Below are 112,297 nucleotides of genomic sequence, written 5' to 3' on the forward strand. Positions count from 1 at the left end.
CGTCACTTGTGTGGCTCGTTCCGCACGCCTGGGCCCTGGGCCCTGTGGCATCGCACGAAAACACTCCGCTTCGCTTCGGCTCGTCGCATCCGCTCGCCTCCGGGCGGCGAACGCGTCGGCCGACGTGATCCACCCGGGTCGCGTCGAAAGAGTCGAAGCCCGACACCAATCCAACTAGGACAACCCACTACATGACTACCGCAACGACCGCCCCGGCCATCAAGCAGGTCGCGATCAACGACATCGGCTCTGCTGAAGACTTCCTGGCCGCGGTCGAGAAGACCCTGAAGTTCTTCAACGACGGCGACCTCATCGAGGGCACCGTGGTGAAGATCGACCGCGACGAGGTGCTCCTCGACGTCGGTTACAAGACCGAGGGTGTCATCCCCTCGCGCGAGCTTTCGATCAAGCACGACGTCGACCCCAACGAGGTCGTCAACGTCGGCGATCACGTCGAGGCCCTCGTTCTCCAGAAGGAGGACAAGGAAGGCCGTCTCATCCTGTCCAAGAAGCGCGCCCAGTACGAGCGTGCATGGGGCGACGTCGAGAAGATCAAGGAGAACGACGGTGTCGTCACCGGCTCCGTGATCGAGGTCGTCAAGGGTGGCCTCATCGTCGACATCGGCCTCCGCGGCTTCCTGCCGGCGTCGCTCATCGAGCTGCGCCGCGTCCGTGACCTGACGCCGTACCTCGGTCAGGAGATCGAGGCGAAGATCCTCGAGCTCGACAAGAACCGCAACAACGTCGTGCTCTCGCGCCGTGCCCTGCTCGAGCAGACGCAGTCCGAGTCGCGCACCACGTTCCTCAACAACCTCCACAAGGGGCAGGTCCGCAAGGGCACGGTCTCGTCGATCGTCAACTTCGGTGCGTTCGTCGACCTGGGTGGCGTCGACGGTCTCGTCCACGTCTCCGAGCTCTCCTGGAAGCACATCGAGCACGCCTCCGAGGTCGTCGAGGTGGGCCAGGAGGTCACCGTCGAGATCCTCGAGGTCGACCTCGACCGCGAGCGTGTCTCCCTGTCGCTCAAGGCGACGCAGGAAGACCCGTGGCAGGTGTTCGCCCGTACCCACGCGATCGGCCAGATCGCTCCGGGCAAGGTCACCAAGCTCGTTCCCTTCGGTGCGTTTGTTCGCGTTGCCGACGGCATCGAGGGCCTCGTGCACATCTCGGAGCTCTCGGGCAAGCACGTTGAGCTCGCCGAGCAGGTCGTGTCGGTCGGCGAAGAGGTCTTCGTCAAGATCATCGACATCGACCTCGAGCGTCGTCGCATCTCGCTGTCGCTGAAGCAGGCCAACGAGTCGGTCGACCCCAACGGCACCGAGTTCGACCCGGCCCTGTATGGCATGGTCACCGAGTACGACGAGCGTGGCGAGTACAAGTACCCCGAGGGCTTCGACCCCGAGTCCGGTGCATGGCTCGAGGGCTTCGACACTCAGCGCGAGCAGTGGGAGCAGGAGTACGCCGCGGCCCAGGGTCGCTGGGAGGCTCACAAGGCCGCTGTCGCCAAGGCCCTCGAGGCCGAGGCGGCCAACCCGACGGACGCTGGTTCCTTTGGTGGTTCGTTCTCGTCGGAGTCGCCCGTCCAGGGCACCCTCGCCGACGACGAGTCCCTCGCGGCTCTGCGGGAGAAGCTCAGCGGTCGCTGATCCTCTCGCCCTCACCGAAGGCCGGTACCTCCTCGGAGGTATCGGCCTTCGGTCGTTCCGGCGCAAGCCCCGGCTTCGGCTGGGACGGTTCGCGACAATGGACCCATGGCTTCTCGACTTCCTTTGCTCCTCGCCCTCGCCGGCTCCGCCGTGCTCTTCCTCGCGATCGCGTTCGTGTACGTCCTGGTGATCGGTGCGATCTTCTTCGGCGGCATCGAGTTCACCGGGGGATCGGTGGATGCCGCCGCCTCGGTGCCGTCGATCCCCTCACTGATCTGACCCTCCCTGACCGCAGACCGCCCGCTGCGGGCCAAACGTGCCGATTCCGCGCTTTTCCGCGGTTTCGGGGGTGCGACACGCCCGGGGTGTGGTGTGGATTGGACGAGTGGGTGGGATCCGCGTAACTTATTACTTGTTCGCCCCACAGGGGAGAGCGGAGCGGCCGAAAGGCCCCGCGTCCTCTCAAGCGGCGAACAAGACCCAAGACCTACTCCGCATGGTGTAGAGTTTTGGTTCTGGTCTTCGACCGGCTTCCACGACGCTGATCCCTTGACGGGTCCCACTGTGTGAGGCAGGGCGGAGGTCGAATAAGGTAGTGAGTTGCCTCATGGTTACGGTCTTTTGGGCTGGTTCTGTGGGTGCGTCCGTTCCTTGAGAACTCAACAGCGTGCACTTGTCAAATGCCAATTTATTCCTCGTTGGTCCGTTTCGGCGGATTGCGAGTAATTCCTTTGGATCAAAGTCCAACCCTTTGGGGTTGGCATCTGGATAGTCAGTTTTGACTTCCTGTTTGGTCAGATTGAACTCGTCTGTCCCGACCTTATTCCGGTTGGGTGGGCATTTTTCTTTTACGGAGAGTTTGATCCTGGCTCAGGATGAACGCTGGCGGCGTGCTTAACACATGCAAGTCGAACGGTGAAGCCAAGCTTGCTTGGTGGATCAGTGGCGAACGGGTGAGTAACACGTGAGCAACCTGCCCTGGACTCTGGGATAAGCGCTGGAAACGGTGTCTAATACTGGATATGAGCTCTCATCGCATGGTGGGGGTTGGAAAGATTTTTCGGTCTGGGATGGGCTCGCGGCCTATCAGCTTGTTGGTGAGGTAATGGCTCACCAAGGCGTCGACGGGTAGCCGGCCTGAGAGGGTGACCGGCCACACTGGGACTGAGACACGGCCCAGACTCCTACGGGAGGCAGCAGTGGGGAATATTGCACAATGGGCGGAAGCCTGATGCAGCAACGCCGCGTGAGGGATGACGGCCTTCGGGTTGTAAACCTCTTTTAGCAGGGAAGAAGCGAGAGTGACGGTACCTGCAGAAAAAGCGCCGGCTAACTACGTGCCAGCAGCCGCGGTAATACGTAGGGCGCAAGCGTTATCCGGAATTATTGGGCGTAAAGAGCTCGTAGGCGGTTTGTCGCGTCTGCTGTGAAATCCCGAGGCTCAACCTCGGGCCTGCAGTGGGTACGGGCAGACTAGAGTGCGGTAGGGGAGATTGGAATTCCTGGTGTAGCGGTGGAATGCGCAGATATCAGGAGGAACACCGATGGCGAAGGCAGATCTCTGGGCCGTAACTGACGCTGAGGAGCGAAAGGGTGGGGAGCAAACAGGCTTAGATACCCTGGTAGTCCACCCCGTAAACGTTGGGAACTAGTTGTGGGGACCATTCCACGGTTTCCGTGACGCAGCTAACGCATTAAGTTCCCCGCCTGGGGAGTACGGCCGCAAGGCTAAAACTCAAAGGAATTGACGGGGACCCGCACAAGCGGCGGAGCATGCGGATTAATTCGATGCAACGCGAAGAACCTTACCAAGGCTTGACATACACCAGAACACCGTAGAAATACGGGACTCTTTGGACACTGGTGAACAGGTGGTGCATGGTTGTCGTCAGCTCGTGTCGTGAGATGTTGGGTTAAGTCCCGCAACGAGCGCAACCCTCGTTCTATGTTGCCAGCACGTAATGGTGGGAACTCATGGGATACTGCCGGGGTCAACTCGGAGGAAGGTGGGGATGACGTCAAATCATCATGCCCCTTATGTCTTGGGCTTCACGCATGCTACAATGGCCGGTACAAAGGGCTGCAATACCGTGAGGTGGAGCGAATCCCAAAAAGCCGGTCCCAGTTCGGATTGAGGTCTGCAACTCGACCTCATGAAGTCGGAGTCGCTAGTAATCGCAGATCAGCAACGCTGCGGTGAATACGTTCCCGGGTCTTGTACACACCGCCCGTCAAGTCATGAAAGTCGGTAACACCTGAAGCCGGTGGCCCAACCCTTGTGGAGGGAGCCGTCGAAGGTGGGATCGGTAATTAGGACTAAGTCGTAACAAGGTAGCCGTACCGGAAGGTGCGGCTGGATCACCTCCTTTCTAAGGAGCATCTGACGCCCTGTAGTGGGGTTGTTCAGGCGCCGGATCAGACCGAATGTGTCTGCCGGTTAGCTCATGGGTGGAACGTTTGACTTGGTGGCGGAGATGATGGTTTCGGGTTTAGTACGTGGTTTTCCACTGGAACGGTCTGGGTCGGAGTTTTTGTCACATGCACGCTGTTGGGTCCTGAGGGGCCGGGCGCTGATTGCGGGTCTTTGGGCTTGTGGTTGGTGGCTGTTCCTCTAGGGCCTTTTCCTGGTGTCACGGTCGTGGCATGTCGGGGGGAGGGTACCGCCCGTACTTTGAGAACTACACAGTGGACGCGAGCATCTTCCATGCAGCCTTTTGGGGTTGTGTGGTGTAGATGATCTTAAAGATCATTAGTCAATTTTTTGACGATTCAACTCATGTGATTTCAAGTCTTTAAGAGCAAACGGTGGATGCCTTGGCATCTGGAGCCGAAGAAGGACGTAGCAATCTGCGATAAGCCTCGGGGAACTGATAAGCGAGTTTTGATCCGAGGGTGTCCGAATGGGGAAACCCCGCCAGGGCGCGTGCGTACCTGGTGACTCCCGCCTGAATATATAGGGCGGGTAGAGGGAACGTGGGGAAGTGAAACATCTCAGTACCCACAGGAAGAGAAAGCAAAAGCGATTCCGTGAGTAGTGGCGAGCGAAACCGGAAGAGGCTAAACCTAGCGTGTGTGATAGCCGGCAGGTGTTGCATGTTGGGGGTTGTGGGACTTTTCTGATTGTTCTGCCGAGCAGTCGACGTGACAAGAGGGTATAGACGAACGGTTTTGAATGGCCGGTCATAGAGGGTGCGAACCCCGTAGTCGAAATGCCTGTTCTTGGCGTGAAGAGTATCCCAAGTAGCACGGGGCCCGAGAAATCCCGTGTGAATCTGTCAGGACCACCTGATAAGCCTAAATACTCCCAGATGACCGATAGCGGACAAGTACCGTGAGGGAAAGGTGAAAAGTACCCCGGGAGGGGAGTGAAATAGTACCTGAAACCGTTTGCTTACAAACCGTTGGAGCCTCCTTAGTAGGGGTGACAGCGTGCCTTTTGAAGAATGAGCCTGCGAGTTAGCGATACGTGGCGAGGTTAACCCGTGTGGGGTAGCCGTAGCGAAAGCGAGTCTGAATAGGGCGATTCAGTCGCGTGTCCTAGACCCGAAGCGAAGTGATCTATCCATGGCCAGGTTGAAGCGACGGTAAGACGTCGTGGAGGACCGAACCCACTTAGGTTGAAAACTGAGGGGATGAGCTGTGGATAGGGGTGAAAGGCCAATCAAACTTCGTGATAGCTGGTTCTCTCCGAAATGCATTTAGGTGCAGCGTTGCGTGTTTCTTGCCGGAGGTAGAGCTACTGGATGGCCGATGGGCCCTACAAGGTTACTGACGTCAGCCAAACTCCGAATGCCGGTAAGTGAGAGCGCAGCAGTGAGACTGTGGGGGATAAGCTTCATAGTCGAGAGGGAAACAACCCAGACCACCATCTAAGGTCCCTAAGCGCGTGCTAAGTGGGAAAGGATGTGGAGTTGCTTAGACAACCAGGAGGTTGGCTTAGAAGCAGCCACCCTTGAAAGAGTGCGTAATAGCTCACTGGTCAAGTGATTCCGCGCCGACAATGTAACGGGGCTCAAGCACGCCACCGAAGTTGTGGCATTGACATTTTTGGTAGGCCTTCGTGGTCCAGCCGTGTTGATGGGTAGGAGAGCGTCGTGTCGCGAGTGAAGCGGCGGGGTGACCCAGCCGTGGACGCGACACGAGTGAGAATGCAGGCATGAGTAGCGAAAGACGTGTGAGAAACACGTCCTCCGAAAGACCAAGGGTTCCAGGGTCAAGCTAATCTTCCCTGGGTAAGTCGGGACCTAAGGCGAGGCCGACAGGCGTAGTCGATGGACAACGGGTTGATATTCCCGTACCGGCGAAGAACCGCCCAAGCTAATCCAGTGGTGCTAAGAGTCCTAGCTCAGAATTTTCCGGATCCCTTCGGGGTGATGGTTGTCTGTGTGAACGCTCGACCCCATGCTGGTGCGGCTAGCGTATTAACAGGTGTGACGCAGGAAGGTAGCCCAAGCCAGGCGATGGTAGTCCTGGTGCAAGTGCGTAGGCCGAGTGATAGGCAAATCCGTCACTCGCATAGGCTGAGACACGATGCGGATAAAAAGTGGGTGATCCTATGCTGCCGAGAAAAGCATCGACGCGAGGTTCTAGCCGCCCGTACCCCAAACCGACTCAGGTGGTCAGGTAGAGAATACCAAGGAGATCGAGAGAATCGTGGTTAAGGAACTCGGCAAAATGCCCCCGTAACTTCGGGAGAAGGGGGGCCATCCACTTATTAGGACTTGCTCCGAAAGGGTGTGGTGGCCGCAGAGACTAGTGGGTAGCGACTGTTTACTAAAAACACAGGTCCGTGCCAAGTCGCAAGACGATGTATACGGACTGACGCCTGCCCGGTGCTGGAAGGTTAAGAGGACCGGTTAGCCGCAAGGCGAAGCTGAGAATTTAAGCCCCAGTAAACGGCGGTGGTAACTATAACCATCCTAAGGTAGCGAAATTCCTTGTCGGGTAAGTTCCGACCTGCACGAATGGCGTAACGACTTCCCAACTGTCTCAACCGCGAACTCGGCGAAATTGCATTACGAGTAAAGATGCTCGTTACGCGCAGCAGGACGGAAAGACCCCGTGACCTTTACTACAGCTTGGTATTGGTGTTCGGTGTGGCTTGTGTAGGATAGGTGGGAGACTGTGAAGCGGACACGCCAGTGTTCGTGGAGTCATTGTTGAAATACCACTCTGGTCACTCTGGATATCTAACTTAGGACCGTGATCCGGTTCAGGGACAGTGCCTGGTGGGTAGTTTAACTGGGGCGGTTGCCTCCCAAAATGTAACGGAGGCGCCCAAAGGTTCCCTCAACCTGGTTGGCAATCAGGTGGCGAGTGTAAGTGCACAAGGGAGCTTGACTGTGAGACTGACAGGTCGAGCAGGGACGAAAGTCGGGACTAGTGATCCGGCAGTGGCTTGTGGAAGCGCTGTCGCTCAACGGATAAAAGGTACCTCGGGGATAACAGGCTGATCTTGCCCAAGAGTCCATATCGACGGCATGGTTTGGCACCTCGATGTCGGCTCGTCGCATCCTGGGGCTGGAGTAGGTCCCAAGGGTTGGGCTGTTCGCCCATTAAAGCGGTACGCGAGCTGGGTTTAGAACGTCGTGAGACAGTTCGGTCCCTATCCGCTGCGCGCGTAGGAAGTTTGAGAGGATCTGACCCTAGTACGAGAGGACCGGGTTGGACGAACCTCTGGTGTGTCAGTTGTTCCGCCAGGAGCACCGCTGATTAGCTACGTTCGGGATGGATAACCGCTGAAAGCATCTAAGCGGGAAGCCGGCCTCAAGATGAGACTTCCATACCATTTATGGTGAGAGGCTCCCAGCCAGACTACTGGGTTGATAGGCCGGATGTGGAAGCGTAGTAATACGTGAAGCTGACCGGTACTAATAAGCCGATGACTTGATAACACACCGTTTTTGGTGCTTGCGTCCACTGAGTGGTTCTCGATGTACGGTCGGGAACACAACAATGACATTCGTTGTTGGTTTTTGAAACATCAATAGTGTTTCGGCGGCCATAGCGAGAGGGAAACGCCCGGTTACATTCCGAACCCGGAAGCTAAGCCTCTCAGCGCCGATGGTACTGCAGGGGGGACCCTGTGGGAGAGTAGGACACCGCCGGACTTCTTCTAAGACGAAATGGCCACCCAACGCTGGGTGGCCATTTCGCATATACGGACATCTTCGTCATCGCGGCGTCGATCATTGCCCAGCTCGGGAAGTGATCGGCGCCGTTTTTGTGTTTATGCCCGCGGACGGTCGAGGTAGGGTCGCAGCGTGAGCGGCTTCTCAGGACACGTCCCGGGCAGTCGCGAGTACCGACGTCTGCTCGTCGGACTCTTCTTCGGCGGGGTGGCCACCTTTGCGCAGCTGTACGCCACCCAGGCCTTATTGCCGCAGATCACCCTGGGCACCTCTGCGGACCCTGCGACCGCGGCCTTGACGGTCTCCGCCTCGACCTTGGGGCTCGCGATCGCGGTTCTCCCGTGGTCCTTGGTCGCGGACAGGATCGGCCGGGTGCCGGCGATGGGCGTGGGTATCGTCCTGGCAACGCTCTTCGGCGCTGTCGCACCCTTCTCGGGAGACATTTCCGTGCTTCTCTTGCTGCGCCTGCTCGAGGGCGCCGCTCTGGGAGCAGTTCCCGCTGTGGCGCTCGCCTACCTCAGCGAGGAGGTCGACGCGCGGTATGTCGCGGCCGCTGCGGGGTCGTACATCGCCGGAACGACCGTCGGTGGGCTGAGTGGTCGTGTCGTGTCAGGGTTCGTCGGGGAGTTCTCGGACTGGCGATGGGGCGTGGCATCCGTCATCGCCCTCTGCGCGGTCGCGTCCGCGATCTTCCTCGGGCTCGTTCCTCGGGCGCGCGTGTTCGTCCCGGGGCGGGGGAGAGCGAGGTCTGGGCCGTCCATCGCCTCCCGTTTGTTCGTGAACCTTCGTTCACCCGCGCAACTCACGCTCTACGCGCAGGGCTTTCTTCTCATGGGAGCGTTCGTCGCCGTCTACAACTATCTGGGGTTTCACCTGACCGAGCCCCCGTTCTCCCTGGCGCCCGGGGTCGTGACGTTGCTGTTTCTCGCCTACCTGGCGGGAACCGTCTCGTCTCCTCGCGCCGGGGCCCTCGCGGTTCGTCGGGGGCGCTATCCGGTCCTGCTCGGGGCGATCATGGCCATGGCCGGCGGGGCCGCTCTCCTGGCGGTGCCGGTGACCATCGTCGTCATTGCGGGTCTGGTCGTCTTCACCGCCGGGTTCTTCGGGGCTCACGCTGTCGCGTCCGGGTGGACTCCTGTGGCCGCTGATCCGGAGGCCCGGGCTCAGGCCTCGTCGTTGTACTACCTGGGGTACTACGGAGGATCGAGCTTGTTCGGGTGGCTCCTGGGTGTCGTGTTCGCCGCGCTCGGATGGGGGACGTTCCTGGCCGTCGTGATAGCGATGTGCGCCGTGTCGGCCGCGTTGGCGGCGTCCGTGCTGCGGCCCGGCCGGTTCGCGTGAAGCGAGCCGCCGAACGCTCGCGGTCAATCCCTCACCACGATGTCGCCGGTGACGACTAGCGTCGTTACGACGACATGAGGAGGTCGCGGGTGGACGACGCCGATGAGCTGACGACAACACGGACGCCGGAGGACGGTATCGACGCGGGGCTGGGGGATGAGACCACCGAGCCGGTGGCCGAGATCAGCTACGACGAACAGCGCTACCCGGCTCGTCCACGGCGCCTCCGCCCCCGCGATCAGTTCCGAGGCGGCACGCTCCGGCGGTTCCTCACCGACCCGAGGAACGCGAACGGCGGAAATCCGTCCTACGTGGAGTGGCTCGTCCGCCAATCGATGCTCAAGGACGCCGACGTCCTGAGCCGTCAGCTGTCGGGACAGCCGTCGATGTGGCGCAACCCCTACGCACGACCCGATGCCCGCCGCGCGATCGAGTCCACCGACGTCTGGTTCACCGCGTACCCGATCTCGCTCATGGCCCGACCGGGGGAGTCCTTCCTCGATGCCCTCGGCGACGAGGCTCTGTGGGAGGCCTTCGAGTGGGTGGGGATCAACGGCATCCACACGGGTCCCGTCAAACGCGCGGGCGGCATCAGCGGATGGCAGGAGACGCCGAGCGTCGACGGTCACTTCGATCGCATCAGCACGCAGATCGACCCCGAGTTCGGCGACGAGAACGCCTTCCGGCGGATGGCGGATGTCGCGGACGCCCACGGGGGCAGCGTGATCGACGACATCGTCCCCGGTCACACCGGTAAGGGTGCCGATTTCCGGCTCGCGGAGATGGCGTACAAGGACTACCCGGGGATCTACCACATGGTGGAGATCCCGCGTGAGGACTGGGGCCTTCTGCCGGAGGTTCCGTCCGGACGCGATTCGGTCAACCTCGACGCGGAGACCGAGCGCGAACTCAGTGCGCGGGGATACATCATCGGCGAACTCCAGCGTGTGATCTTCTACACCCCCGGCGTCAAGGAAACGAACTGGAGCGCGACGGCGCCCGTCGTCGGCACCGACGGACTCGAGCGCCGGTGGGTCTACCTGCATTACTTCAAGGAGGGGCAGCCCTCGATCAACTGGCTCGACCCGACGTTCGCGGGGATGCGTCTGGTGATCGGGGATGCGCTGCACTCGCTGGGCGACCTCGGCACGAGTGCTTTGCGACTGGATGCCAACGGCTTCCTCGGCGTGGAGAAGAGCGCCGAGGGTCTGCCTGCCTGGTCGGAGGGCCACCCGCTGTCGCACGCGGCGAACCACATCATCGCCGGGATGGTGCGCAAGGTCGGCGGTTTCACGTTCCAGGAACTGAATCTCACGATGGAGGACATCCGAGACACGAGCGCCGTCGGGGCCGACCTGTCGTACGACTTCGTGACTCGTCCCGGTTACCACCATGCGCTGGCGACGGCGAACACGGAATTCCTCCGGCTCGCGCTGAACACCGCGCTCGAGACCGGGGTCGAGCCCGCCCAACTCGTGCACGGCATGCAGAACCATGACGAGCTGACGTACGAACTGGTGCACTGGGCCACGGCGCACCGCGACACGCTGTACCCGTTCCGGCACGGCGAGTCGACCGGAGGGGAGATCGCGGAGACGGTGCGGGCGGAGCTGACCCAAGCGCTCACCGTCGACGCGGACTACAACCTGGTGTTCACCCAGAACGGAATCGCCTGCACGACGGCGTCGCTCATCGCCGCCACTCAGGGCAAGGCGACGTTGGACGAGATCACCGAGGCCGACGTTCCGGCCATCCGGGACGCGCACCTGCTTCTGGCGAAGTACAACTCCTGGCAGCCCGGTGTCTTCGCGCTGTCGGGGTGGGACCTCACCGGCTCCCTCACGCTTCCCGCCGACGAGGTACGCCACCTCATCGCCTCCGGCGACACTCGTTGGATCGAACGTGGTGCGCACGATCTCCTCGACGTCGCCCCCGACGCCGCCACTTCCGCCTCGGGCATTCCGCGGGCACGCTCCCTCTACGGCTCGCTCGGACACCAGCAGGCCGACCCCGACTCCTTCCTCTCCGGACTGCGGGACATCCTGCGGATCCGTCGTGAGAACGAGATCGCCATCGCCTCCCAGGTGGACATCCCGCAGGTCGGGCATCCCAGCATGCTCGTGATGGTGCACCGGCTGGACGGCGGCGACCGTCGTGTCGACGATGCTCCGCTTCAGATCACGGTGCTGAACTTCTCGGGCGAGACCATCGAGGGGACCGTGCGCTCGGAGTGGTTGGTGCCGCAGAGTACGGCCGTCGACGCGGCGACGGGGGAGGTCGTCGGACGCGTGGACGAGCTGCAGAGCTTCGCCCTCGAACTGGGACCGTACGCGGGCCTGTTCCTGCGCATGCGTGCTCCGGACGTCACGGAGGACTGACGCGCCCGATGTCGGGGGGCACGCATACGCTCCGACCATGAGCGAATCGCCTTCGTGCCTCATCCCCGGATGCGGGGATGTCGCCTCACCCGAGGCCCCGTTCGCCCTGTGCGGCGAGCACCTGGCCGTCGCCGCGGAGTGGGCGGCATCCCGTGACGGCGTCACCGACGTCTTGCCGGCCCCGTGTACCTTGTGCGGTTCACGGCTGGGTGTGCGGTGGCCGAGCGGGTGGTTGTGCGCCGTATGCGAGTGGCGGCACGGCGACCCGATCGACGGAGAACTCCCTCCGCCGCGCGTGGACGTCGTCTACTACCTGAGGTTTCGCGACCGCGTGAAGATCGGCACCAGTGCGCAGCCGCGGCAACGACTACGAGCAATCCGTCACGAGGAGTTGTTGGCCTTCGAACGCGGCGATCGGGGGCTCGAACGGCGTCGTCATTCGCAATTCGCCGCCGACCGCCTGGGGGAGTCCGAGTGGTTCCAGCACCGTGACGCTCTCGCTGCGCACGTCGCGGCGCTGCGCGAAGGGGTAGTCGATCCGTGGAGCCTTCACGCACGCTGGATGAGCGAGGCCATCGCTCGGCGAGGGTGAGCGGGCCCCCGCGACACAGGGGACTCAAAGGCGGCGGCCTTACCGTGAGGTCACCACACACCGGGAGGGCACCCATGGGCTTCCTCGATCGACTCTTCGGCGGCCGCGACGACGAGCGTCACGCCCCTACCCCATCCGTGCCCCGCACGTCAGCCGGGGGGTACCGGGACGCGGAGGGCCGTTACGCCCCGCCGCCGCCGGGAAGCTCCGGGTCGGCGTCCGCGCCCTCGAGCGACGATGCGCAGGCGCTCGAGCGCTACCGTTACCTGCTGCGAACGGCCCCACCCGAAACGGTGGAACAGGTCCACGCGGAGGCGTTCGCCCGACTGACCCCGAGCCAGCGTCAGCAGGTGCTCCAGGAGATGTCGTCAGGACTCCCCGCCTCGGAGCGACCGCTCGGCGACGACCCGACATCGCTCGCACGCGCCGCGACGCGGGCCGAGTACACGCGGCCCGGCTTCATGGAGCGAACGTTCGGCGGCCGCTCGTTCGGCGGGGGCATGGGTGGCGGGGGCTTCGGATCGATGCTCGGCGCATCGATGCTGGGAACGATCGGCGGCTACGTCATCGGCTCCGCGCTCGTCGGATCGCTGTTCGACCCGGGGTACGCGGAGGGATACCAGGACGGGGTGGCCGCCGACGGCGGTGACGCGGCATCCATCGACGATTCCGGTGCGGCGGACGTGGGCGGATTCGACGACGTCGGCGGAGATTTTGGTGGCGATTTCGGGGGAGACTTCGGGTTCTGACCCCGGGGACGCCGGTGGACCACCCGGACGCGGGATGCCGTGATCTCGCGGCGTGGCGCGTGCGGGGACCGTCCGTGCGGGGCCCTCCCGCGCTAGGGTCGAGGCCATGTCCGGCCCGTCGCCGAGCGAGCGGCTCGGCCTTCACCGCAGCCTGCTGACCAGCCAGCTGCTGCAGGCATCGGCGACCGTTCTCGCGGTCGCGGTCACTTTGTTGCTCGGGCAGATCCAGAACGTCACGCTCTTCGTGGCGGGAGCGGGCATCATCTTTGCCTGTGCCGCACTCGTCGTGCTTCTGCCGCGCGACCGTATGCCGTCGTGGATCCTGCTGGTCGCGCCTGTGGTCGACGTCGCCGCGATCGGGTTGATGCGCGACAGCGCCCCCGTCGCCGGCATCGGTCTGCTCTGGGCTTTCCCCTCCATGTGGATCGGTTCGATCTTCGGGGTCCGCGGCGTCGTCGGTGTGACGGCGGCGGTCTCGGCCATCATCGCGTACCAGGCGATCGACGAGAGCCAACTCGTCGCGGCGTCGACGTTCGTGCTGCCGTTCACCCTCGCCGCGCTGGCTACGATGTCGCACTTCGCCGCGCGGCGTACCCGAGCGCAACGCGCGCTGCTCGAGAAGCAGTCCGCCGAACTACGCCGGTCGCTCGAACACGCACGGCGCCAGGAGGACCTCGTGACCGAGGTGCTGGATGCGGTGGACTTCGGTGTCATCCGTATCACCGCCGAAGGAGAATTCGCCGTCAGCAACGAGGCGCACGCCCGTCTTCAAGCCAGGGCCGACCCGCTCGGACCTTCTCCCGCGTTCAGCGCCGACGGCATCACACCGCTCGACCCCATCGCGACGCCGCTGGCGCGAGCCCGTGCCGGCGAGGTGTTCGAGGGTGCGCTCGTGTGGTACGGGATGCCAGGAGCAGACCGTCGCGCCTTGAACGTCACCGCGCGGCACCTCCCGTCCCGCGACGGCAGAGACGGTGGCAGTGTCGTCGTCTCGCGGGATGTCACGGCCGAGGAGCTGGCGCTGCGGGCACGTGAGGATCTCGTGGCCAGCGTCTCGCACGAGCTCCGCACGCCGCTCACCTCGATCATCGGCTATCTCGAACTCGCGCTCGACGACGAGAACCTCGACACCGTGACCCGCGAGCAGCTCGAGGTCGCGGAGCGCAACGCCACGCGCTTGCGGGAATTGGTTGCCGACATCCTGGCGATGTCGGCGGCCTCGCGGCACGGCGTCGGTTTCGCCCTGCACCCTGCGCCCACGGATGTCGCCGAGATCGTGGAGAGCGCGGTGACGTCGGTGGCCCCGCGGGCGGCGGCGCACGGCATCCGAATCGATGCGTCCGGTGTGCGCTCGTGCCCGGCCCTCGTCGATGCGCACCGCTTGCGGCAGGTCGTGGACAATCTGCTGACCAACGCGGTGAAGTACAACAACCGCGGGGGAGTGGTCGTGGTGTCGGTGAGGCGCGAGGACGACACCGTTCTGATCACGGTCGCGGACGACGGCCCCGGCATCTCCCCGAGCGAGCAGGGGCGCATCTTCGAGCGGTTCTTCCGCGCCGACGCCGTTCGCAATTCCAGCGTGCACGGCAGCGGCCTGGGACTGGCCATCAGCCGCGACATCGTGCGCGCACACGGCGGCGACATCACGATGGAGACCGAGCCCGGATCGGGGTCGGTTTTCACCGTGCGTCTACCTCAGAGGGAAGGAACGGCGTCATGGTCTTCGACGTCCTGAGTCTGCAGACGGCCTCGTCGCTCGTCATCCTGGTGTCCGCGGTGATGTACCTGCTGGACACCCTCATGCTGCGGGACGCGCTGCCGGGTCGGCTGTGGGCTGCCGCCTACCTCTCGGGCGTGTTCTCCGCGGTCTGCTACCTGGTGTGGATCGCTGTACCGGGGGCGTTCGTCGCCGTCGCGCTCGGCAACGGCGCGTTCGTCGCGGCGACGGCGTTCTTCTGGCTGGGAAGCGCCGCCTTCAACGGGCGCTCGCTGCGGATCCCCGCCGTCATGACGTCCGCAGCCCTGGTGGTCGTCGTGGTCGTGGCCCTCGTCGAGGGGGCCTGGGCGGGGGACTGGGCGGGAGCCATTCCGCTCTTCCTCGCCAACGCGCTCTTCGCGCTGCTCGGTGCCATCGAGACGCGGCGCGGGGCGATCAGCCGGCGGTGGAGCTCTGCCGGGCTGAGTGTGGTGCTGGGGATCGAGGCCGTCTGGTTCTTCGTCCGCACCATCGTCTTCCTGGCCCAGGGGCCGGACAGCACGGTCTTTCTCACGTATTTCGGTACGAGCGTGTCCGCCTTGCTGACGATGGCGCTGGTCGTCGCCGCCGTCGTGGTCACCTCGGTGCTGCGGACGAACGAATCCGCGCTGCGCGGGAACCCCGAGACGAGACAGCTCGTCGTCGACCGGAACGGAGTGCTGCTGCGTGAGTCGTTCGGTGCGGTCCTGACGATCCTCGTGGCGCGTGCCCGCGCCGCAGGAGAAGACCTCTGCGTCATCGGTGTTCGCGTGGACGACCTCCGCCGCGTCGCGACCGCCTTCGGCCCCGAGGAGGCGGAGGAGATGGCGCGCGCCTTCCGGGCATCCGTCCGCAGGCACGCGCCCACTATGGCTCTCGTCGGTGAGGCGGATGCCTCGGGTCTCTCGATCGCGTTCTCCACCGCGCTCGCCACGGACCACCACCGGCTGGTCCGTGCGCTGCACGAGCGCCTGGTCGCCGATCTGTCCGACCTGGGCACCTCGGTGGTCCCGGTGGTGGGAATCGGCGTGGCTCTGGCCTCGACGGACGGGGCGGACGGACCGACGCTGATCGACCGCGCCGACTCGAGGGCAAGCCGCGCGGCGTTGACCGGCGAGCAGCCGTTCGGTCTCCCCGGAGACTGAGCCGGGCCGGTTACTCGTCCTCGGGAGGACCCGGTTCGACGAGGGCCTGAACCCGGGCGCGCAGCTCGCGCGGTCGGAACGGCTTGGTGAGGTAGTCGTCCGCGCCCGCCTCGCGCGCGAGTCGCTCCTCCGTGGCATCCACTCGAGCACTCACCATCAGGATGCGCGTGTCGCTGAATGCGCGGATGCGACGCGCGGTCTCGAATCCGTCGAGCCCTGGCATGCTGACGTCGAGAGTCGTCACGGCCGGGTCGGTGCGACGCACCGCGTCGATGCCCGACAGCCCGTCGACGGCGGTGTGCACGACGAACCCCGCGGGTTCGAGGATCGCGGTGAGGAGTGAGCGGATATCGACGTCGTCTTCGATGACGACCACGACGTTCGGATTCGGCATGATGACACTCTCGCCAACCGGTCGGGAGGCGCGACTGCGGCCCTCAACAAATCGTAGACCACCGTCGCGGGAGCGGGGTTCGGGGCTGCGGTGGCTGTGGCATCCTCGAGGGGTGACCCTCCTCGCGCTGACCGGCGGAATCGCGTCGGGCAAGTCCACGATCTCCCGGATGCTCGCTGAGCGCGGAGCCGTCGTCGTGGATGCCGATGCCATCGTCCGTGAGGTCCAGTCGCCCGGCTCGCCGGTGCTGGATGCGATCGTCGCCGAGTTCGGCGACGACGTGCTGCGGCCGGACGGCTCACTCGACCGTCCCGCCCTGGGCGCCCGTGTCTTCGGTCATCCGGACCGGCTGGCGGCCTTGAACGCGATCGTCCATCCTGCGGTACGCGACGAGTCGCACCGGCGGTTTCGTGCAGCCTTCGCCGACGCTCCCGACGCGGTCGTGGTGTACGACGTGCCGCTGCTCGCAGAAGCCCGGGGAACGGGGGAGTGGGATCTCGTCGTCGTCGCGCACGCGCCCGCCGAGCAGCGAGTGCAGCGGCTGATCGAGCAGCGGGGTTTCGTCGAAGCGGACGCCCGCGCGCGCATCGCCGCGCAGGCCGGAGATGACGAGAGGCTCGCGCTCGCCGACGTCGTGATCGACACGACGGGCGACCTGGATGCCACTCGGCGGCAGGTCGACGAGCTGTGGGAGCGTCTCACGGGTCGGTGACGCCCGCTCGCGCACGGCGAACGCCCTCCTGGCCCCGATGTCGGAGGCCCCGCCTACGCTGGAATCATGCAGGCCACGCGTTCCGTCCGTCCGTTCGAGGTCATCAGCGAATACTCCCCGTCAGGTGATCAGCCGCAGGCGATCGCCGACCTCGCCGCGCGCATCAACGCGGGAGAGACCGACGTCGTGCTGCTCGGCGCCACCGGTACGGGCAAGTCGGCGACCACGGCCTGGCTCGTCGAGGCCGTGCAGCGTCCCACGCTCGTCCTCGCGCACAACAAGACCCTCGCCGCACAGCTGGCCAACGAGTTCCGCGAGCTCATGCCGAACAACGCGGTCGAGTACTTCGTCTCGTACTACGACTACTACCAGCCCGAGGCGTACGTCCCACAGACGGACACCTTCATCGAGAAGGACTCCTCGATCAACGCCGAGGTGGAGCGCCTGCGCCACTCGACGACGAACTCGCTCCTGTCCCGCCGCGACGTCGTGGTCGTCTCGACGGTCTCGTGCATCTACGGTCTCGGTGCGCCCGAAGAGTATCTGCGCGCCATGGTGGCTCTGCAGGTGGGGGAGCGGTACGACCGCGACGCCCTGATCCGCAAGTTCATCTCGATGCAGTACAACCGCAACGACGTCGATTTCTCGCGCGGCAACTTCCGGGTGCGCGGCGACACGATCGAGATCATTCCCGTCTATGAGGAATACGCGATCCGGATCGAGATGTTCGGCGACGAGATCGAGGCGTTGTACATGCTGCACCCGCTGACCGGCGACGTGGTGCAGAAGATGGAGTCCGTGCCGATCTTCCCCGCCTCCCACTACGTCGCGGGAACCGACACCGTCCAGCGCGCGATCGGCACGATCGAGCATGAGCTGGCCGAACGGCTGAAGGAGCTCGAGTCGCAGAACAAGCTCCTCGAGGCCCAGCGACTCCGGATGCGCACGACGTTCGATCTCGAGATGCTGCAGCAGCTCGGGTTCTGTTCGGGCATCGAGAACTACTCGCGCCACCTCGACGGGCGCATGGCCGGCGACCCCCCGCACACGCTGCTCGACTTCTTCCCCGACGATTTCCTTCTCGTCATCGACGAGTCGCACGTGACGGTTCCGCAGATCGGCGCGATGTACGAGGGTGACGCCTCGCGTAAGCGCACGCTCGTCGAGCACGGCTTCCGCCTGCCCAGCGCGATGGACAACCGCCCGCTGCGGTGGGACGAATTCAAGAACCGCATCGGGCAGACGGTCTATCTGTCGGCAACGCCCGGTCGCTACGAGATGGGCATCGCCGACGGCATCGTCGAGCAGATCATCCGCCCGACGGGTCTGATCGACCCTGAGATCGTGGTGAAGCCGTCGAAGGGACAGATCGACGATCTGCTAGAGCAGATCCGCGTCCGCGTCGATCGTGACGAGCGCGTGCTCGTCACGACGCTGACGAAGAAGATGGCCGAAGAGCTCACGGACTTCCTCGGCGAGCACGGCGTGCGGGTCCGGTACCTGCACTCCGATGTCGACACCCTGCGACGCGTGGAGCTCCTCACCGAACTGCGCGCGGGCGTCTACGACGTGCTCGTCGGCATCAACCTCCTGCGTGAGGGTCTCGACCTTCCCGAGGTGTCGCTCGTCGCGATCCTGGATGCCGATAAAGAGGGATTCCTCCGCAGCGGCACGTCTCTCATCCAGACGATCGGCCGCGCCGCTCGCAACGTCTCGGGCGAGGTGCACATGTACGCCGACAAGATCACCGATTCGATGCGGAATGCGATCGACGAGACCGAGCGTCGTCGTGAGAAGCAGATCGCTTACAACACTGCGCACGGCATCGACCCCCAACCGCTCCGGAAGAAGATCGCCGACATCACCGAGGTCCTGGCCCGAGAGGCATCCGATACCCGGAGTCTGCTTTCCCGTAATGACAAAGCTGGCAAGGGCAAGTCGCCGACCCCGCAGTTGCGACGTACCGGCATCGCGGCGGAGGGAGCGGACCAGCTCGAATCCACGATCGCCGACCTCACGCAGCAGATGCTCGCGGCGGCGAGCGAGCTGAAGTTCGAACTCGCCGGGCGACTCCGCGACGAGGTGCAAGACCTCAAGAAAGAGTTGCGGGCCATGGAGCGCGCGGGCCACGCCTGATCGAAGGGAACCGCGATGGAGCAGAGGGTCTCGTTGATCACCCTCGGGGTGTCCGACCTTTCGCGGTCGATCGACTTCTACGAGAGTCTGGGATGGCATCGCCATCCGACGTCTGTCGAGGGGGAGGTCGCCTTCTTCGATCTCGGCGGAATGGTGCTCGCGCTGTGGTCCCGAGACAACCTCGCTGCGGACTCCGCCGTTGCGGACGGCGGCGGATGGGGTGGTGTAACTCTGGCGCACAACGTCCGTGGGTCCGACGAGGTCGACGCTCTCCTCGCCGAGGCGGTCAGCGCGGGCGCGACCCTGGGTCGTCCGGGTGCCGCGACGGAATGGGGCGGCTATTCGGGGGTGTTCGTCGATCCGGACGGCCATCCGTGGGAGATCGCGGTCAACCCCGGCTGGCCCCTCGACGAGGACGGCCGCCCGCGCCTGGAGTGATGGAGGGCGGAGGCGCACCACCGGGAACAGCCGCCGGGCGGCGAAAGCGGCCGGCGCGGGGACGGGTCGTCGGGCTGAGGTTGAGCGTCGGGAGTTCCTCGGCGCGGTGACGGGTCGTCGGCCTGATGTTCAACGCTTCGGAGCCCGGCGGCGCGGGGACGGGTCGCCGCACAGGGGTTCGCCGCTATCAGGGGCAGTGCAGAAGAGGCTTGGGCCCTGAGCGATCCACGCTGTGCTCCGACATCGGGTGCCCGCACAGCGGGCAGGGTCGGGCCGTGCGAACGGGCTCGGGCGTCGTCTCGTACGGTCCCACGGACGCGGGGCCGGCGACGCGGATCAGCCGTGTGTTGATGTACTGGTACCAGCCGCCGGCGGCCCGCACACGTTCACGGAGCGGGGGTCGGTCGGCGTCCTTTTGTGCCATGATCATTAGTGTACTAAGTAATAGAGGAGGCGGCACGTGAACGACCCGTTGCGGTTGGAGAATCAGGTCTGCTTCGCCCTGGTCACGGCGGCGCGCAACGTCGTGTCGCTGTACCGCCCCGTGCTCGAGCCTCTCGGGCTGACGCATCCGCAGTACCTCGTGATGCTCGCGTTGTGGGAACGTTCGCCGCGGTCACTGAGCGCCCTCGCCGGCGAACTCGCGATGGAGCCGGCGACGCTCTCCCCCCTTGTAAAGCGACTCGAGGCGCAGGGGCGAGTGCAGCGCGCTCGGCGTGCCGACGACGAACGCGTCCTCGATATCGACCTCACCGATGAGGGTCGCGCGCTGCGCGAGCGCGCCCTCGAGGTGCCGGGGAAGATCATGGAGCGGGTCGGAATCGATGAACCCGCACTCGTGGCACTCCGAGACGGGCTCGCCCCCTTCGCCGCGCGGTTCGATCCCGCCGACTGAGCACCGTGACCGGGCGCGTACCCTCGCACATCCGTGCGCCGGCGGCGAACCCGAGACCGATGTCGGAGGGGGAACCTAGACTTGAACGGTGCCCATCGTTCCTGTCTCGTCCCACGGAAACCCCAGCGGAAAGCTCAGTGTTCGCGGTGCCCGCGTCCACAATCTGAAGAACGTCGATCTCGACATTCCGCGCGACTCGCTCGTGGTGTTCACCGGCCTTTCGGGCTCGGGAAAGTCGAGCCTGGCATTCGACACGATCTTCGCCGAGGGTCAGCGTCGTTACGTCGAGTCGCTGAGCGCCTATGCCCGTCAGTTCCTCGGGCAGGTCGACCGTCCCGACGTCGATTTCATCGAGGGCCTGAGCCCCGCGGTCTCGATCGACCAGAAGTCGACGAACCGCAACCCGCGGTCGACGGTCGGCACGATCACCGAGATCCACGACTACATGCGCCTGCTGTGGGCGCGCATCGGTGTGCCGCACTGTCCCGAGTGCGGTGCCCGCATCCAGCGTCAGACGGTGCAGCAGATCGCCGACCAGCTGATGGAGCTGCCCGACCGCACGCGCTACCAGATCGTGGCTCCCGTCGTGACCCAGAAGAAGGGCGAGTTCGTCGACCTCTTCAAGGAGCTCAGCGCGAAGGGATACGCGCGTGCCGTCGTCGACGGCGAGCTCGTGCAGCTCGCCGAGCCACCGGTGCTGAAGAAGAGCTACAAGCACGACATCGCTGTCGTTGTCGACCGACTCGTGGCATCCGGCGACATCCTGAGCCGCATCACCGACTCGGTCGAGACCGCTCTCGGGCTCGCCGGCGGAATCATGCAGGTGAACTTCGTCGATGAGGAGGGGGATGACGCCTGGCAGTCGTTCTCCGAGAAGCTCGCCTGCCCGAATGGCCATCCGCTGCAGCTGACCGAGATCGAGCCGCGGACCTTCTCGTTCAACGCCCCCTTCGGCGCGTGCCCGGTGTGCTCGGGCCTGGGGACGCGCATGTCGGTCGACGTCGACCTCATGCTGGGCGACGAGGAACTCTCGATCCGTGACGGCGCGATCCTGCCGTGGACGACGCAGGGCAAGGGACTTTTCCAGTACTACGAGCGCCTCCTCGAGGGGCTCGCGCGTGACCTGGACTTCTCGCTCGACACCCCGTGGCGCGACCTGCCGAAAGAGGTGCAGGACGCCGTCCTCCGCGGCGAGAACTACAAGGTCACCGTCAAGTGGAAGAACCGCTACGGCCGGGAGATGCGGTACTCGTCGGGCTTCGAGGGCGTCGTCCCGTACATCGAGCGGCAGTACCTCCAAGCGGAGTCGGACGCACAGCGTCAGCGCTGGTCCGAGTACCTGCGCGAGGTGCCGTGCGCCGTCTGCGACGGCGACCGGCTCAAGCCCGAGGTGTTGGCCGTGCTGGTGGACGGAACGTCGATCGCGGCCGCGTCTCGCATGAGCCTGTCGGACGCGCGGGAGTTCTTCTCGAAGCTCACCCTCACCGAGCGCGAGGCGACGATCGCCGCCGCAGTGCTCCGTGAGATCCGTGCGCGTCTCGACTTCTTGCTGCAGGTCGGGTTGAACTACCTCAGCCTCGGTCGCGCCGCCGGCACGCTCTCGGGCGGTGAGGCACAGCGCATCCGCTTGGCGACCCAGATCGGTTCGGGTCTCACGGGTGTCCTCTACGTTCTCGACGAGCCATCGATCGGTCTGCACCAGCGTGACAACCGTCGGCTGATTCAGACACTCGAAACCCTCCGCGACCTCGGGAACACCCTGATCGTCGTCGAGCACGACGAAGAGACCATTCACGCGGCCGACTGGGTCGTCGACATCGGCCCGCGGGCCGGAGTCGACGGCGGCAACGTGGTGCACTCCGGGCCGCTCGCCCAGCTCCTCGACGACGATCATTCGCTCACCGGCGCGTACCTCTCGGGGCGCCGGTCGATCGAAGCGCCCAAGAAGCGCCGCAAGATCGACAAGAAGCGCCAGGTCACGGTCGTTGGCGCCCGCGAGAACAACCTGCAGAACGTCACGGTGGACTTCCCGCTCGGCGTGCTGACGTCGGTGACCGGCGTCAGCGGCTCGGGCAAGTCGACGCTGGTGAACGGCATCCTGTACGAAGTCCTCGCCTCGAAGCTGAACGGTGCCCGGCGCGTGCCCGGCAAGCACACGCGCGTGACGGGCCTCGACAACCTCGACAAGGTCGTGCACGTCGACCAGGCTCCGATCGGCCGCACCCCGCGCTCTAACCCCGCGACGTACACGGGTGTCTTCGACCGGATCCGGACGCTCTTCAGTGAGACGCCCGAAGCCAAGGTGCGCGGCTACCAGGCCGGGCGCTTCAGCTTCAACGTCAAGGGCGGCCGCTGCGAGGCCTGCTCGGGCGATGGCACGCTCAAGATCGAGATGAACTTCCTCCCCGACGTCTACGTCGACTGCGAGGTCTGTCACGGCAAGCGGTACAACCGCGACACGCTCTCGGTGCACTACAAGGGCAAGAACATCGCGGAGGTGCTCGAGATGCCGATCTCCGAGGCCGCCGAGTTCTTCGAGCCGATCCAGGCGATCCACCGGTATCTCAAGACGCTCGTCGACGTGGGGCTCGGCTACGTGCGACTGGGACAGTCGGCCACGACGCTCTCGGGCGGTGAGGCCCAGCGTGTGAAGCTCGCGACCGAGCTCCAGCGTCGCAGCAACGGCCGTTCGATCTACGTGCTCGACGAGCCGACGACGGGGCTGCACTTCGAAGACGTCTCGCTGCTGCTGAAGGTGCTCAACGGTCTCGTCGACAAGGGCAACACCGTGATCGTCATCGAGCACAATCTCGACGTCATCAAGAGCTCGGACTGGGTCATCGACCTCGGCCCCGAGGGCGGCGCCGGTGGCGGCACGATCGTCGCGACCGGCACGCCCGAACAGGTGGCGACCGTCCCCGAGAGCCACACGGGGGCGTTCCTGGCCGAACTCCTCGAGACGGGTCGCACCGGCGCGCAGCGCAACACCGCCGAGCGCGAGCCGGAACTGGCCCGCGCGGGGGCCTGAGCCGTGGCATCCCGGGAACGGGTGTCGCAGCTGCCCTACCGACCCAAAGCGGGGGAGATCCCCACCAATCCGGGGGTGTACCGCTTCCGCGATGCGGAGGGGCGGGTGCTTTACGTCGGCAAGGCGAAGAACCTTCGGGCGCGCCTGTCGAACTATTTCGCTCCCCTGTACTCGCTGCACGAACGCACGCGGCGCATGGTCACGACGGCGGCGTCGGTCGAATGGACGGTCGTGCCCAGCGATGTCGATTCGCTGCAGCTGGAGTACATGTGGATCAAAGAGTTCGATCCGCCGTTCAACGTCCGCTACCGCGACGACAAGTCGTACCCCTTCATGGCGATCACTCTCGCCGACGAGGCGCCGCGGGTCATCGTCACGCGTAATTCGAAGATCCGGGGGGCCAAGTACTTCGGGCCCTATCCGAAGGTGTGGGCCGTCCACGACACGATCGACCTGATGATCAAGGTCTTCCCGATCCGCACGTGCAGCGACGCGTCCTACAAGAAGGCCATGCAATCGGGCAGACCCTGCTTCCCGGGACAGATCGGACGCTGCGGTGGACCCTGCTCGATGAAGGTGACCATCGAAGAGCATCGGGCGATCGTCGACGACTTCGTCGCCTTTATGTCCGGCGGCGATCAGCGCTTCACCAAGGCGCTCACGGCTCGGATGATGGAAGCCTCGGCAGCCATGGACTACGAGGCTGCCGCCCGGTACCGCGACAAGCTGCAGGCCATCGACGCGGTCCTCGGCAAGAGCGCCCTCGTCCTCCCCGCGGACACGGATGCCGATCTCTTCGGCATCGCCGAGGACGAGCTCGCCGCGACGGTGCAGCACTTCGTCGTGCGCGGAGGCCGCGTCCGCGGTGTCCGCGCCACCACGATCGAGAAGGAGATCGACATCTCCGGGCCCGATCTGGTCGACCAGGTGCTGCAGCGGACGTATGGTGACGCCACCGCCGCCGACATCCCTCGCCAGGTGCTGGTGCCCGAGCTGCCCGACGACGCCGAGCAGCTCGAGGCATGGTTGCGCGAGCGCCGAGGTCGACCCGTTTCCCTGCAGGTCGCGCAGCGCGGACCCAAGGCCGACCTCCTCAAGACAGCGACGCTCAACGCGCAGCAGGCGCTCATGCTCCACAAGACGCGTCGCACAAGCGATTACGTCGCGCGATCGCAGGCGCTCACCGATCTCCAGGAGGCCCTGGGGCTGGCCGAAGCGCCGCTGCGCATCGAGTGCTACGACGTCTCGCACCTCGCGGGCACCAACGTCGTGGCATCCATGGTCGTGTTCGAGGACGGCCTGCCGCGCAAAGACCAATACCGGTCGTTCGGCGTCGCCGAGACCACCGACGACACCGACTCGCTCTACCAGGTGCTCACGCGTCGGCTGGCGTATCTCGACCGACCCGAGGACGACGAGCGCGAAACGCTCGGCGGAGCGATCATCGCGGATGCCGAGAGCCCCGAGGCGACCGCCGACGGTGAGGTCGTGACCACGCGCAAACGCCCCCGGTTCGCCTACCGACCGCAGCTGCTCGTGGTCGACGGCGGGCAGCCGCAGGTGGCCGCCGCCGCGCGCGCACTGGCGGATGCCGGGCACGAGGAGATCGCGCTGTGCGGCATTGCGAAGCGGCTGGAAGAGGTGTGGCTGCCGGGGGAGGACTACCCGGTGATCCTGCCGCGGACGTCGGAGGCGCTGTACCTGCTGCAGCGGCTGCGCGACGAGGCGCACAGGTTCGCCATCACCCACCAGCGAAAGCGCCGGAAGCGGGACATCTCCAGCGTCCTGACCGAGGTGCCGGGTCTCGGCGACGCCCGCATCAAGGCGCTGCTGCGACACTTCGGCTCGGTGACGGCCCTCAAGAATGCGTCGCCCGAAGAGATCACGGCGCTTCCCGGCATCGGTCCGACCCTCGCCGAGGCGATCCACGCGCGGTTGTCTCGATAGGCTGGACCCGACGAAAGGGCGAATCATGCAGGCGTCACGGGGTGCGCCCGGCGAGGTGCTGATCGTCACGGGGATGTCGGGTGCCGGCCGATCCACCGTTGCCAACGCCCTCGAGGATCTCGACTGGTACGTCGTCGACAACCTCCCGCCGCGCATGCTGCGCCCGCTCCTGGATCTGACGGAGCGCGCCGGCGGGGCTGTGCCGAGGGTCGCGGTGGTCGTGGACGTCCGAGGACGCTCGATTTTCGGCGACCTTCCCGAGGCGATGCGGGCCCTGCAGGCCGACGGCCAGGTGCGCGTGGTCTTCCTGGATGCCTCGGATGCGGTGCTCGTGCGCCGGTTCGAGGCCGTCCGCCGTCCGCATCCCCTCCAGGGGGACGGCACGATCCTCGATGGCATCCGGCGGGAGCGCGAGCGCCTGACGCCTCTTCGCGAGGCGGCGGACGTCGTCATCGACACCTCCACGTACAACGTGCACCAGCTCTCGCTGCGAACGGTGGAACTCTTCGGTGAAGAGGGTGCTGCCCGTCACACGGTCACGCTCATGAGCTTCGGGTTCAAGTACGGGCTGCCCACCGACGTCGACCTGGTCGCGGACATGCGGTTCCTGCCGAACCCCTTCTGGAACGAGCAGCTGCGACCGCTGACCGGTGAAGACCCGTCGGTACGGCAGTACGTGCTCGAGCAGGAAGGCGCGACCGAATTCCTCGATTCCTACGCTGCCGCGCTACGGCCCGTGCTCGCCGGCTACGAGCGGGAGAACAAGCGCCATTCCGTCGTCGCCGTCGGCTGCACCGGAGGCAAGCACCGCTCCGTCGTGATGGTGCGTGAGCTGGCGGCGCGCATCAGTGAGCTCCCCGGCGTCGCGGTCCGGGTGACTCACCGAGACCTCGGCCGCGAGTAGGCTGTACCCTCGTCCCCGCCGCCTCGACAGTGTCACCCACGCCGTCGCGAGCGTTGCCCCCATCGTCCTGAACCGAGGAGAACCGTGCCGCTGACCGCCGACGTGAAGGCCGAGCTGATCACCGTACGCGACCCGCGTCCGACGGCCCGGGTCGCCGAGCTCACGGCGATCCTTCGCTTCTCGGGCGGTCTGCACTCCATCGCCAACCGCGTTGCCGTCGAGGCGGAGCTGGACTCCGATGTCCTCGCTCGTCGCGTCGCCCGCGATCTGATGGAGCTTTACGGTGTGCGGCCGGAACTGCACCACGTCCAGGGGTCCGGTGGCCGCGCCGGCGGTCACTTCGCCGTCCGTGTCATCGAGGCCGGCGAGACGCTCGCACGTCAGACCGGATTGCTCGACCAGCGTCGGCGCCCCGTCCGCGGCCTCCCCAACAAGCTCACGACGGGGTCGCGGCCCGATCTCAGCGCCATCTGGCGGGGCGCCTTCCTCGCGAGCGGTTCGCTCAGCGACCCGGGCCGTTCCGCGGCGCTCGAGATCTCCTGCCCCTCGTCCGAGGCCGCGATGGCGCTCGTCGGTGCGGGGCACCGCATCGGCATCCCCGCCAAGGCGCGCGAGGTCCGGGGGGTTCCGCGCGTGGTCGTGCGCGACGGCGAGGCGATCCGTAACGCGCTGCACGAGATGGGCGCTCGTCGCACGGCCAGCGAGTGGGACCAGATGCGGCAACGGCGCGAAGTGCGCGCGGGCGTGAACCGCCTGGTCAACTTCGACGACGCCAATCTGCGCCGCTCGGCACAGGCCGCGGTTGCCGCCTGCGCGCGCGTCGAGCGCGCGCTCGAGATTCTGGGCGACGAGGTTCCCGCGCATCTGCAGCAGGCCGGCGAGCTGCGCCTCGCGCACCGTGACGCGAGTCTCGACGAGCTCGGCCACCACGCCGACCCGCCCCTCACCAAGGACGCCGTGGCCGGTCGCATCCGCCGTCTCCTCGCCATGGCCGACAAGAAGGCCGAGGCGGAGGGGATCCCCGGCACCGAGTCCGCGGTCCCCGTCGGCGCCGAGGACTGACCCCGACGCGACGGACCCCCGTCGCGACGGACCGACGGATGCCGAGCCCTCGGCATCCGTTCGTCGTTCTGCGACCCGCCCGGGCGAATACTCTCCGTCATTCGGGGAAGCAACCCCGGGGTCGGTGCGTTGCCGCTCAGTAGGATGAAGACGTCACCCTCGCTGCGCCGAGGTTTCGGTGCAGCGCCGATTCGGAAGTTGAGAACATGGCGAAGTACACGCTGCCCGAACTGCCCTACGACTACGCCGCGCTGGAGCCCCACATCAGCGCGACGATCATGGAGCTGCACCACAGCAAGCACCACCAGACGTACGTGAACGGCGCGAACACCACGCTCGACCTGCTCGCGGAGGCGCGCGAGAAGGGCGATTTCGCGAACATCAACCGTCTGCAGAAGGATCTCGCCTTCAACCTGGGCGGTCACACCAACCACTCCATCTTCTGGACGAACCTCTCCCCGAACGGCGGCGACAAGCCGACCGGCGACCTCGAGGCAGCCATCGACGACCAGTTCGGTTCGTTCGACGCCTTCCGCGGTCAGTTCACCGCCGCCGCCCTCGGCGTGCAGGGGTCGGGCTGGGCGGGCCTCTTCTGGGATTCGATCGGTGAGAACCTCCTCATCCAGCAGTTCTTCGACCAGCAGGGCCAGATCGTGGCCGGCACGGTCCCGCTCCTGCTCCTCGATGTCTGGGAGCACGCGTACTACCTCGACTACAAGAACGTCCGCGCCGACTACGTGAAGGCGTTCTGGAACATCGCCAACTGGGCCGATGCGCAGCAGCGCTTCGCCGCCGCCCGTGAGAAGACCGCGGGTCTGCTGGTACTGTCGTAAACGGCGTGGGCGTCCCGGCGGGACACCCCGCCGGGACGCCGTTGTCCGCCAGCGAATACCGCAATCACGCGCTTCTCGCGCACAACTGATTCAGGAGAAATTCCGTGACCGTCAAGATCGGAATCAACGGCTTCGGCCGAATCGGACGCAACTACCTCCGCGCGGCTCTCGCGCAGGGTGCAGACCTGGAAATCGTGGCGGTGAACGACCTCACCGACAACAAGACCCTGGCCCACCTCCTCAAGTACGACTCCGTCGGAGGCGTCCTGGCCGAAGAGGTCTCGTACACCGAAGACTCCATCACCGTCGGCGACAAGACCATCAAGGTCTTCGAAGAGCGCGACCCCGCCAACCTCCCCTGGGGCGAGCTGGGCGTCGACATCGTCATCGAGTCGACCGGCCGCTTCACCAAGGCCGAGGACGCGAAGAAGCACGTCGCCGGCGGCGCCAAGAAGGTGCTCATCTCCGCTCCGGCCACGGGCGACGACGCCACCATCGTCATGGGTGTGAACGAAGAGACGTACAACCCCGAGACCGACGTCATCATCTCGAACGCCTCGTGCACCACGAACTGCCTCGCGCCCCTGGCCAAGGTCTTCGAAGACGCGTTCGGCATCGAGCGCGGCTTCATGATGACGGCGCACGCCTACACCGCCGACCAGAACCTGCAGGACGGCCCGCACAGCGACCTGCGTCGTGCGCGCGGCGCGGCGATCAACATCGTCCCCGCCTCGACCGGTGCCGCCAAGGCCATCGGCCTCGTGCTTCCCGAGCTCAACGGCAAGCTCTCCGGCTCGTCGTACCGCGTCCCGGTTCCCACCGGCTCGATCGTCGACCTCACGATCGTCACGCCCACCGAGGGTCTGACCGTCGACCAGGTCAACGAGGTCTACAAGAAGGCCGCCGCCGAGGGACGTCTCGCCGGAATCCTCGCCTACACCGAGGACCCGATCGTCTCGAGCGACATCCAGGGCAACCCGCACTCGTCGATCTTCGACGCCGAGCTGACCAACGTCTCGGGCAACCTCGTCAAGGTCTCGTCGTGGTACGACAACGAGTGGGGTTACTCCAACCGCCTCGTCGACCTGACCGAGTACGTCGCCGAGCGTCTCTGACCCTCCATGGCTCTGCGCACCCTCGAATCGCTGGGGTCGCTGGCCGGCACGCGCGTCATCGTCCGTTGTGACCTCAACGTCCCCCTCAAGGACGGCGTCATCACGGACGATGGCCGCGTGCGCGCGTCGCTGCCGACTCTCAACGCCCTGATCAACGCCGGCGCCCGCGTCGTCGTGTGCTCGCACCTCGGGCGCCCCGACGGGTCTCCCGACCCGAAGTACTCCCTCGAGCCGGTCGCGCAGCGCCTGTCCGAGCTCCTCGGCCAGCCGGTCGCGTTCGCGCGCGACACCGTCGGCGAGTCCGCCCGTGAGGCCGTCGCCTCGCTCGAGGACGGAGACGTCGCCGTCATCGAGAACCTCCGGTTCAACGCGGGGGAGACCTCGAAGGACGAGGCCGAGCGCCAGGGTTTCGCCCGTCAACTCGCCGAGCTCGGCGACGCTCTCGTGTCCGACGGCTTCGGTGTCGTGCACCGCAAGCAGGCGAGCGTCTACGACCTCGCCCAGATCGTGCCGTCGGCGGCGGGCCTGCTCATCCAGAAAGAGCTCGAGGTCCTGGACCGTCTGACCGAGAACCCCGAACGGCCCTACACGGTCGTCCTCGGCGGATCGAAGGTCAGTGACAAGCTCGGTGTCATCGAGCACCTGCTGCCCCGGGTCGACAAGCTCCTGGTCGGCGGCGGAATGATGTTCACGTTCCTGGCCGCGGAGGGCAACAAGGTCGGATCGAGCCTGCTCGAGAAGGACCAGATCGACACCGTGAAGGGCTACCTCGCCTCGGCGAAGGAGCGCGGCGTCGAGATCGTCCTCCCCGTGGATGCCGTCGTCGCGGCGTCCTTCTCGGCCGACGCCGAGCATGTCGTGGCGGATGCCGTTGCTCTCGAGGAGACCCCGTTCGGTGCCTCGGGTCTCGGCCTCGACATCGGTCCGCGCACGGCGGACCTCTTCGCCGAGGCCATTCGCGACTCGCGCACGGTGTTCTGGAACGGCCCCATGGGCGTGTTCGAGATGGCGGCCTTCGCCGCTGGCACCAAGACGGTCGCGCAGGCCCTGACCGAGGTGGACGGCCTGAGCGTCGTGGGCGGCGGTGACTCGGCCGCGGCCGTCCGCCAGCTCGGCTTCACCGACGACCAGTTCGGCCACATCTCCACCGGTGGCGGCGCCAGCCTGGAGTTCCTCGAAGGCAAGAAGCTCCCCGGACTGGAGGTCCTCGGATGGCAGTGAACAGAACCCCTCTCATCGCCGGCAACTGGAAGATGAACCTCGACCACCTGCAGGCGGTCGCGTTCGTCCAGAAGCTGCACTGGACGCTGAAGGAAGCGAAGCACGAGAACGGCAGCGTCGAGGTGGCGGTCTTCCCGCCGTTCACCGACCTGCGTACCGTGCAGACGCTCCTGGACGCCGACAAGATCGAGTTCGCCCTCGGCGGGCAGGACCTTTCGGCCCACGATTCCGGTGCCTACACCGGCGAGATCTCGGGGCAGTTCCTCGCGAAGCTCGACGCCCGCTACGTCATCATCGGGCATTCCGAGCGTCGGCAGTTCCACCACGAGTCCGACGAGGTCGTGGCGGCCAAGACCGCCGCGGCCCTGCGCCACGGTCTCGTTCCGGTGATCTGCGTCGGTGAGACCTCGGAAGACCTCGAGAAGTTCGGTGCGAGCGCCGTCCCCGTGGGGCAGCTCGAGGTCGCGCTCGAGGGCGTGGCATCCGATGCCGACATCGTCGTGGCGTACGAGCCGGTCTGGGCCATCGGCTCGGGCCAGGCCGCGACGCCCGATCAGGCACAGGAGGTCGCGGCCAAGCTCCGCGCCGTCGTCGCCGACAAGCTCGGTGCGGACGCGGCGGCTCGCACGCGCATCCTCTACGGCGGCTCGGTGAAGTCGGGCAACATCGCCGGATTCATGCGTGAGCCCGACGTGGACGGTGCCCTGGTGGGCGGTGCGAGCCTCGTCGTCGACGAGTTCGCCGCGATCATCCGGTACCAGAAGCACGTCGGAGTCTGACCGACGCGGATGCCCGCGGCCCTGCGCCGCGGGCATCCGCGTGTCCGGCCCCGCTCCCCGTATACTTGACGCTTGTGCGGCCGTCCCTGGCCGCTCGCGAAAGGCTTTCGACAGTGCAGATTCTCGAGTTCGTCCTGCAGGTTTTCCTGGGCGTGACCAGCCTCCTGCTGACCCTGCTCATCCTGCTCCACAAGGGACGCGGCGGCGGTCTGTCCGACATGTTCGGCGGCGGCATGAGCTCCGCGATGGGCTCGTCCGGCCTCGCCGAACGCAACCTCAACCGATTCACGATCGTGCTCGCGCTGGTGTGGTTCATCACCATCGTCGGCCTCGGTCTCCTGACCAAGTTCGCGGAGCTCTGACATGGCCACTGGCGGTAACGCCATCCGCGGCACGCGCGTCGGCGCGGGCCCGATGGGAGAACAGGACCACGGTTTCCACGCCGATCGGGTAGCGGTGTCGTACTGGGATGCGCTCGGCAACGAGACCGTCCGCTACTTCGCGGCGGGCATTCCCGACGACGAGATCCCCGAGACCATCGATTCGCCGCACTCTGGCCTTCCGGCGGGGCGCGACAAGAACAATCCGCCGGCGCTCGCGAAGACCGAGCCCTACAAGACGCACCTTGCGTACGTGAAGGAACGCCGGACCGACGAGGAAGCGGCGTCGCTCCTCGACGATGCGCTTCAGCAGCTGCGCGAGCGCCGCGGCCAGTAGAGACCGAACGAGAAAGAGACCGGATGCCGATGGCATCCGGTCTCTTTCGTCGTGCGGGCTCAGTACTCGCGATCGATGAGCTGCGGCGGCACCTGGTCAGCGGCGGCCTCGTCGACGAAGAACGCCGTGCGACGACGGCCCTTCGCCCCGGCGGCAGGAACGCTCTGGTAGCTCGCGCCGGCGAGGGCGAGGCCGAGAGCGGCGGCCTTGTCGGCGCCCGCGATGACCATCCACACGCGCTTGGACGAGTTGATGACCGGGCGGGTGAGCGAGATGCGCTCCGGCGGAGGCTTGGGGGAGTCGCGCACCGGCACCGTCGCCCGATCGGTGACGGAGATCTCCGGCCGGTCAGGGAAGAGCGAGGCGATGTGCGCGTCGGGACCGACACCGAGGAAGCAGATGTCGAACGACGGCCACGGGCCCGTCTCACTCCGGTCGGACGGCGCGAACTGCGCGAGCTCATCGGCGTAGGCGATCGCCGCGGCGTCCAGATCGAGGCCGTCGTCGGTCGAGGCGGCCGAGTGGATGTTCTCGGCCGGGATGTCGAGACCGTCGAGGAAGGCGACACGCGCCTGCTTTTCGTTGCGATCGTCCGAGTCCCGGCTCACGAACCGCTCGTCACCGAACCAGAAGTGCACGAGCGACCAGTCGATCTCGTCGACGCGCGGGTCGCGGGCGGCCGAGCGCAGGACCGCACCGCCCATCGTGCCGCCGGTCAGGCAGACGTGCATGCGTTTGCCCTCGGCGACGCGCTTCACGATGCGGTTCACGAACCGGGTCGCGACGTAGTCCGCGAGGGTATCGGCATCCTTCTTGATGATGACCTGTTTGGCGGAGCCGTTCTCGGTCATCGGTCGCCCCGCTCGTCGAGGGTGTGCAGCAGCTCCGTGCACTGCGTCAGGACGCGGCCGTACAGCACATCGGGGTCGAGGCGACGGAGCTCCTCGGCGAGGCACTCGCGAAGCGTCCGACGTGGGAAGTCGAGCTCGTGCGTCGGCTGGCCGGGCTGCGTGAGGATCGCGACACCCGGCGTGGGGCGCTCGAGGAGGGTGTCTCCGCTCGCGCGGGTGAGGCGCACCGACTTGATGCCGCCGGCCCATTCGGCCTCCGGGAGGTAGCTGTACGTGACCGGCGCCTCGAGCTTGAGGCCCAGCCACGCCGCGAGCAGCGCCGTGGACGGCGAGTCGCTCGAGCCGGAGACCTCGATCGAGGTGACCGGCTCGTAGGGCGGCTGGTCCAGTACGGCGGCGAGCTGTTCCCGCCAGCGCGTGACGCGGGTCCACGCGAAGTCGGTGTCGCCCGGGGCGTAGTGTTCGCCGAGGTGCGCGACCCACGCGGTGGGGTCGGGCTGCGACTTGGCATCGGTGATGCGGCGCTGAGCGATCCGGCCGATCTCCGACAGGGAGGGGTCGGTGGGGGCCTCGGCGGGCCACCAGGCGACGACGGGCGCGTCCGGGAGCAGGAGACCCGTGACGAGACTCTCGGCGTTGGACGCGGCCGCTCCGTGGGCTCGCAGGACCACGACCTCGCTCGCGCCGGCGTCGCCGCCCACGCGGATCTCGGCGTCCAGGCGAGGCTCTTCATCGTCGTCGCCGAACAGCACGGCGATGACGCGCATCGGGTGCTCGCGGGAGGCGTCGTTGGCGGCCTCGATGACCTCTTCCTCGGCGCCGTGGTGCGTGACGATGATGAGGGTCAGCACGCGCCCGAGAGCGACGGCACCGCCCTCCTCCCGGACGCTGACGAGCTTCTTCGAGATCGCGCTGACGGTGGTGTCGGGCAGATCGATGATCACGGACGCCTCCAGGTGCGGCCATCGCGGGCGAGGAGTTCGTCGGCGGATGCCGGCCCCCATGACCCGGGAGAGTACTGTTCGAGCGGTCCGCCCTGGGCGGCCCAGAACTCCTCGATCGGGTCGAGGATCTTCCAGCTGAGTTCGACCTCTTCGTGCCGCGGGAACAGCGGCGGGTCGCCGAGCAGCACATCGAGGATGAGTCGCTCGTAGGCTTCGGGGCTCGCTTCGGTGAAGGCGTGGCCGTATCCGAAGTCCATGGTGACGTCGCGCACCTGGGTACCGTCACCGGGGACCTTGGATCCGAAGCGGATGGTGACGCCCTCGTCGGGCTGCACGCGGATGACGAGGGCGTTCTGCCCCAGCTCCTGCGTCTGGCTGCGAGAGAACAGCTGCTGCGGGGCGCGCTTGAACACCACGGCCACCTCGGTGACGCGGCGTCCGAGACGCTTTCCGCTGCGGACGTAGAAGGGGACGCCCGACCAGCGGCGCGTGTTGATCTCGAGCTTGACCGCGGCGTAGGTCTCCGTCACGGACTCCGGGTTCATGCCGTCCTCTTCGAGGAAGCCGAGCACCTTCTCACCGCCCTGCCATCCGCCGGCGTACTGCCCGCGGGCGGTCGCCTCGGCGAGATTCTCGGGCAGACGGACCGCCGCGAGCACCTTTTCCTTCTCGGCTCGCAGGTCGGCCGCGTTGAAGCTGATGGGCTCTTCCATCGCGGTGAGGGCCAGCAGCTGCAGGAGGTGGTTCTGGATGACGTCGCGGGCCGCGCCGATCCCGTCGTAATACCCCGCGCGACCGCCGACGCCGATGTCCTCGGCCATCGTGATCTGCACGTGGTCCACGTAGTTGCGGTTCCAGATCGGCTCGTACAGCTCGTTGGCGAACCGCAGCGCCAGGATGTTCTGGACGGTCTCTTTACCGAGATAGTGGTCGATCCGGAAGATCGAGTCGGCCGGGAAGGCGCTCTCGACGACCTCGTTCAGCTCGCGAGCCGAGGCCAGGTCGTGCCCGAACGGCTTCTCGATCACCACGCGCCGCCAGCCGGTGGTGTCGTCCGCGGTCTCGCCGACGAGTCCCGAGGCCTTGAGCTGCGTGGTGACCAGCGGGAAGGCCTTCGGCGGGATCGACAGGTAGTACGCGTGATTGCCCATGGTGCCGCGCTCGGTGTCGAGCTTGTCGACGGTCTCGCGCAGACGCTGGAACGCCTCGGGGTCGTCGAACTCGCCCTGGACGAAGCGGATGCCTTCCAGCAGTTCCTGCCACGTCTCCTCGCGGAACTCGGTTCGGGCGTACTGCTTCACCGACTCGTGGACGACCTTGGCGAAGTCCTGGTCTTCCCAGTCGCGGCGGGCGAACCCCACCAATGCGAAGCCGGGGGGCAGAAGACCGCGGTTGGCGAGGTCGTATACCGCGGGCATCAGCTTCTTGCGCGACAGGTCACCCGTCACGCCGAAGATGACCAGGGCGCTGGGCCCCGCGATGCGGCTGAGTCGGCGATCCTCGGGATCGCGAAGGGGATTGTGACCGGGTGTGATCTCTACGACCATGCTTTTACTGCGCCGCCTCGAAGAGTGAAAGCACCTCGACCTGCGGGTCGGTGAGCGTGAGCGTGACGACGGGACGGCCGTGACCGTCCGCCAGCACGCTCGCGTCGCCCGCGGCCTGTGCGTGGATGAGCTCACCGAACGTGAACGGTCGACCGGGAATCTCGAGGTCGACATCGGTGCGTTCGGTGATCTGGAGGAAGACGCCGTTCGCGGGCCCTCCCTTGTGGTACTGACCGGTCGAGTGCAGGAACCGGGGTCCCCACCCGAAAGTCGTGGGACGACCGGAATCCGCCGCCACCAGTTCGCGCAGTCCCGCGAGCTGGGGCAGGTCGATCCGGTTCACGTACGCCTGGATGCTGACGTAGCCGTCGGCCGGAACCGAAGCCCACAGCGCGTCGAGAACGCTCGCGAGCGTGCCCCCGGATGCCAACGCGGGGTCCGACACGCGCACCTCGACGCCGTCGAGCACGAAGGCCGGAGCCGTCGGCTCAGGCCGGGCGTCCAGCAGGCCGCGGGCCGCGGCCTTCGCCGACTCCACGTCGGGCTGGTCGAACGGATCGATTCCGAGCAGTCGCCCGGCGATGGCCGTGGCGTACTCCCACACGACGAACTGGGCTCCCAGCGAGCCGCTCACGAGGACATCGCCCTCGTGGCGGTCGAACAGATGGAAGGCGTCGGCGTGGTCGACGAGACGGACAACCTGCAGGTCGGCCGGCTTCGTCTCCAGCTCGGGGGACACGGGAAGCAGGACGACGGGCAGGATGCCGGTCCCGTCTTTGCCCGTTGACTCCGCGATCAGCTGCTCGATCCAGTCCGGGAGACCCGGCAGGTGGCTCCCGTCGGTGACGAGGCCGAGCTTGTCACGGCGCTGGTCGCCGCCGCCCGCGATGGCCGCGGCCAGGACGAGCGCCGGGTTCTCGGGGGAGTCGATCGCGACCTCGAGAAGTGTGGCATCCGCTTCGTCCAGGAGATCGTCGAGATCCACGCCGGCGAGACCCGCGGGCACCAGCCCGAAAGCGGTCAGCGCGGAGTATCGTCCGCCGACCGTCGGGTCGGCGGTGAAGACGCGGTACCCGTCCGCGTGAGCCGACTGCTCGAGCGGAGAGCCGGGGTCCGTCACGACCACGATCCGCTCCGCGGGGTCGATGCCGAGGTCGCGGAACGCGGCCTCGAACGCACGCTTGGCCGAGTCGGTCTCGATCGTGGAACCAGACTTGCTCGAGACGACGAGCACCGTCTCGCGCAGGCCACCGGCTTCGGCGTCACCGTCGATCGCGGCGAGCACCTGCCCGGGGGCGGTGGAATCCAGGATGACGAGAGGGACGCCCGCGTCGCGCGCGATCACCTCGGGAGCGAGAGACGAACCCCCCATCCCGGCGAGGACGACACGGGTCACGCCCTGCGCGACGAGGGCGCCGCGCAGGGCCGTGATCTCCGGCACGAGGGGGCGCGAGACGGAGACCGCCTGCACCCACCCGAGTCGACGGGATGCCTCGTCCTCGGCTGCGGGACCCCACAGCGTGGGGTCTCCCGCCGTGATGCCGGACGCGACGAGCGAACCGACCAGGCCAGGCAACTCGGAGTCGACGACCGCCTTGACGTGGCCGGTGACCTTGACGGCGAAAGTCACTTCGCCGCCTGGGCGCTTCCGGCCTCGAGCGCGGTGGCGACGGTCTCCTGCAGTTCGTGCCAGGACGCGATGAACTTCTCCACGCCTTCGTCCTCGAGCACCTGCGTGACGTCGGCGAAGTCGACGCCCGCGGCGGCGAGCTGGTCGAAGACCTCGTGGGCCTCGCCGTATGCGCCGGTGATGGTGTCGCCGGTGATCACGGCGTGGTCGAACGTTGCCTCGAGCGTCTTCTCGGGCATCGTGTTCACGGTGCCGGGGGCGACGAGCTCGGTGACGTACAGCGTGTCGGGCAGCGCGGGGTCCTTTACGCCGGTCGAGGCCCACAGCGGGCGCTGCACGGTCGCGCCCGCGGCGAGGAGCTCCTTGGCGCGGTCCTCCGCGAACTTCTGCTCGTACAGCTCGTAGGCCAGACGCGCGTTGGCGATACCGGCCTTGCCCTTCAGCGCGGCGGCCTCGTCGGTGCCGATCGCCGCGAGACGCTTGTCGACCTCGGTGTCCACGCGGGACACGAAGAACGACGCCACCGACTGCAGGGTGGAGATGTCGTGTCCGGCCTCACGGGCCTTCTCGACACCGGCGAGGTACGCATCGATGACCTCGGCGTACCGCTCGAGGCTGAAGATCAGAGTGACGTTGACCGAGATGCCCGCACCGATGACCTCGGTGATCGCGGGCAGGCCCGCCTTGGTCGCGGGGATCTTGATGAGGACGTTCGGGCGGTCCACCCGCGCCGACAGATCCTTGGCCTGGGCGACGGTCGCGTCGGTGTCGTGGGCGAGGTCGGGGGAGACCTCGATCGACACGCGGCCGTCGACGCCGCCGGTGGCCTCGAAGACGGGCAGGAAGATGTCGCATGCGTCGCGCACGTCGTCGGTGGTGATCGAGAAGATCGCCTCGTCGACGCCCGCGCCGTGGCCGGCGAGCTCACGGACCTGACCCTCGTAGGCCTCGCCCTTCGAGAGCGCGCCGGCGAAGATCGTCGGGTTCGTGGTGACGCCGGACACGTTGCGCTTCTCGATGAGCTCGGCGAGGTTGCCGGTCTGGATGCGCTGACGCGACAGGTCGTCCAGCCAGATGCTGACGCCCTGAGCGGAAAGCTGTTCGGTGGGAGTGCTCATTGTTCTCGTTCTCCTCGGATTACTTCGCAGCGGCGATCGACTCGCGGGCGGCCTCGACGACGGCCTCGGCGGTGATACCGAACTTCTGGAACAGGGTCTTGTAGTCGGCCGACGCACCGAAGTGCTCGATCGAGACGGAACGGCCGGCGTCGCCGACGATGCCGTGCCACGACAGGGCGGAACCCGCCTCGACGGACACGCGCGCCTTCACGGACGACGGCAGGACCGACTCGCGGTACGCCTCGTCCTGCTCGGCGAACCACTCCAGCGACGGCGCCGACACGACGCGGGCCTGCACGCCCTCGGCGGCGAGGGTCTCGCGCGCCTGGACGGCGAGCTGCACCTCGGAACCGGTGGCGATGAGGATGACGTCCGGCTCGCCGCTCGCCGCCTCCGCCAGGACGTAAGCGCCCTTGACCGCATTCGCGGCCGAGGCGAACTCGTCGCCCGAGGCCTCACCGGCACCGCGGGGGAACACGGGGATGTTCTGGCGCGTGAGCGCGATACCGGCGGGACCCGCCGTGCGGCGGAGCATCTCGAGCCACACGACCGAGGTCTCGTTGGCATCCGCGGGGCGGACCAGAGCGAAGTTCGGGATCGCCCGGAGGGTCGCGAGCTGCTCGATCGGCTGGTGGGTCGGGCCGTCCTCACCGAGGGCGACCGAGTCGTGCGTCCACACGAAGATCGTCGGGATGTTCATCAGCGCGGCCAGACGCACCGGCGGGCGCATGTAGTCGCTGAAGATGAGGAACGTGCCGCCGAAGGGACGCGTCGGACCGTGCAGCACGATGCCGTTGAGGATCGCGCCCATCGCGTGCTCGCGGATGCCGAAGTGCAGCACGCGGCCGTAGGGGTCGCCCGACCATTCGTGCGTCGACCACGAGGTGGGGATGAAGGACTTGGCATCCTTGATCGTGGTCAGGTTCGACTCGGCGAGGTCGGCCGAACCGCCCCACAGCTCGGGGAGCTCGGCGGCGAGGGCGTTGATGACCGTGCCGGAGGCGGCGCGCGTGGAGACGTCCTTGCCGGCCTCGAACGCGGGCAGCGCGTCCGCGATGCCCTCGGGCAGCTCGCGAGCCTGCAGGCGGTCCCACAGCTGCTTGCGCTCGGGGTGGGCAGCGGCCCAGGCGTCGAACTTCTCCTGCCAGGCGGCCTTCTCGGCTTCGCCGCGCTTCACCAGCTCGCGAGTGTGCGCGAGCACGTCGTCCGCGATGGCGAAGTGCTGCTCGGGGTCGAATCCCAGCACCTCCTTCGTGGCACGCAGCTCGTCAGCTCCCAGCGCCGAACCGTGGATCTTGCCGGAGTTCTGCTTGCCGGGGGAGGGCCAGCCGATGATCGTCTTGAGGATGATGAGCGACGGCTTGCTCGTCTCGCCCTTCGCGGCCTCGATGGCCGCGAGCAACTCGGCGACGTCCTCGACGTACTGGCCCGTCTTCTTCCAGTCGACGGTCTGCACGTGCCAGCCGTAGGCCTCGTAGCGCTTCTGCACGTCTTCGGTGAAGGCGACGTTCGTGTCGTCCTCGATCGAGATCTGGTTCGAGTCGTAGATCGCGATGAGGTTGCCGAGCTCCTGGTGGCCGGCGAGCGAGGAGGCCTCGCTCGTGACGCCCTCCTGCATGTCGCCGTCGCCGGCGATCACGTAGACGAAGTGGTCGAAGGGGCTCTCACCGGCGGGGGACTCCGGGTCGAACAGGCCGCGCTCGTACCGGGCGGCGTAGGCGAAGCCGACGGAGGAGGCGAGGCCCTGACCGAGCGGTCCGGTCGTGATCTCGACGCCGTCGGTGTGGCCGTACTCGGGGTGACCGGGGGTCAGGGAGCCCCACGTGCGGAGCGCCTCGAGGTCCTTCATCTCGAGGCCGAAACCGCCGAGGTAGAGCTGGACGTACTGGGTGAGGGAGGAGTGCCCCACCGAGAGGATGAAGCGGTCGCGGCCGGGCCAGTGCGTGTCGGCCGGGTCGTGGCGCAGGACGCGCTGATACAGCAGGTAGGCCGCGGGTGCGAGAGACATGGCCGTACCGGGGTGGCCGTTACCCACCTTCTCGACGGCATCCGCCGCCAGAACGCGTGCGGTGTCCACCGCGCGCCGATCGATCTCGTCCCATTCGAAGTCCGACAACACGGTGCCTTTCTCGTCACTTTGCGCCCGGGGTCACGATCCGACGCCGCACTCGACGCCGTAGGGGCGGGAGTGGGGTGGGGTGGTCGGCGCGGGGCGCGCGTTCATCGCCAGCATAGCGAGAACGCACGAAGGGCCGGGACTGTTCCCGCGGGGGTCGACAGGCGGCCGGGTGTGTGTACGGGATGCCATAGAATCGTGGGGATACGCTCGCTCTACCCCGGGGGACGATGGACATCTCGACGACGTCGCACGTCACTGCGACGACCGATCGCCGCTCCGTCGGACGCACCCTCCGCGCTTACGTCGCGCTGACCAAGCCGCGGGTGCTCGAACTGCTCCTGGTCACGACCGTTCCGGTCATGATCCTCGCCGCGCGCGGACTCCCCGACCTCTGGCTCATCTTCGCCACCGTCATCGGCGGGTCGCTGAGCGCCGGTTCGGCCGCCGCGTTCAACATGTACCTCGACCGCGACATCGACGCGCACATGCAGCGCACCGAGAACCGTCCGCTGGTCACCGGCGAGGTGTCGCCCCGCGGCGCACTCACGTTCGCCTGGACCCTCGCCGTGTTCTCCACCGTGTGGTTGTGGGTGTTCACCAACCCGCTCGCGGCGGGACTGTCGGCCGCGGCCATCTTCTTCTACGTCGTGATCTACACGATGATCCTCAAGCGCCGCACCGAGCAGAACATCGTGTGGGGCGGGATCGCCGGATGCTTCCCCGTGCTCATCGGCTGGTCGGCGGTGACGGGATCGCTCTCGTGGGCGCCCTTCATCCTGTTCGCGCTGGTGTTCCTGTGGACTCCGCCCCACTACTGGCCGCTGTCGATGAAGTACGCCGACCAGTACGACGAGGTGGACGTGCCGATGCTCGGCGCCACCCGCAGTGGATCGCAGGTCGGGCTGCAGGTCATCCTGTACGCGTGGGCGACGGTGGCGTGCTCGCTGCTGCTGATCCCGGTGGCATCCATGGGCCTGGTCTACAGCGTTTCCGCGCTGGTCTTCGGCGGCTGGTTCGTGTACGAATCGCACCGCTTGTACTCGCGCGCCGTGCAGGGTGGCGAGCCCCGACCCATGCGCGTGTTCCACGCGTCGATCACGTATCTGACGCTGCTGTTCGTCGCGATCGCGGTCGACCCGCTGCTGCCCTTCTGATCATCCGGGCCCGAGGGCCATTCGCCCCCTGTTCCGTGGGACGGGGCGGTCATTCTCGGAGCCCGTGCGTCGGAGCCCATGCACCGACGCACGAAGCGACCCCGGTGCGCCGACGAACGAGAATGCGCGGAAGCGCTGGCACACGAAGGCGCGCGGGTGCACGGACGCACGAAGACGCCCGCCCCCGAATCGGGGAGCGGGCGTCTTCGGGGTGGTGGCGGTGGTCAGGCGCGAGGGGTGTCGTCGCCCGTGTCCAGCTTCGGGGCGTCGTGGCCCGCCGCGGCTGCTTCTGCTGGAGCGGGGGCGTCGGACGGGGTCTCGACGTCTGCGTCCTCGAGCACGAGGGGAGCGGCCGGAGCGGTCGTCGCAACGGCGGCCACGGTGGGAGCGGCGGCGAAGGGGGCGCTCTCGTCGTCGTCGGTCCAGTCGATCGTCTCGACCGACACGTCGGGGCGCGGACGCGTGGACACCACGGTGGCCACGGCGAGCGTCGCGACGAGGCCGAGAGCACCGGCACCGAGGACGGCGGCTCCGACGATCGCCCAGGACTGCGCGACGTAGACAGTGACGACCGTCGCGTTCGGGTCGTTCAGCACCGCTTGCATCGCGTCGATCTGGCGGAAGACGATGACGAGTCCGCCGAACACTGCGGCCAGGGAGAGGACCAGAAGAGCCCAGAACGGGATGCTGGTCACCAGGCGGGGGCGGGTCTGCATGGAATGAACTCCTTAGATTCCGGGCACGGTCGGCACCGGAGGGTCCACAGTCTCCCACGCACCGGTGCGCCCGCTCTGTGCGCTCGATGAATCGGCTATGAACGCGCTAAGGTCAGCGCTGCGCGGCGCCGACCGCGTCCCGTGCGTCGGTGCGCGTGGCGGCGACGGGTGCCTTCAGCCGGAGGACGACGACCGTCATGGTCGCGGCGGCCAATGCTGCCAGCACCATGTGGATGCCGACGGCGAGCTCGGGCAGGCCGTTGCGCGCCTGGTAGAGGCCCACGGCGATCTGGACGAGTTCGACCGCGAGCAGCGCGGTCGCCCAACGCCGCACGGGGAGGCGCAGCCGCCACGCGATGACGACGATCACGAGGGTGAGGGCGAACAGGGCGTAGCCGGGCCAGGCGTGCACGTGCTCGAGGATCTCGGCGTCGAATCCGTTGCGCTGCACCGCTGCGGCATCTCCCGAGTGCGGTCCGGCGCCGGTGGTGAGCACGCCGAAGACGACGGTGAGGGCGAGGACGCCGGTCGTGGCATGGACCAGACCCGCGAACCACGCGGGGACGGCACGCTCGCGCGGACCGGCCGGAAGGTACATGAGTGTCAGGAACGCCGCGCACACGGTGACGAGGACGACGGACGCGATGTAGTGGAACCCGACGATGAACGGGTTCAGACCGGTGAGCACCGTGATGCCGCCGACGACGGCCTGCGCGACGATGCCGCCCAGCACCACGAGGGCCAGCACGAACATCCCGCGGCGCTGCCTCCGCATGCGCCACATGAGCACGACGACGACAAGGGCCAGGATGCCGACGACCCCCGTGAGCGTCCGGTTGCCGAACTCGATGATGCCGTGGATGCCCATCTCGGGCGTGTTCACGAGCGAGTCCGGGGTGCAGCGCGGCCACGTGGGGCACCCGAGTCCCGAGCCGGTCAGACGTACCGCCCCGCCGGTGCCGATGATGAGCACTTCGGCCACGAACGACAGCCACGCGAACACGCGGACTCGGCGGTCGACCTGGGTCGGCAGCCCATCGACGATGCGACGGAGGACGCGGGGGGACGAAGCGGTGGACATGCGCGCAGCCTCCTGGCGGCGAGGCTCTCGAGCCGCGGCGGCGGGTCAGCGCCGTGCCGGGAGCGGGTGTTGCCTGTAGAATCGAAGGGTCTTCGGGTGCAGCGCTCGCGCGTCCCGCACCCCTGACAGTCTAGGCGCGCAGCCAGCGCCTTCGAGCGGGCCTACCAGCGACCTTCCTGTGACTCCGACCGGAGTTCCTCCTGGAATGTCGGGGCGGATGACACCGTTGAGGCCCGAGAAGGAGAGTGACCACCATGTCCGATGTACTCATCGACCGACCAGAGCTCGAAAGCCTGGGGCAATACGAGTTCGGCTGGCACGACACGGATGCCGCAGGCGCGCTCGCGCAGCGCGGCATCAACGAAGACGTCGTGCGCGGCATCTCCGCCCTGAAGTCCGAGCCCGAGTGGATGCTGAAGACGCGTCTGAAGGGCTACCAGCTCTTCGGCCGTAAGCCCATGCCCACGTGGGGCGCCGACCTATCGGAGATCGACTTCGACAACATCAAGTACTTCGTGCGCTCGACCGAGAAGCAGGCGCAGTCGTGGGAGGACCTCCCCGAGGAGATCCGCAACACGTACGAGAAGCTCGGCATCCCCGAGGCCGAGCGTCAGCGTCTCGTCGCCGGCGTCGCTGCGCAGTACGAGTCCGAGGTTGTCTACCACCAGATCCGCGAAGACCTCGAGCAGCAGGGTGTCATCTTCATGGACACCGACACGGCTCTGCGCGAGCACCCCGAGTTCTTCGAGGAGTACTTCGGCACCGTCATCCCCGCCGGCGACAACAAGTTCGCGGCGCTGAACACGGCCGTCTGGTCGGGCGGCTCCTTCGTGTACGTGCCGAAGGGCGTGCACGTCGAGATCCCCCTGCAGGCGTACTTCCGCATCAACACCGAGAACATGGGTCAGTTCGAGCGGACCCTGATCATCGCCGACGAAGACAGCTACGTGCACTACATCGAGGGCTGCACGGCCCCGATCTACAAGAGCGACTCGCTGCACTCGGCCGTCGTCGAGATCATCGTGAAGAAGAACGCCCGCGTGCGCTACACGACGATCCAGAACTGGTCGAACAACGTCTACAACCTCGTCACCAAGCGCGCCGTCGCCCACGAGGGCGCGACCATGGAGTGGGTCGACGGCAACATCGGCTCCAAGGTGACGATGAAGTACCCGTCCATCTACCTCATGGGCGAGCACGCCAAGGGCGAGACCCTCTCGGTCGCTTTCGCCGGTCCCGGACAGCACCAGGACGCCGGCGCGAAGATGATCCACATGGCGCCGTACACGCAGTCGTCGATCGTCTCCAAGTCGATCGCGCGCGGCGGAGGTCGCGCCGGTTACCGCGGCGAGGTCCGAGTGGATGCCAATGCGCACCACTCCGCGAACACCGTGCGCTGCGACGCGTTGCTCGTCGACACGATCTCGCGCTCGGACACGTACCCCGCGATCGACATCCGCGTCGACGACGTGCAGCTCGGTCACGAGGCCACGGTCTCGAAGGTCAGCGAGGAGCAGTTGTTCTATCTACAGTCCCGCGGCCTTCCCGAGGACGAGGCGATGGCGATGATCGTGCGCGGCTTCATCGAGCCGATCGCGCGCGAGCTGCCCATGGAGTACGCCCTCGAACTGAACAAGCTCATCGAGATGGGCATGGAAGGATCCGTCGGCTGATGACGACTGCGACCCAGACCCCCGTCGGCGCCGCGGAGGGTCACATCGACCCTGCCGCCCTGGTGGCATCCGTGGTTCCCGTCCAGACCCGGTCGGAGCGCCCGACCTCGTTCGACCCCGGCGACTTCGGCGTTCCCAGCGGCCGCGAGGTCAACTGGAAGCTGACCCCCGTTGGCCGCCTGGCTCCGCTGTTCGTCGACGAGGCGGGCGTCGAGGGCGTCATGCGCGTGGAGGTCAGCGCCCCGGCCGAGGTGGTGCAACAGCGACTGCGCGTGGGCGACGCCCCGCGGGGCGAGCGCTTCCGCCCCGAGGACCTCACCGCCGCTCTCGCGTGGACACACGAGCCCGAGGCGCCGCTGCTTCGCATCCCGGCGAACGTCGAGCTCGACGAGCCCATCGTCGTGCGGCTGACCGGCACGGGCGGCCTCGCGCACGCCCATGTCGTCATCGAGGCGCAGCCGAACTCGCGCGGCACCGTCGTGCTTCGTCACGAGGGCAGCGCGCACCACGCGCAGAACGTCGAGATCCTCGTGCGCGACGGCGCCGACCTCACGGTCGTGTCGGTGCAGAAGTGGGACGACGACGCGCTCCACGCGTCCTCCCACCAGGCGCGCGTCGACCGCGACGCCAAGCTCACGCACGTCGTGGTGAGCTTCGGTGGTGGCGTCGTCCGCGTGAACCCGTCGGTCGAACTCTCGGGCGCGGGCAGCGAGGGACGCCTCTACGGCCTGTCGTTCGCGGATGCCGGTCAGCACCTCGAGTCGCAGGTGTACCTGCACCACAAGGGTCCGCACACCGTCGGCGACGTGCTCTACAAGGGTGCGCTCCAGGGCGAGAACGCCCGGAGCGTGTGGATCGGCGACGTGCTCATCGGACACGACGCCACGGGCACCGACTCCTACGAGGCCAACCGCAACCTCGTGCTCACCGACGGCGCGCGCGCCGACTCGATCCCGAACCTCGAGATCGAGACCGGCGACATCCAGGGCGCGGGTCACGCCAGCGCGACGGGTCGCTTCGACGACGAGCAGCTGTTCTACCTGCAGGCCCGCGGCATCGCGGAGGACGAGGCCCGCCGTCTGGTCGTGCTCGGGTTCCTCACCGAGATCGTCCAGCGCATCGGCATCCCGGAGCTCGAGACCGAGCTCATCGAGGCGATCGAGCGAGAGTTGGCCGAAGGGGCGGCGGCGTGAGCGCGTCGCGCGTGTGCGGGCTCAGTGAGCTCGTCCAGGACGAGGCCCGCCGGGTCGAGGTCGACGGCGTCGCGATCGCCGTGGTGCTCGACGGCAATGGCGAGGTCCACGCCATCGGCGACGTCTGCACGCACGGCGACATCTCGCTGTCCGACGGCTTCGTCGAGGGCGAGACGCTCGAGTGCTGGGCACACGGCTCCGCGTTCTCGCTGAAGACCGGGCGCCCCCTCAATCTCCCGGCCTACGAGCCGGTTCCCGTGTACGAGGTCGTGATCGACGGTGACGACGTGCTCATCGATCCCGCCGTCACCAAGGCGACGGCCTGACGGTCGCGTCCCCCACGACTCCCCGAACTACCGAGTAAGGAACATCATGTCTGTCCTCGAGATCCGCGACCTCCACGTGACGGTCGAGACGGATGCCGGCACGACCCCGATCCTCAACGGTGTGACGCTGACGCTGCGCACCGGCGAGACCCACGCCATCATGGGCCCCAACGGCTCCGGCAAGTCGACCCTGGCCTACACCATCGCCGGTCACCCGAAGTACACCGTCACGAGCGGCTCGATCACGCTCGACGGTGAGGACGTGCTCGAGATGAGCGTCGACGAGCGTGCGCGCGCGGGCCTCTTCCTCGCGATGCAGTACCCCGTCGAGATCCCCGGCGTCACCGTGACGAACTTCCTGCGCACCGCGAAGACGGCCATCGACGGCGAGGCGCCGGCGATCCGCACGTGGACCAAGGACGTCAAGGGCGCCATGGAGAACCTGCGGATGGATGCCAAGTTCGCCCAGCGCAATGTCAACGAGGGCTTCTCGGGCGGCGAGAAGAAGCGCCACGAGATCCTCCAGCTCGAGCTGCTCAAGCCGAAGATCGCGGTGCTCGACGAGACCGACTCGGGTCTCGACGTCGACGCGCTGAAGATCGTGTCCGAGGGCGTGAACCGCGCCAAGGAGAACACCGACCTCGGCGTCCTGCTGATCACGCACTACACCCGCATCCTCCGCTACATCCGCCCCGACTACGTGCACGTCGTCGTCAAGGGCCGGATCGTCGAGGAGGGCGGCCCCGAGCTCGCCGACCGACTCGAGGAAGAGGGTTACGACCGTTTCCTCGACGCCGGTGCCCCGGTGGACGCGTAGGATCGTTACATGACCGCAACACTCGCTCCCGAGAAGTACGACGAGGTCACCGAGGCCCTCAAAGACGTCATGGACCCCGAACTGGGGATCAACGTCGTCGACCTCGGTCTGATCTACGACCTCGCGTGGGATGACGAGAACGACGCGCTCGTCATCCACATGACCCTCACCTCGGCGGGGTGCCCCCTGACCGACGTGCTCGAGGAGCAGACCGCGCAGGCCCTCGACAGCGTCGTGGATCGTTTCCGCATCAACTGGGTGTGGATGCCGCCGTGGGGCCCCGAGCGGATCACCGACGACGGCCGCGACATGATGCGCGCCCTCGGCTTCGCGATCTGAACCCGTGCGAATGGCCCGTCCCGCTTCGGCGAGACGGGCCATTCTGTTTCCCCGTCTGACGGCGGGCATGTGGCATCCGAGGCGTGCTGGTTAGGGTCGACAGCGTGAGTGTCCCCCCTTTGAAGGCCCTGCCGCTCGAGCTGCTGCGTCAGCGATCGAGCACGAAATGGCGATCGTACGGGGACGACGTCATTCCGATGTTCGTCGCCGAGACGGATTTCCCGCTTGCGCCGGCCATCACCGCGGCGCTCGCCCGTGCCGTCGAGATCGGCGACACCGGGTACACGCCGCCGCGACCGGGGATCGACCGCGACTTCGCCGACTTCGCCGATCGCCGTTGGGGGTGGCGTCCCGACTCGGGTCGCATCCGCTGGACCGGGGACGTCATGATGGGCGTCGTCGAGGTGCTGCGCGCGGTGACCTCGCCCGGGGACCGCGTCGTCGTGACGCCGCCGGTCTACCCGCCCTTCTACGACACGGTCGAGGAGGCGGGCGCGGTCGTCGAGCGGGTTCCGCTCGTCGACACGGGGGAGCGGTGGGAGCTCGACCTCGAGGGGATCGCCGAGGCACTGGCATCCGGAGCGAAAGCCGTCCTGCTCTGCAACCCCCACAACCCGACGGGCACCGTGCACACGCGCGAGTCGCTCGCAGAGCTGGCCCGCCTGGCCGCGCACTACGGCGCGTCGGTCGTCAGCGACGAGATCCACGCTCCGCTCACCCACGCGCCGTCGGTGTTCACCCCGTTCCTGGATGCCGCTGCCGAGGCGGCTGAAGTCGGCTACGTGGTGACGAGCGCGAGCAAGACCTACAACCTCGCCGGGCTGAAGTGTGCGGTGATCGTCACGGGATCCGACGAGACCGCCGCGGTCGTGCGCGCATTGCCGTGGGAGGTCGAGTGGCGTGCGGGTCTCTTCGGCATCATCGCCAATCGCGCGGCCTTCGCCCCGGAGAGCGACGCGTGGCTCGAGCAGCTGCTGGTCGCCCTCGACGACAATCGCCGCCTGCTCGCCGATCTGCTGGTCGAGCACCTCCCGCTCGCGCGGTACCGGCTGCCTGAGGCGGGGTTCCTCGCGTGGGTCGATGTCTCCGCGTACGGGTGGGGCGACAACCCCGCGCCGTACATCCGTCGCGAGGCGAAGGTCGCGCTGCATCACGGACCCCTGTTCGGCGCCGAGGGTGTGGGGCACGTGCGCATCAACGTGGGCTGCGATCCCGACGTGCTACGCGAGGCCGTCCAGCGCATCGGTGCCCTCGTCGGGTAGTTCGGCGGTGACCTTTTCCGGGCGGCGCGACGTGGCATCCAAGGATAGGTAAGGATATCCTTATCGGGTGAAGACAGCCACGCGTCCCGCCTACCGCCCGTACGTCGCCGTGGTGAAGGAGGCCCGCCGGCTGTCGCCGCACTTCGCGCGGATCACGTTCACGTCGCCCGATTTCGAGATCTTCGGCACTGATCGCCGCGACCAGCGCGTGAAGATCGTCCTGCCGGGGTCGGATGGCACGCTGTGCGACATCGGCCAGACGGATCCCGTCGCGATCGACAACGGGGAGTGGTACACGCGCTGGCGTGACCTCCCCGACGACGAGCGGATGCCGTTCCGCACCTACACCGTGCGCCGGATCGATCCCGCGGCGCGCGAGCTCGACATCGACTTCGTCCTGCACCATGACGCCGGTCCCGCGGGCGCGTGGGCCGAGATGGCCGCCATCGGCGATCGGATCATCGTGGTCGGTCCGGACGCGCGCAGCCCGGAGTCCGCGCAGGGCATCGACTTCCACCCGGGGACCGCGCAGCGTCTGCTGTTGGCCGGCGACGAGACCGCTGCGCCGGCGATCTGCGCGATCCTGGAGGGCCTCGGAGAGGGCTTCATCGTGGATGCCTTCATCGAAGTGCCGACGGAGGGCGACGCCCTCCCCGTCGCCGCCGGCGACGCGCGCGTACGCTGGCTGTCCCGCGGAGACCTCCCGCACGGTGAGGTCCTGATCGAGGCCGTCGAAGAGTGGACCGCGGCGTCCGGGGACGTGCTCGCGCGGGCCGCGGCTCCGCGGCCGCAGGAACTGGACGACATCGACGTCGACGTGGAACTGCTGTGGGACAGCCCCGACGACACCGAGGGTGAGTTCTACGCGTGGATCGCCGGGGAGTCGCAGACCGTCAAGACCCTGCGGCGTCTGCTCGTCCAGGGCTGCGGGGTCGACCGCAAGCGGGTGGCCTTCATGGGCTACTGGCGCACCGGCCAGGTCGAGCGGACGGCCTGAGGCGTCCCGCTCGCCCGAGCGGCGGGGTGTCAGCCCCCGGCCTGCTCCGGCTCCACCACCGTGTGGTGGCGCCCGATCGGGATGACCATGGGGCGCCCGGTCAGCGGATCGGGGACGACTCGGCTGTCGAGGCCGAAAACCTCGCGCACGATGTCTTCGGTCAAGACCTCGCCCGGGTCGCCCGCGGCGATGACGCGGCCGCCGGCCATCGCGACGAGGTGGTCGGCGTACCGGGCGGCCAGGTTCAGGTCGTGCAGCACCATCGCGACGGTCGTGCCGCGCTGGCGATTGAGGTCGGTCAGCAGGTCGAGCACGTCGATCTGGTGGCTGATGTCGAGGAACGTCGTGGGCTCGTCGAGGAGGAGGACGTCCGTCTCCTGCGCGAGCGCCATCGCAATCCACACGCGCTGGCGCTGGCCGCCGCTGAGCTCGTCGACGTGGCGGTCGGCGAGATGCGCGGTGTCGGTGGCCTCCAGGGCGCGTGCGACGGCGTCGTCGTCGGCCCGCGTCCACCGGGCGAGTGCTCCCTGGTGCGGATGCCGCCCCCGGCTGACGAGGTCGGACACGGCGATGCCGTCGGGGGCGACGGGCGACTGGGGGAGCAGGCCCAGGACACGCGCGACCTGCTTCGTCGGCATCCGGTGGATGGCCTTGCCGTCCAGGAGCACCTGACCGGTCGTCGGTGCGAGGAGACGCGCCATGGACTTCAGCAGCGTGGACTTGCCGCACGCGTTCGCGCCGACGATCGTCGTCACGCGTCCCGGGGGGAGCTGCAGATCGAGTGTCTCCACGATGACGCGGTCGCCGTAGCCGAGGGTGACTCCTTCGGCGCTGAGAGTGCGCTCGATGGTCATAGCGTGGTTCCTCCGGATCGACTGCTGCGGACGAGCAGGTAGATGAGATAGGGCGCACCGAGCACGCCGGTGATGACGCCGACGGGAAGCCGCGTGCCGAACGCGTACTGCGCGCAGAAGTCGGCGACGAGGACGAGAAGGGCTCCGACGAGTCCCGCGGGCAGGACGGGGGAGCCGACCGGGCCCAGGATCCGCACGGCGATGGGGCCGGCCAGGAACGACACGAACGCGATGGGACCCGCCGCGGCGGTTCCGAACGCGAGGAGGCCCACAGCCGCGACGATGAGCAGAAGGCGGCTGCGTTCGACGGGCAGGCCGAGGGCGGCCGCGGTGTCGTCGCCCATCCGTAGGATCTCCAGGCGGCGGGCGAGAACGAGGAGCACCGGGCCGAGCACCACGACCGCGCACACGACGGGCAGGGCGCGGTCCCACGTCGCATCGTTGAGATTGCCGGTGATCCAGCGCATCGCGGCGGGGAGGTCGTACTCGGCGGCCCGCGCGATCACGTACGACACGACGGCCTGGCACATCGCGGCGACCCCGATGCCGACGAGGATCAGCCGCGCGCCCGATCCGCCCTCGCGGTAGGCGAGGAGGTAGATCGCGAGCGCGGCGGCGAGGGCGGCGGCCATCGCGAGGAACGACACCGCGGTCTCGCCCAGGCCCAGCACGACGATGCCGATGACGGCGGCGGCGCTGGCTCCGGTGTTGATCCCGATGACGTCGGGGCTCGCGAGCGCGTTGCGCAGCATCGTCTGGAAGACCACGCCGCCCATGCCGAAGCACAGGCCGGTGAACAGTGCCGTGGTGGCGCGGGGGAGGCGCAGTTCGCCCACCGTGAACGACGCACCCGGGACGCGTTGGCCGGTGAGGACGCCCCAGACCTCGGCGGGGGAGTAGTTCGTCTGGCCCAACATCAGCGACAGGGCGAACGCGACGACGACGAGGACCGCCAGGACAGCGGTGACGGTCACCCAGCGCCGGCGGCGGCGGTGCCGACCGGCGGTGACGGATGCCAGGACGGGCGAGGTCGTGATCGCGCTCACAGTGCCCGCATCCTCTGTTGGCGTACGAGCGCGATGAAGAAGGGGGCACCCACGAGGGCCGTGACGATGCCGACCTCGATTTCCTCGGGGCGGGCCACGACGCGGCCGATGACGTCGGCGAGCGTGAGGAGAACGGCCCCACCGAGAGCGGAGACGGGCAGGAGCCACCGGTGGTCCACCCCGACGACGAGCCGGATCATGTGCGGGACGATGAGGCCCACGAAGCCGATGGGACCGGCGACCGCGGTCGCGGCGCCGCAGAGGATCACGGCGCCGGCCGATGACGCGAGGCGGGCGGTACGCACTCGGGCCCCCAGGCCCGTGGCGAGTTCGTCGCCGAGAGCCAGGGTGTTGAGCGCGGAGGCGCTCGCGAGACAGATCACGAGCCCGACGAGGAGGAAGGGCGCCACCTGGAGGATCGTCTCGGGGGTTGCACCGCCCACGCCGCCGATCTGCCAGAACCGGAACTCGTTCATGACGTTGACGCGCGGCAGCAGGATCGCGCTCGTGAGGGAGCTGAAGGCGACCGCGGTGACGGCGCCGGCGAGCGCGAGCCGCAGCGGCGTCGCGCCGCCGCGACCGAGCCAGCCGACGGCGTAGACCAGGACCGCGGCCGCCCCGGCTCCGATCATGCCGACCCAGATGTACGACGTGGCCGAGCTGAGACCGAGGAAGGCGATGCCGACGACGATCGCGAGCCCGGCGCCGCCGTTGATGCCGAGGATCTGCGGATCGGCGAGCGGGTTGCGCGTCGCCCCCTGCAGCACGGCGCCGGAGACGGCGAGCGCCGCGCCGACGAGGATGGCCAGCACCGTCCGCGGTACCCGCTTGGCCACCGCGGCCGCGGAGGCCGTGTCGGTGGAGCCGGTGAGTCCGTTCCACACGTCCGCGGGGGATACATCGCGTGCGCCGAAGGTGACGGACAGCACGGCGGCGGCGATGAGCACGAGAACGAGGGCCGCCACCCCCACGACCCGTCGCCGCCCCCAGCGACGCGGGCGGGCGTCACCGGGGGCGGTCGAGGTCGGAGCGAGAACGGTCATCGCGCCGACGGGTGGGCGATCTGCATCAGGACGAGGCCTTCTCGGCTGCTGCTCCGACGAGACCGATGTACTCGTCGCCGTAGCTCGTGCCGATGTTCAGCGGCGTCGGGGTGATGGCGGACGAGAGCGTCGAGCCGCTCTCGATGACGGCGATCGCGCCCTTGGCCACCGCGGGGATCTTCGACAGGAGCGGGTCGGCCTGCATGGCGCTGATCATGCCGTCGGCGCCGTACGCGACCATCATCTCGACGTCGGTGAAGTTCTCGATCTGCTCGGTGCTGGGCGTGAACCAGAAGGTCTCGGAAGCCGCCGACTGCGAGGCGACGTACGACGACGGGGCGAGCCCGAGCTCCTCCAGGTATCCCATGCGGGGGTCGAGCGTGTTGTAGAAACCGAGGGTCGACAGGTTCGTCGGGTCGAAGTAGGTCAGGAGCGACTTCTTGCCCGCGAGGGCGGGGTACTTCGCCGCTTCGTCAGCGATGTGCTGCTCCTTGTCGGACACGAGCTTCTCCGCCTCGTCCTTCAGTCCGAGGGCCGTGCCGTCGAGCACGGTCATGTCCTGCCAGGTGGTGCCCCAGGCGACGCTCTGGTAGGTCACGACCGGCGCGATCTTGCTCAGGGTGTCGTACTGCTCCTGGGTCATGCCCGAGTAGGCGGCGAGGATGACATCGGGCTGCGCGTCGGCGATCGCCTCGTAGTCGTAGCCGTTCGTCTCGTCCATGAGCGTGGGGGTCTCGGCCCCGAGCTCGGCGAGCTTGTCCTTGGTCCAGGGCAGGAGGCCGTCGCCGTCTTCGTCGCCGTAGGTCACCTTCGGCATGGCGACCGGGACGATGCCGAGTGCCAGCGCGACGTCCTGGTTGCCCCAGTCCACCGTGACGACGCGCTCGGGCTTGGCGTCGATCGTGGTCTCACCGAAGACGTTCCCGATCGTGAGGGGGAATGCCCCGTCCGCCGTCGTGGAGGCCTCCGAGGCGCCGGGAGCGGCGGAGGTGCCGGCGCAGCCGGTGAGGACGAGGGCCGTGGCGGCGGCGAGAGCAGCCAGCGCGCGGTATCGGGACACAGAGGACCTCCTGCGGGTTAGGTAAGGATAGGCTTAGTTTAGATCACGCCCCGTCGGCGACCGCAAACCGGGATGCCATCACCTGGGCCGGAACCTCTCGACGGCGAGGTAATCGCCCGGCGACGTATACTGGGTGGCTGGCCACCTCGGCCGCCCCTCCCTCTCCTTCAACGAACGGACGTCTGCTGTGCTCGCCGTGCACGATCTCGAGATCCGCGTCGGCGCGCGCGTGCTGATGTCGGAGGTGTCGTTCCGCGTCTCGGACGGCGACAAGATCGGACTCGTCGGCCGCAACGGCGCGGGCAAGACCACGTTGACGAAGGTCCTCGCCGGCGATCTGCTGCCCTCGGCGGGTGGCGTCGACCGCATCGGCGAGCTGGGCTACCTGCCGCAGGATCCGCGCTCCGGTGATCCCGAGATGCTCGCGCGTACGCGCATCCTCGACGCCCGCGGCCTCGGCACGCTCGCCCTCGGGATGCAGGAGGCGTCGCTTGCGATGGCCAGCGACGACCCCGCCGTCGCCGCGAAGGCGATGAAGAAGTACGGCAACCTCACCGAGCAATTCGAGGCCCAGGGCGGATATGCGGCGGAGGCCGAGGCGGCATCCATCGCCCACAACCTCTCTCTCCCCGACCGGATCCTCGACCAACCACTCAAGACGCTCTCGGGCGGTCAGCGCCGTCGCATCGAGCTGGCTCGCATCCTGTTCTCGGACGCCCAGACGATGATCCTCGACGAGCCCACCAACCACCTCGACGCCGACAGCGTCGTGTGGCTGCGCGAGTTCCTCAAGGGGTACAAGGGCGGACTCATCGTCATCTCGCACGATGTCGAGCTCGTGGGCGAAACGGTGAACCGCGTGTTCTACCTCGATGCGAACCGCCAGGTCATCGACGTCTACAACATGAACTGGAAGAACTACCTGCGCCAGCGCGTGGCCGACGAGGAGCGCCGCAAGAAGGAGCGCGCCAACGTCGAGAAGAAGGCCACGGCGCTGCAGCAGCAGGCCGCCCGGTTCGGGGCGAAGGCCTCCAAGGCCGCGGCCGCGCACCAGATGGTCGCGCGCGCCGAGAAGATGCTGTCGGGTCTGGATGACGTGCGTCAGGACGAGCGCGTCGCGAAGCTCCGGTTCCCCAAGCCGGCGCCGTGCGGCAAGACCCCGCTCATGGCATCCGGTCTCTCGAAGTCGTACGGCTCGCTCGAGATCTTCACCGACGTCGACCTCGCGATCGACCGCGGCTCGCGCGTCGTCATCCTGGGTCTGAACGGTGCGGGCAAGACGACGCTCCTGCGCATCCTCGCCGGTGTCGACAAGCCGGATACCGGGCAGCTCGAGCCCGGACACGGACTGAAGATCGGCTACTACGCCCAGGAGCACGAGAACCTCGACGTCAACCGGTCGGTTCTCGACAACATGATGTCGGCCGCCCCCGACATCACGGCCACCGAAGCGCGCAAGGTCCTCGGATCGTTCCTCTTCGTCGGCGACGACGTGCTCAAGCCCGCCGGGGTGCTCTCCGGTGGCGAGAAGACGCGTCTGTCGCTCGCGACGCTCGTGGTGTCGTCGGCCAACATGCTGCTGCTGGATGAGCCGACGAACAACCTCGACCCCGCCTCCCGCGAAGAGATCCTCGGCGCCCTCGCCCACTACGAGGGCGCGGTCGTGCTCGTGTCGCACGACGAAGGGGCTGTCGAGGCGCTGAACCCCGAGCGCGTGTTGATTCTGCCGGATGGCGTCGAAGACATCTGGGGCCGCGACTACGCGGACCTCGTGACGCTGGCGTAGCTCCTCCGCTCACCGGATCGGATGCCGCTGCCGCGGCGTCCCGGCACGGTCAGCGCGCCACGGTCACCGCGCGCCGACGGGGGTGCCCCGGCACGGTCAGCGCGCGTCGAGCAGGGCGTCTTCGTCGTCCGCGTCGCGATCCTTCGGACGCTTGCGGGAGCGGTGGAGAGCGACGGGGTCGACCCGGCGACGCTCCGTCGAGGCCTTCTCGGGTTCCGGCGTCGGCACGAGGTCGTCCTCGTCCTCCTCCGCCTCCTCCTCGCGACGGAGCTTCCGTTCGCTGACGATCACATACGTGATGAAGCCGAAGCCCATCACGGCGAACAGGATCCACTGCACCGCGTACGACAGGTAGGGGCCGGGGTCGTTGCTCGGCGGGTCGACGGGAGAGGGTGCGGTGGCCGGCGCCGGGGACTCCGACATGAGCAGCCCGTAGGCGCCCTGCTCGATCGGCCCCGTCTGCTCGGCGACGAGACCGAGGTTGATCGTCGGTACCTGCCCGGGCTCGGCGGTGCGCCCCGAGGTCGGTGCGGCTTCCTCGGGCCGCAGTCGCACCTCGACGGTGACCGTGCCCGACGGGGGCGCCGGGATCTCGTCCGGATCCGCTTGACGATTCCCGGGCGGGAGCCAGCCGCGATCGACGAGGAACGTCCGCCCGTCGTCGAGACGGAACGGGACGAGCTGCTCGAAGGCGGCCGACCCTCCGTGCGCACGGTTGCGGACGAGCAGCTGCTCGTCCGAGAGGTACTGACCCTGCATGCGTACGGGACGCCACTCGTCGGCCGGGTTCATTCGCGCGCCCGGAGCGAGCAGCTCGGCGAGGGGGACGGGCGCGGCGTCGTAGTTGTCGGTGACGAGCTGCAGCTGTTCGCTGCGCTCGGCGTTGCGGGAGAACTGCCAGTTCGACAGGAACCCGCAGGCGATCGCGAAGACGATCGCGATACCGACGTACATGGTCCAACGCGCGGCCGTGGGCATCTCTCGCGCGCTCATGACCCGTCTCCGCTGCGAGCGCTCCCGGGGTGCACGGCCGTCGAACGCGCACGAACGGACTGCCGTGCGCCGCGCGCGCTCACTTCGACAGACCCGGCCACGTCATCCAGGGTACGTCGGTCGGAGCAGCCCCGTGCTCATGCGCGTCCGCTGGCCAGGGCGGCGACCTCGACGGGGAAATCGCGTGCCCTCAGGAACTCCCGCAGGTAACCCACGTGCTCTGGGCACGCGACCCAGGTCTTGCGTCGCTCCGCGGTGTGGATGCGGGGATTGCGCCAGTGGATCGCCCACTCCGCCTGCGCGCGGCAGCCGGCTCGGGAGCAGTGGACGGTGTCGCCGGTCACGACCGCTCGTCGCGCGGCTGCTCGAGACGGGGGGTCTCGGCGATACGGATGACGGTCGGAGCCTCAGCGGCGGGGGCGGGGGGAGCGGACGCGGCCGTCTCGATCATGCGCTCGGGGTTCACGGCGTCGGGCACCTCGGCATCCTGCCCGACGTTCGCGACGATCACGGCCAGATACGGGAGGAAGATGGCCCCGGCCGCGAAGACGAACGTGTACCACCCGTAGGGGGTCACGACCGCCATCGCCACGAAGCACGCGATGCGGATCCCCATCATCACCATGTACTTGGTGAAACGGGATCCGGCGTCGTCCCGCGGAGCCTGCGGGAGCGACGTCGCTGATTGGGCACGAGACGATGTCTTCACGGTGAACCCAGGGTACGCCCGTCCCGCCCGGGCGGGATCCGTTTAGGCGCCGTATCGAGATGACTGGCTCGCCGCGATTCCGATGCTCACGAGCAGTCCGATCACGAACAGCACGATGGCGCCGATGCCGACCCAGCCCACGATGGTGCCGGCGAGCGCCATTCCGCGTCCCTTCTCGCCGGTTCGCTTGATCTGCCCGAGCGAGATGTGTCCCGTGACCACCGCCGCGATCGGTCCGATGACCGGCAGGATCCAGAGGAATCCCGCGATGGACGCGACGAGCGAGATGATCGAGAGCACGTTGGTGCGCACGGTCGAGTAGGCGGATGCCGCGTACTGCGCGGCACCGTATTGTTCGGCGCCGTACGGAGCCGCGCCGTATGTCGGCGCGGCGGGGTTCTGGCCGTAGGCGGGAGCGCCGTACGGCGGCGCGGGGGGCGCGTCATAGCGGGGCACCGGCGGCGCGTCGTACGCGGGAGCAGCCGGCGCAGCGGCGGGAGCGTCGGAACCAGGACCCGCGGGTGCGCTGTAGGCGGGCGGGGCATACGCCGGCGCGTCCGGGACGGGCGGGACGGGCGGGACCGGAGGGGCAGCGTGCGAGCCGTCGGGTGCGCCGGGCGTCGTCGGCGTGTCGTGCCCGTCGGGCGATGCGGGAGTCTGGTTGTCGCTCACAAGGAGTCCCTTTCGTCGTGCTCGCCCCCAGGCTTCCAGCGGGCATCGGCCGTGTCAAACGCCGACACCCCCGAGGGACGCGGGCTCCTGGCTAGGCTGGGCCGGTTCCGTCCCTCGCACCGCAGGAGTCTCATATGTCGCAGGACCGCATCGTCGTCGTTACCGGAGGCAATCGGGGCATCGGTCGCGCCATCGCCGAGCGTTTCGTCGCCGAGGGGTGGCGGGTCGCGGTCACCGCCCGTTCGGGCGAAGGTCCGGAGGGCGCGCTCACGGTTCGCGCGGACGTCACGGATGCCGCGGCAGTGGATGCCGCCTTCAGCCAGATCGAGGCCGAGCTCGGCCCGATCGGTGTCGTGGTGGCCAACGCGGGCATCACCAAGGACACCCTGCTGCTGCGCATGAGCGAGGACGACTTCGACAGCGTCGTCTCCACGAACCTCGGCGGGGCGTTCCGCGTGGTCAAGCGCGCCTCGAAGGGGATGTTGAAGGCACGGTGGGGCCGCGTCATCCTCATCTCGAGCGTCGTCGGTCTGTACGGGTCGGCGGGCCAGATCAACTACTCGGCGTCCAAGAGCGCTCTCGTCGGCTTCGCCCGATCGCTCACGCGCGAGCTCGGCGGACGGGGGATCACCGCGAACGTCGTGGCGCCCGGTTTCATCGAGACCGACATGACCGCGGAACTCCCCGCGGACACCCAGGCGGAGTACAAGAAGAACATCCCCGCGGGCCGCTTCGCCTCGGCCGACGAAGTCGCGGGAGTCGTCACCTGGCTCGCCGGCGACGACGCCGCCTACATCTCGGGGGCTGTCATCCCGGTCGACGGTGGCCTCGGCATGGGCCACTGAAAGAACCTGCCTCCCGTAGCGCCGGCGCGGCGTCTGCGCCGGTCGAGGAGATCCCGGGCTCAGCGCACCGCGCCCCGCAGGTTCGCCGCGAACGTCTCGGGTTGTGAGAACTGCGGCCAGTGCCCCGAGCCGAGCGTGATGACCTCCGTGTCGCGGATTGCGGAGAACTCGTCGGCCCACGCACCCCACTCCGCCAGCGCGTGCGCGAGGGTCGTGGCATCCAGCTGCCCGGAGAGCACGGTGACGGGAACGTCGTAGCGACGGTCGTCCGACAGCGGCAGCGGGTCGGTGGGGACGGCGCCCGGCACGTCGACGGCGCGCTCGGCGACACGCTGTCGCGTCTCGTCGTCGAGATCGGCGATGTCGGGCTCATCGAAGAAGTCCCACCCCGGGAACGGCACCACACCGTCGCGGATGGGGAACTCCGAGATCATCGCCCCGGGGGGCGGTGGCATCGTGTCCACGAACACGACGCGACGGACGCGGTCGGGTCGGGCATCGGCGGCTCCCCAGACGACGTTGCCGCCGCCGGAGTGACCGACGAGCACGACCGGATCCGCCGCGCCATCGATCTCGGCGACGACCGCCTCGACCCAATCGCCGATGCGGGCATCGGGGTCAGCCGGGAGGGTGAGCGGGTGCACGGTGTGCCCCGCCTCGGTGAGCGCCGGTGTCACGGCATCCCACGACGATGCATCGAGCCACAGGCCCGGAACCAGAATCACGTCCATGGCGAGACCCTACGCGCGGCTTCCGACATCGCGGGAGGGCGGAGCGGATGCTAGCGCGGCAGCAGCGGAACGACCTCGGCCAGGTCGACGCGACCGATCACGAGGTCGGCGTTCGCGCGGACCGCGGGCTTGGCGTTGAAGGCGAGGCCGAGTCCGGCTGCCTCCATCATGCGCAGGTCGTTGGCGCCGTCGCCGATCGCGAACGTCAGGGCCATCGGCACGCCCTGGTCGGACGCCCACTCGCGCAGGGTGTCGGCCTTTGCCGTGGCATCCACGATCGGTCCGTCGACCTCGCCCGTGAGCGCCCCGTCGGCGACGGCGAGCCGATTGGCGCGCCACACGTCGACGCCGAGGTCGGGCGCGACGGTATCGAGCACTTCGTGGAACCCGCCAGAGACCACGCCGACGAGGCCGCCGCGCGCGTGGACCGTGTCGATGAGCTCGCGGACTCCGGGAGTCGGTTCGATGCGCGCGATGGCGCGGGCGAACGCCTCGACCGGCACTCCGGCGAGCGCCGCGACCCGCGTCCGCAGGCTCGTGGCGAAGTCCACCTCGCCGCGCATCGCCGCCTCGGTCGCGGCGGCCACCTCGGCGCCGCGGCCCGCTTCGTCGGCGAGCAATTCGATCACCTCGTTGCGGATGAGGGTGGAATCGGCATCCAGGACGACGAGGAAACGGACGGGCTCGGGCACGGCCTCGACCCTAGCGCGTCACGTGGCGACGCACTCGGCAGGGGCGGCAGCGGCGCGCGTAAGCTCAAAAAGTCCGTGCCCGCAGCCGAAAGGACCACACCATGGCCGACGTCGAAAGCTTTACGCTCGATCACACCGCCGTTCTCGCCCCCTACATCCGCCTCATCGGCACCGAATCGGGTCCGCACGGCGATGTCATCTCGAACTTCGACGTGCGCCTGGTGCAGCCCAACGAGGGCGAGATCCCCACCGCCGGCATCCACACGATCGAGCACCTGCTCGCGAGCCTCCTGCGCGACCGCATCGGCGGCGTCATCGACATCTCGCCGTTCGGCTGCCGCACCGGCTTCCACCTGATCATGTGGGGCGAGCCAGACCTGGGGGACGTCGTCACGGCCGTCACCGACTCGCTGCGCGCGATCGCCGAGGACGTCGAGTGGGAGGACGTGCCGGGAGTCGACGCGTTCAGCTGCGGCAACTACCGCGACCACAGCCTTCACACGGCGCGCGAGTGGTCGAAGCTCGTGCTGTCCCAGGGCATCAGCCGCGACGCTTTCGCCCGCGTCGGGGTCTGATGTTCGCCGAGCTCCGCGGCCGAGTGATCCTCGTCACCGGAGGAGCGAACGGCATCGGCGACGGCGTCGCCGCCGCGTTCGCTGAGGAGGGGGCGGTCGTCGTCCGCGCGGACACCGCCTACCCCTCCGGTGCCCTTCAGCGAACGGCCGAAGGCGCCCGTGTCGCGCTCGACGTGACCGATGAAGCCGCCGTCGAACGCGTCGTGGCCGAGGTCGAGGGCGAGCTCGGACCGATCGAGGTGCTCGTCCACGCGGCGGGCACGTCGACGATGGCTTTCGGGGTCGACACGACCGAGGCCGAGTGGGATCTGAACCTCGACGTCAACGCGAAGGGATCGTTTCTCGTCGCGAAGCACGTCGCGCGGGGTCTTCGTCGCGCCGAGCGTCCGGGCAGCATCGTCCTCATCGCGTCGCAGGCGGCGAAGAACGGGTATCGCGGCATGTCCGCGTACGTCGCGTCGAAGCACGCCGTGCTCGGGCTCACCAAGACTCTCGCGACCGAGCTCGCGCGGGAGCAGATCCGCGTCAACGCCATCTGCCCCGGCATCATCGAGACGCGCATGAAGCAGCGGGAGCGTCGCGAGGGAGCCGAACTTCGCGGCCTGACGGTGGCGGACATCGAGGCGGAGGACCGCTCCCAGGTTCCGCTCGGTCGCACGGGAACGCCGCAGGACGTCGCGGGGGCGGCGCTCTTCCTCGCGAGCGACCTCTCGTCGTACATGACCGGGCAGGGCATCAACGTCACCGGTGGCATGACGATGCACTGACGGCCTACGGATGCCAGAAGGGGCGGTGACCGCACTGGTCACCGCCCCTTTCGGCATCCGGGTCTGGCCGGCATCCGGGCTCAGGCGTCGACGCGGACGTCCTTCCCGACCACGGTGATACCCGTCTCGGTGACGGTGAAGCCCCGCGCGAGGTCGCGTTCACGGTCGACGCCAATCGTCGCTCCGGGAGCGAGGGTCACGTTCTTGTCGAGGATCGCGCGGTGGATGCGGGCACCCGCACCGACCTGCACGCCGTCGAACAGGACCGAGTCGGTGATCGTCGAGCCGCCGCCGGCGAGCGCCCACGGACCCACGACGCTGCGCTCGAGGTGCGTGCCCGAGAGCACCGATCCGAGCGAGACGATCGAGTCGATCGCGTTGCCGATGCGCCCGACCGAGTCGCGGACGAACTTCGCCGGGGGAGCGTTGAAGGTCTGCGAGAAGATCGGCCAGTCGGTGTTGTAGAGGTTGAAGATGGGGAGGGTCGAGATCAGGTCCATGTGCGCGTCGTAGAACGACTCGATCGTGCCCACGTCCCGCCAGTACGACCGGTCGCGCGGGGTCGACCCGGGCACGTCGTTGCGCTGGAAGTCGTAGACCGCAGCCTCTCCGCGATTGACGAAGTACGGCACGATGTCGCCGCCCATGTCGTGGGCGGAGGTCGGCAGTTCACCGTCGTGCGCGACGGCCTCGACGAGCGCGTCCGCGTCGAAGATGTAGTTGCCCATCGACGCGAGCACCTCGTGCGGAGCGTCGGCGAGCCCGGTGGGGTTCTGCGGCTTCTCGAGGAACGCGCGGATCATCGTGGGACCGCTGGGGTCGGTGTCGATGACGCCGAACTGGTTCGCCAGCGAGATCGGCTGACGGATGCCGGCGACGGTGGCCCGCGCGTCCGAGGCGATGTGCGCGTCGAGCATCTGCGCGAAGTCCATGCGGTAGACGTGATCGGCGCCGATCACGACGACGATGTCGGGCTTCTCGTCGCGGATGAGGTTCATCGACTGCAGGATCGCGTCGGCCGATCCGGAGAACCACCGCTTGCCCAGTCGCTGCTGTGCGGGGACGGATGCCACGTACGAGCCGAGCATCGGCGACATGCGCCACGTCTGCGAGATGTGGCGATCGAGGCTGTGCGACTTGTACTGGGTCAGCACGACGAGCTGACGCAGTCCCGAATTGATGAGATTCGAGATCGCGAAGTCGATCAGGCGGTACTGACCCCCGAACGGCACGGCGGGTTTGGCGCGGTCGGCCGTCAAGGGCATGAGTCGTTTGCCCTCGCCGCCGGCGAGGATGATTCCGAAGACCTTCGGCGCTGCAGGCATGGCACAACACTAGGGGTCGAGTGCGATCGCGGGAACCGGCACGCGGCGGGGGTTGCGCTGCGCTACGGTTCGTCTCATGCGCGTCGATGTCGTCACCAAGGAGTACCCGCCGGAGATCTACGGGGGAGCGGGTGTCCACGCGACCGAGCTGGTCCGTGCGCTCCGCGCGGAGGGCACCGAAGTGCAGGTGCGGGCCTTCGGGGCGCCGCGCGACGAGGCCGACACGACGTCGTACGCCGTGCCGAGCGAACTGGCATCCGCCAACGGGGCGATCCAGACGCTGGGCACCGATCTCGAGATCGTGTCCGACGTCGCCGGCGCCGATGTCGTGCACTCTCACACCTGGTACGCGAACTTCGCCGGACACCTCGCCTCGTTGCTGCACGGCATCCCTCACGTGGTGACCGCACACAGCCTCGAGCCGCTGCGCCCCTGGAAGGCCGAGCAGCTCGGGGGCGGCTACGCCGTGTCCAGCTACATCGAGAAGACTGCCTACGAGGGGGCCGCGGCCGTCGTCGCGGTGAGCGAGGGGATGCGCGCCGACATCCTGCGCAGTTACCCGACGCTCGACCCCGACAAGGTGCGGGTCATCTACAACGGCATCGACACCGAGGCGTGGCATCCGGTGACGGACGACGCATTCCTCGCCTCGGTCGGCATCGATCCCTCGCGGCCCTCGGTGGTGTTCGTCGGGCGCATCACGCGTCAGAAGGGGCTGCCGTACCTGCTCCGCGCGGCCGAGCAGCTGCCCCCCGACGTGCAGCTGGTGCTCTGCGCCGGCGCGCCCGACACCCCGCAGATCCTCGCCGAGGTCGAGGAGCTGGTCCGCGGACTCCAGGCCACGCGTGAGGGCGTGGTGTGGATCGACCGACTGCTGCCGCGCCACGAGCTGTGCGCGATCCTGACCTCCGCGACGACGTTCGTGTGCCCCTCGGTGTACGAGCCGCTCGGCATCGTCAACCTCGAGGCCATGGCGTGCGGCGCGGCCGTCGTCGGTACCGCGACGGGCGGCATCCCCGAGGTCGTCGTCGACGGCGTCACCGGACGTCTCGTGCCCATCGAGCAGGTGCAGGACGGCACCGGCACGCCCGTCGATCCCGAGCGCTTCGTCGACGACCTCGCCCGGGTGCTCACCGAAGTGGTGACGGATGCCACGCGAGCGGCGGAGTACGGCGAGGCCGGGCGTCGCCGCGCGATCGAGGACTTCAGCTGGGCCGCGATCGCCCAGACGACAGCGGCGCTGTACGCCGAGGTCGCGGGTCGGTAAACCTCGCGCCGAGGGGTGCGCTGGTGCCGGGCATCGGCGTCTCCGGCCGTTAGGCTGGACGCATGCCGCAGGTTCTGGAGTTCTCCGACGTCGTCGTCCGCCGGAACGCCCGGGATATCGTCTCCCACCTCGACTGGTCGGTTTCGGACGATGAACGCTGGGTCGTCCTCGGTCCGAACGGCGCCGGCAAGACCACGGTGCTGCAGCTCGCCGACACGCTCCTGCACCCCACGTCGGGTGCGGTCACGATCCTCGGCGAGCGTCTCGGCCGCACCGACGTGTTCGAACTACGTCCGCGCATCGGTTTCGCCTCGTCGGCGATGGCGCGTCGCGTGCCGCCCGAGGAGACGGTGCTCGACGTCGTGCTGACGGCCGCCTACTCGGTGACGGGTCGCTGGCGCGAGGAGTACGACGACATCGACGAGCGTCGCGCGCTGCGCGTCCTCGCGGAGTGGCGTCTCGACCACCTCGCCGACCGCACTTTCGGGACGCTGTCCGACGGCGAGCAGAAGCGCGTGCAGATCGCGCGCGCCGTGATGACCGACCCCGAGCTCCTTCTCCTCGACGAGCCGACCGCGAGCCTCGACCTCGGCGCGCGCGAAGAGCTGCTGGCGCTGCTCTCCGGGTACGCGCAGGCCCCGACCACGCCCGCGATGATCATGGTCACGCATCACGTCGAGGAGATTCCCGTCGGGTTCACGCACGTCCTGCTGCTGCGGGACGGCGAGGTCGTGGCATCCGGGCCCCTGTCCGAGGCGCTCACGGCCGAGAACCTGTCCGCGACCTTCGGGGTGCAGATCACGCTGACCCAGGATGCCGGCCGCTACGCGGCGCGCGCATCGTCCTGAGGGTCGCACGGCCGACGTCGTGATCGGGCCTCGGGCCTGGTAGACTCGTCCTTTGGTGCCTCCGGCGCCGCAGACTTTGACCGTCCTGGCAGAATCCAGGGCACCACTTCTCAAAGGACCTCCCATGAAGACTGACCTCCACCCGGACTACCGCGCCGTCGTGTTCCGCGACCTCGGCTCGGGCGAGACGTTCCTCACCCGTTCGACGGTGACGAGCGACAAGACGATCGAGCTCGACGGTGTCGAGTACCCCGTCATCGACGTGGAAATCTCGTCGGCCTCGCACCCCTTCTACACGGGTAAGCAGCGCATCATGGACTCGGCCGGTCGCGTCGAGAAGTTCAACCAGCGCTTCAAGAACTTCGGCGCGCGCTGAGTCGCGGCGGTTCTCGCCGGAAGCCCTCGTCCTTCGTGACGGGGGCTTCCGTCATTTCTCGTGGGTGTCGTCGCCGCGCGACTGATTCTCACCGGACCAGGCGCACCGTGCGCGGGATCGGGCCGAACGAGGACTCGGCGCCGTCCGGGCGGAAGCCGTTCCGCAGGTAGAAGGCGTGCGCGCGCGGATTGTCGGCGGCGACCCAGAGCGAGGCCGGGCGGTCGGCGAGCACGGCGTCGAGCAGCGCCTGCCCGGCACCCGAGCCGTGGGCGCTGCGGAGCACGTAGATCATCGTGAGTTCCTCGGGACGGACGGCATCCGGTTCCGCCGTCGGTGTCGTCGAGGCGAATCCGACGATGCCCCCCTCGCCTTCCGCCACGGCCGTGGTGTGGGAGTCCTCCCGCAGAGTGGCCTGCCACATGGCGATCCGGCGGTCGACGCGGAACCACGGGCTGGTGTCGGGGTCCTCGACGAACTTGCCGTACGTTTCGCGCCAGGATGCCGCGTGCACGCGGGCGATCGCCTCGGCGTCGGAGAGACGGGCGCGGCGCACCGGGTGAACATCGGCGCCGTCGTTCGGCGCGGAGTCGGGTGCCGGCTCGGGGGCGTCGGAGTCGCGGGCGGGATCCATACGGGGGAGCGTAGCGTTGCGCGATCGCGAGACCTCGCAGACCTCCCGAGGTCCGCGTGCTCGATAGCGTGGGTGGATGCATTCTGACTCGGTGACCGTTCGCGCCGACATCGATGCACCCGTGGAGGTTGCCTGGCGAGTCTTGACCGTAGAACGGGACTCGTGGTGGCCCGAGATGCGGTTCACCGCAGCCGTCGGAGCCTCGCTCAGCGAAACCTGGACGGAGGATGGGCACCGGATGAGCGCGACCGGCACGGTTACCCGCTGCCTGCCACCGCACGGTCTCGCATTCCGGTGGATCGAGCCGCGGTGGAGTCTGCCTCTCGACGTGGACATCCGCCTCGCCCGGCGGTCGGGGGCCACGTCGGTCACGCTCGTCGAATCCGGGTTCGTCCGCGCGACGAGCTCGCCAACGTTGCCCGCGGAGCACGAAGACGGGTGGATGTACCACCTGGAGCGGTGGAAGCGCGCGAGCGAGCGGGCCGTGAACGACGACCGCGGTCGGTGACCGCTCCAGCCCTTCCCGCGGCGATCTAAAACGGTGGCGGATCGGCGTCGATGTGGGCGCCGAGTGGGCTGGTCCAGACGAGGGCGCCGGTGTCGGGGTCGCGACCGGCGGCCCAGCGGGTCTCGTGGCGGAGGCGGTGATGGTGGCGGCATTCGGGATCGAGGTTGTCGTCGTCGGTGGCACCGCCCTCGCTCCACGCGCGGAGATGGTCGAGGTCGCAGTCTCGTGTCGGCCGGCCGCATCCGGGGAACGCGCAGGTCGGCGACGTGATGCCGAGCCACCGTCGCAGGGCCGTGGGCACCCGGTACGTCGTGCGGTCGAGAGCGAGGGGAGCCCCGGTGACGGGGTGGGTGAGCACGCGGACCCACGACGTCGCCTCTCCGGCGAGCCGCCGTGCCGTGTCGAGGTCGATCGGCCCGTAGCCGTCGAGGGTCGGCGGGGTGTCGTCCGCGCCGAGCAGAGTGAGAGCCGGGATCGTGACGACGACACCGGGACGAGAGACGGGTCCGCTGCGGCGTGCACGGGCGGGGTCGGCGGGGGTTGCCGCGGCATCGACCCCAGCCCCCGCTCCGGTGAGGAGATCGGCGAAGGCGTCGGCGCGGAGCTGCGCGAGCGTGCGGTCCTCGCTCTCGGCGGTGGCGAGGTGGCGCGCGGCCCGGTCGAGGTGGGTCATTGCGGCGGCGGCGCGATCAACGGGGAGGAACGCGGTGAGCGTTGCCATGCCATCGAGCTCGGCAGTCATCCAGACGCCCCGGTCTTCGCGGGCGCGCTCGTGGCGAGTCTGGAGGGATTCGGCGTGCACGCGCTCGCGCAGAGCTCGCGCCGACGTTGCGAAGCGGGCAGGGGAGAGCCGGAGCGCCCGGTCGCGCGCGCCCGTGTCAAACGCCGCCCACGATGCGGGGTCTGCGGGGAGGCTCACGGAGAGCCGCGCGGTCTCGATCGCGTGACGTTCCGACACGAGCCCCTCGGCGAACGCTCCCCAGACCCTCGGGCAGCGTTCGCCAAGGATCGCAGCGTGGGCCGCGCGGGTGCGTACCGTCTGCTCCGCGAGTCGCAGACGGACCGCGATCTCGGCCACCGCGGCGCGTTCGGCCATGTCGAGCCGGTCGCGTCGGACGGCGGCGACGGAGCGCCCGCGAGGGTCGCACCAGAGGCCGTCCAGCGTGGGGTCGGGGCCGACCCAAGGATCGGGGTCATCGAGGGCGTCCTGCAGCACGCGTCGGATCAGGTCGTACTCCGCAGCCGTCGCGCGGTGCCGGGCGGTCGCCGACTCTTCGAGACGGTCGATGAGCAGCGCCCGGGATGTGGAGAAAGCGCCGTCGTCGTCGTCGTCTTCGTTGACCAGACCGAGGGCGATCGCCCACGCGGAGTCCGCGTCGGCTTGCAGGATGTCGTCGCCCGGCCGAGGCACCCCCGCCCACGCGTCGGCCGCGGGCGACCGATCGTGTGCGGGTGCGGGTAACTCCATGATCGAACGCTACCGAGGGCCTCCGACATCGCAGCCCGACGTCGCGGTTCAGCGGATCGGCCACGCCCCGTCGAGCGGGGGAGCCTCGGCATCCAACCGTCCGATCTTCACGAAGTACTCCGTGAGGCTCGCCGCCTGCGCCCGCGCCCACGCGATCTGTCGCGTGTGCAGTTCGTCGAGAGTCGGCGGCAGCCACGCGGCGTAGCGCTCGGCGAGGGCGAGGGCGAGGCGTCCCGCGGCGACGGCGTCGGCGCAGGCTTCGTGCGCGGACTCGAGCGGCACGGCGTAGTGTGCAGCGACGTGTGTGAGCGTGCGCTTGCCGCGCCGGTAGCGGTCGTAGGTCTTGTCGACGACGAGCGGGTCGATCACCGGTGACGGAGCATCGATCGGCAGGATGCCGTGGCGTAGGGCCTCGTACTTCAGCAGCGAGAAGTCGAACGGAGCGTTGTACGCCACGACGGGGATCCCGGCGTCGAACAAGGCCCGCAGCGCCTCGACGACCTCGGACACGACGGAAGCGGCCCGCGCCCCTTCGGCGCGGGCCTGAGCGGTGGTCACGCCGTGGATCGCGGCGGCGCCCGCGGGGATCTCGACGCCGGGGTCGGCGAGCCAGTCACGGGCGTCGATGATGTGGCCGTCGGCGTCGAGCACGCCCACGTGCGCGGTCACGATCCGATCGTTCCTGACGTCGACGCCGGTGGTCTCGAGGTCGAACACGCCGACGACGCGCGCCCACTCCGGGGTCTGGAACAAGGGGAGCGGCTCGGCCTGCCACGTGGTCATGCGCTCACGCTAGGGCGGGGTTCCGACACGGCGCGCGAGGCGCTCCGCAACGGCCCCCACGCCGGACCTCCCGCGCCCCCGGCCCGGCGTCCCCGGGACGGAAGACCACGCCCACGCCGGACCGCCCGCGCCCCGCCCCGACGCCCCGGAGCGCGCGCCCCACCTCGTAGAATCGACGGATGCCGAACCCCTACGCCCCGCTCCTGGCCGAGATCGCGGTCGAGCGGCGGACGGCCGAGATCCTCGGCGGGACGACGGCGTACTGGACCTACGGCGACGAGGACGCCGCGACGACGATCGTGGCGGTGCACGGCTTCCGCGGCGAGCACCACGGGCTCGAGCCGGTCGTGGCGCACCTGCCCGGCATCCGGGTCATCTCGCCCGATCTGCCGGGTTTCGGCGAGACCGCTCCGTTGCCGGGACGCACGCACGACCTCGACGCGTACGCGGACTGGTTGCGCGCGTTCGTGGAGCCGGTGGCGCCGGGGGCGATCGTCCTCGGTCACTCGTTCGGCTCGATCGTCGCGTCCGCGGCGGTCGCCGGCGGTCTCGCGACGCCGCGGCTCATCCTGGTGAACCCGATCGGCGCCCCGGCGCTCGAGGGGCCCCGTGGGCTACTTACGCGCCTCGCGGTGTTCTACTACCTCGCCGGCGCGCGTCTTCCGCGCGCGCTGGGGGATGCGCTGCTGCGCAACGGTGTCATCGTCCGGGTCATGAGCATCGCGATGGCCAAGACCCGCGAGCCCGATCTGCGCCGGTTCATCCACGAGCAGCACGACGCGTACTTCTCGCGTTTCGCCGACCGCGACGTCCTGCACGACGCGTTCGTCACGAGCGTGTCGCACGACGTGCGCGAGTTCGCTCCGCGCATAGCGCAGCCGACCCTCCTCGTCGCCGCCGAGAAGGACGACATCACCCCCATCGAGGCCGAACGCCACCTCGCAACCCTGTTCCCGGATGCCGAGCTGGTCGAGATCCCGGCCGTCGGTCATCTGATCCACTACGAGACCCCGGCCGTCGCGGCATCCGCGATCCGCGGGTTCCTCGGAACCGAGGATTCTCAGGCCGGCTGATCCGCCTTGCGGCGCCGGTAGGCGTTGACGTTCATGCGATTGCCGCAGTTGCCCGAATCGCAGTACCGCTTCGAGCCGTTCTTCGAGAAGTCGACGTACACGCCGCGGCAGTCGTCGGCATCGCACACGCGAACGCGCGCGTACTCGTCGGCGCGGATGACGTCGACGAACGCCATCGCCGCCTCGACGAGGATGCGCTGAGCGAGCGCGTCCGAGGGGTCGGACGCGTGGATGTGCCAGTCGAATCCGTCGTGGCGCACGAGCTGCGGGAGGGCGCGGCCGTCGCGGAGCATCGCGTTCACGAGGGGGACGCCCCCGTCGCGGTCGACCGTCCACAGCTCGTAGATCCGGTTGCGGATGCCGCGGACCGCGGCGAGCTCTCGATCGTCGTGCGTGCGCGAACCCGTGTAGCCGTGCCGGGTGGCGAAGTCCTCCAGCTGCTCGGGCGAGACGAGCGTGTCTTCGCCGGTGGTGTCGGTGTGGGGGAGCGTGTTGACCAGCTCGACCGTGGCGCGAAGGACGAGTTCGGTGTCACGGATGAAGACCATGTTGACTCCTGACAGGCGAAGGCTCTACTGTCACGAGTGTAAACGTATTTGACTCCTGACAGCGGGCTTTGCATGACCACTTCCTCCGTCGCCCTCCCTCGCCCGACCCACCGCGGGTCCGGCGCCGTCACCGGCCTCGCGATCGCCGTCGCGTCCGCCTTGGCGTTCTCCTCCAGCGGCCCCTTCGTCAAGCCGCTGCTGGAGGGCGGGTGGTCGCTCGGCGCCGTCCTGCTCGTGCGGATGGCCTTGGCATCCCTGATCCTGTCGCCGGCCCTCATCCGCGCGATCCGCCGTCAGCGCGGGTTCCTTCGCCGCCACGGGCTGATCATCGTCTCGTTCGGTCTGACGGCCGTGGCCGGATGCCAGGTGTTCTACTTCGCCGCGCTTCAGCGGATGCCGGTCGCTGTCGCGCTGCTGATCCAGTACATCGCGCCGGTTCTGCTCGTGGTGGCGGTGTGGGTGCGGACGCGCCGGGCGCCGTCCAGGCTCGTCATCATCGGTTCCGTCGTGGCGATGGCGGGTCTCGTGCTGGTCGTGGACATCAGCGGGGCGCGCTTCGATCTGCTGGGAACGCTCTTCGCCCTGTGCGCCGCCGTCTGTGCGGCGGCGTACTTCGTCATCGCGGCACGCGCGGGCGATGAGCTTCCGCCTCTCGCGCTCGCGGCCGGTGGTCTGCTCACCGGCACCCTCGTCATGGCCGTCCTGGTGGCCACCGGGGTGCTCCCCTTCGCCGCTCCCGCGATCACGGTGCAGGTGCTGGGGCTCGAGGTGCACGGCATCCTGCCCCTGCTGTGGGTCGGCGCAGTCGCGACGACCCTCGGGTACGCGCTCGGCGTGATCGCCGTGCCGCTCATCGGTTCGCGCGTTGCGTCGTTCGTGGGGCTCAGCGAGGTGCTCTTCGCGCTCGGTTTCGCGTGGCTCCTGCTCGGCGAGACGCCGGCGCCCGTGCAATTCATCGGGGGAGCGGTGCTCCTCGCGGGAGTGGTGCTCGTGCGGCTGGATGCCAGTGACCCGGTCGAGCAGCGGACCGAGACCGCGAGCATTCCGGTGGTGCCGTCGCCCTAAGAGCGCGGGCTGCTGTCACCCTCGGGGGTCGCGGGCCGCACCTGGTGCCGTGCGTGGCCGATGGGTGACGGGCGGCGCTCGGCTCAGAGCTGCTCGCGCGCCAAGTCCATCAGCGGGCTCACGCGGTAGCCGATGACCTCGCCCATCACGAGAGATGTCTCGGTGCGTTCGACGCCCTCGATCGAGAGGATGCGCGCGTCCGTGTCGAACAGGTGCTGGGTGTCGCGACAGGCGACGCGCACGAGGAGGTCGACTTGGCCGCTCAATCCGTGGGCCTGCAGCACCTCGGGCACCCGGGCGAGAGCCTCACGGATCGTCGGCAGCTCGGCCTGGCGCACCGTCACCTGCAGGAACGCCTCGATGGGGAACCCCAACGCCTCGGCCGACAGCGTGCGCTCGTACGAGAGGAAGACCCCGCCCTTCTCCAGGCGGCTCATGCGCGCCTGGACCGTGTTGCGGGAGAGCCCCAACTTTTCAGCGAGCGCAACCACCGTCGCACGCGGTTCGTGGGACAGGGCGCGGAGGAGGTCGAGGTCGACCGCGTCGAGCTTGGTCATGCTTCGGAACATTAGCAGGATGCCGAGCTCTCACGATGTGCACAATGCTGAATCAGCGTGGCAGGCGTTGAGCGCCCTGCGTGCCGAGCGTGCTTCGCGCGTCGGAATCCCGCCGCGATGCGCGGGTCCGGGGCCCGATGCTCAGTTCGCGACGCCGGCGTAGGCCAGCATCTCCCACGCTTCGCCGTCGAGGCGGAACACGGTCGCGGAGCAGTTCGGGAGCCGTTCGCCCACGCGGGGAAACTCGCCGTCGGTGGCATGCATGATGACCTCGCGGATTAACGCGCCGTGCGCGACCGCGATGACATCCACGCCCTCCGGCGTTTCGGCGACGACCTCGGCGATCGCGGCGAGGGCGCGCTCACGCACGACCGGCCACGCCTCGGCGCCGGGAACCTGGGCTGCGTGCCACGGTCCGTACGCGTCGGAGAACGTGGCGGCATCCATGCCCTCGGCGTCGCCGTACGAACGCTCGCGCAGGCCCGGGAGTCGGCGGGTGACGATCGTGCCGAGCGCGTCCGCGATCGTGTCGGCGGTCTCGGCGGCCCGGGAGAGGTCGCTCGAGACGACGACGACGTCGCGTCCGGCGAGGTCGGCGGCGAGCGTCGCGGCGACCTCACGGGCCTGGGCGCGGCCCGTGTCGTTCAGGGGGATGTCGGTCGAGCCCTGGACGCGGCCACGGGCGTTCCAGTCGGTCTCGCCGTGGCGCACGAGGGTGAGGATCGTCACGCTTCGAGCCTACCCGCGGGCGTAGGAGCGGGGAGCCGCCCGGTGCGAGGCTGCCCGCCGTGCGGTCCGCGGCGACAACGCGCACGTCGCGCGGGACGCGGGCGCGCCCTGTGCCTTACCGCAGCTCCGGCAACCGCTCCGCGAAGGTCGTCAGCACGTCGCTCGTGCCGGCGTCGATCTTGACGGCCGCGCGCTGGTCGGCGCGGGTCGCACCGCGGTTGATGATGACGACGGGGAGCCGTCGACGGCGAGCCCGCTCGACGAGACGGATACCGGAATTCACGACGAGGGACGAACCCGCCACCACGAGCGCATCGCTCGCGTGCACCAGTTGTTCGGCTTCGCGGAACTTCTCGACCGGGATGTACTCGCCGAAGAAGACGACATCGGGTTTGAGAGTGCCTCCGCAGACGGTGCACACCGGGACGATGAAGCCCTCCGCCGAGGCCGGCGTGACGTCGCCGTCGGGCCCGAGCTCAACGTTCGCGGGCACGGTGATCCAGGGGTTGTCCGCCTCGACGCGTGCCGCGAGGTCGCGACGGTCGAACACCTGCCCGCAGTGCAGGCACCCGACACGGCGCATCGTGCCGTGCAGCTCGACGACGCGGTGGCTCCCGGCGCGCACGTGAAGGCCGTCGACGTTCTGCGTGATGACCCCGTTGGAGACGCCGGCGTTCTCGAGCGTCGCGAGGGCGCGATGCCCGTCGTTCGGCGTGGCGGCCGCGAACGCCTTCCACCCGAGATGGCTGCCGACCCAGTACCGCCGGCGCGCGTCGGCGTTCGCCAGGAACTGCTGTGCCGTCATCGGGGTGCGTGTCGGTGCCCCTTTGCCGCGGTAGTCGGGGATCCCGGAATCGGTCGACACCCCGGCGCCCGTCAGGACGGCGATGCGGCGACCGGCAAGCACTTCGACGGCTCGATCGATGGATGCCACCGTCTCGGCATCCCTCGTCGTGTCCGTCATGCCCACCTCCGTCGTGTCGAGTCTAGGACCGCCCGCGCACGCCGTCGTCCGGGGCGGTTCGAGCCGTTCGGGGCGCGGGACGATCCTTGCCCTGGCAGAGTGGGACGATGCCCGTGACCCCGATCGACTCCGCGACCGACCCGCGGCTCGCCGACTATCGCGACCTGACGGACGTGTCGCTGCGGCGCGTCAGCGAACCCGCGGGGGGCCTGTACATCGCGGAGTCGTCCAAGGTGCTGGACCGTGCGCTCCGCGCCGGACACAGCCCGCGCTCCGTGCTCGTGCAGGAGAAGTTCCTCGACGACGCCCTCGCCCTCGTCGGACCGGATGCCGAGGTCTACGTCGTCCCCTCCGAGGTGGCCGAGCGCGTCACCGGGTACACCGTGCACCGCGGGCTGCTGGCATCCATGCATCGCCCCGTCCTCGGGTCCGTCGCCGGCGTCGTCGCGGGGGCGCGGCTCGTCGTGGTGCTCGAGGACATCGTCGATCACACCAACGTCGGGGCGGCGTTCCGGTCGGCGGCCGCCCTGGGCGCGGACGCGGTGCTCGTGACCCCGCGCTGCGCGGACCCGCTGTACCGCCGGAGCGTCCGGGTCAGCATGGGGACCGTGTTCCAGGTGCCGTGGACGCGGCTGCCGGAGTGGCCCGAGGCGAAGCCGCTGCTGCAGGACGCGGGGCTGCACCTCGCGGCCCTCGCGCTCGCCGATGACGCCGTTCCGCTCGACGCGTTCGCCTCGGCCGGGCACGAGCGCGTCGCGCTACTGCTCGGTGCCGAGGGCGACGGCCTCAGCCGTGGTGCGTTGCAGGCCGCCGACACGGTCGTCACGATCCCGATGGCCGGGGGAGTGGACTCGCTCAACGTCGCCGCGGCGAGCGCGGTCGCGCTCTGGGAGCTCGGCCGCGCGCTGCGCTGACCTCAGACCTGCGTCTCGCGTGAGGCCGCGGCATCCCGGCCCGGGGCGAGCGTCGTCACCGGCAGCGGCTCGGGGCGCTTGGGCAGGATGTCGTCGCCCGACGACTGGTGGCGCAGACGCCGCAGCACCCACGGCATGAGGTACGACCGCGCCCACACGAGGTCTTTCTCGCGTGCGGCGCGCCAGGTCGTGGCGGTCAGTGCATCGGGCTGCATCGGCTGCAGGTCGTTGGGCACGTTGAGCGCGCGCAGCACCATGCGCGCCACCTCGTGATGACCGAGGGCGTTGTAGTGCAGTCGGTCGTCGTCGAAGAAGCGCATGTCCTGGACCTCTTTCAGGCCCCACTGGTTGGCGACGATGCAGTCGTAGCGATCGGCGATGGAACGGATGTTCTCGTTGTAGATCGCGACCTTGCCCCGGATGCCACGGAACACCGGCGTGAACTCGGTGTCGATCCCGGTGAACACGACGAGTGTCGCGCCGTCGCTGCGCAGCCGGACGACCGCGTCCTCGAACTGCTGCGAGACGAGGTCGGGGTCGGTGCCGGGGCGGATGACGTCATTGCCTCCGGCGGAGAACGTGATGAGATCCGGCTTCAGAGCGAGCGCCGGTTCGATCTGGTCGGCGACGATCTGCCCGATGAGCTTCCCGCGCACCGCGAGGTTGGCGTACGCGAAGTCGTCGACCTGGGATGCCAGCACCTCGGCGACGCGGTCGGCCCACCCGCGGTGACCGCCGTCGGGCAGCGGGTCGCCGATGCCTTCGGTGAACGAGTCGCCGAGGGCGACGAACCGGCGCCAGGGGTGCGGGCCGGGGTTGTCGGACGGAGACGGGGTGGCGGGCGAGTGCGCATCGAGTGTCATCGAAACCTCCGATCCTAGGCTAACCCCGGCCTCCGACAGGACAAGGGTCCTGCTGCTCCCCCTCTCCCGGGCGCTGGGCCGACCCCCTCGATAAACGCTCCGGCTGGGCAGAAACGCCGCGCCGGAGCGTTTCTGCCAACGCAGAGCGTTTATCGCTGATGGGGTCGCGGAACCGTCCCCAGGCCGGCGCGTGACCCCCGCGCCGTCGCCTATCGTGGATGTTCGCGCTCGCGAGGGATGGAGGTTCGATGCTGGAAGAAGAAGCCCGCACTTCGGCCCTCCCGCACACCGCCGACGCGACTGCTCCGGAGCTCTCCTTCGCCGAGGCGCCCGAGGGCAGCGACGAGCACCACTTCGGCTCCTTCGCCGCCGAGCACCTCTCGCCCTCGTTCCCGCAGCGCGCCCCGTGGGGAACCGCCCAGCGCCTGCGCGCCTGGCAGGCCGAGGCGCTCGACCAGTACTTCGGCTCCGACGGTCCCGACGGCGTCGGCAAGGGCCCGCGGGACTTCCTCGCCGCCGCCACCCCCGGCGCCGGTAAGACCACGTTCGCCCTGCGCCTCGCCTCCGAACTCATGCGCCGCCGCGTCGTCGATCGCATCGTCGTCGTGGCCCCCACCGAGCACCTCAAGACCCAGTGGGCCGAGGCGGGAGCGCGCGTCGGCATCCGTCTCGATCCGTACTTCTCCAACCGGCACGCCACCCCCTCGCGGCAGTATCACGGCGTCGCGGTCACGTACGCGCAGGTCGCGGTCAAGGCCGAGGTCCATCAGCGCCTGACGATGGATGCCAGAACCCTGGTGATCCTCGACGAGGTCCACCACGGCGGCGACGCCCTCAGCTGGGGCGACGCGCTCCGCGAGGCGTACGGGCGGGCGACCCGGCGTCTCCTGCTGTCGGGGACGCCGTTCCGCAGCGACACCGCGCCGATCCCGTTCGTGGAGTACCACCCGAACGACAAGGGCATCCGCCTCTCGCGCACCGACTACGCCTACGGCTATCGTCGCGCGCTCGACGACGGGGTCGTGCGCCCCGTCTTCTTCCTCGTCTACGCCGGGCAGATGCGCTGGCGCACCAAAGCGGGCGAAGAGATGGAGGCGCAGCTCGGGCAGGACAACACCAAGGACATCACCTCGCAGGCCTGGCGCACCGCGCTCGACCCCAACGGCGACTGGATCCCCGCGGTGCTGCGCTCGGCCGACCGGCGCCTGACAGAGGTGCGAGAAACGGTCCCGGATGCCGGCGGCCTCGTCATCGCCACCGACCAGACCGCCGCGCGCGCCTACGCCACGATCCTCGAGGACATCAGCGGCGAGAAGGTCACCGTCGTCCTTTCCGACGAGGCCGAGGCCTCGGGCCGCATCGAGACGTTCTCGAAGGGCACGAGCCGCTGGATGGTCGCGGTCCGCATGGTGTCCGAGGGCGTCGACGTCCCGCGCCTCGCCGTCGGCGTGTACGCCACGAGCGCCTCCACGCCGCTCTTCTTCGCGCAGGCCATCGGCCGCTTCGTCCGCGCCCGTCGGCGAGGAGAGACCGCGAGCGTCTTCCTCCCCAACGTGCCGCAGCTCCTGGCGCTCGCCGGAGAGATGGAGGCCCAGCGCGACCACGCCCTCGACCGCGACAGCGACGCGGACGACCAGTGGAACGCCGAAGAAGACATGATGGATGCCGCCGAGCGCGAGGACAAAGCCTCCGACGCGCTCGAGCAGGAGTTCGAGTATCAGGCCCTCGGCTCGCTCGCCCACTTCGACCGCGTGCTGTTCGACGGGCAGGAGTTCGGCCAGCTCGCCGTCCCCGGCACGGTCGAGGAGGAGGAGTTCCTCGGCATCCCGGGGCTCCTCGAACCCGAGCAGGTGCACGAGGTGCTCATGACGCGCGCGTCGCGTCAGTCGCGGCACCGCTCCTCGCGCGAGGCGAAGGAGAAGGCCAGCGGCCAGGAGCCGCCCAGCGTCGACGAGGGCGGCCTGCCGCAGCCGCTGCACCGCACCCTCAAAGAGCAGCGGCAGCTCCTCAACAGCCTCGTCGGGCTCTACGCCCGGCAGACGGGCGAAGCGCACGGTCTCGTGCACGCCGAGCTCCGCCGCATCTGCGGAGGCCCCGCCGTTTCCCACGCCACCGTCGCGCAGCTGCAGGCCCGCATCGAGGTGCTGCGCAAGCGCGTCCGTTCCTGAGCCTCATTCGGGACGGTTTCGCGGGCCCGAAATGCTGGCACCGGGGTAGTGGCATCCGCGTCTTTCCGGGCTTCGGAGACCCGAAATGCTGTCAGTCTCCGCCCGCGCGCCCGGGGAGGGAATCCCTCCCTCTAACGTGGGGGCGACCCGAAGGAGAACCGTGACGATCGCCGCCACACCCACCGCCCGCGACCGCCGCCGCTGGGCGCGCTACCTCGTCGACGAGCGCGCCGAGGCCCGCGTGTACCGCGACCTCGCGAGCCGACGCGCCGGCGAGGAACGCGAGATCCTGCTCGCGCTCGCCGAGGCCGAGGGCCGCCACGAGCAGCACTGGCTCGACCTGCTCGGCGACACGCCGCAGCGACTTCCCCGACCCGGTCTGGGCACCACGCTGCTCGCCTGGATGGCGCGCCGGTTCGGCTCGATCTTCGTCCTCGCACTGGCCCAGAACGCCGAAGCCCGCTCGCCGTACGCCGACGAGCCCTACGCCACTGCGCAGATGGCCGCCGACGAGCAGGTGCACCACGAGGTCGTGCGCGGTCTGGCCGCCCGCGGACGCCGCCGCCTGTCGGGTACGTTCCGTGCCGCGGTGTTCGGCGCGAACGACGGACTCGTGTCGAACCTCGCGCTCGTGATGGGCGTCGGTGCCACGGGCGTTGCGCCGAGCTTCGTGCTCTTCAGCGGTATCGCGGGTCTGCTCGCCGGCGCGCTGTCGATGGGCGCCGGGGAGTTCGTCTCGGTCCGGTCGCAGCGCGAGCTGCTCGAGGCGACCGAGGAGAACGACTTCGCCGATGCCGCGCTCCCTCACCTCGACCTGGATGCCAACGAGCTCGCGCTCGTCTATCGCACCCGCGGGATGGATGCCGACGAGGCCCTCGTGAAGGCGCGCGATGTCGTCTCCGCGGCCCAGGCGGGCACCGCTCCGGTCGCCGCGGCGCCGGGGGAGTTCTCGCACGAGGTCGTCGGGAGCGCCTGGGGCGCGGCGCTGTCGAGCTTCCTGTTCTTCGCCTCCGGCGCGATCATCCCGGTCCTGCCGTGGATCTTCGGTCTGAGCGGCGTCGGCGCCGTGGCCGTGGCGCTGGCGCTCGTGGGCATCGCTCTGCTGGGGACGGGCGCGATGGTCGGTCTTCTCTCCGGCGCCTCGCCGCTCAAGCGCGGCCTGCGCCAACTTGCGATCGGTTTCGGCGCCGCCGCCGTGACGTACGTCCTGGGCCTGTTGTTCGGGGTGTCGGCGGCCTGAGTCTGCGGCCTGAGTCTGCGGCATCCATCGAGAAACGCGATTTGTGCCGAGAAACGCGCTCTCGCGGCGTGTTTCGCCGCAGATCGCGTTTATCGCTTGGGCTGGGGGCGCGCGGCGGCGGGGGAGCGCGGGTCAGCCGCGGCTCGCGTGTACGCGCGCGGCTTCGCGCACGGCGCTGATGTTCTTGCGACCGGCGCGGGAGCCGGCGAGCTTTGCGGTGATGTGCTGCGCGACCGTCACCGGCTCGTACAGTGCGGGGAACTCGGCGGTCGCGAAGTGGGGGAGCACCCCCACCACCGCATCGGCGTTGCCGTCGTGGAAGAAGGCCGCCGACCGGCGTCGCTCGATCGTCCCGTCGATCACGGGCGGCTTGACCCGGTGCAGCGTCGAAAGCCACTTGTCGTTCGTGAGCCGCGCGGCGACGTCTCCGATGTTCACCAGCAGCGCCCCGTCCGCGGGCATGACGTCGTTCCACGATCCGTCCAGCCCCAGCACCTGGAGCCCCGCCACCTGGTCAGCCCACAGCACGGTGACCAGGCCGAAGTCGGTGTGCTCGCCCATGCCCGTCAGCTCGGCGCCGAGCTCGATCGACCCCGGCGGCAGCGCGTAGTTGTTCATCCGCAGCACGTCGATCGAGTGGTCGGTGAGCGAATCGAAGTAATCGTCGGGCACGCGCAGGGCCGCGGCGAAGATCTGCGTCAGGGTGTGAGCGACCCGCCGTGCCTCGCCGTAGTAGGTCTCGACCGCCCCGCGGAACAGCGGGGCTGCGTCGGGCCAGGTGTTCTCGGCGTAGTCCGCGGCCGTCGCCGTCGTCCCGGGATACTCCCGCCACGACGTCCCGACGTTGAACGCCTCGAAGAAGTCGTTCATGCGGGTCACCGGGTCGACCCCCAGGCTGTAGCTCAGCGACTCGCTCTTGGGCGGCGTGTAGCCGCGGTTCTCAGACGAAGGTCGCACGTACTGCTTCTTGGCCTCCAGGGGCAGTGCGAAGAACTCGTCGATCCCGGCTTCGAGGTCGTCGACGACGACATTCGGGATGCCGTGACCCACGATCTGCATGAACCCGACGGTGCGGCAGGCGTGGTCGACGGCCGCGACGACGGCGGCGCGGGCGGCTTCGGGACCGGGGGCGACCCAGGGCGAGATGTCGATCGTGGGAACGTGGAACCGGTACATGTGGCATCCATCCTTCCGGGATGCCTCGACGCTAGAGCCGTGATGTCACATCGGCGTTTCGCCGGTGTCACGGGTGGTGCGCAGCACCGGAAAAGAAGAAGGCCCCGGACGAATCCGGGGCCTTCTTCTCTTTGTGCGCGAGGGGGGACTTGAACCCCCACGCCCTATACGGGCACTAGCACCTCAAGCTAGCGCGTCTACCTATTCCGCCACCCGCGCATTGGGTGTCTGTCGCTTTCGCAACGAAGAACGACATTACCACGCCAGGAGGACAGCCTACGAACCAGCGTCGCACCCCGGGCGCGTCCTGAGGTGGCGTGGACGGGGGAAGGGGCACGCGCCCGGTACCGTAGTGCGCATGTCCGAGCACGACGCCGACCCGCCCGAGGTCGCCCGCGTGGCCGCCGACCTCATCCGCTTCGACACGACGAACTTCGGTGGCGGCAGGTCCCGCGGCGAGCGCGAGGCCGCGGAGTACGTCGGCGCCTCCCTCGAAGCCCTCGGCCTCGACGTCGACTACTACGAGCCGATCGACCGCCGCACCAATGTCTGTGCGCGCGTGCCCGGGCGAAACCCCGACAAGCCGGCACTCATCCTCCACGGGCACCTCGACGTCGTCCCCGCGGTCGCGGAGGACTGGAGCGTCGACCCGTTCGCGGGCGAGATCCGCGACGGCATCCTGTGGGGCCGCGGCGCCGTCGACATGAAGGACATGGATGCCATGATCCTCACCGCCGTGGCCGACGTCCTGCGCGCGGGGGAGCAGCCCGAGCGCGACATCATCGTGACGTTCTTCGCGGACGAGGAGAACGGCGGCGTCGAGGGCTCGGCGCTCGTCGTCCGCGACCGTCCCGAGTGGTTCGCGGGGGCGACCGAGGCGATCAGCGAGGTGGGCGGGTACTCGATCACGGTCGACGACCGACGCGCGTACCTCCTGCAGGTGGGCGAGAAGGCGCTGCTGTGGATCAGGCTCGTGGCTCGCGGCCGCGCCGGTCACGGCAGCGCCCTGCACCCCGACAACGCCGTCACCGCCGTGGCCGAAGCCGTCGCCGCGCTCGGTCGCACGCGCTGGCCGGTCCGCCTCACCGACACCACCACGCAGCTCCTTGCCGGCCTCGCCGAGCTCACGGGCGACGACGCGGGCGACCCCGACGCGCTGGCACAGCGCACGGGCGCCGCATCCGGGTTCCTCCGTTCGACGCTTCGCACGACGACGAACCCGACGGGGCTCACCGCCGGCTACAAGCACAACGTCATCCCCGACCGGGCGGAAGCGCTCATCGACGTGCGCGTCCTCCCCGGCACCGAAGAGGCGGCGCTGGCCGACATCCGCCGCATCGTGGGGCCCGACATCGAGGTCGAGATCGTCCACCAGGACATCGGCCTGGAGGTCCCGTTCTCGGGTGACCTCGTGGATGCCATGGTCGGACAGCTGTCGCGGCACGACCCGGGCGTGCCGGTCATCCCGTACCTCATGGGCGGCGGCACCGACAACAAGGCTCTCGCCTCCCTCGGAATCTCCGGTTACGGGTTCGCGCCGTTGCGACTCCCGTCCGATCTCGACTTCACCGGGATGTTCCACGGTGTGGATGAGCGCGTCCCCGTGGACGCGCTCGAGTTCGGTCGTCGAGTTCTCGCCGACCTCATCCGGACGTACTGAAGGACTCCATGCACATTTTCGAGGTCATCATCCTCGGGCTCGTCCAGGGCCTGACCGAGTTCCTCCCGATCTCCTCCAGCGCGCATCTGCGCATCGTCGGCGAGTTCCTGCCGTCGCAGACCGATCCTGGCGCCACGTTCACCGCGATCACCCAGATCGGCACGGAACTGGCGGTGGTGATCTACTTCCGCAAGAAGATCGGCCGCGTCATCTCGCGGTGGTTCCAGTCGCTCACCGGCAAGGTGCCACGCAACGACCCCGACGCGCGGATGGGGTGGCTGATCATCATCGGAACCATCCCGATCGCGGTGCTCGGCGTGCTGCTGCAGAGCCTCATCCGCGACAACTTCCGCAGCCTGTGGATCACCGCGATCGTGCTGATCGTCTTCGGCGTCCTGCTCGGCCTCGCCGATCACTACGGCAAGCGACGCTACGAGCTCGATGACCTGACGTACCCGCATGGCTTCGCCTACGGCTTCGCCCAGGCTCTCGCCCTCGTCCCGGGCGTGTCACGCTCGGGAGCGACCACGACCCTCGGCCGCGCGCTCGGTTACAAGCGCACCGCGGTGGCCGAGTACTCGTTCCTGCTCGCCGTGCCCGCGGTGTTCGCGAGCGGGTTCTTCGAGCTGTACAAGAGTTTCGACGAGGGCACCGGCCCGTACACGCTCGGCGAGACGGGCATCGCGACCGTCATCGCCTTCGTCGCGGGCTACCTCGTGATCGCGTTCCTCATGCAGTACCTCAAGCGCGGCAGCTTCCTGCCGTTCGTGATCTACCGCGTCGTGCTGGGCGTCATCGTCATCGTCCTGCTGCTGACCGGGGTCGTGCCGGCGGAGTCGGCGATCATCGCCGGATAGTCTCCGACGCGAAGACCGACGGCGCCGCCCCCGATGAGGGACGGCGCCGTCGTCGTTTCCGCTCAGCGGCGAGGCGGCTCGTCGCGTCCGGGCTTGGTCGGGCCGTCGCCGCCCCGCCGGAGGTAGCGCTCGAACTCTTGGGCGATGGCATCCCCCGACGCCTCGGGCGAGTCCCACGTGTCGCGCGTCTGCTCGAGCTGGTGGATGTACTCGCGCATCTCGTCGTCGTCTGCCGCTGCGGCGTCGATCGACGCCTCCCAGGCGACGGCTTCGGCGGCGAGCTCGCCACGGGGCACGGGGATGCCGGACACCGACTCCAGACGGTCGAGGAGCGCGAGCGTGGCCTTGGGGGACGGCGTGTGGCCCGCGACGTAGTGCGGCACGCTCGCCCACAGGCTGGCGGTGGGGATGCCGGCGCGCTCGGCGGCGTCACCGAGGGCGCTGAGGATGCCGACCGGGCCCTCGTACAGGCTTCGCTCGAGTCCGAGCGACTGGCGCACGCCGTCGTTGTCGCTGCCGGCGAAGACGGAGATCGGTCGGGTGTGCGGCACGTCCGACATCATCGAGCCGAGGGCGACGAACCCGGTGACGTCCTCGCGCAGGGCGACGTCGATGAACTCGGCGGCGAACGCCTGCCAGGCGCGCGCGGGCTCCACGCCGACGAGCAGCCAGATCTCGGGGTCATCGGTGCGGCGCGCGGGGCGAAGGAGCGTCGCCTCGGGCCACGTGAGCGTGCGGTGACCCTCGGCATCCACACCGATCTGGGGCCGCGTGTACTGATAGTCGAAGTACAGCTCCGGATCCACGGAATGGACCACCTCGTAGTCGCTGCCCGTCCGCAGCATCGCTGCCGCGGCCGAGGCCGCCTCCCCGGCATCGTTCCAGCCGTCGAAAGCGGCGACGATGATCCGGCGACCCAGTGCGTCCACGCAACCTCCTCTGCCCCTGCGGGGCTGGATATCCAGGATAGGCGCATGCGACCGGGGGAGCGCTCGGCCCGCGGGGCCCGCTGGATACGATGGAACGATGACTTCCCCCGCCCTCGCCGCCGTCCTGTGGGACATGGACGGCACTCTGGTCGACACCGAGCCGTTCTGGATGGCTGCCGAGACCCCTCTCGTGGAGCGATTCGGCGGCACGTGGTCGCACGCACAGGCGTTGGGCATGGTGGGTCTCGCGCTGGAGGATTCGGCCCGGTTGCTGCAGAACGCGGGCGTCCCGTGGGGCGTAGACGAGATCATCGCCTACCTCACCGACGAGGTCCTGCGCCAGCTCGCCGTGGAGGGCGTACCGTTCCGTCCCGGTGCGCGCGAGCTGCTCGCCGACCTGCGGAGCGCCGGAGTCAAGACGGCGTTGGTGACGATGTCGATGCGTCGAATGGCACTGTCGGTCGTCGATCTGATCGATTTCCCGGCCTTCGACGTCGTCGTCGCCGGCGACGACGTCACCCGACCCAAGCCCCATCCCGACCCGTACCTCCAGGCCGCGGACGCGCTGGGGGTGGCCATCTCCGACACCGTCGCGATCGAGGATTCACCGAACGGGCTGCGCTCGGCGATCGCCAGCGGTGCGGTGACGCTCGGCATCCCGCTGATGGTCTCGCTCGACGAGGTCGGCGCACACGCGTTGTGGCCGACGCTCGAGGGCCGCGGCGCCGCGGACCTCACGGCCCTTCATTCCACTCACGCACCAGCGACCACCCCCCAGGAGACCCGATGAGCGAGACCCCGCACCTGAGCGGACCCTTCCGTGTCGGCGATCGCGTGCAGCTGACCGGTCCCAAGGGACGGATGCACACCATCACCCTGCGGGAGAACGGCGAGCTGCACACCCACAACGGCGTGCTCAAGCACGAACTCCTCGTCGGTCAGCCCGACGGCAGCGTCGTCACGAACAGCTCGGGCCACGACTACCTCGCTCTGCGGCCGCTCCTGCGCGACTTCGTGATGTCGATGCCCCGAGGCGCCGCGATCGTCTACCCCAAGGACGCGGCGCAGATCCTCTCGCAGGCCGACATCTTCCCCGGCGCCACCGTGGTGGAGGCCGGCGTCGGTTCGGGCGCGCTCTCGCTCTGGCTCCTTCGGGCGATCGGACCGAGCGGGCGCCTGGTGTCGTTCGAGCGCCGCGAAGAGTTCGCCGACGTCGCCCGCGCGAACGTCGAGACCTTCCTGGGTGCGACCCCGGCGACGTGGGAGGTCGTCGTGGGCGACCTCGTCGAGAACCTCCCGGATGCCGTCGCCCCGGCATCCGTCGACCGCGTCGTCCTCGACATGCTCGCACCCTGGGAGTGCATCGACGCCGCGGCGGACGCGCTCACTCCCGGCGGAGTCGTGCTCTGCTACGTCGCCACGGCGACGCAGCTGAGCCGGGTCGCGGAGTACATCCGCGCGACGGGGCTCTTCACCGACCCGGATGCCTCCGAGACGATGGTGCGCGGCTGGCACGTGGAGGGTCTGGCCGTGCGCCCTGATCACCGGATGGTGGCGCACACCGGGTTCCTGCTCACCGCACGCCGACTGGCGCCCGGAGCGGTGCCGCCCGAGGTCAAGCGCCGTGCGTCGAAGTCGAGCTACGGCGATGAGGACGTCGAGCTGTGGACCCCCGGTGCCGTCGGCGACCGTGAGATCACCGACAAGAACCTGCGCAAGCGCGTGCGAGAGGCGCAGAAGGCCGCCGACGGTGTGCGCCGACGCGACGGCGAGGCGGACACGGCGACGGAGGCATCCGACGCGAGCGCCTAAACTGATCCGGTGCGCAGACTCCCCGCCCTCGTCGCCGTGACCGCCCTGGCCGGAATCGGCCTCGTCGGATGCTCGGCATCCACCGGCGCCTCCGGCTCCGCTTGCGCGGCGCCCACCTCCGATCCCCGCGCGGCAGACGCCGTCACGGTCTCCGGAGAGGTCGGCACGCAGCCCGATGTCCAGGTGCGGTCGCCGTTCCTGCCCGAGTCCCGCTCGGTCGACACCGTGGTCAGCGGCGACGGTGAGCGCATCACGCAGCCCGATCAGCTCGTGCTGCTCGACCTGACCGTCTACAACGGCGTCACGGGTGAGCGCATCGTGGGATCGCGCTACGACGGCAACCTCACGAACGCGCAGCCGCTGTCGGGATGGGATCAGACCTTCCCCGACTTCTCGTCGGCCATGCTGTGCTCGACCGAGGGGTCGCGCCTCGTCGTGTCGATGCCGTACGACAGCGTGGGGGAGCAGGCCGCGCAAGGCCTCGGCATCCCGCAGGGGGGTTCCGCCGTCGTCGTGGCGGACGTCGAGCGCGTCTACCTGCCCGCCGCCGACGGGGCCGACCAGTTCACCGCCGGGTTCGGCCTCCCGACGGTCGTGCGCGCGCCCAGCGGTCAGCCCGGTGTCACCATCCCCGACGGCGACGCTCCGACCGCGGTCTCTGTCCAGACCCTGAAGAAGGGCGACGGCCCCGAGCTGACGGCGGACGCCACCGCGCGCGTGCACGTGCTCGGCGTCGCCTGGAACGATCGCGAGCAGTTCGCCTCCACGTGGGGGAAGGCGCCCATCGCCGCGGCCCCGTCCAAGATGCCCGCCGAGATCGCCTCGGCGCTCGAGGGGCAGACGGTCGGTTCACAGGTCCTCGTGGTCGTGCCCGCCGATCAGACCGCCGACGACCAGCAGGCGTTCCGCGCGCCCGCCGACACGGCGCTCGTCTACGTCTTCGACATCCTCGGCGTCGACGGCTGAGTCCAGCCCGCGCCTAGGATGGGCGGGTGTCCGCCACCTCGTCCCGACCCGCTCCCGAGGAGCGTCTGGTCAACCTCGTCGTCGCCCTCATGGCGACCGAGCAGGGCCTGACGAAGGACACCATCCTGTCGTCGGTGGCCGGGTATCGCGAGCAGTACGAAGCCGGGGCGTCGAAGGACGCGCTCGAGAAGATGTTCGAGCGCGACAAGGAGAATCTGCGCGGCCTCGGGGTTCCGATCGAGACGATCGGCGACCGCGCCGACCCCGACGATCTCCGCGAGGCGCGGTACCGCGTGCCCACCGCCGAGTACGTCCTGCCCGAAGACATCTCGTTCAGCCCGGCCGAGGTGGCCCTGCTCAACATCGCCGGGAGCGTGTGGGGCACCGAGTCGCTCTCCGCCGACGCGCGCAGCGGACTGCGCAAGATCAGGGCGCTCGGCATTGCCGTCGACGAGCCGATCATCGGGTACTCGCCGCGCATCCGAGCGCGGGACGCCGCTTTCCCGACGTTGCAACGCGCGATCGAGCAGTGCCGCGTCGTGACGTTCAGCTATCTGCGTCCCGGCGACCCGCGCGCTCGGGAACGTCGCATCCGCCCGCTCGCCCTGCTGGAGTACGAGGCGCGGTGGCACGTGTTCGGATTCGACGTGACGATGGATGCCGAGCGCACGTTCCTGCTCTCGCGCATCGTCGGTGACGTCACGGTCACGCGCGAGCGCTTCGACGAGGCGCTGCGCGCGGATGCGGGGGAGCGGGCCCTCGCGGGTCTCGAAGCCGTCGCCCGGCGCCAGCGAGCCCTTCTCGAGGTGCACCCCGGGACCGAGGCCGCGCTCCGTCTGTCGCGGCGGGCCGAGCCTGCACGTCAGGGCATCGTCGTGCCCTACGTCGATCTGCACGTGTTCGCGGACGAGCTCGCCTCGTATGGACCGGAGGTGCGCGTGGTCGCTCCCGACGACCTGCGCGATCAGGTCATCCGACGTCTGAAGGCGACCCTCGACCTGCACGGAGGTGCGGCATGAACGCGGACCGCGCTCTCCCCGCCCTCGACCGCGCTGCCCTCCTCCTCCAGCTCGTGCCGTACATCGTGGGCAAGGGAGAGGTGTCGATCGCGGAGGCCGCCGCCGACTTCGACGTCACGGCCGATCAGATGCGGGCCATGGTCGAGCGTCTCACCGTCATCGGCCTGCCCGGAGAGGGCGGGTACTGGCAGCTGCCGAACGAGCTCTTCGACATCGACTGGGATCTTCTCGACCGCGACGACATCATCTCCATCACGAACACCGTGGGGCTCGAACGCTCGCCGCGTCTCACCGCGCGCGAGGCCGCGGCCCTCCTCGCCGGGCTCCAGCTGACCCGGACGCTTCCCGGCGTCGGCGACAGCGCGCTCGTCTCGGGGCTCCTCGCCAAGCTCGCGGCCGGCGCATCGTCGGCGCCGCCGCCCGTGATCGTCGCCCCGGGGCCGGTCGACGGAGTCCGCGACGTCGTCGACCGGGCCCTGCGTCGCAACGTCGCCGTGTCGTTCACCTACCGCGCCCCTGGGGCCGCCCCCACCGTCCGGACGGTCGACCCGATCAAGGTGCACATCGCGGGCGGACAGTGGTACCTGCAGGGCTGGTGCCACACGCGCAAGGCCGTGCGCACCTTCCACCTCGAACGGGTGAGCGATGCCGAACTGACCGACATCGTCGCGGTCCACCGCGCCGACCCGGTCCCCGATCTGTTCGCCCCGGCCGCCGACGAGGTGGTTGCTCGCTTCCGCTTCCCCCGCGCGGTCGCGCCGCTCCTGTCCGACTACCTCGAGCGGGCGACGATCGATGGAGAGGGAGAGATCGCGGTCGCTTCGTTGCAGCTCGCGGACGAGCAGAGCCTCAAGCGCCTTGCCGCCCGCCGCGGCGGCGAAGTCGAACTCCTCGAGCCGTCGGGCGCGCGGCAGGCGGCGGCGGCGTGGGCCGCGGCGGGATTGGCTCAGTACGGATCAGTCTCGTCGCCCACCGGGTGAACATGGGACCTTCTCCCGCCGTTGCCAGGTCCACAGGGTTACACTGAAGGCCAGTCCGAACGAATCGAGGAGTACTCATGCTCGGCAATCTCAACGGGTGGCACCTGCTGATCCTGCTCGCCGTGATCCTTCTGCTGTTCGGTGCGACGAAGCTTCCCGCGCTGGCGAAGAGCGTGGGTCAGTCCGCCCGAGTCTTCCGCAGCGAGATGAAGGAAATGAAGCGCGACGACGAGGTCGCAGAAGGTCCGGCCAACGCCGCGCGTCCGACCGAGTCCGGCGCCGCCCCCTCTGTTGCGGCAGAGCCTCGCAAGCCCAGCGATACGACCGCGTAACACGTGGTGACGGCAGGACCGCCGCGGCTCGAGGTGCCCGAGGGGCCGCAGCGCGACAAGCGCATGTCCATCGGCGCGCACCTCGTCGAACTGCGCAAGCGCCTGATGATCGCGGCCGCCGCCCTGGTCGTCGGGATGATCGTGGCCTTCGTCATCACCGACCCGGTCATCGACTGGATCACGGGACCGATTCGCGACATCACCGAAAAACGCGGCGACGACTTCGCCGCTCTCAATTTCACCAACGTCACCTCTGCATTTGACCTCCGCATGCGGATCGCCTTCTCGATCGGCATCTTCGTGTCAGCCCCGATCTGGTTGTGGCAGATCTGGGCGTTCGTCATGCCGGGCCTGACGCGAAAAGAGATCCGGTACACGGTGGGCTTCATCGCCACTGCGGTGCCGCTGTTCTTCCTCGGGTGCTGGGTCGGGACGCTCGTCGTCCCGCACGTGATCGAGCTCATGTGGGGCTTCACGCCGGACGGGGCCGTCAACTTCTACAACGCGTCCGAGTATTACGACTTCGTCTTCAAGTTGATGATCGTCATCGGCGTCGCCTTCGTCCTGCCCGTGTTTCTCGTCGCGCTCAACGTCGCGGGGGTCATGTCGGGCAAAGCGATTCTGAAGGGGTGGCGCGTCGCGATCCTCGTCGCCTCCGTGTTCGCCGCGCTGGCCACTCCGGCCGCCGACGTCGTCAGCATGCTGATGTTGGCCGGCATCCTGATCGTTCTGTTCTTCGCCGCCGCCGGCGTATCCATGCTCTTCGATCGCCGCAAGGCCCGTCGCAATGCAACGGCGGGGCTGCCAGGATCGACTGCGTGAGTGGACTGAGCGCAGCCGACCGTTTCGCCCGGGCTTCGGCCCGCGCACAGCACCCGATCACCGCCGATTTCGCCGAGTCGCAGCGGTTCGACCTCGACCCGTTCCAGATCGCGGGATGCCAGGCCCTGGAGGACGGGCGGAGCGTGCTCGTCGCCGCACCCACGGGCGCAGGCAAGACGATCGTGGGGGAGTTCGCCATCCACCTGGCGATGCTCGAACCCGGAGACAAAGCCTTCTACACCACGCCGATCAAGGCGCTGTCGAACCAGAAGTTCCACGAGTTGCAAGAGGTCTACGGCGACGACGAGGTGGGTCTCCTCACCGGCGACACCAACATCAATGCCTCCGCGCGCATCGTCGTGATGACCACCGAAGTGCTGCGCAACATGCTGTACGCGGATTCTCCCGCCCTGCGCGGCCTGCGGTTCGTCGTGATGGACGAGGTGCACTATCTCGCCGACCGCTTCCGCGGGGCGGTGTGGGAGGAGGTCATCATCCACCTTCCGCGCTCCGTGCGGCTCGTCTCCCTCTCGGCGACGGTGTCGAACGCCGAGGAGTTCGGCGACTGGCTCGACACCGTGCGCGGCGACACCGAGGTGATCGTGTCCGAGACGCGCCCGGTGCCCCTCGAGCAGCACGTTCTCGTGCGCGGTGACCTGCTGCCGCTGTTCGACGATCGTGCCGGTGTCGCCACCGCGCAGGTGAATCAGGAGCTCCTGCGCATCCGCGGTGGTCACGCCTCGACGTTCGAGAGCAATCGCCGCGCGCAGGAGTACCGCTCCGGACGACACGCGGGCGGGAAGCGTCAGCCGCGCGGTGGCCAACGCCCCCTACGGGCCGCGCACGCGCCGAGGATCGAACGGATCGACCGGCCGCAGGTCGTGGACCTGCTACGACGCAACCACCTCCTCCCGGCGATCTTCTTCATCTTCAGTCGCGCCGGATGCGACGCTGCGGTGCAACAGCTTCGACGCGCGGACGTGCGCCTCACCTCTCCCGAAGAGCGCGGCGAGATCCGCCGGGTCGTCGACGAGCTGACCTTCACCCTCAAGGACGAGGACCTCGCGGTCCTGCATTACTGGGAGTGGCGGGAGAACCTCGAGCGCGGGATCGCCGCCCACCACGCCGGACTCCTCCCCGCGTTCAAAGAGGTCGTGGAAGAGCTCTTCCGCCGCAAGCTCGTGAAGGTCGTCTTCGCGACCGAGACGCTCGCCCTCGGCATCAACATGCCGGCTCGCACGGTCGTGCTCGAGAAGCTCGAGAAGTTCAACGGTGAGGCGCGCGTCGCGATCACGTCGGGCGAGTACACGCAGCTCACCGGTCGCGCCGGGCGCCGCGGGATCGACGTTGAGGGGCACGCCGTCGTCCAGTGGACCGAGGGGCTCGAACCGCAGTCCGTCGCGGCGCTCGCCTCCCGTCGTACGTATCCGCTGAACTCCAGCTTCCGGCCGACGTACAACATGGCCGTCAACCTCATCGACCGGTTCGGCCGGGCCCGGGCGCGAGAGATCCTCGAGTCCTCGTTCGCGCAGTTCCAGGCCGACCGCTCGGTCGTCGGTCTCGCGCGCCAGGTCAAAGAGGCAGAGGAGTCCCTCGCGGGGTACGAGAAGGCGATGACCTGCGACCGCGGCGACTTCCGCGAGTACTCCACGATCCGCCGTGAACTCTCCGATCTCGAGAAGATCAACCGCCGCGACGCGACCGCACCCCGGCGCCTCCGCGACGAGCGGCAACAGCAGATCCAGTCGCTGCGACGCCGCATGCAGCGGCATCCCTGCAACTCGTGCCCCGATCGTGAGGCGCACGCCCGCTGGGCCGAGCGGTACTGGAAGCTCAAACGCTCCACCGACAAGACGCGGCATCAGATCGATCAGCGCACCGGCACCGTGGCACGCGTGTTCGACCGCGTCGTCGACGTGCTCGCCGCGCTCGAGTACGTCGACATCGAGGACGACGGGACGACGACGCTGACCCCGGCCGGGCGAACGATGCGCCGCATCTACGGCGAGCGCGATCTCCTCGTGGCCGAGTCGCTCCGCCAGGGACTGTGGAACGCGCTCGACGCGCCCTCGCTCGCCGCCCTCGCGTGCTGCCTCGTGTACGAGCCGCGCCGAGACGAGGCGGGGCCGGGGGAGCGAGGACTGCCGCGAGGCCCCTTCCGTGCGGCCCTGGATGCCACGCAGACGCTCTGGCAAGAGCTCGACGACCTCGAACGCGACCACCGGTTGCCGGGCTCCGAGTCGCCCGCCTCCGGGCTCGCTCCGGCGATGCACGGGTGGGCGCGCGGGTTGCCCCTGGACAGTGTGCTGACCCTCGCCGACATGGCGGCGGGCGACTTCGTGCGCTGGGCGAAGCAGACCATCGACCTGCTCGACCAGATCTCGCTGGTGGCCGAGCCGAAGCTCGCGAAGACGGCGCGGACGGCGCTGGATTCGGTTCGTCGCGGCATCGTCGCCTACACCTCGGCATAGTCGGGATCGCCACAGCGCGGGCCGCATAGGCTGGACGGGTGCCTCTCGCCGATCCGCCGCGACCGATCGTCCGTCTGGCGTTCGCCGCTCCACTGTCGACGGCCGCGGGTCTGCTCCTCGTCACGGCCTACCCGGCGCCGGCGTTGTGGCCGATGGCGTTCCCGGCGGTCGTCATGGCGCTCGTCGCCCTCGCGGGTCGGCGGGTCTGGTCGGCGGCGCTCGTCGGATTCCTCTTCGGTGCGGCGTTCTTCTCCGTGAACCTGCTTTTCACCGCGCGCTATCTGGGACCCATCCCCTGGATCGCGCTGTCGGTGCTCGAGGCGCTCCTTACGGCCCTGTTCGCCGTTCCGATCGCTCTGGCGTACCGGTGGTTGCCCCGCATCGCCTCGGGCGCAATGGGGCGGCTGATGCTTCTTCCCGCGCTGGTGGCGGGTCTGTGGACGTTGCGGGAGCAGATCGTGGGCTCATGGCCCTACGGTGGCTTCCCCTGGGGGCGGATCGGCGTCTCGCAGGTCAACGGTCCCTTCGCCGAGGTGGCGTCGTGGGTCGGGATGTCGGGGCTGAGTTTCCTCGTCGTGCTCTTCTGCGCCATGGCGATCGAGTACGTGCGGCGGGCGAGATGGCGTCGACCGCTCGCCGCCGTCCCGGCGATCCTGGTGCTCCTGGCTCTCGTCGCGCTGCCGCAGTTCCCCACCACGGACGCCGGCTCGATGCGTGTCGGCGCGGTCCAGGGGAACGGTCCGGCGGGCTACTTCGATCAGAGGTCGCGCAACGCGGTGTTGAACGCTCAGCTCGCGGCATCCGCCCCGCTCTTCGGGGAGAAGATGGACGTCCTGCTCTGGCCCGAGGGCGGGGTCGACTCCGACCCCACGCGTAACCAGGGAACGGCGGCCGTGCTCGATGAGCTCTCGCGTCGCGTGGACGCGCCGCTGCTCGTCTCAGCGGTGACGGAACGCGGGCCGAACCTGTACAACTCGGCGCTCGTGTGGACCGCGGACGGAGGGCCGTCGCAGATCTACGACAAGAGGCATCCCGTGCCCTTCGGCGAGTACGTGCCCGACCGGGCGTTCTGGGAGCCGTTCGCGCCCGACCTCATCGGGCTCATCGGCCGCGAGTACACCCCCGGGACGGCGAGCCCGGTGGTCGACCTCGACGGCGTGGTGGCGGGGCTGGCGATCTGCTTCGACGTGATCTACGACGACGTGGTGTGGGACGGCGCGGATCAGGGCGCGGAGGTCTACCTGTTCCAGACCAACAACGCCGACTTCCGCGGGACCGACGAGAACCTGCAGCAGCTGGCGTTCGCTCGCATGCGGGCGATCGAGACCGGAAGGTCGGTGGTGAACCTGTCGACCGTGGGTACCAGTCAGGTCATCGCACCCGACGGTGCGACCCTCGATCAGCTCCCGGTCGACGTCGCCGGCCACATGCTCACCGACGTGCCGTTGCGCACGGGTCTCACCCCGGCCGTCGTGATCGGACCCGCCCTGAAGATCGTGCTGGGGTGGGGCAGCCTGGCCGGTCTCGCGGCGGCCGGTGCGGTGCTCGTGTTCCGCGGGCGCACGAACAAGACGCCGGCTCCCGAAGGAACCGGCGTCTGAATCCGTGATCCGCGTCTAGGCGCTGATCTTCTGGTCCCCGCCGCGACGGGCGCGGAGGAACGCGAGGCGCTCCTCGAGGAGCTCCTCGAGCTCGGGGATGGTGCGACGCTCCAGGAGCATGTCCCAGTGCGTGCGCGGTGCCTTGTCGTCGCTGTGGTCGACGGTGGCGGTGCCCTCGCCGATACGGAGCAGCGCCTCAGCGCCGCAGGTGCGGCACTCCCATGCCGGCGGTACCTCGGCGTCGGCGGCGAAGGTCAGCACCGTCTCGCGTCCGCAGGTGTTGCAGACGTAGGTGTGCTGGGCCCGGTCGTGGAACACGACCCCGTCTTCGCTCTGAAGGCTCTGTGCGCCGAGTCGGATGCCTCGAAGACTGCGATCTGCCATTGTGTGGTCCTCTCGTCGGTCCCCATGTATAACGGCCGCACCTGTGCGCTTTATTCGAACGGAGCGCCTCGCGGCGAGATTCACAGACGATGCTCAGGCCACCGGCTGTTCAGCGTCCGTTCACGACGGCGAGAGCCGCATCGGCACGGTCGGTGACGACACCGTCGACACCGAGATCGAGGAGGCGTTCCATGTCGGCCGGCTCGTTGACCGTCCACACGTGGACCTCGACGCCGGCGGCGTGGGCGGCTCGCACTAGGCGAGGGGTGAGCACGCGCACCGGGCCCTGGCGTTCCGGGATCTGCAGTGCATCGACGTCGGCGAGAAGACGGCGCGCGGTCCCGCGAAGGCCCACCGCGAGCGCGGCGACGAGACGCGCAACCGTCGAGGAACCGGGGGACGTGGCCGGGCGGAGGGCCGCACCCGCGGAACGAGCGGCCGCCAGTGCGACTCGGCGCCGATCATCCGAGAAGCTGGTGACGAGAACGCGCTCGGCATGCGGGGCCACGAGCCGTCCGACGGGCTCGGCCGCGGCCTCGGCCTTGACGTCGAGGTTGAACCGGACGTCGGGGAAGGCGCCGAGGGCCTGGGGCAGGGTGACGAGCCCGCCGCGGTCGGCCATGAGCTCCTCGAGCTCCGGAAGCCGCACGTCGGCGATCTTGCGGGGGTCGCCGGTCACCCGAGACAGGTCGTCGTCGTGGAAGAGGATGACGGCGCCGTCGGCGGTGAGGTGGCAGTCGGATTCGACGTAGTCGATCCCCGCGGCGTGGGCGGCGGCCACGGCAGCGAACGAGTTCTCGACGACGCCCTGGGCGGCATCCGCCGGGGTCACCAACCCGCGGTGAGCCAGCACGCGCGGGGGCTCGGGGGAGAGGTAGGGATGCCGGGTCATGAACCGGCGGGGGCGGCGTGGCCGCGCTCGTCGGCGGACGCGGGGTCTCGGCCGTCGGACGACTCTGCCGTGCGAGCCCCGAACGCGCCGGAGATGCCCTTGAGGGCCTCGGTGAACTCGCTCGGGATGATCCACAGCTTGCTAGAGGCGCTGTCGCTGATTTTGGGCAGCATCTGCAGATACTGGTAGGCGAGCAGCTTGTCGTCGGGCCGACCCTCGTGAATCGCCGAGAAGACCTGCTGGATGGCCCGGGCCTCGCCCTCCGCACGCAGGACGGAGGCCTGCTTGTCGCCCTCGGCCTGGAGGATGGAAGCCTGGCGGCGTCCCTCCGCCTCGAGGATCTGGGATTGCTTGGAGCCCTCGGCGGTCAGGATCGCGGCGCGTCGGTCGCGCTCCGCGCGCATCTGCTTCTCCATCGAGTCCTGGATCGAGACCGGCGGATCGATGGCCTTCAGCTCGACGCGCCCCACGCGGATGCCCCACTTGCCCGTCGCCTCGTCGAGCACAACGCGGAGCTGCCCGTTGATGTTGTCGCGACTGGTCAGCGCCTGCTCGAGGTTCAGACCGCCGACCACGTTGCGGAGCGTCGTCGTGGTGAGCTGCTCGACCGCACCGAGATAGTTGGCGATCTCGTACGTCGCGGCGCGGGCATCGGTGACCTGGAAGTACACGACCGTGTCGATCGAGACGACCAGGTTGTCCTCGGTGATGACCGGCTGGGGTGGGAACGACACCACCTGCTCGCGCATGTCGATGAGCGGTCGCACGCGATCGATGAATGGCACGACGATGTTGAGCCCCGGCAGAAGGGTCTTGTGGTACTTCCCGAGCCGCTCCACGACGCCGGCGCGGGCCTGCGGAATGATACGGATGGCACGGAAGATCGCGACGATCACGAAGATCGCGACGGCGACCGCCAGCACCCACCCGATGGTGAGGGGGATCAGATTCTCAGCGCTCATCGTGCGGCCTCCTGCTTTCGAGCGCGGACGACGGCGGTGGCGCCGTCGATGCGGGCGACCTCGACGCGCGTGCCGGGATCGAGACGGATGTCATCGCTGTCGGTGCGTGCCGTCCACACGTCCCCGTTGGAGAGTTTGACCTGGCCCGAGACTCGCGAGACGGTCGCGAGGACGAACCCCTCGAGGCCGAGCAACGCTTCGACGTTGGACGGACGGGCGTCCGCGCTCCGCTGCAGCCGTCGGAGCAGCCGTGGGCGCAGGAAAACCACCAACGCGATCGCGGCCACGGCCGCGACGATGACCTGCGCCCAGGGTGGGGCGCCGCCGAGATCGGTGACGAGGCCGACAATGCCGCCGATGGCCAGCATCAGGAATGTCAGCTCGACCGTGAGCATCTCGATGACGAGGAAGAGCAGAATCACCACGAGCCAGATGATCCACGCCCACGTGTCGATGGTGGAGAGAACGTCCATGTCGCACCTCCTTTTCCTGAACGTAGCACGCGGCTGACGGCGGAGGGTCGGATCTCCCGCGGCGCTCAGATCAGCCCGAACGCGGGCCGCGGCATCCCGGTCGGTAGGCTGGTGCATTGTCGTCCGCGCCGCCGTCGGTGGGCGGCACCCGATCTCGACTTGTCAGGAGTTCCCGTGTCCCAGACCCTCCCGTCCGGCTCTTTGAGCGGCAAGACCGCCCTCGTCACCGGCTCGTCGCGCGGCATCGGCGCCGACACGGTCCGCTACTTCGCCGAGGCCGGCGCGAACGTCGTGATCAACTTCCGCAACAAGGCGCCGCGGGCCGAGAAGCTCGCCGCGCAGCTGCGCGAGCTGGGCATCGAGGCGCTCGTCGTGGGCGCCGACCTCACCGATCCGGCGTCGGTGCAGGCGATGTTCGACGAGGTGGAGCGGACGTTCGGTGGGCTCGACGTTCTCGTCCTCAACGCCTCGGGCGGCATGGAGTCGGGGATGGCCGAGGACTACGCGCTGAAGCTCAACCGCGATGCGCAGGTGAACGTCCTCGAGACCGCGTTGCCCCTGCTCCGCGAGGGCGCGCGGGTCGTGTTCGTCACGAGCCACCAGGCGCACTTCATCCGCACGACCCCGACGATGCCGGAGTACGAGCCCGTCGCTCTCTCCAAGCGCGCCGGTGAGGACGCCCTGCGCGAGCACATCCCTGCTCTCGAGGAGCGCGGTATCGGCTTCACGGTCGTCTCGGGCGACATGATCGAGGGCACCATCACGGCGACGCTGCTCGAACGTGCGAACCCGGGCGCGATCGCGGCCCGTCGCGAGGATGCCGGCAAGCTCTACAACGTCGCGGAGTTCGCGGCCGAGGTCGCCCGCGCAGCCCTCGACCCGGTGCCCGCCGACAACACCCGCCTGGTCGGAGACACGGACTCCTTCGGCGACGAGTGAGCGAAGCTCTCGCCCTGTGAAGGGAAAAGGGGCCCGGATGCCATGGCATCCGGGCCCCTTCTCGTTGTTCGGTGTCTCAGGCGGTCTTGCCGAACTGGATCGCGCGCACGATCTGGAACACTCCGAGGACGAGGAGCGAGGCGCCGAGCAGAATGAAGAGCGTGACCGCGCCCAGCAGCGGCGAGAACAGCAGGACGACGCCGGCGAGGATGCTGATGATCGCGAAGAAGATCGTCCAGCCGCGTCCCGATCCGTGGCTCAACGTCGTGAGCGAGACCACGCCCTCGATGATCCACAGGATGCCGACGAGGGTACCGACGAAGACGCCGAACCACGCCGTGGTGGCCGGGAGGTTCGCGAACGAGAAGATCCCCGCGAGGATGAACAGGACGCCGAGGACGATATAGCCGATCCGCGCCCAGCCGGAGCGGAAGAAGATGCCGATACCGATGTTCACCAGGCCGGCCACGATGACGTAGACGGCAATGATCCCCACGGCGACCTGGGCGGTGCGCCCGGGCCACAGGAGGATGAGCAGACCGACGATGAGCGAGACCGCACCGCTGACGGCCAGGGCCGTGCGCACGGCCCGCACGGCGGGCGTACTGGACGAAGTAGTGGTGGTCATGGCGAGCCTTTCCTGAGTGAATGCTGAACGCTTCGACCCTCACGATAGACCCTGCCGGAATCGGTGTGGGGGAGCGGCTTTACCCCAGTAACAGAGCGACTCCGAAGAGCACCGGAAGACACCCGATGGTCGAGATGAACACCACGTCGCGAGAGAGGATCTCGCCGACGCCGTAGCGCTGCGCGAAGTTGAAAACGTTCTGCGCCGTCGGCAGCGCGGCGAGCGTCACGACGATGAAGACCTGCTCGGCGGGCAGGCGGAAGGCGATCGCCACACCCCAGGCGATGGCCGGCATGATGACGAGCTTCAGCGCGGATGCGATGACGACATCGATGCGGCGTCCGGGCTCGGTGAGCACGCGCTGACCGTACAAGGACATGCCGTACGACATGAGCAGGATGGGAACGCACGCCGCGGCGAAGAACGCCAGGGGATCCATCACGATCGGCGGCAGATGGATGCCGAGGACGGCGACGAGCACGCCCAGCGCCGATCCGGTGAGCATGGGGTTCTTGGCCGTCTGGGTGAGGATACGGCGGGGGGAGCGGGAGCCCGAGGTCGCGGCATCCAGAATCGCGAGCGCGATCGGCATGAGCACGAGGAGCTGGAAAAGGATCACGGGAGCCGAATACGCCGCGTCGCCCAGCATGTAGAGCGAAATCGGGATGCCGATGTTGTTGCTGTTCACCTGACCGGCCGACAGGGAGCCGATGACCGTCTCGGCGGTCGGGCGGCGCAGCAGGAACCGGGAGATCAGGGCGTAGCCGGCGATGATGATGGCGGCCGTGATCATCGATACCGGCAGCAGCGCGGAGAACAACGTCTTCACATCCGCGCGGGCCAGGACGACGAACAGCAGGAACGGCGAAAGGACGAAGTACGTCAGGCGGCTCAGCACCGGTCGGGCGTGCTCGCCGAGGAGATCGATGCGGGCGATGACGTATCCGACGATCACGGCCAGTCCAATGACGGCGAAGCCCGTGAGGATGCCGCTCACGCCGGTGCACCCGGCGGGCAGGCCCACGCGCCGCGCGGGCGACGTCGCGATTCCATCAATGTGAGCCTAGCCGTGCGACGGGAGGCGACGAACGACGTGGCGGGCGACAGCGCAGCTACGCGGAACAGATATAGCCGATAATGCACATTATGTCAGTTTGAATGAGAGCACCCTCTCCCCGGATGGCCAGCGGTCAGACGTCGGCGGTCCGCAGGATGCGATCCACCAGGGCGGCGACGGCCTCCTCCGTGGAGACGCCGGTGTCGAGCGGGATCGTCAGGCGGTCGAGCATGAGGCCGTCGATCGCGTGATGCAGCAAGGCGATCTCGGTGCGTCCACCAGGCAGGCCCTGCGCGGCGTGGAACCTCACGTCCGCTTCGAACGCGCGCTGCCGCCACTCACTCAGTGTTGCGGCTACCGTCGGTCGTCGAGTCGCTTCGAGCCGCAATTCGAACAGTGCGAGCGCTACGTGCGGCTCCCCCGTCAGTCGTCGCGCCACATCGCGCACGAACTCCTCCACGAGGTGTCGATCCCGTGGGCGCTCCGGCGGAGAATCGACGGCATCCGAGTCGGGCGTCAATCGCTCCTCGATGCGTTCCACGAGTGCGGCGATCAGATCGTCGCGGCCGGCGAAATAGTTCGACGTCGTGCCCGTCGGCACGCCCGCCGCGACATCGACGGCTCGGTGCGTCAGGCCGCGCGCTCCGGCCTCGGCGAGCACCCGGATGCCGGCATCCATCAGCGAGTTCCGCCGGTCTGCATTACGAGCCATGAGGAAATGATAGGGCAAACCACGACAGATGTTGTACTTTGATCACGACAGATGTCGTGAAAGAGGGAGATCATGCGCGAACTCGTGTACTACGTCGCCGCCAGCATCGACGGTTTCATCGCCGACGCCCGAGGGAGGTTCGACGCCTTCCTCGTCGAGGGGGACCACTCCTCCGTCCTGTTCGACGAATATGCGGATGCTCTCCCCGTCCACGCGCGCGATGCCCTCGGCATCCGTCGACCGCTCACGAAATTCGACACCGTCATCATGGGGTGGAACACCCTGCGACCGGCCCTGGATGCCGGCATCCCGAGTCCGTACCCGCATCTCCGGCAGATCGTCGCGAGCCGTCAGAATCGTTCGCACGACCCGCGGATCACCCTCACGAGCGATCCGGGCGGCGAGGTCGAGCGCCTCAAGCGCGAGCCGGGTCTCGACATCTGGCTGTGCGGCGGAGGAGAGCTCGCCGGGACGCTTCTCCCCCGGATCGACCGGCTCGTCATCAAGCGCAACCCGATCGTGGTCGGCGTCGGAATACCCCTCTTCTCCGGACGCGGCGACGGGATTCGTGCGTTCGAACGGGTGTCATTGCGACCGTTCGATTCGGGCGTGGTCGTCGAGGAATGGGTGGCCGCTGCGGCGCCCTGAAGTGCGCCGTGCGGAGACCGCGGGTCCGCGGATCACGTCAGGGACACGACGATCTTCCCGCTCCCGCTCTCGGCCAGGGCATGCGCCTCCTGGATGGAGGCGAGCGGCACGACGCGGTCGACGCGGGGAAGGTAAAGGCCCCGGCGGCCCAGGTCCGCGGCGTACTCGAGAAGTGCCGATTCGTTCGCCGCGTTCACGTGTCGAACGCCCAGGCGCGCTGCGCCCTGCGCGTCGACGACCGTGACCACGCGCGTCGTGTCGCCCACGATCTCGAGCAGATCGGCAAGCGACGGAGACGGCGCGGCATGGATCGCGGCGTCCACGCCCTGCGGTGCGAGGGCTCGCACACGGTCTGCCAGGCCGGGGCCGTATGACGTCGGTTCCACTCCCGCCGCCGCCAACTGATCGTGCTTCGCCGGCCGTGCGGTGCCGACCACCCGCGCTCCCGCCGCGCGGGCGAACGCCGCGGCCGCGCTCCCGACCGCTCCCCCGGCGCCCTCCACGAGCAGCGTGCGTCCGTCGAGGTCGCCGAGCGCGAATACCGCACGCGCCGCTGTGGCCGACGCGAGACCCGCCGCGGCCGACTGCTCCACGGTCCAGTTCTCAGGGACGTCGCTCCATGCGGTCAGCACGGCGAACTCCGCGGTCGTGTCGCTCACGCCACCGAGGCCGAAGACGACGTCGCCGACGTTCGTGCCGGTGGCGCCGGGCCCCACCTCGTCGACGACTCCGACGGCATCCCGGCCGGGAATCGCGGGGAGGGCCAGGGGCAATGCGGCCCGGAGGACACCGCCGCGCAGCAGGACGTCGATCGGGTTCACACTGGCGGCGAGGACTCGGATCCGCACCGCACCGGGGCCGGCGTGCGGCTCGGCCGCGTCTTCGATGGAGAGCACCTCGGGGGTGCCGTATTCGTGGAAGCGTGCTGCGCGCATGAGGTCTCCGAGACGTCGGTGGGTGTCGAGGGGATCGGACCCCGTGGGTCCGCGTTCGAGGCCTACGCTATGACCTGACGTCAGCGTCAGGTTCAAATCGAAGGAGGACAAGGTGAAGATCGGTGAAGTCGCCGCGTCCGCCGGTGTCAGCGTCCGGGCGCTCCGCTACTACGAGGAACAGGGGCTCCTGCACTCCGAACGCACTCGCGGCGGCCAACGTGTCTATGAGGCCGGCGCCGTCGGCAGGGTGCGGTTGCTCCAGCAGCTCTATTCGGCGGGCCTGACGAGTTCGAAGATCACGGAGCTGCTGCCGTGCGTCGACGCACCGTCCGAGCACACGACGGCGGCTTCCGTCGCCGTCATGCGCGAGGAGTACGCACGACTCTCCGCGCAGATCGACGAGCTCATCGCGGTCCGGGCCCAGCTCGGCCACATCCTCGAGGCGGCCAGTGCCTATCTCGATCAAGACAAGAGGTGACGGGTGCCTCCCCCGCCGACGTGGTGGGCTGCTCCTCGCGGCGAGAGGGCCGTGATCGATCGAACGCCTCTCCCCCGTCACCGGTACGCTGACGCGATGAGTTCCCCCCGACTCCCCCGCGACCGTCGCCGTACGACATCGATCGTGCTGTCGACCATTTCGCTGACAGCCCTGACACTCGTGCTGCTGTGGACCTTCGGTCTCAACGCGACGGTGTCGGGCGCGTCGAGCATGGCGGTCCTCCTGCCGATCGCGGTCTTCTGGTTTTCCTCGGTGATCTGGGGAATCACGGGCTTCATCGCGCTCGGACTCGGCGCGACGACGTCGCGCCCCGCACTCCCCTGCCTTTTGGCCGTCGGGGTGCTGCTCGAAATCGTCGTGGGACTCCTGCTGATCGCGCAGCTCTAGCGGATCCACTCCGACGTCACGCCGATGACCCGTGACCCGTCGAGGTCGCCGAGCGAGAGTCCGGCGAACCGGACGGCGGCCTCCGAAGTCTGCCACCGGAACTTCGGCGACTCGGTGGTGGCCGCCTCGATCACCGTTCTCGCGGCATCCTCCGCGGACTGTGCCTGAGCGAACGACGCGGTCGTGCGCTGGATGTAAGCGTCGAGCTGCGCCTGGTACGGGCCGCCCTCGTAGCGATCCACGGATGCCGTGAACGACGACGCGACCGCGGCCGGCTCGACGATCGCGACATCGATGCCGAAGGGCGCGACGACCGGCGCGAGCGACTGCATCATGCCCTCCACCGCGAACTTCGCGCCGCAGTACGCGTCGGCGAACGGCTGCCCCACCGCTCCCCCGACGCTCGTCACCGTCACGATGCGACCGTGACCGCGCTCGCGCATGCCGGGAAGTACCAGGCGCGTGAGGCGGGCGACCGAGAGGTAGTTCGTGTCGAGCTGCGCCTGGAGGTCGGCATCCGAGAGCTGTTCGAGGGTTCCAACGGCTCCGCGGCCGGCATTGTTGACCAGAACGTCGACGACGCCCAGGTCGGCGATGAGCGCCGCGGCGGCATCGGCGTCGGTGACGTCGAGCGCGCGGATGTCGAGGGTGACGCCCGCGGTGTCGGCTGCCTCGCGGAGCGCATCGGCGCGGGAGGTGTCGCGGACGGTCGCGACGACGGAGAGGCCGGCCCGCGCGAGGCCGATGGCCGTGTGCAGACCGATGCCGCTGGAGGTACCGGTGACGAGTGCGATGCGGGTCATGGCACGAACATACGCCCGTCCCGGTTCTGTCGCGTCAGGCGGCGTGCCCGGTGATTAGGCTGACGAAGAGCCCGAGCCAGACGAGGAAGAAAACCAGCGTCGCGGCCGATCCCAGGGCACCGAGAATCATGGCCCACCGCGCGAGCCCCGTGCCGGTCTCGACGTTGCCCGGGCGCTTCAGCTGGTTCCGGGCGATGATGCCGAGCACGAGGCCCGCGATCGGGACGATGAAGGCGGCGATGAAGCCAACGAGGGCCAGCGTATTGGTGCGCGGCGGCGCGGGCGCGGTCATGACGGGAGCGTAGCGCCCTGCCGTTTCGCGCGCATCACGCGGTCGCGAGTTCTCCGATCAAGGCCTCGACCCGGCCCCGGATGTCGTCTCGGATCCGGCGGACCGCGTCGGCATCCTGTCCCGCCGGGTCATCGAGCTGCCAGTCCTCGTATCGCTTGCCGGGGAAGATCGGGCACGCGTCGCCGCACCCCATCGTGATGACGACGTCGGACTCGCGGACGGCATCCACCGTGAGGATCTTCGGGGTGTTCCCCGCGATGTCGATGCCCTCCTCCGCCATGACGTCGATCGCGACGGGGTTGATCTGATCCTTGGGCTCGGAGCCGGCCGAAAGAACGTCGATGCGGTCGCCCGCGAGGTGCTGCAGGTAGCCGGCGGCCATCTGTGATCGACCGGCGTTGTGGACGCAGACGAACAGGACGGTGGGACGGGACATGGGATTCTCTCTCGGGATCAGGCGGCGCGCACGTGCGGCAGCAGGGCGTCGATGCGGTGGGAGATCTCGTCGAAGGCGGCCTCGAACGCGTCGGGCGTGCCGACGCGGACGGGGTCGGGGATCGACCAGTGCAGATCGGCGGATGCCAGCGTCTCTCGCGCGCGATCACATACCGTGATGCGCAGGTCGTCGGGTCGTTCGACCTGATCCAGAGTCTTCGGGGTGGCCCCGGACAGGTCGAGTCCGTGCACGGCGGCGACGGCGACCGCGCCCGCGGCGACGCCGTCTGCGGGCATGGTCCCGGCAGAGGCGGTCTCCATCGACGTGCGCGCTCGCCAGAGGTGCTCGGCGAGTTGCGAGCGCGCGGAGTTCGCGGTGCACACGAACACGACCCGCGGAGCGCGGAGGGCCACGTCGCGCCCCTCCGCGGGCAGGGCGTCCGCGACGAGACGCACGTAGCTGCGGCGGCCGTCGCCCTCCGACCGCCGGCGCTCGATCAGTCCCGCCGCGTCGAGGGCCTTGAGGTGGTGCGCGAGGAGATTGGATGCCATCCCGAGCCGCTCCCCCAGCTCGTGCGGCGACAGGTCGCCGAGCGCGAGCAGGTCGACGACGCGCAGCCGTGCGGGTTCCGCCAGCGCGGCATGCCGCGCGGCGCGGAGTTCGAGAGGGGCGGAGGACATCGCCTCAATAGTGGTTGAGTTAGATGCGATTCGCAACTCCCGGAGTCCTGCGGTGTCGGACGTCACCGGTACCGTGCGGGGCATGACGCGCACGATCTTCCATACCGCTACGACCCTCGACGGATATCTCGCGACCACCGACGACGCGCTCGACTGGCTCTTCGCCGTTCCCGGCAGCGACGAGGCGGAGGCGGCGTTCGGCGGTTTCCTCTCCGGGGTCGGCGCGCTCGTGATGGGTTCGGCGACATACGAATGGCTTCTCCGCCACGAGCGGCTCCTCGACGAGCCGGAGAAGTGGGCGGGGTTCTACGGCACGCGGCCGACCTTCGTCTTCTCATCGCGCTCGCTGCCGCCCGTGCCGGGGGCCGACATCCGTCTGGTGTCCGGCGGTGTCCAGGCGCAGTGGGAGTCGATCCGGGATGCCGCTGCCGGCGGCGACGTGTGGATCGTCGGCGGCGGCGACCTCGCCGGACAGTTCATCGACGCGGGGGTGCTCGACGAGATCCGTCTCTCCGTCGCGCCGGTGACCCTCGGCTCGGGGAAGCCGCTCCTCCCCCGAGTGCTCGGTGCCGACCGGCTGACGCTGGTGGACGCGAAGCGCGCGGGCCAGTTCGTAGAGCTCGTCTACGCGGTGGGCGGGACGTCCGAGGCCTGATCCCGTTCCGGCAGCGGAGTCAATTTCGTCCAGCCGCCTTCGAATTTCGCTGCGCGTCCGTCGCCCGACGAGGTCCCCGTCAGGCGTCGGCGCACCCACGGTGCGACGTGCTCGCGGTAGTACGCCGTGCCCTTCAGTCGCTGGATCTCAGGGATCTCCGGAAGGTGCCACCACTCGGCCGGCGCCGTAGCGCCCACCGATTCCAGCACGCGGGCGGCGACACGGTGATGACCGCGGGCGTTCATGTGCAGACGGTCGACGGACCAGAAGTCCCCACCGGCGAGCTCGCGGTCGAACCAGTTGTATGCCGTGGTGACGTCGGGGCGGCTCCGCAGCCGCGCTTCGACCGCATGGGACAGACGATCGCCCCGCGTCTGGACGACCCGGCCGAGCGGCAGCCCCGCGGACGGGTTCGCGCCGGACAGCACGATCAGCTGCACACCCTCCTCATCACAGCGGCGCAGCACGTGATCGAAGACGTCGACGATCCGCTCGATGCCGGTGCGGGGTCGCAGCATGTCGTTGCCGCCGCCGTTGAATGAGAGGTGGGTCGGCTTGAGGGCCAGCGCCGGCTCCAGCTGCTCATCGACGATGGGCTGCACGAGCTTCCCGCGGATCGCGAGGTTCGCGTACTGGATCGGTTCGCCGATGGCATCCGCCCACCCCTGCGCCGCGAGATCGGCCCACCCCCGGACGGTGCCGTCGGGCAGCTCGTCGCCGACGCCTTCGGTGAACGAATCGCCGATGGCGACGAAGCGCACGGATGCCATCCGCTCAGCCTACGCGCGGGGGCCGAGGCGCGGCGCGGGGCCCCAAACCGGGCAGCGGGCACGCGCGCCCCAGCTCAGCCCTCGGCCAGCGCCCGACCCCGCTCCTCGCGGAGGAACAGCGCGGCCACGACCGCGACGGCGAAGAACGCCGCGAACACCACGAACAGCAGCGGCGCACCGCCGAGACCCAGCAGCGGCGGAACGGTCAGCGGCGCGACGATGGAGGCGATGCGGCCCACGCCTGCGGCCCAGCCCGCGCCCGTTGCGCGCAACGGCGTCGGGTAGGTCTCGGGGGTGGCGGCGTACAGCGCGCCCCACGCGCCGAGGTTGAAGAACGACAGCGCCATCCCCGCGGCGATCACGGCGACCTCACCGGATGCCGTGCCGAACAACACCGCGGCCACCACCGACCCGGAGAGGAACGTCGCCAGCGTCGCCCGGCGCCCCCACGCCTCGATGAGCCACGCCGCGACGGCGTACCCGGGCAGCTGAGCGAGCGTGATGATGAGCGTGAAGCCGAAGGACCGCACCAGGTCGTACCCCTGCGACACGAGGATCGTCGGGATCCAGATGAACGCCCCGTAGTACGAGAAGTTCACGCAGAACCACAGCACCCACAGCGCCGCGGTCCGGCCGCGGAGCGGTGCCGCCCACAGCGCGGATACCCGGGCGCGAGGCGCGGCATGCGTCGGGCCGGTCTCGGTCGGAGCGGGGGTGAACGACACCCGACCGGCAGCCGCCTCGAAGTCGCGTACGATCGCCGAAGCCTCGGCATCCCTCCCCCGGCTCGACAGCCAGCGCGGCGACTCGGGCAGCCCCCAGCGCACGAGCAGCGCGTACGCGGCGGGGATCGCGCCGAGCGCGAACGCCCAGCGCCAGCCGTCGACCGACGAGGGGACGACGAGGTAGCCGATCACGGCGGATGCCGTCCAGCCGATCGCCCAGAACGCCTCGAGGAAGACGATGACGCGGCCGCGCATCCGGGCCGGAGCGAACTCGCTCACGTAGGTCGACGCGACGGGCAGCTCCGCACCGAGGCCGAGCCCGACGATAAAGCGGAGGATCAGGAGAGCCACGAGCCCGCCGACGAGCGCGCTCGCTCCCGTCGCCACGCCATAGACGAGGAGCGTGATCGCGAAGACGCGGCGCCGGCCGAACCGGTCGGCGAGCAGCCCGCCCAGGCTCGCGCCGATCGCCATCCCGGCAAAACCGGCCGACGCGATCCATGACGTCTCGGACGGCGCGAGCTGCCACTGCGCCGCGAGCGCGGCGATGATGAACGAGATGAGCCCGACGTCCATGGCATCCAGGGCCCAGCCGATCCCCGATCCGCCGAGCACCCGCGCGTGGCGGCGGGTGAACGGGAGAGCGTCGAGGCGTTCCGCGATGGCCGCGACGTCGGTCGAGGTGGTCACCGGATGCCGGCCGTCTCGGTCTCGGCGAGCATCTCGTGCACGAGCGGGAGGACGCGCGTGCCGTACAGCTCGATGCTCGACAGGAGCCGGTCGTGCGAGATCGATCCGCTGGCGAACTTCAGCTGGAAACGCGTGTTGCCCAGCGCCCGAACGGTCGCGGCGATCTTGCGGGCGACGGTCTCGGGCGAACCGATGTACATCGATCCCTCGGGGCCGACGTCGTGCTGGAACCGCAGGCGGTTGTACTCGGGCCACCCGCGCTCGCGGCCGATCGTGTTGTTGAGCGCGGCGACGCCCTCGTACGCCTCTTCCCACGCCTGCTGATCTGTAGCGGCGATGTGCCCGGGCGAGTGCACCGAGATCGGCATCTGCGGCTTGCCGAATTCTTCGAGCGACCGACGGTACAGGTCGGCGAAGGGACGGAATCGCGCGGACGAGCCACCGATGATCGCGAGGACGAGGCCGTAGCCGTACCGCGCAGCGCGAACCACCGACTCCGGCGATCCGCCGACGCCGACCCACGCCTTCAGCCCGTTCTCGGTCTTCGGGTACACGTCGGCGTCCTCGAGGGCGGCGCGCGTGCGTCCCGACCACGTCACCGGCTTCTCGTCGAGGAGCAGCGAGAACAGCTCGAGCTTCTCCTCGAAGAGCTGCTCGTAGTCGCGCAGGTCGTATCCGAACAGCGGGAACGACTCGATGAACGATCCGCGGCCGAGGATGACCTCGGCGCGGCCGTTCGACACGGCATCCAGGGTGGAGAAGCGCTCGAAGACCCGCACCGGGTCATCCGACGAGAGAACGGTGACCGCCGTGCCGAGATGAATGTTCTTCGTGCGGGCTGCGGCGGCGGCGAGGACGATCTCGGGGCTCGTGACCGCGAAGTCCTTGCGGTGGTGCTCCCCCACGCCGAAGAACGACAGCCCGACCTCGTCGGCGAGCACGGCCTGGTCGACGACGTTGCGGATCGTCTGGGCGTCGGACTGCAGGCTCCCGTCGGGTCCGCGGGAAATGTCTCCGAAGGTGTCGAGTCCGAGCTCGAGCGGGCGATCGTTCATGGCGTCTCCTTGCATTCGGATGAATGAACTTTATGCCCCCCGGCGGTATTCCCGAGAATCGGGGCGTCTCCTCGGGGAAACGCCCCGATCTCGATTCACGCGGATGCCAGAGCAGCCCGCAGTGTGTCGAGTCCGACGCCGCCGATTCCCAGCGCCTTCGTGTGGAACGCCTTCATCGAGAAGTCGGCGCCTTCTCTCTCGCGAGCCTCGTCGCGCACCTGCTCCCAGATGCGCTGGCCGACCTTGTACGACGGAGCCTGTCCCGGCCAACCGAGGTAGCGGTTGACCTCGAACCGGACGAACTCCTCGGGCATGTTGACGTTGCGCAGCATGAACGCGAGCGCGTAGTCGTGATCCCAGACGCCCTCGCCGTCCAGCCGTGGCTTGCCGAGGTGGACGCCGATGTCGAGCACGACGCGCGCTGCGCGCATGCGCTGCCCGTCGAGCATGCCGAGGCGATCGGCGGGGTCGTCGAGGTAGCCGAGCTGCTCCATGAGGCGTTCGGCGTACAGCGCCCAGCCCTCGGCGTGTCCGCTGGTTCCGGCGAGCAGACGCCGCCACGAGTTCAGCTGACCCCGGTTGTAGACGGCCTGAGCGATCTGGAGGTGGTGACCCGGAACGCCCTCGTGATAGACCGTGGTCAGCTCGCGCCACGTGTCGAAGCTGTCGACGCCCTCCGGCACCGACCACCACATGCGGCCCGGGCGCGAGAAGTCGTCAGTGGGACCGGTGTAGTAGATGCCGCCCTCCTTCGTGGGGGCGATCATGCACTCGAGGCGGCGGATCGGGTCGGCGATGTCGAAGTGGGTGCGCCCCAGCTCTTCCACCGCCTGGTCGCTCGTGCGCTGCATCCACTCCTGGAGGGCCGCGGTGCCGTGCAGCTTCCGCGACTCATCCTTCTCGAGGAACGCCACCGCCTCTTCGACGCTGGCGCCGGGGAGGATCTCGTTCGCGATCGACTCCTGCTCGGCCACCATGCGCGCGAGCTCTTCGACACCCCAGTCGTACGTCTCGTCGAGGTCGATGGTGGCGCCGAGGAACTGACGCGAGTGCAGGGCGTAGAGCTCGCGGCCCACGCCGTCGGTCTCGCCCGCGACGGGGGCCAGCTCGGACGAAAGGAAGGATGCCAGCGCGTCGTAGGCGACGCGCGCGGCACCGGCGTTCTGATCGAGGTCGCGCGCGAGCGACGCGGGCAACTGCCCCTCGTCGGGGCCCGCGTCCCCCACGAACTCGGCGAAGAAGCCGGTGTCGGCGGTGTAGCGCGCGATCTGGGTCGCGACCTCCGTCACCTGACGCCGTGCGGGGACCACACCCCGAGCGATGCCTTCGCGCAACGTCGCGATGTACCCGTCGATCGCCGCGGGCAGGGCCTTCAGACGCGTCGAGATCGTCGACCAGTCGTCGATCGTCGCGGTCGGCATGAGGTCGAACGCCTGCCGCAGGTCTTGAGCGGGCGAGGCGATCACGTTCACGTCGCGCAGGTGCGTGTTCGCGGCGTGGAGTTCGAGGTGCAGGTCGAGCTCGCGACCGAGGTCCATTCTCGTGACCTCGTCGATCGCGTCGACGGGAGTGGCGTTGTCGAGGGCTGCTTTGGTCGCCCGGGCTTGATCGGCGAGCTCGTTGGCGCCCTCCGGACTGTAGTCGCCGAAACGGTCGTTGTATTCCGTGCGTCCGATGTAGGTCGCGAGCGTCGGCACGCGCTCGGCCAGGGTGTCCACCCACGCGTCGGCGATCGTGTCGATCGCCGTGGGAGTGCGTTGTGCATCAGTCATAGGTCGAGCCTAGGCATGGGCCGGTGGCCTGACCACCCGGGGTGCCGACCGCCACCCCGAGGCCGGGGTCAGTGCCCGGCCTCGTCCCAATCGCCGCCGCGACCGATCTGCACGTCGAGGGGCACGGAAAGGTCGGCGGCGTCGGCCATCCGGGCTCGGACGATGTTCTCCGCCGCGTCCCACTCCCCCGGCGCGACCTCGACGACGAGTTCGTCGTGGATCTGCAGCAGCACACGCGAGCGCAGACCCGTGGATGCCAGTTCCTCGCGGATGCGGAACAGCGCGATCTTCATGATGTCGGCGGCGCTGCCCTGGATCGGGGCGTTGAGCGCGGCGCGCTCGGCGTTTTCGCGCAGCACACGGTTCATGCTCGTGAGGTCGGGGAACGGCCGCCGGCGCCCGAAGATCGTCTCGGTGTACCCGTCTTGCCGGGCCTGCTCGACCGACCCGCGCAGGTAGTCGCGCACGGCGCCGAACCGGGCGAAGTACTCCAGCATGAGCTGCTTGGCCTCGGACTGCTCGATCCGTAGCTGCTTCGACAGCCCGAACGCCGACAGCCCGTAGACGAGACCGTACGACATGGCCTTGACCTTGGTGCGCATGGCCGGCGTGACCTCCGACGGCTCGACCCCGAACACGCGGGAGCCGACGAATCGGTGCAGGTCTTCGCCGGAGTTGAACGCCTCGATGAGCCCGGGGTCACCGGAGAGGTGGGCCATGATGCGCATCTCGATCTGCGAGTAGTCGGCGGTCAGGAGCGTCTCGTACCCCTCGCCGACCTCGAACGCGGCGCGGATGCGACGGCTCTCCTCGGTGCGGATCGGGATGTTCTGCAGGTTCGGGTCGGTGCTGGAGAGGCGTCCGGTCTGGCTGCCGGTCTGCACGTACGTCGTGTGGACGCGGCCGTCGGCGCCGATCGCCGCGTCGAGGGCGTCGATGATCTGCTTGAGCTTGGTCGCTTCGCGGTGACGCAGCAGGAGGTCGAGGAAGGGGTGGTGCGCGTTCTCTTGCAGGTCGGCCAGCGCCGCGGCATCCGTGGTGTATCCGCTCTTGGTCTTGCGGGTCTTCGGCAGTTGCAGTTCGTCGAAGAGCACTTCCTGCAGCTGCTTCGGGGAGCCCAGGTTGACCTCGTGGCCGATCGAGGCATACGCCTGCTGCGCGAGCTCGTCGGCCCGTGCAGCCAACTCGCCGGAGAATCGCGCCAGCTTCTCATGCGAGACGGCGACACCGGCCAGCTCCATGTCGGCCAGGGCGCTGAGCGTGGGCAGTTCGATGGTGTCGAGCACCTCGGCCACGCGGCCCGGCAACTCCTCGCGCTGGGCATCCGACACCCGACGCACGTACCACGACAGCTGGCCGGGGGTGGCACCCTCGGTCTCGGGTACGAGCTGCGTCGGATCGGCCTCGGGAAGCTTCTCACCGAGGTAGCGGTCGACGAGGTCGGCCAGGGTCTTGTCGGGGAAACTCGGCCGCACGAGCCACCCCGCGAGGATCACGTCGTCGGCGATCCCTCCGACCTCGACGCCGTGGCGGGCGAGGGCCTTCAGCTGGGGCTTCGCGCCGGCGAAGGTCTTCGGGGCATCGGATGCCAGCCACCCGGCAAGAGCGTCGCGCACAGCGTCGGTCCAGTCGGCCTCGGCCGCGGAGTCCGCGGTTGCCAGGCCGATCCGCGATGGCCTCTGTCCGGCTAGATCCACCGTGACGCCGACGGTACCGGAGGCCGAGGTCGCCCAGGCGGCGATGCCCTCCGCGTCGAGAACGGCCGGAACCGGCGCGGTGGCCGTCGGCAGGGCCGGCTCGGCCCCCGCGGCGGGATCGGCGCCGAACGCATCGAAGACGCGCGGCAGGAGGGTTCGGAACTCGAGGCGGGCGAAGATGTCGCGCACGGCCTGGGTGTCGATGGGCTGCACGGCCAGATCGGCGGGCCCGAGGGGCAGGTCGACGTCGCGCAGCAGACGGTTCAACGCACGGTTGCGCGTGACGTCGTCGAGGTGCTCGCGCAGGTTGTTGCCCGCGACGCCGGTCACCTTGTCGGCGTTCTCGAGCAGCGCCTCGAGCGAACCCCACTGCGTCAGCCACTTCACGGCGGTCTTCTCCCCCACCTTGGGCACGCCCGGGAGGTTGTCGCTCGTCTCGCCGACGAGTGCCGCGATCTCGGGGTACTGCGCGGGCGGGAGACCGTACTTTTCGATGACGGCTTCGGTGTCGTAGCGCTTGAGCTGCGACACGCCCTGCACGTTCGGGTACAGCAGCGTGATGTCGTCGTTGACCAGCTGGATCGTGTCGCGGTCACCCGAGCACACGAGCACGGAGAACCCCTCGGCGGACGCCTCGGTCGCGAGGGTCGCCAGGATGTCGTCAGCCTCGACCTCTTCCTTCGTCAGCACGGGGACGTTCAGGGCGCGGAGGCAGTCCTGCAGGAGCGGGATCTGTCCCTTGAACTCGGCCGGGGACTCGCTGCGATTGGCCTTGTACTCGCTGTACTCCTTCGTACGGAAGGACTGCCTCGAGGT

General features: G+C 68.6%; 107 protein-coding genes, 1 tRNA gene and 3 rRNA genes (1 of these 111 running past the window's edge). 62 read left to right on the forward strand and 49 right to left on the reverse strand.

What is annotated here, in order from left to right:
* Nucleotides 1-191 precede the first annotated feature (191 nt).
* The 11 genes from rpsA (at nucleotide 192) to ABC271_RS07760 (ending at nucleotide 15,717) form a co-directional block, all read left to right on the forward strand.
* On the forward strand, nucleotides 192-1,646 hold the full coding sequence (rpsA, locus tag ABC271_RS07710; RefSeq protein WP_412924312.1) for a 30S ribosomal protein S1: 1,455 nt from the start codon (nucleotides 192-194) through the stop codon (nucleotides 1,644-1,646).
* Nucleotides 1,647-1,751: 105 nt separating this feature from the next.
* The gene (locus ABC271_RS07715) at nucleotides 1,752-1,925 is read left to right on the forward strand and encodes a hypothetical protein (protein ID WP_412924313.1); all 174 of its coding nucleotides are present in this window, start codon (nucleotides 1,752-1,754) and stop codon (nucleotides 1,923-1,925) included.
* Between the two features lie 568 nt (nucleotides 1,926-2,493).
* Nucleotides 2,494-4,015 (forward strand): 16S ribosomal RNA (locus ABC271_RS07720).
* Nucleotides 4,016-4,428: 413 nt separating this feature from the next.
* Nucleotides 4,429-7,540, forward strand: a 23S ribosomal RNA gene (locus ABC271_RS07725).
* 99 nt (nucleotides 7,541-7,639) lie between these two features.
* Nucleotides 7,640-7,756, forward strand: a 5S ribosomal RNA gene (gene rrf, locus ABC271_RS07730).
* The 16S, 23S and 5S rRNA genes sit together here, the layout of an rRNA operon.
* Nucleotides 7,757-7,909: 153 nt before the next feature.
* Nucleotides 7,910-9,118: an MFS transporter gene (locus tag ABC271_RS07735; RefSeq protein WP_412924314.1), complete on the forward strand. Its 1,209-nt coding sequence runs from the start codon at nucleotides 7,910-7,912 to the stop codon at nucleotides 9,116-9,118.
* A 74-nt stretch (nucleotides 9,119-9,192) separates the two neighbouring features.
* Nucleotides 9,193-11,496, forward strand: a complete 2,304-nt coding sequence (gene treS, locus ABC271_RS07740; RefSeq protein ID WP_412924315.1) for a maltose alpha-D-glucosyltransferase — start codon at nucleotides 9,193-9,195, stop codon at nucleotides 11,494-11,496.
* Between the two features lie 37 nt (nucleotides 11,497-11,533).
* Nucleotides 11,534-12,088, forward strand: coding sequence for a GIY-YIG nuclease family protein (locus ABC271_RS07745; RefSeq protein WP_412924316.1), 555 nt, complete (start codon nucleotides 11,534-11,536; stop codon nucleotides 12,086-12,088).
* A gap of 74 nt (nucleotides 12,089-12,162) precedes the next feature.
* A complete protein-coding gene (locus ABC271_RS07750; RefSeq protein WP_412924317.1) occupies nucleotides 12,163-12,837 on the forward strand; it encodes a hypothetical protein in 675 nt (224 codons plus the stop codon).
* Between the two features lie 106 nt (nucleotides 12,838-12,943).
* Nucleotides 12,944-14,572: a sensor histidine kinase gene (locus ABC271_RS07755; RefSeq protein ID WP_412924318.1), complete on the forward strand. Its 1,629-nt coding sequence runs from the start codon at nucleotides 12,944-12,946 to the stop codon at nucleotides 14,570-14,572.
* Nucleotides 14,554-15,717, forward strand: a complete 1,164-nt coding sequence (locus ABC271_RS07760) for a hypothetical protein (RefSeq protein ID WP_412924319.1) — start codon at nucleotides 14,554-14,556, stop codon at nucleotides 15,715-15,717. Before ABC271_RS07755 ends, ABC271_RS07760 begins: the two co-directional genes overlap by 19 nt.
* Before the next feature lie 10 nt (nucleotides 15,718-15,727).
* Here the strand turns inward: ABC271_RS07760 and ABC271_RS07765 are convergent, their stop codons facing one another.
* On the reverse strand, nucleotides 15,728-16,111 hold the full coding sequence (locus tag ABC271_RS07765; protein ID WP_412924320.1) for a response regulator transcription factor: 384 nt from the start codon (nucleotides 16,109-16,111) through the stop codon (nucleotides 15,728-15,730).
* 112 nt (nucleotides 16,112-16,223) lie between these two features.
* Between ABC271_RS07765 and coaE the strand changes: the two genes are divergently transcribed.
* From coaE to ABC271_RS07780, 3 genes are all read left to right on the forward strand, one after another.
* On the forward strand, nucleotides 16,224-16,823 hold the full coding sequence (gene coaE, locus ABC271_RS07770) for a dephospho-CoA kinase (RefSeq protein ID WP_412924321.1): 600 nt from the start codon (nucleotides 16,224-16,226) through the stop codon (nucleotides 16,821-16,823).
* Nucleotides 16,824-16,889: 66 nt separating this feature from the next.
* Nucleotides 16,890-18,959, forward strand: a complete 2,070-nt coding sequence (gene uvrB / locus ABC271_RS07775; protein ID WP_412924322.1) for an excinuclease ABC subunit UvrB — start codon at nucleotides 16,890-16,892, stop codon at nucleotides 18,957-18,959.
* A gap of 15 nt (nucleotides 18,960-18,974) precedes the next feature.
* Entirely contained in the window at nucleotides 18,975-19,397 is a 423-nt protein-coding gene (locus ABC271_RS07780) for a VOC family protein (RefSeq protein WP_412924323.1), read from the forward strand.
* A gap of 187 nt (nucleotides 19,398-19,584) precedes the next feature.
* Here ABC271_RS07780 and ABC271_RS07785 read toward each other — a convergent pair whose 3' ends face one another.
* Nucleotides 19,585-19,821, reverse strand: coding sequence for a hypothetical protein (locus tag ABC271_RS07785; protein WP_412924324.1), 237 nt, complete (start codon nucleotides 19,819-19,821; stop codon nucleotides 19,585-19,587).
* A gap of 36 nt (nucleotides 19,822-19,857) precedes the next feature.
* On the opposite strand from ABC271_RS07785, the gene ABC271_RS07790 reads away from it, so the two are divergent.
* The 11 genes from ABC271_RS07790 (at nucleotide 19,858) to ABC271_RS07840 (ending at nucleotide 31,898) form a co-directional block, all read left to right on the forward strand.
* Nucleotides 19,858-20,292, forward strand: a complete 435-nt coding sequence (locus tag ABC271_RS07790; protein WP_412924325.1) for a MarR family winged helix-turn-helix transcriptional regulator — start codon at nucleotides 19,858-19,860, stop codon at nucleotides 20,290-20,292.
* Between the two features lie 88 nt (nucleotides 20,293-20,380).
* Entirely contained in the window at nucleotides 20,381-23,320 is a 2,940-nt protein-coding gene (uvrA, locus tag ABC271_RS07795) for an excinuclease ABC subunit UvrA (RefSeq protein ID WP_412924326.1), read from the forward strand.
* A 3-nt stretch (nucleotides 23,321-23,323) separates the two neighbouring features.
* Complete coding sequence (uvrC, locus tag ABC271_RS07800; protein WP_412924327.1) at nucleotides 23,324-25,267, forward strand: excinuclease ABC subunit UvrC; 1,944 nt, start codon at nucleotides 23,324-23,326, stop codon at nucleotides 25,265-25,267.
* A 25-nt stretch (nucleotides 25,268-25,292) separates the two neighbouring features.
* Nucleotides 25,293-26,171 carry an RNase adapter RapZ gene (gene rapZ, locus ABC271_RS07805; RefSeq protein ID WP_412924328.1) on the forward strand — a complete coding sequence of 293 codons (879 nt, stop codon included), beginning with the start codon at nucleotides 25,293-25,295 and terminating at the stop codon, nucleotides 26,169-26,171.
* An 84-nt stretch (nucleotides 26,172-26,255) separates the two neighbouring features.
* The gene (whiA, locus tag ABC271_RS07810; protein ID WP_412924329.1) at nucleotides 26,256-27,233 is read left to right on the forward strand and encodes a DNA-binding protein WhiA; all 978 of its coding nucleotides are present in this window, start codon (nucleotides 26,256-26,258) and stop codon (nucleotides 27,231-27,233) included.
* A 206-nt stretch (nucleotides 27,234-27,439) separates the two neighbouring features.
* Entirely contained in the window at nucleotides 27,440-28,066 is a 627-nt protein-coding gene (locus ABC271_RS07815) for a superoxide dismutase (protein ID WP_412924330.1), read from the forward strand.
* 104 nt (nucleotides 28,067-28,170) lie between these two features.
* Entirely contained in the window at nucleotides 28,171-29,181 is a 1,011-nt protein-coding gene (gene gap, locus ABC271_RS07820) for a type I glyceraldehyde-3-phosphate dehydrogenase (RefSeq protein ID WP_412924331.1), read from the forward strand.
* 6 nt (nucleotides 29,182-29,187) lie between these two features.
* Nucleotides 29,188-30,402, forward strand: coding sequence for a phosphoglycerate kinase (locus tag ABC271_RS07825; protein ID WP_412924332.1), 1,215 nt, complete (start codon nucleotides 29,188-29,190; stop codon nucleotides 30,400-30,402).
* A complete protein-coding gene (tpiA, locus tag ABC271_RS07830; protein WP_412924333.1) occupies nucleotides 30,393-31,181 on the forward strand; it encodes a triose-phosphate isomerase in 789 nt (262 codons plus the stop codon). The genes ABC271_RS07825 and tpiA overlap by 10 nt, the downstream gene beginning before the upstream one ends.
* Before the next feature lie 113 nt (nucleotides 31,182-31,294).
* Complete coding sequence (gene secG, locus ABC271_RS07835) at nucleotides 31,295-31,543, forward strand: preprotein translocase subunit SecG (RefSeq protein ID WP_138172459.1); 249 nt, start codon at nucleotides 31,295-31,297, stop codon at nucleotides 31,541-31,543.
* 1 nt (nucleotide 31,544) lies between these two features.
* Nucleotides 31,545-31,898, forward strand: a complete 354-nt coding sequence (locus ABC271_RS07840) for an RNA polymerase-binding protein RbpA (protein WP_063257886.1) — start codon at nucleotides 31,545-31,547, stop codon at nucleotides 31,896-31,898.
* Between the two features lie 59 nt (nucleotides 31,899-31,957).
* On the opposite strand, the gene pgl is transcribed toward ABC271_RS07840, so the two are convergent.
* The 6 genes from pgl to tkt are packed head-to-tail and all read right to left on the reverse strand — an operon-like array spanning nucleotide 31,958 to nucleotide 40,104.
* The gene (pgl, locus tag ABC271_RS07845) at nucleotides 31,958-32,749 is read right to left on the reverse strand and encodes a 6-phosphogluconolactonase (protein WP_412924334.1); all 792 of its coding nucleotides are present in this window, start codon (nucleotides 32,747-32,749) and stop codon (nucleotides 31,958-31,960) included.
* Nucleotides 32,746-33,693, reverse strand: a complete 948-nt coding sequence (locus tag ABC271_RS07850) for a glucose-6-phosphate dehydrogenase assembly protein OpcA (protein ID WP_412924335.1) — start codon at nucleotides 33,691-33,693, stop codon at nucleotides 32,746-32,748. The genes pgl and ABC271_RS07850 overlap by 4 nt, the downstream gene beginning before the upstream one ends.
* Complete coding sequence (zwf, locus tag ABC271_RS07855; RefSeq protein ID WP_412924336.1) at nucleotides 33,690-35,240, reverse strand: glucose-6-phosphate dehydrogenase; 1,551 nt, start codon at nucleotides 35,238-35,240, stop codon at nucleotides 33,690-33,692. Before zwf ends, ABC271_RS07850 begins: the two co-directional genes overlap by 4 nt.
* A 4-nt stretch (nucleotides 35,241-35,244) precedes the next feature.
* On the reverse strand, nucleotides 35,245-36,870 hold the full coding sequence (locus ABC271_RS07860; protein ID WP_412924337.1) for a glucose-6-phosphate isomerase: 1,626 nt from the start codon (nucleotides 36,868-36,870) through the stop codon (nucleotides 35,245-35,247).
* On the reverse strand, nucleotides 36,867-37,988 hold the full coding sequence (tal, locus tag ABC271_RS07865; RefSeq protein WP_412924338.1) for a transaldolase: 1,122 nt from the start codon (nucleotides 37,986-37,988) through the stop codon (nucleotides 36,867-36,869). The genes ABC271_RS07860 and tal overlap by 4 nt, the downstream gene beginning before the upstream one ends.
* 19 nt (nucleotides 37,989-38,007) lie before the next feature.
* Nucleotides 38,008-40,104: a transketolase gene (gene tkt, locus ABC271_RS07870; protein WP_412924339.1), complete on the reverse strand. Its 2,097-nt coding sequence runs from the start codon at nucleotides 40,102-40,104 to the stop codon at nucleotides 38,008-38,010.
* 230 nt (nucleotides 40,105-40,334) lie between these two features.
* Between tkt and ABC271_RS07875 the strand changes: the two genes are divergently transcribed.
* On the forward strand, nucleotides 40,335-41,261 hold the full coding sequence (locus ABC271_RS07875; RefSeq protein ID WP_412924340.1) for a heme o synthase: 927 nt from the start codon (nucleotides 40,335-40,337) through the stop codon (nucleotides 41,259-41,261).
* 224 nt (nucleotides 41,262-41,485) lie between these two features.
* On the opposite strand, the gene ABC271_RS07880 is transcribed toward ABC271_RS07875, so the two are convergent.
* Complete coding sequence (locus ABC271_RS07880; RefSeq protein WP_412924341.1) at nucleotides 41,486-41,977, reverse strand: dinucleotide-utilizing enzyme; 492 nt, start codon at nucleotides 41,975-41,977, stop codon at nucleotides 41,486-41,488.
* 112 nt (nucleotides 41,978-42,089) lie between these two features.
* Entirely contained in the window at nucleotides 42,090-43,058 is a 969-nt protein-coding gene (locus ABC271_RS07885; protein ID WP_412924342.1) for a COX15/CtaA family protein, read from the reverse strand.
* Between the two features lie 254 nt (nucleotides 43,059-43,312).
* Between ABC271_RS07885 and sufB the strand changes: the two genes are divergently transcribed.
* The 7 genes from sufB (at nucleotide 43,313) to ABC271_RS07920 (ending at nucleotide 49,665) form a co-directional block, all read left to right on the forward strand.
* Nucleotides 43,313-44,731: a Fe-S cluster assembly protein SufB gene (gene sufB, locus ABC271_RS07890; RefSeq protein ID WP_412924343.1), complete on the forward strand. Its 1,419-nt coding sequence runs from the start codon at nucleotides 43,313-43,315 to the stop codon at nucleotides 44,729-44,731.
* Complete coding sequence (gene sufD, locus ABC271_RS07895; protein ID WP_412924344.1) at nucleotides 44,731-45,924, forward strand: Fe-S cluster assembly protein SufD; 1,194 nt, start codon at nucleotides 44,731-44,733, stop codon at nucleotides 45,922-45,924. The genes sufB and sufD overlap by 1 nt, the downstream gene beginning before the upstream one ends.
* Entirely contained in the window at nucleotides 45,921-46,250 is a 330-nt protein-coding gene (locus ABC271_RS07900; RefSeq protein WP_412924345.1) for a non-heme iron oxygenase ferredoxin subunit, read from the forward strand. The genes sufD and ABC271_RS07900 overlap by 4 nt, the downstream gene beginning before the upstream one ends.
* 46 nt (nucleotides 46,251-46,296) lie before the next feature.
* Nucleotides 46,297-47,067, forward strand: a complete 771-nt coding sequence (gene sufC, locus ABC271_RS07905) for a Fe-S cluster assembly ATPase SufC (RefSeq protein ID WP_412924346.1) — start codon at nucleotides 46,297-46,299, stop codon at nucleotides 47,065-47,067.
* Nucleotides 47,068-47,076: 9 nt separating this feature from the next.
* Complete coding sequence (locus ABC271_RS07910; RefSeq protein WP_175988239.1) at nucleotides 47,077-47,406, forward strand: metal-sulfur cluster assembly factor; 330 nt, start codon at nucleotides 47,077-47,079, stop codon at nucleotides 47,404-47,406.
* A 104-nt stretch (nucleotides 47,407-47,510) separates the two neighbouring features.
* The gene (locus tag ABC271_RS07915) at nucleotides 47,511-48,668 is read left to right on the forward strand and encodes a MalY/PatB family protein (protein ID WP_412924347.1); all 1,158 of its coding nucleotides are present in this window, start codon (nucleotides 47,511-47,513) and stop codon (nucleotides 48,666-48,668) included.
* A gap of 67 nt (nucleotides 48,669-48,735) precedes the next feature.
* The gene (locus ABC271_RS07920) at nucleotides 48,736-49,665 is read left to right on the forward strand and encodes a siderophore-interacting protein (RefSeq protein ID WP_412924348.1); all 930 of its coding nucleotides are present in this window, start codon (nucleotides 48,736-48,738) and stop codon (nucleotides 49,663-49,665) included.
* Nucleotides 49,666-49,694: 29 nt separating this feature from the next.
* Here ABC271_RS07920 and ABC271_RS07925 read toward each other — a convergent pair whose 3' ends face one another.
* From ABC271_RS07925 to ABC271_RS07940, 4 genes are read right to left on the reverse strand one after another with little or no spacing between them, the layout of a single operon-like run.
* Nucleotides 49,695-50,519, reverse strand: a complete 825-nt coding sequence (locus ABC271_RS07925) for an ABC transporter ATP-binding protein (RefSeq protein WP_412924349.1) — start codon at nucleotides 50,517-50,519, stop codon at nucleotides 49,695-49,697.
* Complete coding sequence (locus ABC271_RS07930; RefSeq protein WP_412924350.1) at nucleotides 50,516-51,565, reverse strand: FecCD family ABC transporter permease; 1,050 nt, start codon at nucleotides 51,563-51,565, stop codon at nucleotides 50,516-50,518. The genes ABC271_RS07925 and ABC271_RS07930 overlap by 4 nt, the downstream gene beginning before the upstream one ends.
* Nucleotides 51,562-52,608 (reverse strand): FecCD family ABC transporter permease, encoded by a 1,047-nt coding sequence (locus tag ABC271_RS07935; RefSeq protein WP_412924351.1) that lies wholly within the window; start codon nucleotides 52,606-52,608, stop codon nucleotides 51,562-51,564. Before ABC271_RS07935 ends, ABC271_RS07930 begins: the two co-directional genes overlap by 4 nt.
* Before the next feature lie 25 nt (nucleotides 52,609-52,633).
* Nucleotides 52,634-53,668, reverse strand: a complete 1,035-nt coding sequence (locus ABC271_RS07940) for an iron-siderophore ABC transporter substrate-binding protein (protein ID WP_412924352.1) — start codon at nucleotides 53,666-53,668, stop codon at nucleotides 52,634-52,636.
* 187 nt (nucleotides 53,669-53,855) lie between these two features.
* Between ABC271_RS07940 and ABC271_RS07945 the strand changes: the two genes are divergently transcribed.
* Nucleotides 53,856-55,454, forward strand: a complete 1,599-nt coding sequence (locus ABC271_RS07945; RefSeq protein WP_412926120.1) for an ABC-F family ATP-binding cassette domain-containing protein — start codon at nucleotides 53,856-53,858, stop codon at nucleotides 55,452-55,454.
* Between the two features lie 96 nt (nucleotides 55,455-55,550).
* Here the strand turns inward: ABC271_RS07945 and ABC271_RS07950 are convergent, their stop codons facing one another.
* The 4 genes from ABC271_RS07950 to ABC271_RS07965 all read right to left on the reverse strand — a co-directional run bounded on the left by ABC271_RS07950 (nucleotide 55,551) and on the right by ABC271_RS07965 (nucleotide 57,828).
* Nucleotides 55,551-56,447, reverse strand: a complete 897-nt coding sequence (locus tag ABC271_RS07950; protein ID WP_412924353.1) for an SURF1 family cytochrome oxidase biogenesis protein — start codon at nucleotides 56,445-56,447, stop codon at nucleotides 55,551-55,553.
* A 137-nt stretch (nucleotides 56,448-56,584) separates the two neighbouring features.
* Nucleotides 56,585-56,791, reverse strand: a complete 207-nt coding sequence (locus tag ABC271_RS07955) for a hypothetical protein (protein WP_412924354.1) — start codon at nucleotides 56,789-56,791, stop codon at nucleotides 56,585-56,587.
* A complete protein-coding gene (locus ABC271_RS07960) occupies nucleotides 56,788-57,156 on the reverse strand; it encodes a DUF3099 domain-containing protein (protein ID WP_412924355.1) in 369 nt (122 codons plus the stop codon). Before ABC271_RS07960 ends, ABC271_RS07955 begins: the two co-directional genes overlap by 4 nt.
* Nucleotides 57,157-57,198: 42 nt before the next feature.
* A complete protein-coding gene (locus ABC271_RS07965; RefSeq protein ID WP_412924356.1) occupies nucleotides 57,199-57,828 on the reverse strand; it encodes a DUF4190 domain-containing protein in 630 nt (209 codons plus the stop codon).
* Between the two features lie 134 nt (nucleotides 57,829-57,962).
* Between ABC271_RS07965 and fabG the strand changes: the two genes are divergently transcribed.
* On the forward strand, nucleotides 57,963-58,673 hold the full coding sequence (gene fabG, locus ABC271_RS07970; RefSeq protein ID WP_412924357.1) for a 3-oxoacyl-ACP reductase FabG: 711 nt from the start codon (nucleotides 57,963-57,965) through the stop codon (nucleotides 58,671-58,673).
* A 59-nt stretch (nucleotides 58,674-58,732) separates the two neighbouring features.
* Here fabG and ABC271_RS07975 read toward each other — a convergent pair whose 3' ends face one another.
* Together ABC271_RS07975 and serB are read right to left on the reverse strand one after the other, a co-directional pair.
* Nucleotides 58,733-59,404, reverse strand: coding sequence for an alpha/beta fold hydrolase (locus ABC271_RS07975; protein WP_412924358.1), 672 nt, complete (start codon nucleotides 59,402-59,404; stop codon nucleotides 58,733-58,735).
* 50 nt (nucleotides 59,405-59,454) lie between these two features.
* A complete protein-coding gene (gene serB / locus ABC271_RS07980; protein WP_412924359.1) occupies nucleotides 59,455-60,096 on the reverse strand; it encodes a phosphoserine phosphatase SerB in 642 nt (213 codons plus the stop codon).
* Nucleotides 60,097-60,197: 101 nt separating this feature from the next.
* Here serB and ABC271_RS07985 point away from each other — a divergent pair, with 101 nt between their 5' ends.
* Complete coding sequence (locus ABC271_RS07985; protein ID WP_412924360.1) at nucleotides 60,198-60,671, forward strand: S-ribosylhomocysteine lyase; 474 nt, start codon at nucleotides 60,198-60,200, stop codon at nucleotides 60,669-60,671.
* Nucleotides 60,671-61,438, forward strand: a complete 768-nt coding sequence (locus ABC271_RS07990; protein ID WP_412924361.1) for an SDR family NAD(P)-dependent oxidoreductase — start codon at nucleotides 60,671-60,673, stop codon at nucleotides 61,436-61,438. Before ABC271_RS07985 ends, ABC271_RS07990 begins: the two co-directional genes overlap by 1 nt.
* Before the next feature lie 80 nt (nucleotides 61,439-61,518).
* On the opposite strand, the gene glgC is transcribed toward ABC271_RS07990, so the two are convergent.
* Nucleotides 61,519-62,763 carry a glucose-1-phosphate adenylyltransferase gene (glgC, locus tag ABC271_RS07995; protein WP_412924362.1) on the reverse strand — a complete coding sequence of 415 codons (1,245 nt, stop codon included), beginning with the start codon at nucleotides 62,761-62,763 and terminating at the stop codon, nucleotides 61,519-61,521.
* A 76-nt stretch (nucleotides 62,764-62,839) separates the two neighbouring features.
* Here glgC and glgA point away from each other — a divergent pair, with 76 nt between their 5' ends.
* The 3 genes from glgA (at nucleotide 62,840) to ABC271_RS08010 (ending at nucleotide 65,254) form a co-directional block, all read left to right on the forward strand.
* Entirely contained in the window at nucleotides 62,840-64,030 is a 1,191-nt protein-coding gene (gene glgA / locus ABC271_RS08000) for a glycogen synthase (RefSeq protein ID WP_412924363.1), read from the forward strand.
* A 62-nt stretch (nucleotides 64,031-64,092) separates the two neighbouring features.
* Entirely contained in the window at nucleotides 64,093-64,878 is a 786-nt protein-coding gene (locus tag ABC271_RS08005; protein WP_412924364.1) for an ABC transporter ATP-binding protein, read from the forward strand.
* 124 nt (nucleotides 64,879-65,002) lie between these two features.
* Nucleotides 65,003-65,254: a type B 50S ribosomal protein L31 gene (locus ABC271_RS08010; protein ID WP_412924365.1), complete on the forward strand. Its 252-nt coding sequence runs from the start codon at nucleotides 65,003-65,005 to the stop codon at nucleotides 65,252-65,254.
* An 88-nt stretch (nucleotides 65,255-65,342) separates the two neighbouring features.
* On the opposite strand, the gene ABC271_RS08015 is transcribed toward ABC271_RS08010, so the two are convergent.
* Nucleotides 65,343-65,885, reverse strand: coding sequence for a GNAT family N-acetyltransferase (locus ABC271_RS08015; protein WP_412924366.1), 543 nt, complete (start codon nucleotides 65,883-65,885; stop codon nucleotides 65,343-65,345).
* Between the two features lie 76 nt (nucleotides 65,886-65,961).
* On the opposite strand from ABC271_RS08015, the gene ABC271_RS08020 reads away from it, so the two are divergent.
* Nucleotides 65,962-66,393, forward strand: coding sequence for an SRPBCC family protein (locus ABC271_RS08020; protein ID WP_412924367.1), 432 nt, complete (start codon nucleotides 65,962-65,964; stop codon nucleotides 66,391-66,393).
* 25 nt (nucleotides 66,394-66,418) lie between these two features.
* On the opposite strand, the gene ABC271_RS08025 is transcribed toward ABC271_RS08020, so the two are convergent.
* Together ABC271_RS08025 and ABC271_RS08030 are read right to left on the reverse strand one after the other, a co-directional pair.
* On the reverse strand, nucleotides 66,419-67,861 hold the full coding sequence (locus tag ABC271_RS08025) for an HNH endonuclease signature motif containing protein (protein ID WP_412924368.1): 1,443 nt from the start codon (nucleotides 67,859-67,861) through the stop codon (nucleotides 66,419-66,421).
* A gap of 48 nt (nucleotides 67,862-67,909) precedes the next feature.
* The gene (locus ABC271_RS08030) at nucleotides 67,910-68,644 is read right to left on the reverse strand and encodes an exonuclease domain-containing protein (protein WP_412924369.1); all 735 of its coding nucleotides are present in this window, start codon (nucleotides 68,642-68,644) and stop codon (nucleotides 67,910-67,912) included.
* Between the two features lie 179 nt (nucleotides 68,645-68,823).
* Between ABC271_RS08030 and ABC271_RS08035 the strand changes: the two genes are divergently transcribed.
* Nucleotides 68,824-69,717, forward strand: a complete 894-nt coding sequence (locus ABC271_RS08035) for an alpha/beta fold hydrolase (protein WP_412924370.1) — start codon at nucleotides 68,824-68,826, stop codon at nucleotides 69,715-69,717.
* Here the strand turns inward: ABC271_RS08035 and ABC271_RS08040 are convergent.
* Nucleotides 69,705-70,265 carry a CGNR zinc finger domain-containing protein gene (locus ABC271_RS08040; RefSeq protein WP_412924371.1) on the reverse strand — a complete coding sequence of 187 codons (561 nt, stop codon included), beginning with the start codon at nucleotides 70,263-70,265 and terminating at the stop codon, nucleotides 69,705-69,707. The genes ABC271_RS08035 and ABC271_RS08040 overlap by 13 nt on opposite strands.
* A 72-nt stretch (nucleotides 70,266-70,337) precedes the next feature.
* Here ABC271_RS08040 and ABC271_RS08045 point away from each other — a divergent pair, with 72 nt between their 5' ends.
* Entirely contained in the window at nucleotides 70,338-71,330 is a 993-nt protein-coding gene (locus tag ABC271_RS08045) for a DMT family transporter (protein WP_412924372.1), read from the forward strand.
* 83 nt (nucleotides 71,331-71,413) lie between these two features.
* Here ABC271_RS08045 and ABC271_RS08050 read toward each other — a convergent pair whose 3' ends face one another.
* The 3 genes from ABC271_RS08050 to ABC271_RS08060 form a co-directional block, all read right to left on the reverse strand.
* Complete coding sequence (locus tag ABC271_RS08050; protein ID WP_412924373.1) at nucleotides 71,414-71,887, reverse strand: Lrp/AsnC family transcriptional regulator; 474 nt, start codon at nucleotides 71,885-71,887, stop codon at nucleotides 71,414-71,416.
* A gap of 141 nt (nucleotides 71,888-72,028) precedes the next feature.
* Nucleotides 72,029-72,616 (reverse strand): histidine phosphatase family protein, encoded by a 588-nt coding sequence (locus ABC271_RS08055; protein ID WP_412924374.1) that lies wholly within the window; start codon nucleotides 72,614-72,616, stop codon nucleotides 72,029-72,031.
* A 115-nt stretch (nucleotides 72,617-72,731) separates the two neighbouring features.
* Nucleotides 72,732-73,580: a Sir2 family NAD-dependent protein deacetylase gene (locus ABC271_RS08060; protein WP_412924375.1), complete on the reverse strand. Its 849-nt coding sequence runs from the start codon at nucleotides 73,578-73,580 to the stop codon at nucleotides 72,732-72,734.
* 107 nt (nucleotides 73,581-73,687) lie between these two features.
* Here ABC271_RS08060 and ABC271_RS08065 point away from each other — a divergent pair, with 107 nt between their 5' ends.
* Nucleotides 73,688-74,494, forward strand: a complete 807-nt coding sequence (locus ABC271_RS08065) for a TrmH family RNA methyltransferase (protein ID WP_412924376.1) — start codon at nucleotides 73,688-73,690, stop codon at nucleotides 74,492-74,494.
* Between the two features lie 2 nt (nucleotides 74,495-74,496).
* Here the strand turns inward: ABC271_RS08065 and ABC271_RS08070 are convergent, their stop codons facing one another.
* Entirely contained in the window at nucleotides 74,497-75,357 is an 861-nt protein-coding gene (locus ABC271_RS08070; protein ID WP_412924377.1) for an SGNH/GDSL hydrolase family protein, read from the reverse strand.
* A gap of 248 nt (nucleotides 75,358-75,605) precedes the next feature.
* Between ABC271_RS08070 and ABC271_RS08075 the strand changes: the two genes are divergently transcribed.
* Nucleotides 75,606-77,525, forward strand: coding sequence for a DEAD/DEAH box helicase (locus tag ABC271_RS08075; RefSeq protein ID WP_412924378.1), 1,920 nt, complete (start codon nucleotides 75,606-75,608; stop codon nucleotides 77,523-77,525).
* Nucleotides 77,526-77,685: 160 nt separating this feature from the next.
* Nucleotides 77,686-78,765, forward strand: coding sequence for a VIT1/CCC1 transporter family protein (locus ABC271_RS08080; RefSeq protein WP_412924379.1), 1,080 nt, complete (start codon nucleotides 77,686-77,688; stop codon nucleotides 78,763-78,765).
* Between the two features lie 132 nt (nucleotides 78,766-78,897).
* Here the strand turns inward: ABC271_RS08080 and ABC271_RS08085 are convergent, their stop codons facing one another.
* Nucleotides 78,898-79,941 carry an isopenicillin N synthase family dioxygenase gene (locus ABC271_RS08085; protein ID WP_412924380.1) on the reverse strand — a complete coding sequence of 348 codons (1,044 nt, stop codon included), beginning with the start codon at nucleotides 79,939-79,941 and terminating at the stop codon, nucleotides 78,898-78,900.
* Nucleotides 79,942-80,075: 134 nt separating this feature from the next.
* Nucleotides 80,076-80,160 (reverse strand) — tRNA-Leu (locus ABC271_RS08090).
* Between the two features lie 139 nt (nucleotides 80,161-80,299).
* Here ABC271_RS08090 and ABC271_RS08095 point away from each other — a divergent pair.
* Both ABC271_RS08095 and ABC271_RS08100 read left to right on the forward strand, forming a co-directional pair.
* On the forward strand, nucleotides 80,300-81,601 hold the full coding sequence (locus tag ABC271_RS08095) for a M20/M25/M40 family metallo-hydrolase (protein ID WP_412924381.1): 1,302 nt from the start codon (nucleotides 80,300-80,302) through the stop codon (nucleotides 81,599-81,601).
* A gap of 8 nt (nucleotides 81,602-81,609) precedes the next feature.
* Nucleotides 81,610-82,458 (forward strand): undecaprenyl-diphosphate phosphatase, encoded by an 849-nt coding sequence (locus ABC271_RS08100; RefSeq protein ID WP_412924382.1) that lies wholly within the window; start codon nucleotides 81,610-81,612, stop codon nucleotides 82,456-82,458.
* 62 nt (nucleotides 82,459-82,520) lie between these two features.
* Here ABC271_RS08100 and ABC271_RS08105 read toward each other — a convergent pair whose 3' ends face one another.
* Nucleotides 82,521-83,387 (reverse strand): PAC2 family protein, encoded by an 867-nt coding sequence (locus tag ABC271_RS08105; RefSeq protein WP_412924383.1) that lies wholly within the window; start codon nucleotides 83,385-83,387, stop codon nucleotides 82,521-82,523.
* A 97-nt stretch (nucleotides 83,388-83,484) separates the two neighbouring features.
* Here ABC271_RS08105 and ABC271_RS08110 point away from each other — a divergent pair, with 97 nt between their 5' ends.
* The 9 genes from ABC271_RS08110 to lnt all read left to right on the forward strand — a co-directional run bounded on the left by ABC271_RS08110 (nucleotide 83,485) and on the right by lnt (nucleotide 93,390).
* Nucleotides 83,485-84,177, forward strand: coding sequence for an HAD family hydrolase (locus ABC271_RS08110; RefSeq protein WP_412924384.1), 693 nt, complete (start codon nucleotides 83,485-83,487; stop codon nucleotides 84,175-84,177).
* A complete protein-coding gene (locus ABC271_RS08115) occupies nucleotides 84,174-85,199 on the forward strand; it encodes a tRNA (adenine-N1)-methyltransferase (protein ID WP_412924385.1) in 1,026 nt (341 codons plus the stop codon). Before ABC271_RS08110 ends, ABC271_RS08115 begins: the two co-directional genes overlap by 4 nt.
* 9 nt (nucleotides 85,200-85,208) lie before the next feature.
* The gene (locus ABC271_RS08120) at nucleotides 85,209-86,165 is read left to right on the forward strand and encodes an FKBP-type peptidyl-prolyl cis-trans isomerase (protein ID WP_412924386.1); all 957 of its coding nucleotides are present in this window, start codon (nucleotides 85,209-85,211) and stop codon (nucleotides 86,163-86,165) included.
* Nucleotides 86,166-86,191: 26 nt separating this feature from the next.
* On the forward strand, nucleotides 86,192-87,184 hold the full coding sequence (locus ABC271_RS08125) for a helix-turn-helix transcriptional regulator (RefSeq protein ID WP_412924387.1): 993 nt from the start codon (nucleotides 86,192-86,194) through the stop codon (nucleotides 87,182-87,184).
* The gene (locus tag ABC271_RS08130; RefSeq protein ID WP_412924388.1) at nucleotides 87,181-88,164 is read left to right on the forward strand and encodes a helix-turn-helix transcriptional regulator; all 984 of its coding nucleotides are present in this window, start codon (nucleotides 87,181-87,183) and stop codon (nucleotides 88,162-88,164) included. The genes ABC271_RS08125 and ABC271_RS08130 overlap by 4 nt, the downstream gene beginning before the upstream one ends.
* 77 nt (nucleotides 88,165-88,241) lie before the next feature.
* Nucleotides 88,242-88,496 carry a Sec-independent protein translocase subunit TatA gene (tatA, locus tag ABC271_RS08135; RefSeq protein ID WP_412924389.1) on the forward strand — a complete coding sequence of 85 codons (255 nt, stop codon included), beginning with the start codon at nucleotides 88,242-88,244 and terminating at the stop codon, nucleotides 88,494-88,496.
* A gap of 63 nt (nucleotides 88,497-88,559) precedes the next feature.
* Nucleotides 88,560-89,318 (forward strand): twin-arginine translocase subunit TatC, encoded by a 759-nt coding sequence (gene tatC, locus ABC271_RS08140; RefSeq protein WP_412926121.1) that lies wholly within the window; start codon nucleotides 88,560-88,562, stop codon nucleotides 89,316-89,318.
* Nucleotides 89,315-91,789, forward strand: a complete 2,475-nt coding sequence (locus ABC271_RS08145) for a DEAD/DEAH box helicase (RefSeq protein ID WP_412924390.1) — start codon at nucleotides 89,315-89,317, stop codon at nucleotides 91,787-91,789. Before tatC ends, ABC271_RS08145 begins: the two co-directional genes overlap by 4 nt.
* 38 nt (nucleotides 91,790-91,827) lie before the next feature.
* Nucleotides 91,828-93,390, forward strand: a complete 1,563-nt coding sequence (lnt, locus tag ABC271_RS08150) for an apolipoprotein N-acyltransferase (RefSeq protein WP_412924391.1) — start codon at nucleotides 91,828-91,830, stop codon at nucleotides 93,388-93,390.
* 15 nt (nucleotides 93,391-93,405) lie between these two features.
* Here the strand turns inward: lnt and ABC271_RS08155 are convergent, their stop codons facing one another.
* The 4 genes from ABC271_RS08155 to ABC271_RS08170 form a co-directional block, all read right to left on the reverse strand.
* Complete coding sequence (locus tag ABC271_RS08155; RefSeq protein WP_412924392.1) at nucleotides 93,406-93,774, reverse strand: RNA polymerase-binding protein RbpA; 369 nt, start codon at nucleotides 93,772-93,774, stop codon at nucleotides 93,406-93,408.
* A 109-nt stretch (nucleotides 93,775-93,883) separates the two neighbouring features.
* Nucleotides 93,884-94,666: a glycerophosphodiester phosphodiesterase family protein gene (locus ABC271_RS08160; protein WP_412924393.1), complete on the reverse strand. Its 783-nt coding sequence runs from the start codon at nucleotides 94,664-94,666 to the stop codon at nucleotides 93,884-93,886.
* On the reverse strand, nucleotides 94,663-95,628 hold the full coding sequence (locus ABC271_RS08165) for an SPFH domain-containing protein (protein ID WP_412924394.1): 966 nt from the start codon (nucleotides 95,626-95,628) through the stop codon (nucleotides 94,663-94,665). Before ABC271_RS08165 ends, ABC271_RS08160 begins: the two co-directional genes overlap by 4 nt.
* Nucleotides 95,625-96,101: an NfeD family protein gene (locus ABC271_RS08170; RefSeq protein WP_412924395.1), complete on the reverse strand. Its 477-nt coding sequence runs from the start codon at nucleotides 96,099-96,101 to the stop codon at nucleotides 95,625-95,627. Before ABC271_RS08170 ends, ABC271_RS08165 begins: the two co-directional genes overlap by 4 nt.
* Before the next feature lie 174 nt (nucleotides 96,102-96,275).
* On the opposite strand from ABC271_RS08170, the gene ABC271_RS08175 reads away from it, so the two are divergent.
* Nucleotides 96,276-97,040 carry an SDR family oxidoreductase gene (locus ABC271_RS08175; RefSeq protein WP_412924396.1) on the forward strand — a complete coding sequence of 255 codons (765 nt, stop codon included), beginning with the start codon at nucleotides 96,276-96,278 and terminating at the stop codon, nucleotides 97,038-97,040.
* A gap of 76 nt (nucleotides 97,041-97,116) precedes the next feature.
* On the opposite strand, the gene ABC271_RS08180 is transcribed toward ABC271_RS08175, so the two are convergent.
* The 3 genes from ABC271_RS08180 to ABC271_RS08190 all read right to left on the reverse strand — a co-directional run bounded on the left by ABC271_RS08180 (nucleotide 97,117) and on the right by ABC271_RS08190 (nucleotide 99,437).
* Complete coding sequence (locus tag ABC271_RS08180; RefSeq protein ID WP_412924397.1) at nucleotides 97,117-97,668, reverse strand: HdeD family acid-resistance protein; 552 nt, start codon at nucleotides 97,666-97,668, stop codon at nucleotides 97,117-97,119.
* A gap of 79 nt (nucleotides 97,669-97,747) precedes the next feature.
* Complete coding sequence (locus ABC271_RS08185) at nucleotides 97,748-98,665, reverse strand: AEC family transporter (protein ID WP_412924398.1); 918 nt, start codon at nucleotides 98,663-98,665, stop codon at nucleotides 97,748-97,750.
* 193 nt (nucleotides 98,666-98,858) lie between these two features.
* Nucleotides 98,859-99,437 (reverse strand): TetR/AcrR family transcriptional regulator, encoded by a 579-nt coding sequence (locus ABC271_RS08190; RefSeq protein ID WP_412924399.1) that lies wholly within the window; start codon nucleotides 99,435-99,437, stop codon nucleotides 98,859-98,861.
* Nucleotides 99,438-99,509: 72 nt separating this feature from the next.
* Between ABC271_RS08190 and ABC271_RS08195 the strand changes: the two genes are divergently transcribed.
* Nucleotides 99,510-100,085 carry a dihydrofolate reductase family protein gene (locus ABC271_RS08195; RefSeq protein WP_412924400.1) on the forward strand — a complete coding sequence of 192 codons (576 nt, stop codon included), beginning with the start codon at nucleotides 99,510-99,512 and terminating at the stop codon, nucleotides 100,083-100,085.
* Nucleotides 100,086-100,117: 32 nt separating this feature from the next.
* Here ABC271_RS08195 and ABC271_RS08200 read toward each other — a convergent pair whose 3' ends face one another.
* On the reverse strand, nucleotides 100,118-101,020 hold the full coding sequence (locus ABC271_RS08200; protein ID WP_412924401.1) for an alcohol dehydrogenase catalytic domain-containing protein: 903 nt from the start codon (nucleotides 101,018-101,020) through the stop codon (nucleotides 100,118-100,120).
* 112 nt (nucleotides 101,021-101,132) lie between these two features.
* Between ABC271_RS08200 and ABC271_RS08205 the strand changes: the two genes are divergently transcribed.
* Together ABC271_RS08205 and ABC271_RS08210 are read left to right on the forward strand one after the other, a co-directional pair.
* Nucleotides 101,133-101,498 (forward strand): MerR family transcriptional regulator, encoded by a 366-nt coding sequence (locus ABC271_RS08205; protein WP_412924402.1) that lies wholly within the window; start codon nucleotides 101,133-101,135, stop codon nucleotides 101,496-101,498.
* Between the two features lie 96 nt (nucleotides 101,499-101,594).
* On the forward strand, nucleotides 101,595-101,906 hold the full coding sequence (locus tag ABC271_RS08210; RefSeq protein WP_412924403.1) for a hypothetical protein: 312 nt from the start codon (nucleotides 101,595-101,597) through the stop codon (nucleotides 101,904-101,906).
* Here ABC271_RS08210 and ABC271_RS08215 read toward each other — a convergent pair.
* From ABC271_RS08215 to ABC271_RS08230, 4 genes are read right to left on the reverse strand one after another with little or no spacing between them, the layout of a single operon-like run.
* On the reverse strand, nucleotides 101,903-102,709 hold the full coding sequence (locus tag ABC271_RS08215; RefSeq protein ID WP_412924404.1) for an SDR family NAD(P)-dependent oxidoreductase: 807 nt from the start codon (nucleotides 102,707-102,709) through the stop codon (nucleotides 101,903-101,905). The two genes, ABC271_RS08210 and ABC271_RS08215, sit on opposite strands and share 4 nt — an antisense overlap.
* A gap of 34 nt (nucleotides 102,710-102,743) precedes the next feature.
* Entirely contained in the window at nucleotides 102,744-103,001 is a 258-nt protein-coding gene (locus ABC271_RS08220; RefSeq protein WP_412924405.1) for a DUF4190 domain-containing protein, read from the reverse strand.
* A gap of 34 nt (nucleotides 103,002-103,035) precedes the next feature.
* Complete coding sequence (locus tag ABC271_RS08225; RefSeq protein ID WP_412924406.1) at nucleotides 103,036-103,437, reverse strand: arsenate reductase ArsC; 402 nt, start codon at nucleotides 103,435-103,437, stop codon at nucleotides 103,036-103,038.
* Nucleotides 103,438-103,454: 17 nt separating this feature from the next.
* A complete protein-coding gene (locus ABC271_RS08230) occupies nucleotides 103,455-104,117 on the reverse strand; it encodes an arsenate reductase/protein-tyrosine-phosphatase family protein (RefSeq protein WP_412924407.1) in 663 nt (220 codons plus the stop codon).
* Between the two features lie 82 nt (nucleotides 104,118-104,199).
* Between ABC271_RS08230 and ABC271_RS08235 the strand changes: the two genes are divergently transcribed.
* Nucleotides 104,200-104,772: a dihydrofolate reductase family protein gene (locus ABC271_RS08235; protein WP_412924408.1), complete on the forward strand. Its 573-nt coding sequence runs from the start codon at nucleotides 104,200-104,202 to the stop codon at nucleotides 104,770-104,772.
* On the opposite strand, the gene ABC271_RS08240 is transcribed toward ABC271_RS08235, so the two are convergent.
* The 5 genes from ABC271_RS08240 to polA form a co-directional block, all read right to left on the reverse strand.
* The gene (locus tag ABC271_RS08240; RefSeq protein WP_412924409.1) at nucleotides 104,742-105,542 is read right to left on the reverse strand and encodes an SGNH/GDSL hydrolase family protein; all 801 of its coding nucleotides are present in this window, start codon (nucleotides 105,540-105,542) and stop codon (nucleotides 104,742-104,744) included. The two genes, ABC271_RS08235 and ABC271_RS08240, sit on opposite strands and share 31 nt — an antisense overlap.
* A 74-nt stretch (nucleotides 105,543-105,616) precedes the next feature.
* Complete coding sequence (locus tag ABC271_RS08245) at nucleotides 105,617-106,957, reverse strand: MFS transporter (protein ID WP_412924410.1); 1,341 nt, start codon at nucleotides 106,955-106,957, stop codon at nucleotides 105,617-105,619.
* Entirely contained in the window at nucleotides 106,954-108,012 is a 1,059-nt protein-coding gene (locus tag ABC271_RS08250) for an LLM class flavin-dependent oxidoreductase (protein WP_412924411.1), read from the reverse strand. The genes ABC271_RS08245 and ABC271_RS08250 overlap by 4 nt, the downstream gene beginning before the upstream one ends.
* Before the next feature lie 95 nt (nucleotides 108,013-108,107).
* A complete protein-coding gene (locus ABC271_RS08255) occupies nucleotides 108,108-109,784 on the reverse strand; it encodes a DUF885 domain-containing protein (protein ID WP_412924412.1) in 1,677 nt (558 codons plus the stop codon).
* Between the two features lie 68 nt (nucleotides 109,785-109,852).
* Nucleotides 109,853-112,297, reverse strand: partial view of a DNA polymerase I gene (gene polA / locus ABC271_RS08260; protein ID WP_412924413.1) — the 3' portion only. It continues 195 nt past the right edge of the window; 2,445 of the gene's 2,640 nt are visible here — the last part of the coding sequence; the start codon falls outside the window, past its right edge; the stop codon is at nucleotides 109,853-109,855.

This window comes from Microbacterium canaveralium (assembly GCF_047238045.1).
GTDB lineage: Bacteria > Actinomycetota > Actinomycetes > Actinomycetales > Microbacteriaceae > Microbacterium.

Excerpts from the sequence above, each read along its gene's own strand:
- ABC271_RS07910 (WP_175988239.1), top strand. The coding sequence starts at position 47,077 with ATGACCGCAACACTCGCTCCCGAGAAGTACGACGAGGTCACCGAGGCC.
- ABC271_RS08255 (WP_412924412.1), bottom strand. The coding sequence starts at position 109,784 with ATGACTGATGCACAACGCACTCCCACGGCGATCGACACGATCGCCGAC.
- rapZ (WP_412924328.1), top strand. The coding sequence starts at position 25,293 with ATGCAGGCGTCACGGGGTGCGCCCGGCGAGGTGCTGATCGTCACGGGG.
- ABC271_RS08160 (WP_412924393.1), bottom strand. The coding sequence starts at position 94,666 with ATGACCCGGCATCCCTACCTCTCCCCCGAGCCCCCGCGCGTGCTGGCT.
- ABC271_RS08030 (WP_412924369.1), bottom strand. The coding sequence starts at position 68,644 with ATGACCACGTGGCAGGCCGAGCCGCTCCCCTTGTTCCAGACCCCGGAG.
- sufC (WP_412924346.1), top strand. The coding sequence starts at position 46,297 with ATGTCTGTCCTCGAGATCCGCGACCTCCACGTGACGGTCGAGACGGAT.
- ABC271_RS07715 (WP_412924313.1), top strand. The coding sequence starts at position 1,752 with ATGGCTTCTCGACTTCCTTTGCTCCTCGCCCTCGCCGGCTCCGCCGTG.
- ABC271_RS08240 (WP_412924409.1), bottom strand. The coding sequence starts at position 105,542 with ATGGCATCCGTGCGCTTCGTCGCCATCGGCGATTCGTTCACCGAAGGC.
- ABC271_RS08195 (WP_412924400.1), top strand. The coding sequence starts at position 99,510 with ATGCGCGAACTCGTGTACTACGTCGCCGCCAGCATCGACGGTTTCATC.
- ABC271_RS08115 (WP_412924385.1), top strand. The coding sequence starts at position 84,174 with ATGAGCGAGACCCCGCACCTGAGCGGACCCTTCCGTGTCGGCGATCGC.
- ABC271_RS07975 (WP_412924358.1), bottom strand. The coding sequence starts at position 59,404 with ATGGACGTGATTCTGGTTCCGGGCCTGTGGCTCGATGCATCGTCGTGG.
- ABC271_RS07925 (WP_412924349.1), bottom strand. The coding sequence starts at position 50,519 with ATGACCATCGAGCGCACTCTCAGCGCCGAAGGAGTCACCCTCGGCTAC.
- ABC271_RS08070 (WP_412924377.1), bottom strand. The coding sequence starts at position 75,357 with ATGACACTCGATGCGCACTCGCCCGCCACCCCGTCTCCGTCCGACAAC.
- treS (WP_412924315.1), top strand. The coding sequence starts at position 9,193 with ATGAGGAGGTCGCGGGTGGACGACGCCGATGAGCTGACGACAACACGG.
- ABC271_RS07935 (WP_412924351.1), bottom strand. The coding sequence starts at position 52,608 with ATGACCGTTCTCGCTCCGACCTCGACCGCCCCCGGTGACGCCCGCCCG.
- ABC271_RS08130 (WP_412924388.1), top strand. The coding sequence starts at position 87,181 with ATGAACGCGGACCGCGCTCTCCCCGCCCTCGACCGCGCTGCCCTCCTC.
- ABC271_RS08075 (WP_412924378.1), top strand. The coding sequence starts at position 75,606 with ATGCTGGAAGAAGAAGCCCGCACTTCGGCCCTCCCGCACACCGCCGAC.
- ABC271_RS07880 (WP_412924341.1), bottom strand. The coding sequence starts at position 41,977 with ATGCAGACCCGCCCCCGCCTGGTGACCAGCATCCCGTTCTGGGCTCTT.
- ABC271_RS08010 (WP_412924365.1), top strand. The coding sequence starts at position 65,003 with ATGAAGACTGACCTCCACCCGGACTACCGCGCCGTCGTGTTCCGCGAC.
- ABC271_RS08170 (WP_412924395.1), bottom strand. The coding sequence starts at position 96,101 with ATGGACGTTCTCTCCACCATCGACACGTGGGCGTGGATCATCTGGCTC.
- ABC271_RS07825 (WP_412924332.1), top strand. The coding sequence starts at position 29,188 with ATGGCTCTGCGCACCCTCGAATCGCTGGGGTCGCTGGCCGGCACGCGC.
- ABC271_RS08085 (WP_412924380.1), bottom strand. The coding sequence starts at position 79,941 with ATGTACCGGTTCCACGTTCCCACGATCGACATCTCGCCCTGGGTCGCC.
- pgl (WP_412924334.1), bottom strand. The coding sequence starts at position 32,749 with ATGACCGAGAACGGCTCCGCCAAACAGGTCATCATCAAGAAGGATGCC.
- ABC271_RS08060 (WP_412924375.1), bottom strand. The coding sequence starts at position 73,580 with ATGACGGACACGACGAGGGATGCCGAGACGGTGGCATCCATCGATCGA.
- ABC271_RS07785 (WP_412924324.1), bottom strand. The coding sequence starts at position 19,821 with ATGGCACAAAAGGACGCCGACCGACCCCCGCTCCGTGAACGTGTGCGG.
- ABC271_RS08020 (WP_412924367.1), top strand. The coding sequence starts at position 65,962 with ATGCATTCTGACTCGGTGACCGTTCGCGCCGACATCGATGCACCCGTG.
- ABC271_RS08095 (WP_412924381.1), top strand. The coding sequence starts at position 80,300 with ATGTCCGAGCACGACGCCGACCCGCCCGAGGTCGCCCGCGTGGCCGCC.
- ABC271_RS07990 (WP_412924361.1), top strand. The coding sequence starts at position 60,671 with ATGTTCGCCGAGCTCCGCGGCCGAGTGATCCTCGTCACCGGAGGAGCG.
- fabG (WP_412924357.1), top strand. The coding sequence starts at position 57,963 with ATGTCGCAGGACCGCATCGTCGTCGTTACCGGAGGCAATCGGGGCATC.
- sufB (WP_412924343.1), top strand. The coding sequence starts at position 43,313 with ATGTCCGATGTACTCATCGACCGACCAGAGCTCGAAAGCCTGGGGCAA.
- uvrB (WP_412924322.1), top strand. The coding sequence starts at position 16,890 with ATGCAGGCCACGCGTTCCGTCCGTCCGTTCGAGGTCATCAGCGAATAC.
- ABC271_RS07765 (WP_412924320.1), bottom strand. The coding sequence starts at position 16,111 with ATGCCGAATCCGAACGTCGTGGTCGTCATCGAAGACGACGTCGATATC.
- ABC271_RS08235 (WP_412924408.1), top strand. The coding sequence starts at position 104,200 with ATGACGCGCACGATCTTCCATACCGCTACGACCCTCGACGGATATCTC.
- ABC271_RS08230 (WP_412924407.1), bottom strand. The coding sequence starts at position 104,117 with ATGTCCTCCGCCCCTCTCGAACTCCGCGCCGCGCGGCATGCCGCGCTG.
- ABC271_RS08005 (WP_412924364.1), top strand. The coding sequence starts at position 64,093 with ATGCCGCAGGTTCTGGAGTTCTCCGACGTCGTCGTCCGCCGGAACGCC.
- ABC271_RS07780 (WP_412924323.1), top strand. The coding sequence starts at position 18,975 with ATGGAGCAGAGGGTCTCGTTGATCACCCTCGGGGTGTCCGACCTTTCG.
- zwf (WP_412924336.1), bottom strand. The coding sequence starts at position 35,240 with ATGGTCGTAGAGATCACACCCGGTCACAATCCCCTTCGCGATCCCGAG.
- ABC271_RS07815 (WP_412924330.1), top strand. The coding sequence starts at position 27,440 with ATGGCGAAGTACACGCTGCCCGAACTGCCCTACGACTACGCCGCGCTG.
- ABC271_RS08100 (WP_412924382.1), top strand. The coding sequence starts at position 81,610 with ATGCACATTTTCGAGGTCATCATCCTCGGGCTCGTCCAGGGCCTGACC.
- rpsA (WP_412924312.1), top strand. The coding sequence starts at position 192 with ATGACTACCGCAACGACCGCCCCGGCCATCAAGCAGGTCGCGATCAAC.
- sufD (WP_412924344.1), top strand. The coding sequence starts at position 44,731 with ATGACGACTGCGACCCAGACCCCCGTCGGCGCCGCGGAGGGTCACATC.
- tatC (WP_412926121.1), top strand. The coding sequence starts at position 88,560 with ATGTCCATCGGCGCGCACCTCGTCGAACTGCGCAAGCGCCTGATGATC.
- ABC271_RS08110 (WP_412924384.1), top strand. The coding sequence starts at position 83,485 with ATGACTTCCCCCGCCCTCGCCGCCGTCCTGTGGGACATGGACGGCACT.
- ABC271_RS08035 (WP_412924370.1), top strand. The coding sequence starts at position 68,824 with ATGCCGAACCCCTACGCCCCGCTCCTGGCCGAGATCGCGGTCGAGCGG.
- ABC271_RS07745 (WP_412924316.1), top strand. The coding sequence starts at position 11,534 with ATGAGCGAATCGCCTTCGTGCCTCATCCCCGGATGCGGGGATGTCGCC.
- ABC271_RS08190 (WP_412924399.1), bottom strand. The coding sequence starts at position 99,437 with ATGGCTCGTAATGCAGACCGGCGGAACTCGCTGATGGATGCCGGCATC.
- tpiA (WP_412924333.1), top strand. The coding sequence starts at position 30,393 with ATGGCAGTGAACAGAACCCCTCTCATCGCCGGCAACTGGAAGATGAAC.
- ABC271_RS07750 (WP_412924317.1), top strand. The coding sequence starts at position 12,163 with ATGGGCTTCCTCGATCGACTCTTCGGCGGCCGCGACGACGAGCGTCAC.
- ABC271_RS08225 (WP_412924406.1), bottom strand. The coding sequence starts at position 103,437 with ATGTCCCGTCCCACCGTCCTGTTCGTCTGCGTCCACAACGCCGGTCGA.
- ABC271_RS08015 (WP_412924366.1), bottom strand. The coding sequence starts at position 65,885 with ATGGATCCCGCCCGCGACTCCGACGCCCCCGAGCCGGCACCCGACTCC.
- tal (WP_412924338.1), bottom strand. The coding sequence starts at position 37,988 with ATGAGCACTCCCACCGAACAGCTTTCCGCTCAGGGCGTCAGCATCTGG.
- ABC271_RS07985 (WP_412924360.1), top strand. The coding sequence starts at position 60,198 with ATGGCCGACGTCGAAAGCTTTACGCTCGATCACACCGCCGTTCTCGCC.
- ABC271_RS08215 (WP_412924404.1), bottom strand. The coding sequence starts at position 102,709 with ATGACCCGCATCGCACTCGTCACCGGTACCTCCAGCGGCATCGGTCTG.
- ABC271_RS07755 (WP_412924318.1), top strand. The coding sequence starts at position 12,944 with ATGTCCGGCCCGTCGCCGAGCGAGCGGCTCGGCCTTCACCGCAGCCTG.
- ABC271_RS08040 (WP_412924371.1), bottom strand. The coding sequence starts at position 70,265 with ATGGTCTTCATCCGTGACACCGAACTCGTCCTTCGCGCCACGGTCGAG.
- ABC271_RS08025 (WP_412924368.1), bottom strand. The coding sequence starts at position 67,861 with ATGGAGTTACCCGCACCCGCACACGATCGGTCGCCCGCGGCCGACGCG.
- ABC271_RS08250 (WP_412924411.1), bottom strand. The coding sequence starts at position 108,012 with ATGAACGATCGCCCGCTCGAGCTCGGACTCGACACCTTCGGAGACATT.
- ABC271_RS07875 (WP_412924340.1), top strand. The coding sequence starts at position 40,335 with ATGGACATCTCGACGACGTCGCACGTCACTGCGACGACCGATCGCCGC.
- ABC271_RS07885 (WP_412924342.1), bottom strand. The coding sequence starts at position 43,058 with ATGTCCACCGCTTCGTCCCCCCGCGTCCTCCGTCGCATCGTCGATGGG.
- ABC271_RS08210 (WP_412924403.1), top strand. The coding sequence starts at position 101,595 with ATGAGTTCCCCCCGACTCCCCCGCGACCGTCGCCGTACGACATCGATC.
- ABC271_RS08200 (WP_412924401.1), bottom strand. The coding sequence starts at position 101,020 with ATGCGCGCAGCACGCTTCCACGAATACGGCACCCCCGAGGTGCTCTCC.
- tatA (WP_412924389.1), top strand. The coding sequence starts at position 88,242 with ATGCTCGGCAATCTCAACGGGTGGCACCTGCTGATCCTGCTCGCCGTG.
- ABC271_RS08065 (WP_412924376.1), top strand. The coding sequence starts at position 73,688 with ATGCCCGTGACCCCGATCGACTCCGCGACCGACCCGCGGCTCGCCGAC.
- ABC271_RS07840 (WP_063257886.1), top strand. The coding sequence starts at position 31,545 with ATGGCCACTGGCGGTAACGCCATCCGCGGCACGCGCGTCGGCGCGGGC.
- ABC271_RS08220 (WP_412924405.1), bottom strand. The coding sequence starts at position 103,001 with ATGACCGCGCCCGCGCCGCCGCGCACCAATACGCTGGCCCTCGTTGGC.
- ABC271_RS08050 (WP_412924373.1), bottom strand. The coding sequence starts at position 71,887 with ATGACCAAGCTCGACGCGGTCGACCTCGACCTCCTCCGCGCCCTGTCC.
- ABC271_RS08155 (WP_412924392.1), bottom strand. The coding sequence starts at position 93,774 with ATGGCAGATCGCAGTCTTCGAGGCATCCGACTCGGCGCACAGAGCCTT.
- ABC271_RS07950 (WP_412924353.1), bottom strand. The coding sequence starts at position 56,447 with ATGAGCGCGCGAGAGATGCCCACGGCCGCGCGTTGGACCATGTACGTC.
- glgC (WP_412924362.1), bottom strand. The coding sequence starts at position 62,763 with ATGCCTGCAGCGCCGAAGGTCTTCGGAATCATCCTCGCCGGCGGCGAG.
- ABC271_RS08180 (WP_412924397.1), bottom strand. The coding sequence starts at position 97,668 with ATGACCACCACTACTTCGTCCAGTACGCCCGCCGTGCGGGCCGTGCGC.
- ABC271_RS07760 (WP_412924319.1), top strand. The coding sequence starts at position 14,554 with ATGGTCTTCGACGTCCTGAGTCTGCAGACGGCCTCGTCGCTCGTCATC.
- glgA (WP_412924363.1), top strand. The coding sequence starts at position 62,840 with ATGCGCGTCGATGTCGTCACCAAGGAGTACCCGCCGGAGATCTACGGG.
- ABC271_RS08165 (WP_412924394.1), bottom strand. The coding sequence starts at position 95,628 with ATGAGCGCTGAGAATCTGATCCCCCTCACCATCGGGTGGGTGCTGGCG.
- ABC271_RS08045 (WP_412924372.1), top strand. The coding sequence starts at position 70,338 with ATGACCACTTCCTCCGTCGCCCTCCCTCGCCCGACCCACCGCGGGTCC.